Annotated in this window: 108 protein-coding genes (2 of these 108 running past the window's edge); 37 read left to right on the top strand and 71 right to left on the bottom strand. The window is 64.5% G+C overall.

Going from position 1 to position 112,441, the window contains the following annotated elements; genetic code table 11:
• Together B2246_RS18965 and B2246_RS18960 are read left to right on the top strand one after the other, a co-directional pair.
• On the top strand, positions 1-48 hold the end of the coding sequence (locus B2246_RS18965) for a putative bifunctional diguanylate cyclase/phosphodiesterase (protein WP_186425745.1). The gene continues 1,278 nt to the left of window position 1, outside the view; only the last 48 of its 1,326 coding nucleotides appear in the window; the start codon falls outside the window, past its left edge; it ends in the stop codon at positions 46-48.
• Between the two features lie 188 nt (positions 49-236).
• On the top strand, positions 237-2,615 hold the full coding sequence (locus B2246_RS18960; protein ID WP_286882593.1) for a DUF6600 domain-containing protein: 2,379 nt from the start codon (positions 237-239) through the stop codon (positions 2,613-2,615).
• 192 nt (positions 2,616-2,807) lie between these two features.
• Here the strand turns inward: B2246_RS18960 and B2246_RS18955 are convergent, their stop codons facing one another.
• The 5 genes from B2246_RS18955 to B2246_RS18935 form a co-directional block, all read right to left on the bottom strand.
• Complete coding sequence (locus tag B2246_RS18955) at positions 2,808-3,980, bottom strand: ABC transporter substrate-binding protein (RefSeq protein ID WP_008643864.1); 1,173 nt, start codon at positions 3,978-3,980, stop codon at positions 2,808-2,810.
• A gap of 102 nt (positions 3,981-4,082) precedes the next feature.
• Positions 4,083-4,790 carry an ABC transporter ATP-binding protein gene (locus tag B2246_RS18950; protein ID WP_008643863.1) on the bottom strand — a complete coding sequence of 236 codons (708 nt, stop codon included), beginning with the start codon at positions 4,788-4,790 and terminating at the stop codon, positions 4,083-4,085.
• The gene (locus B2246_RS18945) at positions 4,777-5,541 is read right to left on the bottom strand and encodes an ABC transporter ATP-binding protein (protein ID WP_008643862.1); all 765 of its coding nucleotides are present in this window, start codon (positions 5,539-5,541) and stop codon (positions 4,777-4,779) included. The genes B2246_RS18950 and B2246_RS18945 overlap by 14 nt, the downstream gene beginning before the upstream one ends.
• Positions 5,534-6,562, bottom strand: coding sequence for a branched-chain amino acid ABC transporter permease (locus B2246_RS18940; protein WP_008643861.1), 1,029 nt, complete (start codon positions 6,560-6,562; stop codon positions 5,534-5,536). The genes B2246_RS18945 and B2246_RS18940 overlap by 8 nt, the downstream gene beginning before the upstream one ends.
• A 19-nt stretch (positions 6,563-6,581) precedes the next feature.
• Positions 6,582-7,445: a branched-chain amino acid ABC transporter permease gene (locus B2246_RS18935; protein WP_008643860.1), complete on the bottom strand. Its 864-nt coding sequence runs from the start codon at positions 7,443-7,445 to the stop codon at positions 6,582-6,584.
• Positions 7,446-7,753: 308 nt separating this feature from the next.
• On the opposite strand from B2246_RS18935, the gene B2246_RS18930 reads away from it, so the two are divergent.
• The 3 genes from B2246_RS18930 (at position 7,754) to B2246_RS18920 (ending at position 10,501) form a co-directional block, all read left to right on the top strand.
• On the top strand, positions 7,754-8,596 hold the full coding sequence (locus tag B2246_RS18930) for an IclR family transcriptional regulator (protein WP_008643859.1): 843 nt from the start codon (positions 7,754-7,756) through the stop codon (positions 8,594-8,596).
• 37 nt (positions 8,597-8,633) lie between these two features.
• A complete protein-coding gene (locus B2246_RS18925; RefSeq protein ID WP_008643858.1) occupies positions 8,634-9,446 on the top strand; it encodes an SDR family oxidoreductase in 813 nt (270 codons plus the stop codon).
• Positions 9,447-9,514: 68 nt separating this feature from the next.
• Positions 9,515-10,501 carry a Bug family tripartite tricarboxylate transporter substrate binding protein gene (locus B2246_RS18920; protein WP_008643857.1) on the top strand — a complete coding sequence of 329 codons (987 nt, stop codon included), beginning with the start codon at positions 9,515-9,517 and terminating at the stop codon, positions 10,499-10,501.
• A 55-nt stretch (positions 10,502-10,556) separates the two neighbouring features.
• Here B2246_RS18920 and B2246_RS18915 read toward each other — a convergent pair whose 3' ends face one another.
• From B2246_RS18915 to B2246_RS18900, 4 genes are all read right to left on the bottom strand, one after another.
• Positions 10,557-11,945 carry an MFS transporter gene (locus B2246_RS18915; RefSeq protein WP_286882592.1) on the bottom strand — a complete coding sequence of 463 codons (1,389 nt, stop codon included), beginning with the start codon at positions 11,943-11,945 and terminating at the stop codon, positions 10,557-10,559.
• Between the two features lie 190 nt (positions 11,946-12,135).
• Entirely contained in the window at positions 12,136-15,606 is a 3,471-nt protein-coding gene (locus B2246_RS18910; protein ID WP_008643855.1) for a hybrid sensor histidine kinase/response regulator, read from the bottom strand.
• A gap of 8 nt (positions 15,607-15,614) precedes the next feature.
• A complete protein-coding gene (locus B2246_RS18905; RefSeq protein ID WP_286882591.1) occupies positions 15,615-16,268 on the bottom strand; it encodes a response regulator transcription factor in 654 nt (217 codons plus the stop codon).
• A gap of 380 nt (positions 16,269-16,648) precedes the next feature.
• Positions 16,649-17,590, bottom strand: a complete 942-nt coding sequence (locus B2246_RS18900; protein ID WP_186425716.1) for a hypothetical protein — start codon at positions 17,588-17,590, stop codon at positions 16,649-16,651.
• Positions 17,591-17,847: 257 nt separating this feature from the next.
• Between B2246_RS18900 and B2246_RS18895 the strand changes: the two genes are divergently transcribed.
• Entirely contained in the window at positions 17,848-18,102 is a 255-nt protein-coding gene (locus B2246_RS18895) for a hypothetical protein (RefSeq protein WP_008643850.1), read from the top strand.
• Positions 18,103-18,159: 57 nt separating this feature from the next.
• Here B2246_RS18895 and B2246_RS18890 read toward each other — a convergent pair whose 3' ends face one another.
• The 5 genes from B2246_RS18890 to B2246_RS18870 all read right to left on the bottom strand — a co-directional run bounded on the left by B2246_RS18890 (position 18,160) and on the right by B2246_RS18870 (position 23,686).
• Complete coding sequence (locus B2246_RS18890) at positions 18,160-18,603, bottom strand: BLUF domain-containing protein (RefSeq protein ID WP_008643847.1); 444 nt, start codon at positions 18,601-18,603, stop codon at positions 18,160-18,162.
• Between the two features lie 23 nt (positions 18,604-18,626).
• Complete coding sequence (folE, locus tag B2246_RS18885; protein ID WP_008643845.1) at positions 18,627-19,352, bottom strand: GTP cyclohydrolase I; 726 nt, start codon at positions 19,350-19,352, stop codon at positions 18,627-18,629.
• A gap of 107 nt (positions 19,353-19,459) precedes the next feature.
• Positions 19,460-20,719, bottom strand: a complete 1,260-nt coding sequence (locus tag B2246_RS18880) for an arsenic transporter (RefSeq protein ID WP_286882590.1) — start codon at positions 20,717-20,719, stop codon at positions 19,460-19,462.
• A gap of 11 nt (positions 20,720-20,730) precedes the next feature.
• Positions 20,731-22,794: a penicillin-binding protein 1A gene (locus B2246_RS18875; protein ID WP_008643842.1), complete on the bottom strand. Its 2,064-nt coding sequence runs from the start codon at positions 22,792-22,794 to the stop codon at positions 20,731-20,733.
• Position 22,795: 1 nt separating this feature from the next.
• Positions 22,796-23,686 carry an alpha/beta hydrolase gene (locus B2246_RS18870; protein WP_008643840.1) on the bottom strand — a complete coding sequence of 297 codons (891 nt, stop codon included), beginning with the start codon at positions 23,684-23,686 and terminating at the stop codon, positions 22,796-22,798.
• Between the two features lie 144 nt (positions 23,687-23,830).
• On the opposite strand from B2246_RS18870, the gene B2246_RS18865 reads away from it, so the two are divergent.
• Positions 23,831-24,064 (top strand): hypothetical protein, encoded by a 234-nt coding sequence (locus B2246_RS18865; protein ID WP_008643838.1) that lies wholly within the window; start codon positions 23,831-23,833, stop codon positions 24,062-24,064.
• A gap of 6 nt (positions 24,065-24,070) precedes the next feature.
• Here the strand turns inward: B2246_RS18865 and bglX are convergent, their stop codons facing one another.
• Positions 24,071-26,389, bottom strand: a complete 2,319-nt coding sequence (gene bglX / locus B2246_RS18860) for a beta-glucosidase BglX (protein ID WP_286882603.1) — start codon at positions 26,387-26,389, stop codon at positions 24,071-24,073.
• A gap of 252 nt (positions 26,390-26,641) precedes the next feature.
• On the opposite strand from bglX, the gene B2246_RS18855 reads away from it, so the two are divergent.
• The gene (locus B2246_RS18855) at positions 26,642-28,213 is read left to right on the top strand and encodes a glucan biosynthesis protein G (RefSeq protein ID WP_187192303.1); all 1,572 of its coding nucleotides are present in this window, start codon (positions 26,642-26,644) and stop codon (positions 28,211-28,213) included.
• Positions 28,214-28,225: 12 nt separating this feature from the next.
• Here the strand turns inward: B2246_RS18855 and B2246_RS18850 are convergent, their stop codons facing one another.
• From B2246_RS18850 to B2246_RS18825, 6 genes are all read right to left on the bottom strand, one after another.
• Complete coding sequence (locus tag B2246_RS18850) at positions 28,226-28,456, bottom strand: DUF3820 family protein (RefSeq protein WP_008643829.1); 231 nt, start codon at positions 28,454-28,456, stop codon at positions 28,226-28,228.
• A 73-nt stretch (positions 28,457-28,529) separates the two neighbouring features.
• Positions 28,530-29,240: a hypothetical protein gene (locus B2246_RS18845; RefSeq protein ID WP_008643828.1), complete on the bottom strand. Its 711-nt coding sequence runs from the start codon at positions 29,238-29,240 to the stop codon at positions 28,530-28,532.
• Positions 29,241-29,249: 9 nt separating this feature from the next.
• Complete coding sequence (locus tag B2246_RS18840) at positions 29,250-31,715, bottom strand: TonB-dependent siderophore receptor (RefSeq protein ID WP_286882589.1); 2,466 nt, start codon at positions 31,713-31,715, stop codon at positions 29,250-29,252.
• Positions 31,716-31,811: 96 nt separating this feature from the next.
• A complete protein-coding gene (locus tag B2246_RS18835; RefSeq protein WP_286882588.1) occupies positions 31,812-32,789 on the bottom strand; it encodes a FecR domain-containing protein in 978 nt (325 codons plus the stop codon).
• A complete protein-coding gene (locus B2246_RS18830; RefSeq protein WP_035883155.1) occupies positions 32,786-33,295 on the bottom strand; it encodes a sigma-70 family RNA polymerase sigma factor in 510 nt (169 codons plus the stop codon). The genes B2246_RS18835 and B2246_RS18830 overlap by 4 nt, the downstream gene beginning before the upstream one ends.
• Positions 33,296-33,537: 242 nt before the next feature.
• Positions 33,538-34,752 (bottom strand): EAL domain-containing response regulator, encoded by a 1,215-nt coding sequence (locus tag B2246_RS18825; protein ID WP_035883156.1) that lies wholly within the window; start codon positions 34,750-34,752, stop codon positions 33,538-33,540.
• 195 nt (positions 34,753-34,947) lie between these two features.
• Between B2246_RS18825 and B2246_RS18820 the strand changes: the two genes are divergently transcribed.
• Positions 34,948-35,658, top strand: a complete 711-nt coding sequence (locus B2246_RS18820; RefSeq protein WP_008647977.1) for an aspartate/glutamate racemase family protein — start codon at positions 34,948-34,950, stop codon at positions 35,656-35,658.
• Between the two features lie 157 nt (positions 35,659-35,815).
• The gene (locus tag B2246_RS29120) at positions 35,816-37,096 is read left to right on the top strand and encodes a fimbrial protein (protein WP_337360696.1); all 1,281 of its coding nucleotides are present in this window, start codon (positions 35,816-35,818) and stop codon (positions 37,094-37,096) included.
• Between the two features lie 127 nt (positions 37,097-37,223).
• Here the strand turns inward: B2246_RS29120 and B2246_RS18815 are convergent, their stop codons facing one another.
• The 7 genes from B2246_RS18815 to B2246_RS18785 form a co-directional block, all read right to left on the bottom strand.
• On the bottom strand, positions 37,224-37,820 hold the full coding sequence (locus B2246_RS18815) for an MliC family protein (RefSeq protein ID WP_234707022.1): 597 nt from the start codon (positions 37,818-37,820) through the stop codon (positions 37,224-37,226).
• 62 nt (positions 37,821-37,882) lie between these two features.
• A complete protein-coding gene (locus tag B2246_RS18810; protein WP_152564888.1) occupies positions 37,883-38,236 on the bottom strand; it encodes a cupin domain-containing protein in 354 nt (117 codons plus the stop codon).
• 98 nt (positions 38,237-38,334) lie between these two features.
• On the bottom strand, positions 38,335-38,826 hold the full coding sequence (locus B2246_RS18805; RefSeq protein WP_286882587.1) for a type II toxin-antitoxin system VapC family toxin: 492 nt from the start codon (positions 38,824-38,826) through the stop codon (positions 38,335-38,337).
• 15 nt (positions 38,827-38,841) lie between these two features.
• On the bottom strand, positions 38,842-39,027 hold the full coding sequence (locus B2246_RS18800; protein ID WP_008647984.1) for a hypothetical protein: 186 nt from the start codon (positions 39,025-39,027) through the stop codon (positions 38,842-38,844).
• A gap of 276 nt (positions 39,028-39,303) precedes the next feature.
• On the bottom strand, positions 39,304-39,825 hold the full coding sequence (locus B2246_RS18795) for a shikimate kinase (RefSeq protein WP_008647986.1): 522 nt from the start codon (positions 39,823-39,825) through the stop codon (positions 39,304-39,306).
• 127 nt (positions 39,826-39,952) lie between these two features.
• A complete protein-coding gene (locus tag B2246_RS18790) occupies positions 39,953-41,332 on the bottom strand; it encodes an aromatic acid/H+ symport family MFS transporter (RefSeq protein ID WP_008647988.1) in 1,380 nt (459 codons plus the stop codon).
• Between the two features lie 280 nt (positions 41,333-41,612).
• Positions 41,613-42,566, bottom strand: coding sequence for a LysR substrate-binding domain-containing protein (locus tag B2246_RS18785; protein WP_008647995.1), 954 nt, complete (start codon positions 42,564-42,566; stop codon positions 41,613-41,615).
• Positions 42,567-42,671: 105 nt separating this feature from the next.
• Between B2246_RS18785 and pcaH the strand changes: the two genes are divergently transcribed.
• From pcaH to pcaD, 4 genes are all read left to right on the top strand, one after another.
• The gene (pcaH, locus tag B2246_RS18780; RefSeq protein ID WP_008648003.1) at positions 42,672-43,385 is read left to right on the top strand and encodes a protocatechuate 3,4-dioxygenase subunit beta; all 714 of its coding nucleotides are present in this window, start codon (positions 42,672-42,674) and stop codon (positions 43,383-43,385) included.
• A gap of 4 nt (positions 43,386-43,389) precedes the next feature.
• A complete protein-coding gene (gene pcaG / locus B2246_RS18775) occupies positions 43,390-43,959 on the top strand; it encodes a protocatechuate 3,4-dioxygenase subunit alpha (RefSeq protein WP_035883169.1) in 570 nt (189 codons plus the stop codon).
• A 122-nt stretch (positions 43,960-44,081) separates the two neighbouring features.
• A complete protein-coding gene (locus tag B2246_RS18770; RefSeq protein ID WP_411860108.1) occupies positions 44,082-45,458 on the top strand; it encodes a 3-carboxy-cis,cis-muconate cycloisomerase in 1,377 nt (458 codons plus the stop codon).
• A gap of 12 nt (positions 45,459-45,470) precedes the next feature.
• Positions 45,471-46,649, top strand: coding sequence for a 3-oxoadipate enol-lactonase (gene pcaD / locus B2246_RS18765; protein ID WP_008648020.1), 1,179 nt, complete (start codon positions 45,471-45,473; stop codon positions 46,647-46,649).
• Positions 46,650-46,652: 3 nt separating this feature from the next.
• Here the strand turns inward: pcaD and B2246_RS18760 are convergent, their stop codons facing one another.
• Positions 46,653-47,582, bottom strand: coding sequence for a helix-turn-helix domain-containing protein (locus tag B2246_RS18760; protein WP_286882585.1), 930 nt, complete (start codon positions 47,580-47,582; stop codon positions 46,653-46,655).
• 127 nt (positions 47,583-47,709) lie between these two features.
• On the opposite strand from B2246_RS18760, the gene pobA reads away from it, so the two are divergent.
• The 4 genes from pobA (at position 47,710) to B2246_RS18740 (ending at position 51,426) form a co-directional block, all read left to right on the top strand.
• Entirely contained in the window at positions 47,710-48,906 is a 1,197-nt protein-coding gene (gene pobA / locus B2246_RS18755) for a 4-hydroxybenzoate 3-monooxygenase (RefSeq protein WP_008648022.1), read from the top strand.
• Positions 48,907-49,003: 97 nt separating this feature from the next.
• On the top strand, positions 49,004-50,092 hold the full coding sequence (locus tag B2246_RS18750; protein WP_286882584.1) for an alpha/beta fold hydrolase: 1,089 nt from the start codon (positions 49,004-49,006) through the stop codon (positions 50,090-50,092).
• A gap of 134 nt (positions 50,093-50,226) precedes the next feature.
• Positions 50,227-51,006 (top strand): 5'/3'-nucleotidase SurE, encoded by a 780-nt coding sequence (surE, locus tag B2246_RS18745; protein WP_008648025.1) that lies wholly within the window; start codon positions 50,227-50,229, stop codon positions 51,004-51,006.
• A 123-nt stretch (positions 51,007-51,129) separates the two neighbouring features.
• Entirely contained in the window at positions 51,130-51,426 is a 297-nt protein-coding gene (locus B2246_RS18740) for a nicotinamide mononucleotide transporter (RefSeq protein WP_008648027.1), read from the top strand.
• Here B2246_RS18740 and B2246_RS18735 read toward each other — a convergent pair.
• The gene (locus tag B2246_RS18735; protein WP_008648028.1) at positions 51,423-52,208 is read right to left on the bottom strand and encodes an NAD(P)H-dependent oxidoreductase; all 786 of its coding nucleotides are present in this window, start codon (positions 52,206-52,208) and stop codon (positions 51,423-51,425) included. The two genes, B2246_RS18740 and B2246_RS18735, sit on opposite strands and share 4 nt — an antisense overlap.
• A 93-nt stretch (positions 52,209-52,301) precedes the next feature.
• Here B2246_RS18735 and B2246_RS18730 point away from each other — a divergent pair, with 93 nt between their 5' ends.
• Positions 52,302-53,198, top strand: coding sequence for a LysR family transcriptional regulator (locus B2246_RS18730; protein WP_008648029.1), 897 nt, complete (start codon positions 52,302-52,304; stop codon positions 53,196-53,198).
• A 111-nt stretch (positions 53,199-53,309) separates the two neighbouring features.
• Here B2246_RS18730 and B2246_RS18725 read toward each other — a convergent pair whose 3' ends face one another.
• Entirely contained in the window at positions 53,310-53,717 is a 408-nt protein-coding gene (locus tag B2246_RS18725) for a hypothetical protein (protein ID WP_008648030.1), read from the bottom strand.
• Between the two features lie 406 nt (positions 53,718-54,123).
• On the opposite strand from B2246_RS18725, the gene B2246_RS18720 reads away from it, so the two are divergent.
• Positions 54,124-55,389 (top strand): MFS transporter, encoded by a 1,266-nt coding sequence (locus B2246_RS18720; RefSeq protein ID WP_008648031.1) that lies wholly within the window; start codon positions 54,124-54,126, stop codon positions 55,387-55,389.
• 64 nt (positions 55,390-55,453) lie between these two features.
• On the opposite strand, the gene B2246_RS18715 is transcribed toward B2246_RS18720, so the two are convergent.
• A complete protein-coding gene (locus B2246_RS18715; protein WP_035883176.1) occupies positions 55,454-56,179 on the bottom strand; it encodes a DUF2076 domain-containing protein in 726 nt (241 codons plus the stop codon).
• A gap of 132 nt (positions 56,180-56,311) precedes the next feature.
• Between B2246_RS18715 and pip the strand changes: the two genes are divergently transcribed.
• Positions 56,312-57,268, top strand: a complete 957-nt coding sequence (pip, locus tag B2246_RS18710; RefSeq protein ID WP_008649024.1) for a prolyl aminopeptidase — start codon at positions 56,312-56,314, stop codon at positions 57,266-57,268.
• Between the two features lie 123 nt (positions 57,269-57,391).
• Entirely contained in the window at positions 57,392-57,601 is a 210-nt protein-coding gene (locus B2246_RS18705) for a hypothetical protein (protein ID WP_008649025.1), read from the top strand.
• 64 nt (positions 57,602-57,665) lie between these two features.
• On the opposite strand, the gene B2246_RS18700 is transcribed toward B2246_RS18705, so the two are convergent.
• Positions 57,666-60,083, bottom strand: a complete 2,418-nt coding sequence (locus B2246_RS18700; RefSeq protein WP_286882582.1) for a DUF3772 domain-containing protein — start codon at positions 60,081-60,083, stop codon at positions 57,666-57,668.
• 358 nt (positions 60,084-60,441) lie between these two features.
• Here B2246_RS18700 and B2246_RS18695 point away from each other — a divergent pair, with 358 nt between their 5' ends.
• The gene (locus B2246_RS18695) at positions 60,442-60,849 is read left to right on the top strand and encodes a VOC family protein (protein ID WP_008649028.1); all 408 of its coding nucleotides are present in this window, start codon (positions 60,442-60,444) and stop codon (positions 60,847-60,849) included.
• Positions 60,846-61,217: a c-type cytochrome gene (locus tag B2246_RS18690; protein WP_186425704.1), complete on the top strand. Its 372-nt coding sequence runs from the start codon at positions 60,846-60,848 to the stop codon at positions 61,215-61,217. The genes B2246_RS18695 and B2246_RS18690 overlap by 4 nt, the downstream gene beginning before the upstream one ends.
• A 60-nt stretch (positions 61,218-61,277) precedes the next feature.
• Here B2246_RS18690 and B2246_RS18685 read toward each other — a convergent pair whose 3' ends face one another.
• Positions 61,278-61,595 (bottom strand): YnfA family protein, encoded by a 318-nt coding sequence (locus tag B2246_RS18685; protein ID WP_286882581.1) that lies wholly within the window; start codon positions 61,593-61,595, stop codon positions 61,278-61,280.
• A gap of 37 nt (positions 61,596-61,632) precedes the next feature.
• Positions 61,633-62,571 carry a LysR family transcriptional regulator gene (locus B2246_RS18680; RefSeq protein ID WP_035883186.1) on the bottom strand — a complete coding sequence of 313 codons (939 nt, stop codon included), beginning with the start codon at positions 62,569-62,571 and terminating at the stop codon, positions 61,633-61,635.
• Between the two features lie 123 nt (positions 62,572-62,694).
• On the opposite strand from B2246_RS18680, the gene B2246_RS18675 reads away from it, so the two are divergent.
• From B2246_RS18675 to B2246_RS18665, 3 genes are all read left to right on the top strand, one after another.
• Complete coding sequence (locus B2246_RS18675; RefSeq protein ID WP_035883189.1) at positions 62,695-64,524, top strand: gamma-glutamyltransferase family protein; 1,830 nt, start codon at positions 62,695-62,697, stop codon at positions 64,522-64,524.
• Positions 64,525-64,593: 69 nt separating this feature from the next.
• A complete protein-coding gene (locus B2246_RS18670) occupies positions 64,594-65,571 on the top strand; it encodes a Bug family tripartite tricarboxylate transporter substrate binding protein (RefSeq protein ID WP_017512336.1) in 978 nt (325 codons plus the stop codon).
• A 17-nt stretch (positions 65,572-65,588) separates the two neighbouring features.
• Complete coding sequence (locus B2246_RS18665) at positions 65,589-66,089, top strand: GAF domain-containing protein (RefSeq protein ID WP_234707023.1); 501 nt, start codon at positions 65,589-65,591, stop codon at positions 66,087-66,089.
• Between the two features lie 16 nt (positions 66,090-66,105).
• On the opposite strand, the gene B2246_RS18660 is transcribed toward B2246_RS18665, so the two are convergent.
• From B2246_RS18660 to napE, 18 genes are all read right to left on the bottom strand, one after another.
• The gene (locus B2246_RS18660; RefSeq protein WP_286882580.1) at positions 66,106-66,828 is read right to left on the bottom strand and encodes an MgtC/SapB family protein; all 723 of its coding nucleotides are present in this window, start codon (positions 66,826-66,828) and stop codon (positions 66,106-66,108) included.
• Positions 66,829-66,918: 90 nt separating this feature from the next.
• Positions 66,919-67,911, bottom strand: a complete 993-nt coding sequence (locus B2246_RS18655; protein ID WP_286882579.1) for a pyridoxamine 5'-phosphate oxidase family protein — start codon at positions 67,909-67,911, stop codon at positions 66,919-66,921.
• A 51-nt stretch (positions 67,912-67,962) separates the two neighbouring features.
• A complete protein-coding gene (locus B2246_RS18650) occupies positions 67,963-68,574 on the bottom strand; it encodes a glutathione S-transferase family protein (protein ID WP_008644597.1) in 612 nt (203 codons plus the stop codon).
• Between the two features lie 156 nt (positions 68,575-68,730).
• Positions 68,731-69,633 (bottom strand): LysR family transcriptional regulator, encoded by a 903-nt coding sequence (locus B2246_RS18645; protein WP_186425701.1) that lies wholly within the window; start codon positions 69,631-69,633, stop codon positions 68,731-68,733.
• A gap of 12 nt (positions 69,634-69,645) precedes the next feature.
• The gene (locus B2246_RS18640; RefSeq protein ID WP_008644586.1) at positions 69,646-70,731 is read right to left on the bottom strand and encodes an AI-2E family transporter; all 1,086 of its coding nucleotides are present in this window, start codon (positions 70,729-70,731) and stop codon (positions 69,646-69,648) included.
• A 99-nt stretch (positions 70,732-70,830) separates the two neighbouring features.
• Positions 70,831-71,865 (bottom strand): cytochrome c-type biogenesis protein CcmH, encoded by a 1,035-nt coding sequence (locus B2246_RS18635; RefSeq protein WP_286882578.1) that lies wholly within the window; start codon positions 71,863-71,865, stop codon positions 70,831-70,833.
• Positions 71,858-72,409, bottom strand: a complete 552-nt coding sequence (locus B2246_RS18630) for a DsbE family thiol:disulfide interchange protein (RefSeq protein WP_008651322.1) — start codon at positions 72,407-72,409, stop codon at positions 71,858-71,860. Before B2246_RS18630 ends, B2246_RS18635 begins: the two co-directional genes overlap by 8 nt.
• Complete coding sequence (locus tag B2246_RS18625; protein WP_286882577.1) at positions 72,406-74,448, bottom strand: heme lyase CcmF/NrfE family subunit; 2,043 nt, start codon at positions 74,446-74,448, stop codon at positions 72,406-72,408. Before B2246_RS18625 ends, B2246_RS18630 begins: the two co-directional genes overlap by 4 nt.
• Entirely contained in the window at positions 74,445-74,894 is a 450-nt protein-coding gene (ccmE, locus tag B2246_RS18620) for a cytochrome c maturation protein CcmE (protein ID WP_008644369.1), read from the bottom strand. The genes B2246_RS18625 and ccmE overlap by 4 nt, the downstream gene beginning before the upstream one ends.
• Entirely contained in the window at positions 74,891-75,037 is a 147-nt protein-coding gene (ccmD, locus tag B2246_RS18615; RefSeq protein WP_186425699.1) for a heme exporter protein CcmD, read from the bottom strand. The genes ccmE and ccmD overlap by 4 nt, the downstream gene beginning before the upstream one ends.
• Positions 75,034-75,813: a heme ABC transporter permease CcmC gene (ccmC, locus tag B2246_RS18610; protein WP_186425698.1), complete on the bottom strand. Its 780-nt coding sequence runs from the start codon at positions 75,811-75,813 to the stop codon at positions 75,034-75,036. Before ccmC ends, ccmD begins: the two co-directional genes overlap by 4 nt.
• Positions 75,814-75,817: 4 nt before the next feature.
• The gene (gene ccmB, locus B2246_RS18605) at positions 75,818-76,486 is read right to left on the bottom strand and encodes a heme exporter protein CcmB (protein WP_008644365.1); all 669 of its coding nucleotides are present in this window, start codon (positions 76,484-76,486) and stop codon (positions 75,818-75,820) included.
• Positions 76,483-77,118 carry a cytochrome c biogenesis heme-transporting ATPase CcmA gene (gene ccmA / locus B2246_RS18600; protein WP_286882576.1) on the bottom strand — a complete coding sequence of 212 codons (636 nt, stop codon included), beginning with the start codon at positions 77,116-77,118 and terminating at the stop codon, positions 76,483-76,485. The genes ccmB and ccmA overlap by 4 nt, the downstream gene beginning before the upstream one ends.
• Before the next feature lie 3 nt (positions 77,119-77,121).
• On the bottom strand, positions 77,122-77,709 hold the full coding sequence (locus B2246_RS18595) for a NapC/NirT family cytochrome c (protein ID WP_035883201.1): 588 nt from the start codon (positions 77,707-77,709) through the stop codon (positions 77,122-77,124).
• Positions 77,710-77,729: 20 nt separating this feature from the next.
• Positions 77,730-78,221: a nitrate reductase cytochrome c-type subunit gene (locus B2246_RS18590; RefSeq protein ID WP_008644357.1), complete on the bottom strand. Its 492-nt coding sequence runs from the start codon at positions 78,219-78,221 to the stop codon at positions 77,730-77,732.
• A 17-nt stretch (positions 78,222-78,238) separates the two neighbouring features.
• Entirely contained in the window at positions 78,239-80,734 is a 2,496-nt protein-coding gene (napA, locus tag B2246_RS18585; protein WP_286882575.1) for a periplasmic nitrate reductase subunit alpha, read from the bottom strand.
• On the bottom strand, positions 80,715-81,044 hold the full coding sequence (locus tag B2246_RS18580; RefSeq protein WP_035883202.1) for a chaperone NapD: 330 nt from the start codon (positions 81,042-81,044) through the stop codon (positions 80,715-80,717). Before B2246_RS18580 ends, napA begins: the two co-directional genes overlap by 20 nt.
• A 95-nt stretch (positions 81,045-81,139) precedes the next feature.
• Positions 81,140-81,304 (bottom strand): periplasmic nitrate reductase, NapE protein, encoded by a 165-nt coding sequence (gene napE / locus B2246_RS18575; protein WP_008644352.1) that lies wholly within the window; start codon positions 81,302-81,304, stop codon positions 81,140-81,142.
• A gap of 262 nt (positions 81,305-81,566) precedes the next feature.
• On the opposite strand from napE, the gene B2246_RS18570 reads away from it, so the two are divergent.
• A complete protein-coding gene (locus B2246_RS18570) occupies positions 81,567-82,202 on the top strand; it encodes a class I SAM-dependent methyltransferase (RefSeq protein ID WP_035883352.1) in 636 nt (211 codons plus the stop codon).
• Here the strand turns inward: B2246_RS18570 and B2246_RS18565 are convergent.
• The 4 genes from B2246_RS18565 to B2246_RS18550 form a co-directional block, all read right to left on the bottom strand.
• Positions 82,175-83,152: a Bug family tripartite tricarboxylate transporter substrate binding protein gene (locus B2246_RS18565; RefSeq protein ID WP_008644349.1), complete on the bottom strand. Its 978-nt coding sequence runs from the start codon at positions 83,150-83,152 to the stop codon at positions 82,175-82,177. The two genes, B2246_RS18570 and B2246_RS18565, sit on opposite strands and share 28 nt — an antisense overlap.
• A 61-nt stretch (positions 83,153-83,213) precedes the next feature.
• On the bottom strand, positions 83,214-84,941 hold the full coding sequence (locus B2246_RS18560; protein WP_008644348.1) for an AMP-binding protein: 1,728 nt from the start codon (positions 84,939-84,941) through the stop codon (positions 83,214-83,216).
• Between the two features lie 77 nt (positions 84,942-85,018).
• Positions 85,019-88,327, bottom strand: a complete 3,309-nt coding sequence (locus B2246_RS18555; protein WP_286882574.1) for an acetyl-CoA carboxylase family protein — start codon at positions 88,325-88,327, stop codon at positions 85,019-85,021.
• A gap of 185 nt (positions 88,328-88,512) precedes the next feature.
• Entirely contained in the window at positions 88,513-89,406 is an 894-nt protein-coding gene (locus tag B2246_RS18550) for a LysR family transcriptional regulator (RefSeq protein ID WP_008644346.1), read from the bottom strand.
• Between the two features lie 112 nt (positions 89,407-89,518).
• On the opposite strand from B2246_RS18550, the gene B2246_RS18545 reads away from it, so the two are divergent.
• From B2246_RS18545 to B2246_RS18525, 5 genes are all read left to right on the top strand, one after another.
• Positions 89,519-90,694: a CaiB/BaiF CoA transferase family protein gene (locus B2246_RS18545; RefSeq protein WP_008644345.1), complete on the top strand. Its 1,176-nt coding sequence runs from the start codon at positions 89,519-89,521 to the stop codon at positions 90,692-90,694.
• A 36-nt stretch (positions 90,695-90,730) separates the two neighbouring features.
• The gene (locus B2246_RS18540; RefSeq protein WP_186425692.1) at positions 90,731-91,192 is read left to right on the top strand and encodes a MaoC family dehydratase; all 462 of its coding nucleotides are present in this window, start codon (positions 90,731-90,733) and stop codon (positions 91,190-91,192) included.
• 67 nt (positions 91,193-91,259) lie between these two features.
• The gene (locus B2246_RS18535) at positions 91,260-92,258 is read left to right on the top strand and encodes a Bug family tripartite tricarboxylate transporter substrate binding protein (protein ID WP_186425691.1); all 999 of its coding nucleotides are present in this window, start codon (positions 91,260-91,262) and stop codon (positions 92,256-92,258) included.
• Between the two features lie 42 nt (positions 92,259-92,300).
• Positions 92,301-93,461, top strand: coding sequence for an acyl-CoA dehydrogenase family protein (locus B2246_RS18530; protein WP_186425690.1), 1,161 nt, complete (start codon positions 92,301-92,303; stop codon positions 93,459-93,461).
• A 179-nt stretch (positions 93,462-93,640) separates the two neighbouring features.
• Positions 93,641-94,615 carry an acyl-CoA dehydrogenase family protein gene (locus B2246_RS18525; protein ID WP_286882573.1) on the top strand — a complete coding sequence of 325 codons (975 nt, stop codon included), beginning with the start codon at positions 93,641-93,643 and terminating at the stop codon, positions 94,613-94,615.
• Positions 94,616-94,677: 62 nt separating this feature from the next.
• On the opposite strand, the gene B2246_RS18520 is transcribed toward B2246_RS18525, so the two are convergent.
• From B2246_RS18520 to B2246_RS18480, 9 genes are all read right to left on the bottom strand, one after another.
• Complete coding sequence (locus tag B2246_RS18520) at positions 94,678-95,472, bottom strand: SDR family NAD(P)-dependent oxidoreductase (protein WP_008644332.1); 795 nt, start codon at positions 95,470-95,472, stop codon at positions 94,678-94,680.
• Positions 95,473-95,679: 207 nt separating this feature from the next.
• The gene (locus B2246_RS18515; RefSeq protein WP_008644330.1) at positions 95,680-96,978 is read right to left on the bottom strand and encodes a TAXI family TRAP transporter solute-binding subunit; all 1,299 of its coding nucleotides are present in this window, start codon (positions 96,976-96,978) and stop codon (positions 95,680-95,682) included.
• 245 nt (positions 96,979-97,223) lie between these two features.
• Positions 97,224-97,355, bottom strand: coding sequence for an MFS transporter small subunit (locus B2246_RS18510; protein WP_008644328.1), 132 nt, complete (start codon positions 97,353-97,355; stop codon positions 97,224-97,226).
• A gap of 21 nt (positions 97,356-97,376) precedes the next feature.
• Complete coding sequence (locus B2246_RS18505; RefSeq protein WP_008644327.1) at positions 97,377-98,804, bottom strand: L-lactate MFS transporter; 1,428 nt, start codon at positions 98,802-98,804, stop codon at positions 97,377-97,379.
• A gap of 760 nt (positions 98,805-99,564) precedes the next feature.
• A complete protein-coding gene (locus B2246_RS18500) occupies positions 99,565-100,719 on the bottom strand; it encodes a BamA/TamA family outer membrane protein (protein WP_008644326.1) in 1,155 nt (384 codons plus the stop codon).
• Positions 100,720-101,178: 459 nt separating this feature from the next.
• Complete coding sequence (locus B2246_RS18495; RefSeq protein ID WP_286882572.1) at positions 101,179-101,394, bottom strand: hypothetical protein; 216 nt, start codon at positions 101,392-101,394, stop codon at positions 101,179-101,181.
• A gap of 167 nt (positions 101,395-101,561) precedes the next feature.
• Positions 101,562-101,705 (bottom strand): hypothetical protein, encoded by a 144-nt coding sequence (locus B2246_RS18490; protein WP_160172198.1) that lies wholly within the window; start codon positions 101,703-101,705, stop codon positions 101,562-101,564.
• Positions 101,706-101,869: 164 nt separating this feature from the next.
• A complete protein-coding gene (locus tag B2246_RS18485) occupies positions 101,870-102,163 on the bottom strand; it encodes a GYD domain-containing protein (RefSeq protein ID WP_008644323.1) in 294 nt (97 codons plus the stop codon).
• A gap of 95 nt (positions 102,164-102,258) precedes the next feature.
• On the bottom strand, positions 102,259-102,414 hold the full coding sequence (locus B2246_RS18480) for a hypothetical protein (RefSeq protein WP_160172199.1): 156 nt from the start codon (positions 102,412-102,414) through the stop codon (positions 102,259-102,261).
• A 232-nt stretch (positions 102,415-102,646) separates the two neighbouring features.
• Here B2246_RS18480 and B2246_RS18475 point away from each other — a divergent pair, with 232 nt between their 5' ends.
• The 3 genes from B2246_RS18475 (at position 102,647) to B2246_RS18465 (ending at position 106,404) form a co-directional block, all read left to right on the top strand.
• Entirely contained in the window at positions 102,647-104,131 is a 1,485-nt protein-coding gene (locus B2246_RS18475) for an alkaline phosphatase (protein WP_035883218.1), read from the top strand.
• A gap of 35 nt (positions 104,132-104,166) precedes the next feature.
• Positions 104,167-105,570: an alkaline phosphatase gene (locus tag B2246_RS18470; protein ID WP_008644319.1), complete on the top strand. Its 1,404-nt coding sequence runs from the start codon at positions 104,167-104,169 to the stop codon at positions 105,568-105,570.
• Positions 105,571-105,669: 99 nt separating this feature from the next.
• Entirely contained in the window at positions 105,670-106,404 is a 735-nt protein-coding gene (locus B2246_RS18465; protein ID WP_051705427.1) for a hypothetical protein, read from the top strand.
• 60 nt (positions 106,405-106,464) lie between these two features.
• On the opposite strand, the gene B2246_RS18460 is transcribed toward B2246_RS18465, so the two are convergent.
• From B2246_RS18460 to B2246_RS18445, 4 genes are all read right to left on the bottom strand, one after another.
• Positions 106,465-107,067 (bottom strand): PqiC family protein, encoded by a 603-nt coding sequence (locus B2246_RS18460; protein WP_008644315.1) that lies wholly within the window; start codon positions 107,065-107,067, stop codon positions 106,465-106,467.
• Positions 107,064-108,689, bottom strand: a complete 1,626-nt coding sequence (locus B2246_RS18455) for an intermembrane transport protein PqiB (protein WP_035883220.1) — start codon at positions 108,687-108,689, stop codon at positions 107,064-107,066. Before B2246_RS18455 ends, B2246_RS18460 begins: the two co-directional genes overlap by 4 nt.
• Positions 108,686-109,957, bottom strand: a complete 1,272-nt coding sequence (locus B2246_RS18450) for a paraquat-inducible protein A (protein WP_008644312.1) — start codon at positions 109,955-109,957, stop codon at positions 108,686-108,688. Before B2246_RS18450 ends, B2246_RS18455 begins: the two co-directional genes overlap by 4 nt.
• Positions 109,958-110,207: 250 nt before the next feature.
• The gene (locus B2246_RS18445; RefSeq protein ID WP_286882571.1) at positions 110,208-110,621 is read right to left on the bottom strand and encodes a MerR family transcriptional regulator; all 414 of its coding nucleotides are present in this window, start codon (positions 110,619-110,621) and stop codon (positions 110,208-110,210) included.
• Positions 110,622-110,717: 96 nt separating this feature from the next.
• Between B2246_RS18445 and B2246_RS18440 the strand changes: the two genes are divergently transcribed.
• Complete coding sequence (locus B2246_RS18440) at positions 110,718-111,953, top strand: NADH:flavin oxidoreductase/NADH oxidase family protein (RefSeq protein ID WP_286882570.1); 1,236 nt, start codon at positions 110,718-110,720, stop codon at positions 111,951-111,953.
• A gap of 10 nt (positions 111,954-111,963) precedes the next feature.
• Here the strand turns inward: B2246_RS18440 and B2246_RS18435 are convergent, their stop codons facing one another.
• Positions 111,964-112,441 carry the 3' portion of a LysR substrate-binding domain-containing protein gene (locus B2246_RS18435; protein WP_286882569.1) on the bottom strand. The gene runs 440 nt beyond the window's last position, so 478 of the gene's 918 nt are visible here — the last part of the coding sequence; the start codon falls outside the window, past its right edge — the gene reads right to left on this strand; its stop codon occupies positions 111,964-111,966.

Genomic DNA, 112,441 nt, shown 5'->3' with positions numbered 1-112,441 from the left:
ATGTCCGCTGACCTCCTGACAGAGCACCTCCGCCGCCAGCCGCGCTGACACCGGCGACGGATTTGTTTCCACCTTTATCCCCCATCGCCCGGCCGGGCCGCGGGGAAATATGTACTTACAAAGTCCGGTACACAGGTAGAACTCTGCATCGTTATCAGATGTAGGGTGGCACTGACAGGTCGCCACGATGGCGGCCGCGCGTGGGCGCGGTGGCCCACCGGACTCAGGTAACACACATGCAATCCCATACAAGATTCGCGCTGGCGCCTGTGGCGTTCGGCCTGGCCGCGCTGCTCGCGCAGGCACCGGCCGGCGCTCAGGGCTATAACCCGAACATGCCTCCTGGCTACATCGAGCAGGGGCAAGGCGGAGCCGGAGTGCCCGCCGGCCCGGAAACTGCACAGTCGGCGGACCCTTCCTCGCGCATTGCCACGGTAACCGATGCGGCCGGCGGCCTCAGTTTTGCTCCGGCGGGCTCCGACGAATGGGCTGCGATCGGCCTGAATCGGCCAGTGACCACTGGCGACCGGGTCTGGGTCGATCCGGGCGGCCGAGCGGAACTTCACGCCGGCGCCACTGCGATCCGACTGGGTGGCGGCACCGCCGCAAGGGTGCTGAACCTCGACGATCACACCACGCAGGTAAAACTGACACAAGGCACGCTCCAGTTGCGCGTGCGCGCGCTGCCACCCGACCAGCAAGTGGAGATTGATACACCCAATCTGGCGTTTGTGCCACGTGAGCCGGGTGACTACCGGCTCGACGTTTCCCCCGACGGCACCACGACGCAGGTGTCGATCCGCCACGGCACCGCCGTGCTTTATGGCGACACGCGTTCGATCGAAATGAGCCGTGGGCAGCGGATGCGCTTTGCGGGTGCCGATCTCGCGGATGCCGGTCCGGGCAACGTTGGTGGACCCGACAGCTTCGACCAGTGGACGGCCGCGCGCGACGCGCGCGAGGATGAGTCCGTATCGGCGCGTTATGTTCCGCGCGATATGACGGGCTATACCGCGCTGGACGACTATGGTGACTGGCAGCAAGACCCGGGCTATGGCGCGGTGTGGTTTCCTCGCGCCGAGCCAGCCGGTTGGGCGCCCTATAGTTCGGGCTACTGGGCCTGGGTGGCGCCCTGGGGCTGGACCTGGGTCGACGACGCGCCGTGGGGCTTCGCGCCTTCTCACTATGGGCGTTGGGCCTACTTCGGCAACCGCTGGGGATGGGTGCCGGGGCCGATCTCGGTGCGGCCTTACTATGCGCCAGCGGTGGTCGGATTCGTCGGTGGCGTGAGCGCGACGATCAGCATCGGCGGCGGGCCGGGGGTGGCCTGGTATCCGTTGGGCCCGCGCGATGTGTATCGGCCGATCTATCGCGCCAGCCCGACCTATGTCACGCGCATCAACAACGTCACGATCAACAACAACTTTATCGCCCGTGGCGATCGGGATCGTTGGAACAACCGCGAGGTACCTGGCGCGATCTCTGGCATGTCGTCGCGGAGCTTCGTGGAGGGCCGACCGGTGCCGCGTGCCCGTACGCGCGACGAGTGGCGGCATCTGCCCGCTGGTGAAGGCAACTTTGGCGCGCCGCCGATGGCGCCGGTCAAGACCAGCCTGATTGGCGCGGCCCAGCCGCGCGGGCTGCCGCCGATGGCGCGCGCGGGGTTTGAGCGGCAGGCGATTGCCGCGCGTCAGCCTGGCCGTGTGGGGCCCGACGAACTGGCAAACCGCTTCGCGCGCGAAGGCGGCACGGCGGGTGCGGGGCCGGCATGGCGGGGGCCGACGCAGGAAGCGCGGCCGCAACAGGGTTCACGCCGGGGTGGGCAGCCAGCCCAGGCAATGCCGTGGCAACCTGATGTGCGGGTTAGCCAGGCGGCCCAGAGCGGTCGCGGCTTCGCGCCGCGGCCGGACCAGATGCGTGGTCTGCCGCAGGAGTCCCAACGACAGGAGCAGGCGATCCAGCGTCAGCAGTTCGACCAGCAACGCCAGACGGAAGAACGCCAGCGGCAGTCCGCGGAATTCCAGCAGCGTCAGCAGCAGGCGCTGCAGCGACAGGCGCAGGACCAGCAGCGGCAGCAACTCGATCAGCAGCGCCAGGCGCAAGAGCGTCAGCAGATGGATCAGCAACGGCAGTCGCAACAGCGTCAGCAGCAGTTCGATCAGCAGCGCCAGGCGCAAGAGCGTCAGCAGATGGATCAGCAACGGCAGTCGCAGCAGCGGCAACAGCAGTCGGACCAGCAACGGCAGGCGCAAGAACGCCAGCAGATGGATCAACAACGGCAGGTGCAGCAGCAGCAACAGCAACAGCAACAGCAGCTCGAACACGCACGCCAGTTCCAGGAGCAACAGCGCCAGCAATTCGAGCAGCAGCGTCAGCAGGCCATGCAGCGGCAACAGGTGGATCAGCAGCGCCAGGCGCAGGAACAACAGCGGCAGGTACAGGAGCAGCAACGGCAGATGCAGGAGCAACAGCGCCAACAGCAGGACCGCCAGCGCCAGATCCAACAGCAACAACAGCAACAACAGCAGCAGCAACAGCAACAGCAGCAACAACGGGCGCAGCAGGAGCGCGCGCGTCAGAGTCGTGAGGAACAGGCACATAACGACGGTCGTTGATGAGTCCGTGGTGTTTCACCCTCGCCAGCTAGCGGGATAGGGGGTGGATGTCCAGCGGCACCTCCTGAAAGACAAAGGGCGTCCGAATCATCGGACGCCCTTTGCTTTCTCTCCACTTGCGATTCTAGTTATGGCGCTGGCTTGCCCGCCAGCAGGGTCCCACTCCTCCGTCGTCTCTCTCCGGCGGGCTGCTTACTTGCCCAGTTCCGACAGGCGTACCGGCGCGATCTTGCCGTTCTGCACCCAGCCAACCACGGTATCGGCCATGGAGCCGCCCTTGGCGTCGATGCCTTCCACCTCGTTCGGATTGACATCCTTCGGCAGCGTCTTGACCGCTTCGGGCATCTTCGCGCGGATGGCCGCTGCGTCGCTGGTGGTGCCTGCCAGCTTCATGGCATTGGCCAGCGCCCAGGTCATCGTGTAGTTCAGCGACATTTCCGTGGTGGCATCGCGACCGTCGTGCAGCTTCTTGTAGCGAGCGTTATAGGCTTGTGCCACCGGGCGTGCGTCGTTGACCAGCGGCATCACGCCGATCGAGCCTTCGAGCATGGCCAGACCGTTCGTGACCTTGGCCATTTCGTCCATCTTGGCCTGGTCCATGATGATGAAGCCGCCCTTGAAGCCAAGCTCGCGTGCCTGCTTGACCACCAGCGCGGTCGGCTCCGACGGGCCGCCGACGAACATCACGTCGGGTTTGTCGGCGATGGCGCGCGAAACGCCGGTGTAGAAGTCGGTGGCCTTGGTGTACGACATCGGATTGTTGCCCACCACCTTGCCGCCCGCGCCTTCCCAGGCCGGCACGAACGCTTGCACCCAGGCCTTGGCGTAGTCATGGTCGGCAGGTACCAGCGCCACGTTCTTGCCAAAGCGCTTCATCTGCGCCTTGACGAACGGCTCGATGTAGCCGGTGTATGCCGGCGGGATGCGGATCGTCAGCTTGTTGCCGGCGTCGGTGATGCGCGGCACGCTCGAGTACGCCATCACCATGAACTTTTCCTGTTCATTGAAGGCCTGCAGCGCGAAGATGCCGCCCGAGTGGGGTACGAACACCGCCGGGGTCTTGTACTGCTGCACCAGGCGACGCGCATTGATCGCGGCTTCGGCAGGCGCGTACTTGTCGTCGAGCGAGACGACTTCCAGCTTGACCTTCTTGCCCTTGACCTCGAGGCCGCTGGCGTTGATCTCGTCGACAGCCATCTGGATGCCCGACAGCACGTTCTTGCCGTAGAGCGCCGCGCCGCCCGACAGCGGGCCGGTGTAGCCGATCTTGACCACTTCCTGCGCCAATGCCGGTGCCGATGCGACCAATGCCGCCACCGCGCATGCGGCCAGCGGGAAGAAACGACCCAATGTCTTGTACTGCATTGCTGTCTCCTTTGAGTTTTGACTGCGCTTGTTCTCTACGCCCTTATCGCCCTTTTCCCGCGAGTGAGAGAAGGGTGCATCCAGCCAGTTCGGCGAATCGAATTACCCGCCGATGTACGCCTTCCTGATCCCCTCGTCCTTCAGCAGCGTATCGCGATCACCTTCCATCACGATGTGACCGTTCTCGATCACGTAGGCGCGATGGGCGATGCCGAGCGCCGCGTAGGCGTTCTGCTCCGCCAGCAGTACGGTGGTGCCGGCGCGATTGATGCGCTGGATGATCTCGAACATCTGCTTGACCACCAGCGGTGCAAGACCCAGCGAGGGCTCGTCGAGCAGCAGCGCGCGCGGGCGGCTCATCAGCGCGCGGCCCAGCGCCACCATTTGTTGTTGCCCGCCAGACAGCGATCCCGCGGGATCATCCTTCTTCTGGAGCAGGATCGGGAACATCTCGTAGACCTCTTCGAGCGTCTTGCGGATGCCGGCCCGGTCACGGCGATGCACATAGGCGCCAAGCGTCAGGTTCTTCTCGACGCTCATTGCGGGGAACAGCTTGCGGCCCTCTGGGCAGTGCACGAGTCCCGCCTGCACGATTTGCGACGGCTTCATCCCGCCAAGCTCGCGGCCGTCGAAACGCATGCTGCCGCCGCTGATGCGATGGATGCCGCTCATCGCCAGGAAGATGGAGCTCTTGCCCGCGCCGTTTGCGCCAAGCAGTACCACAAGTTCTCCGGCGCCTGCGTGCAGCGAGATATTGTCCAGGGCGCGGAAGCTGCCGTACGACAGCGAGACGCGATCAAGCTGCAACATGGTCGGCTCCCAGGTAGGCTTCAATGACGTGCGGATCTTGCTGGATCTGCGCTGGCGTCCCTTCAGCGATCTTTTCGCCGTAGTTGAGCACCATGATCTTGTCGGCCAGTCGCATGATCATGTCCATCTTGTGTTCGATCAGACAGACGGTCTTGCCGTGCCGGACCATCTTGCGGATCAGTTCGGCAAGGCCGACCGTCTCCTCCGGGTTCACGCCACCGGCAGGTTCGTCGAGCAGCAGCAGATCCGGGTCAGTGGCCAGCGCAAGCGCGAACGCCACGCGCTTGCGCGCTTCCTGGGTGATATCCGCAGCCAGTTCATGCGCCAGGTGTGACAGCCCGACGAAATCGAGCGCGGCCTCGGCCTTCTCCCGACACAGCTTCTCTTCTTCGCGCAGGCGGCGCGTGTTGAACAGCACGTCGGCCAGCCCGGACTTTGTGCGGAGCCGATGGCCGACGATCAGGTTGTCGAGCACGGTCGCGCGGTCGAACAGCGAGGTGGCCTGGAACGTGCGCGCCACGCCCAGGCGGGCGATCTGGTCCGCGCGCAGTCCGGCGACGTCCTGTCCCTTGAGCAGGATCTGGCCCGATGTCGGCGCATGGGTGCCAGCGATCAGATTGAAGAACGTCGTCTTGCCGGCGCCATTGGGACCGATGATCGCGTTGATATGGCCGGTCTCAAACGTTACGGACACATCGTGCACCGCGGTCAGGCCGCCAAATTTCTTGGTCAGATTGCGGATCTCAAGCATTCTCGGCTCCGGGGCGGGTGGTCGGGACGGACGTGGTTTGCGTCGGGCGCGCGGCGGCCATCTGTCCACGGCGCGCGGCGGCGGCTCGGCGGACTTGCCGCTTCAGGAACGAACCGACGATGCCATCCGGCACGAAGATGATCAGCAGGATCAGCACCGGACCGAACACGAGCATCCGGTAGTCCTGCAGGAACTGCAGGGTCTGCGTGACCCACGGTACCAGCAGCGAACCAAGCAGCGGACCGAGCAGCGTGCCCGTGCCACCGACCAGCATCGCCATGACCATGTCGAACGTGATGTCGGTGCGGGCGATGTCCGGACCCAGGAAGCGTACCTGGCCGGCATAGAGCGCGCCGGCGAATCCGGCGTAGCCCACGGAGAGCACGAACGACAGGACCTTGGTGCGCATCAGGTTGATGCCGAGCGCTTCCGCGAGAGCATCGCTGTTACGCACGGCCATGAAGCTGCGGCCGACCAGCGAGCTGACGATGCGATGCATGACGAATGTGCCCAGGGCCAGGAAGACCAGCACCAGGTAGTACTGCGCCTGTACGCTGTCGAAGGCGATCGGACCGATCGAAGCCGGGACCGGGATGCCGATCAGGCCTACCGCACCGTGGGTCAGGCTCTCCCATTTCTCGATCAGCAGATAGATGATGTAGCCCACGCACATCGTGAAGATCGAGAAGTAGTGCCCCTTCAGGCGCAGCGACACCGTGCCGACGACATAACCCAAAACCATGCAGACCACGCCGGACAACGCGAACGCGAGCCAGTACGGCATCTGATGGTCGACGGTCAGGATGCCCAGGGTGTAGGCGCCGATAGCCATGAAGCCGCCATGCGCGAGATTGAGCTGGCCCGTGTATCCGGTCAGCAGGTTCAGCCCGAGCGTGGCGATGGCCATGATGAAGGCCAGCGTCATCACCGTCAGGTAGTAGCTGTTGGGGACGGCCAGCGGAAACACGATGGCCGCGACGAACAACAGCGTCCAGCCGATTTTGCCTTGCATTGTTTTCATGGTGGTCTCCTGGTTCCTGTCAGGCGGTCTTGCCGGCGAACAGGCCCTGCGGACGCACCGACAGGATGATCACAAGCAGCAGGAAGGCGATGATGTCCTTGTAGTCGGTGGAGATGTAGAAGCCACCGAAGCTTTCGGCCATGCCGATGATCAGCCCGCCCACGATCGCGCCGGGGATGCTGCCCATGCCGCCGAGGATGATGATCACGAACGCCTTGGTGATGACCAGGTTGCCCATGCTCGGATAGACCAGGTTGATCGGCGCGTAGAGTGTGGCGGCGATGGCGGCCAGCGCGCCAGAGATCGCGAACACAAGCAGTGTCACGCGCATGGCGTCGATACCGACCAGCGCGGCGCCTTCGCGGTTCTGCGCCATGGCGACGATCGTCGAACCCGTGACCGTGCGCGTCAGGAACAGGTGGAGCAGCACCATCAGGCCGAATGCCGCGACGATGATCAACAGCCGTTGCAGTGGAGCGGTCAGGCCGAAGATCTCGACCATCTGACCATACGGCGTGGGCATGCGGTGGAAGTCGGCCCCCCACAGGGCCTGCGCGCCGGCTTCGAGAAACAGCAGGATGCCGATGGCGGCGATCATGTCGTGAACCTCGGGCGCATGGCGCAGCGGATAAAAGACCAGGCGGTCCGCCAGCATCGACAGCACGGCCACCACGACGGCCGCCGCCAGCATGGCCAGCCAGTAATTCATGCCCAGCGTGGTCATGGCGTAGTACGAGACATACGCGCCGGCCATGTAGAACGCGCCGTGCGCGAAGTTTGGTACGTGCAGGATGCCGTAGACCAGGGTCAGCCCGAGTGCGACCAGGCTATAGACGCCGCCCAAAGTCAGGCCATTGAGAAACTGCTGAAAAAACAATGCCATGAACCGTCTCCTTGCGCCGATACAGGGGTTTGTACCGACACTGTCTGTTGACGCCGTGACGTTCTCGCACGGTCGTTCTTTTTTGACGACTGTTGCATAGCGTTTTAAGTAGCGTCAAGCGATCGGACGTAGTATTCCGCTGTGCGAAATATGGGCTTGCAGAAGCCTTTCAGAACCTCCGCGTTATCCCTGATTTCAGTGTGAAAGTTGCGTCCGGACGGACCTTGCCTTACTTGCCGTGTGTATGACCTTTATTCTTTCCGCACATAGCACGGTCGTTCCTTGCCGGAAACTGATATGAAGTCGAAATGAAGCGCACAACCTCGATTCCGATGCCTGCCGATACCGCCCTGGTATCGGCCGATGCCGCGCGTCCCGCCGACGATGGGGATCGGAACTTCGTCACGGCGCTGGCCCGCGGCGTGGAGTTGCTGCGTGCGTTTGGACCGGACGATGACTTCCTTGGCAATGCGGAGTTGTCGCGTCGTACCGGCATCCCCCGACCAACCGTTTCGCGCCTGACGTACACGCTGGCCAGCCTCGGGTACCTCGTGTACGTCGAGGCCCAGGAGAAATACCGCATTGGCCAGGCGGCGATGCTACCTGCGCAGCGCTATCTCTCGGGGGCCGGCATTCGTGATATCGCGCAGCCGTTGATGCAGTCTCTGGCGTTTGCCACTGGCTGCACGGTGGCGCTGGCGGCGCCGGATCGTCACGATATGGTGTATCTCGAGGTGTGCCAGCCGCGTGGTGCGTTGGTGATGAGGCTCACGCCTGGCTCGCGGCTGCCGATGGCGACCTCGGCCATCGGCAAGGCGTGGCTGGCGGGCCTGACATCCGATCGGCGAGGCGCGGTGTTCGCCGAGCTCGAGCGTCACCACGGGCCGCGTTGGGCATCCATCCGCACCAAGCTCGAGCGTGGACTGCGCGAACACGCGCGACGCGGCTTCTGCATGGCGCACGCCGAGTGGGACCGTTCGGTGAGTGGCGCCGCCGCGCCGGTGAGTCTGGCGGATGGCTCGGAGGTGCTGTCGATCAACATCGGCGGGGCGTCCACGCGGCTATCGCCCGAAATTCTCGAAGGCAATCTTGGCCCCCGCATTCGCGAGCTGGCGGACGCGCTCGCGGCAAGACTCTGGCGGCCAGCCTGACCCAATTCATCGCAGACATCGAACCTTGGAGGCATGCATGGAAGTTCGCAACAAGACCGTAATCGTGACCGGTGGCGGCACCGGTATTGGACGCGCCCTGGTGCTGGCGTTTGCCCGTGCCGGCGCACGCGGCATCGCCGTGGCGGATATTGACGAGGCCGGCGCGTCGCAGGTGGCCGCCGAGGCAGTGGCGGCCGCGCCAGGCTGCCAGATCTTCTCGCAACGCGTGGACGTGGCAAATGCCGAAGCCGTGCAGAATCTGGTCGACACCGCCACGCAGCGTTTCGGTCAGGTGGACGTGTTCTGCTCAAACGCCGGCATCATCCTGCGCAAGGGCCTTGATGCCACCGCGGACGAATGGCAGCGCATCTGGGAAATCAACGTCATGGCGCATATCCACGCGGCCAAGGCTGCGCTGCCGCAGATGCTCGAACGTGGTGATGGGTACTTCGTGAACACGGTCTCGGCTGCGGGTCTGCTCTCGCAGATCGGATCGGCGCCTTATGCCGTGACCAAGCACGCGGCGATCGGCTTTGCCGAATGGCTGTCGATCACCTACGGCGACCGCGGCATCAAGGTGAGCTGCATCTGCCCGCAGGGTGTGCAGACGAAGATGCTGTTCGGCGAGGGCGGCGAGCGCAAGGGCTTCCTGCAGGCTGGTTCGGTCACGGCCGAGCACGTGGCTGAGAAGACGCTCGAAGGCGTCGCCAACGAGAGCTTCCTGATCCTGCCGCACCCCGAGGTGTTGGAGTACTACCGTCGCAAGGGGCAAGACTACGATCGGTGGCTGCGTGGCATGCGTCGGCTGCACGACCAGGTCACCAAGGAGTTTGGCAACATCGTCGTTTAACTCAGGGCCCCGCGCGGGCCTATCCCATATCCAGAGGCGAAAAGCCCGGAGAATCAGGAGACAGATCCATGTATGTACGAATGTTCACGCGTCGCCATGTCGTGGCGATGCTGGCTGCCGCGGCCTCGTTAGCGGCGATTCCCGCCGCGCAGGCGAACGATGCCTATCCGGCCAAGCCGATCCGCATGGTGGTCGGCTTTCCGAGCGGTGGTGCGCCGGACATTCTTGCGCGGATTTTTTCCGAGAAGTTCTCGCTGGGGCAGCCCGTTATCGTCGACAACAAGCCGGGCGCGGGCGGCAATATCGGCGCGGAGACGGTGGCCCGCTCAGCGCCCGATGGTTACACGCTGGCGCTGGGCACGGTCGGCACGCATTCGATCAATGGCGCGCTGTACAGCAAGATGCCCTATGACATGGTCAAGGACTTCACGCCCGTGATCCTGTTGGCGTCCACGCCGAACGTGCTGGTCGTGCATCCGTCCGTGCCCGCGAAGAACGTGCAGGAACTGATTGCGCTGGCCAAGGCCAAGCCGGGGCAGTTGACGTTTGGCACGCCGGGTATCGGTACGTCCTTGCACGTGGCGGGCGAACTGTTCAACACGATGGCGGGAACGAAAATCGAGCATGTTCCATACAAGGGGCGGGCGATGGCCATTCCGGACTTGCTGGGCGGCCACATCACGATGATGTTCGACAACCTGCCGTCCGCGCTGCCGGTGGTGAAGGAGGGCAAGCTGCGCGCGCTGGGCGTGACCAGTGCGCATCGTTCGGCCTCCGCACCGGACATCCCGACTATCGCCGAGCAGGGCCTGCCCGGTTACGAGGCAACATCGTGGTTCGCGGTCTTCGTGCCGGCACATACGCCGAAAGAGATCGTGGTCAAGCTGAACGCCGAGATGAACCGCATTTTCACGCAGCCCGACGTGCAGGCAAAGCTCAAGACGTTGGGTCTCGATCCGGTTCTCGGGACGCCTGAGAAGCTGGCTGAGTATCAGCGCAGCGAGATCGCCAAGTGGGCGAAGGTCGTGAAGGATTCTGGCGCGAAGGCGGACTAATACCGCATCTTCCCGGCAAGGGCCGGGGCTCTCGCGAGTCCTGGCCCTTGGGTAGTCAGGCGTCCGGCTCGGCCGCGCCTTCGGTCGGTGCGGGCAGGGCGTCGCGCAGCCGGCTGAAGCTGATGATTGCGCCGATCGCCGCCACGCAGGCGGCGGCGAAGAGCGCGGTTCTCGCCGCACCAGCGTTGTCTAGGCTGAACAGCAGCGCGACCACTGCGGTTCCCGTGGTCTGTCCCAGCAGACGCGTCGTTGCCTGAGCACCGCTGGCACCGCCGCTTCGCTCACGTGGCGTGGCGCCGATCATCGCCCGGTTGTTCGGGGACTGGAAGAAGCCGAAGCCGATACCGCACAGCGCGGTGCGCCAGGCGATATCGAAGCTGCTGGCGGTTGGCGAGAGCAAGGCCAGGCCAATCAGACCGGTAGTCAGCATAATCAGACCCGCGCCTGCCAGAATGCTGGCCGGATAGCAGTCCGACAGCCTGCCGGACAGCGCTGCCATCAAGGCGACCATCAGCGGCCAGGGGGTGATCAGCAAGCCCGTTTCCTGCAGGCTGCGTCCAAGCTGATACTCGAGATAGAACGGCAAGGCTACGAACGCGAGCATCTGCGTCATGAACGAGCAGAACGATGTGCCGACAGCCAGCGTGAAGGCGCGGCTCGCGAACAGATCGACCGGTACCAGCGGCGCCGGACGCCCGCGTTGGCGACGCACCAGCAGCCAGCCGAGGACGATGGCCAACGCGATCCCGATCGCGCCACCGACGCGCAGTGTTGCGTGCCCCATGCTGTCGACGCCGAGGATAAACATGCCGAAGACCACTGCGGACAGCACGGCGCTGGGATAGTCGAACGCGCGCGGCTGGGCCGGTGTGTCAGGCAGCGCCCAGCGCGAGATCCATAGCGCGACGATGGCCACCGGTACATTCACCGCGAACAGCCACGGCCAGCTGCTGATGCCAAGGATCAGCGCGCCGAGTGAAGGGCCAACGGCGATCGTCACGCCAACCACCAGCGCGTTGAGTCCGATACCGCGTCCGAGCTTGGTCGGCGGATAGATGAATCGCACGAGCGCGGTATTGACGCTCATGATGCCGGCACCACCGATGCCCTGGATGACACGGGCCGCCACCAGCATCGGCAGGTTCACCGCGCATGCGGCGAGCAGCGATCCGATGAGGAAGATTGCCAGCCCAGTCCGGTACACACGCTTGTAGCCGAGGATGTCGCCCAGTGACGACAACGGCAACAGGCAGATGGTAACGGTCAACTGGTAGGCATTGACGACCCAGATCGTGCTGGCGGCTTCGGCGTTAAGCTCACGGGAGATCGATGGCAACGCGATATTGGCGATCGAGCCATCGAGCACGGCCATGATGAGACCGCAGAAGACGGTCAGGATTGCCCAGGCACGCTGGGGATAGGGGAGTCCTTGATGGGGCTGCATGGAACGGGGCAGAGAGCGGCTTGGGCTTGCCATTCCGGGCCCGGAGACCCCGTCAGACCGCTTTTGGCGCCCTGGATCAGGAAGAGAACGGCCCCGCCATTATCGTCCTGTCAGGCCATGCAGCGCAAATCTGGATATCTCTCACGGTGCGTCATGCGGCTACGTGACAACGCTTTCTTGCGTCGCCGGATCAAGTAGTTGACGTTTCCTCGGGCTGATCCGGGCTGGCGCGGAAGTCATGCACCGCCGCCTGCAATGCACCGGCTTCTGTTTCCAGGAGGGGCGACCACTCGTTTCCGTCATCGCAGAGGCGCTCGACGGCTCGACAGAGCTTGACGATGGTGGTTGCGCCGACGATCAGGAATGCCCCCGCGCAACGATGAGCCCATTGGCCCAAGGCTTGGGTATTGCGGCTGAGCAGGATGCCGGCAAGCTTGGGCTCATCCGTTTGCAGGTGTTCGCGCAGCAGCGCCCGGTAGCGCTCGCGATCGGCCGCCGGGACGATATCGGCGGGACTGTCGCTGGAGGCGGGTGTGGAGCGCGCGGCATCTACGTCCGGTTGCAGGGACACGCCGTGCAGGGCGTGCTCCAGTTCCGCCAGCGACACTGGCTTGGCAATGTAGCCGTCGAATCCGCGAGCATGCCAGTCGGAGGCCTGACCGGCGTGCGTGACCGCGCTGAATGCAAAAACGGGCAGCGGCGGCCTTTTGGCCTTGATTGCAGATAGCAGTTCGTATCCGTTCATTACCGGCATCTGGATGTCGGTCAGCACGATGTCGACAGCTTGTTGATCGAGCACCGCGAGTGCCTGGCGCCCATCGTTGACCACGATTGACGTCCAGCCGATCGTCTCGAGTTGCTCGGCAATCAGCATGCGGTTCAGTGGGTTGTCTTCGGCGACCAGAACCGTGCCACGCTGATCGGGCGAATGGGGAGTCGCTTCGGCCTGCGCCTTTCCATTTGCGCCGGCGGTTCCGTTTGTTGTTTCGACCGGTCGCGGTGGCCCGATCAATGCGGTTTTTACGCCGGCCAGGATGGCGGCATGGTTGTATGCGGAAACCTCAAAGATTCCCGATTCCAGCTCTGCTGGGCGATCCGGCCCATTGCGTGTGATCCACACGGCGTTCGCCGGGCAAATGGTTCGAAGTGATCTGATTGTGTCGAGCCCATACTCTCCGGTCACAACCATGATCTGGGGATGGCTGGTACATAGCCAGGTGTGGGCGGCGCAACTGGCCGGCAGCACGTGCACCTGGCAGCCGACTCTTGTCAGCCAGGCTTCCAGCGTGGCACCAGATTCCGTTTCCTGGCATAGCACCATGACCATGCCACCAAGCATCGTCAATCCATGTGCCGGGGCCGTTGCCGCAGGCTCGGCAAACGGAATGACTACCGTGAAGGCACTGCCCACGCCCTCCACGCTTTCAACGCTGATGTGTCCGCCCATCAGCTCGCTCAGTCGGGCGCAGATGGAGAGGCCGAGTCCAGTGCCGCTGTAATACGCCGTGGTGCTGGTCTCGCCTTGCACGAAGGGTTGGAATACACGGGAAGCCAGCGCCTGAGACATGCCGTCTCCGGTGTCTCGCACCCGGCAGACCAGCGTCGCCATTCCTTGGGCATCTCGAGAAATCTCCGCACTAAGCGTGATTTTCCCGCTCGCCGTGAACTTGAACGCATTGCCAAGCAGATTGTTGACGATCTGCGCCAGCCTCATGCGGTCGCCCCTCAGAAGCGTACTCAGGGTAGGCGAAAGTTGGGCGTAGAAGCGGATCGGTCGATCCGTCACCATGGGCGCGTAGGAAAGGGACAGACTTTCAAGTTCGTCGAGCGGATTGAAAGGTGCGGACACCAGCTTCATCTCGCCAGCATCTATCTTCGAGAAATCAAGAATATCGTTGACGATCCGACGCAGCCCTTCGGAGGACGACTGCAATGCGCGTAGCCGTGTTGCGTGTGCCTCGAGGCCGCGGCTGCGCCCGAGCAGTTCGAGATTGCCCAGGAGCGCATTCAGTGGCGTGCGTATCTCGTGGCTCATCGCGGCAAAGAAATTCGATCGGGCACGCATCATGGCTTCCGTCGCTTGCTGGGCGGATCGAAGCTTCTGCTCGAGTTGTTGTTGTGCTGTTACGTCCTGAATGGCACAGAAGAGCACGCACTCTCCGCGGTATCTGGCGGGCGCTGATGTAATTTGCAGAAACTGTGGCTTTGAAGCAGGTGCGGCTTCCGTCGTGGAATTGCACCGCCGGGAAGCGTCGGCATGGGCGTACCCGGGCACCCTGATCTGCGCAATTGGCCCGAACGCGTCACTGAAAGCCTGCGAGGGGCGCTGGCGCAAGGCGTCGATGATCCGGGTGGGCATCGTCGCTCCCCGACTGCATCCAAGCAACGTGTCGGCAACCAGGTTCGAGGTCACGATGACGTGGTCCTGCTGGCGGACGATGCAAAGCCCGATCGGCGTGGCATTGACGAGGATATGGTTGATCGTTTCGTTCTCGAGCGCGCGGGCGGCTTCGGCCTGGCCGTGTCTCAGCAAATGAATGTCCCAGTAGCGTGTGGATATCACGATCGCGATGATCAACATCATGCTCAGGGACCCGATGGTCATCAGTTCGTAGTAGATCGAACTGAATAGCTTGCCGTAGGCCAGGAAATAGACAAGGGAGCCGAAATCCTGGCGCAATGGCTGCACCAGCACCAGGCCGGATCTTCCGAGCCGGAGTGTGTCGGGGGGCAGGCGGCGTGTGCGCGAGAGAATGCGTTCCGCGACTTCGAGCGAGCTTCCCCGCGGGGAGATGTCGATGCGGTCTTCCGCGTGGTTGAGCAACAGCAGCATGGCTGGATCGCTCGGGCGCTTGAGCTGGGACAGGAAGGCATTGACAGGTGTACTCGATGCGATGAGCGCAGGTCGGTGTCCGTCGCCTGCCGTTGTCCCTACCACGGACGTCATGACTTGCGAGTGCAGCACCGGATCCTCGACGGGTCCGATCCAAACCTGCTCTCCGTTACGCGGAAGCTCCTGTCCGGTCCGGGCCTGCAAGGCCTGAACGAGTTTGTCCCGCAGTACTTCCACAGGGTCGTTTTGCTCGGCAATCAGAAGCGCCACGTCGAGTGGCATTGGAGACGGTGTCAGGATGACGGCGTACTCGGCATTCGCGTCGACCACATAGGCGGGATTATCGAGTTCGAAGGCGACGCGGGTGGTCAGCGCAGCAATGGCAATCTGCTGCAATTGCCAGACGCGTTCTGGAAGCGAACGGCCCCAGGCCTGCTGCGTGCTCGAGGGTACCAGCAGTGTGTAGCGGCCATCAGGAGCAACGGCGATGCCAGTACGACGTATGCGTTCGAGAAGATCTGGATCGGTGGGCGAATCGCTGCGGGCATTCAGGTAATGCGCCACCGTCAGCGTCGTTCGGCGCAGGAATGAGGCATCGCTCTGGAGTTGAAGGGAGATCGCGCTGACATACTGGGCAAGATGACTGCGTCGGATGTCGAGCTGCTTGGCAGCCGCAAGCCCGCCGAGCAGGATGGCCGATACGATGACGATCGCAATTAGGAGGCCGACTGTGGCGTAGTAGAGCTGACGCTGCCGTCTTGCGTTGCGCGCCAGCGAAGCAAACGCCTGCGCCAGCGACTCCTGTGTGCGATCGAGTATTTGCTGCATTTGAAGGATCAGATCAGGCCGTTCTCATAGGCGTAGCGAATAAGGTCCGTATTGGTTTGGACGCTCAGCTTGCGCATGGCAACGGTTTTCTGACTGGAGATCGTGCTCACCGACCGCCCGAGCTTGTTGGCGATTTCGGTGAGCTGGAAGCCCTGCGCATAGAGCCGGACGACATCGAGCTCACGCAATGTCAGCTCCGTGGCTGGGGCGGCCGTGGCCGCCGCGGTGGCGCTGTCCAGCACCGCCCGAATCGACGGCGAATAGAAATGGCCGTTGCTGATGGTGACATGGATACAGGCGCGCACGATTTCGTCGAGTTCGTCTTCCTTGCTGACGAACGCGCGCGCGCCGAGCTTCATCGCGCGGCTGACCACGCCAGGGTTCGTCTGGGCGCTGACCACCACGATGCGCGTGTCCGGATGGCGCCTGTGTAGTTTGCGCAATAGATTGAATCCGTCCAGTGACGTATCGCCATGCCCTATGCTGAAGTCGGTGACGGCAACGTCGACCGGATTCTGCGTCAAGGCGTCAACCAGTTCACTGCCGTTGGTGCATTCACATGCCACCTGGAAGCCGGGAGTACGCTGCAGGCAATCTCGCAAAGCGACAACGACGAGCGGATGATCATCCGCCAGCGCCACCCGAATGGTTTTCGCAGTCATGCATCAATGTCCTTTCGCAGCCAGGCAACGCATTCGGGCGAACGCGCTGCGTGAGGGGGTTTAGCTATCTGAAAATTAGGGAAATTACTCTATATCGTATCGGCGCGAGATAGTCGTACCTGTTTAGTCGAAATTGTTTGCGATCAACTTGTGTTGTAACTGTTCGATAGCGAATGTCACTATGGCATCTCAACTGCACGAATATCGTCGCAGTCGTGATGGAGACGGGAGAGTCATGCGGAGGCGTTCGGGCAAGAGTCGTAAGGCGAAGATTCTCGCAATTAACTAATCAAACTAAAATCGTACTTCGACTGATTTTGATGGTTTCGATGCAAATAAATCGAAGGCAGGTAAGGCGATAGGTGGGACAAATCGACGATTTAGCTTGAAATTCTGCGCGACGCGGAGAGCTGACGGTCGAGCGCGGCGGACAAGTCTCCATACTGAGGGAGAAGCGTTGTGGCGCTGGTGATGAAGCTGTGACACCGTTGCGATTGAGATGGGGTGATCGCCTTGAGCATGACCGCCGCAGGATGGGAGAAAGCACCGTGGCGGGCGAGCCATGCCGGGACCTCGTCGCCGTCGCCGTCGCGCAAGCGCAGAAGCATCAAAAGCTCGACGGGAATGGCCTGCTCGACGGGGTGATCGAAGTCGAACAGCGAGTGGTCGGTGTCGAGCCGGCATTGGTTGACGTGTCTGTCGGCCAGCTCACGAGCCAGCGGCGCGAATGCGATATCGCTATCCTGCCAGTGCTCGACGATCTTTGAGAGTACGGCGTCACCCTTCTGGAACGTGGCTTGCGGCACACCGACCCCAAGCGCCTGACCCGCGACACCGATGATCAAGCCGGTCATGCCACTGACCGGGTGCAGGGAAGCCAGCTCGCTGCTGGTGCCGAACCAGGCTTGCAGTGCGAAGGCAGCGAGTTCGCGCCACTCCAGCGCTAGCAGCATCGCTACCTGCAGGGCCATATCGCGTTCGTATGCCTGACGGCTGTGCGGGCCACTCCATTTTTCCTTGTGGAGCGCCAGCGCATGTGTGCCGGCGATGGACTCGATGACGCCGAGTTGCAGGGAGGTCACGTTGGGGGGCGGGCATGCTTCGTCGCCGCTCAGGTCGATCGCGCGCCATTGCCGCAGCCGCCCGAGCCAGAACATCGCACGGGCGGCTCGTGGCAGCGGCACGGCATTTGGTGCGACGAGGAACGCTGAGAGTGTGTCCCGATACATCCCGTTGAGCGCTTCCGCCTGGGCCTGCGCCGTTTGCAGGATGGCTTTTCGCCGGTGTTCCGTCTCCCGTAACGTGCTGGATTTCGTCTGCATTGTGTGTCTCGCCCGTGATGAATGAGTGGATGAGCAAAAACACTACGGGCTGGGGAGTGTCGGGTCCATCGCTATTCCTTGAAATGTGCGATGTATGCCGCCGCGCCGCGAACGTCGGCTGCGTCACAATACATTCGACCAGACCATGGTCTTTCGTCGCGCGCCACTTGCCGTTGGTTTTGGTGGCATTCTCTAAGCCGCGCGTGCCAGCTGTTTACGTTGCATCGCGCCGTACAACCCCCGCATGGAGGTGTGCCATGGCAATGCGTCAATTCGCCGAGTTTCCCGCCAACGAACGTCAGGATCTCGAAGCCTTGTTCCGGCAGGTTGGTCTTGCAGCCCAGGAGTTCGAAGTTTTTGATGTAAACGGAACGTCAGCCCGTCAGGTGACGGTGCGGCGGCAGCGTACCGGCGCGGAAAGCGTCTACGAGGCCGGCCCGGGGTCGGCGTGGATCGAGGAATTCGAGAGCGATCTTGAATGCGGCCTGTTCGGGCAGGTATCTACCCAGTAATCCGCAAACGCGCACGTATTTACGTGGTCATGTAGCCGCCGGGCTCGCCTTCGGTCATCAGTGGCGTCCTCGCTCGCCACCGCGGCCGACGATCGACGCCCCGGCGATCAGTTCCGTGAGGAGTGCCAGCGATGCCGCACCGGGCATGCGGCAGGGGTCGAGTTCACCTTGCGCGGAGTACTTGAGCAGCGTCGCGGCATTGAGCTTGCCCGCGTTGACGCGCCCCATCGACCAGCCGGCAAAGGCGCGCTCGGCGATCTCTTCGTAGCTCAGCAGCACGACGTGGTGGTGGCGATCATCGCGGCCGATATTCAGGAAAAGCCGAGAGACGGCTTCCCGATCACCTTCCAGCGCCTGGAGGAAGACGGTGTTGCTGTGGCACAGCACGCCGGTGATGCCATGACGCAGGTTCTGTTCCAGGCTGGTGTCGAGGATGGCATCCAGCACATCGGCGTCAAGCGGCTGTCTTGCACGGCTGGCGTAGAGCAGGCGGACTAGCATCGGTGTTCCCTCCGGGCAGCGAGTCAGCGGCGATTGAGATTCAGCAGGGTGAGAAATTCACGGCGCAGCTTGTCGTCCTTGAGGAACGAGCCGCGCATGACACTGTTGGTCATCTTGGCATCGGTATCGCGCACGCCACGCCAGTGCATGCAGAAGTGCTCGGCTTCCATGACGATCGCCAGGCCGTCTGGATTCATCTTCTCCTGCAACAGATCGGCGATCTGCGCTACGGCTTCTTCCTGAATCTGCGGTCGGCACATGATCCATTCAGCCAGTCGCGCGTACTTGGACAGGCCGATCAGATTGGAGTGGCGGTTCGGCATCACCCCCACCCACAAGCTGCCGATGATCGGGCACAGGTGATGAGAGCAGGCGCTGCGCACGCGGATGGGCCCGACGATCATCAGTTCGTTGAGTTGTTCCACGTTCGGAAACTCGGTCACGTCCGGTGCCTTCGCGTAGCGTCCCGCGAAGATCTCCTTGAGATACATCTTGGCTACGCGGCGAGCGGTCTCGCGTGTGTTGTGATCCTGGTCGACGTCGATCACCAGCGTGCGTAACACCTCTTCCATGCGGGCTTCGACCTCGGCCTGCAGGGCTTCGAGTTCACCGTGCTCGATATGGCGAGAGATATTGTCGTTGGCATGGAAGCGCTCGCCGGCAGCCTCGATGCGCGCCCGAATCCGGTTGGATACGGGCGAGGCGGTGGGCGTGTGCTCGGGGCGATCGGACTGATCCTTGTGTGACATGAGTGGCCGCAGGGAGTTGGGCGTCGGCGCACGCGGTGCGCGGTGCTTCACTATATGGCAGTTGGCATTGCACCACAACCTGCAACAACCTGCTGCTGGGCATGGCCTCAGCGCAGTACCGCCAGGGCCGGGAGCAATGCCAGCGGCATGACGAGCGCACCGGTCTTCAGGAAGGTGCCGGCGCTGACCATATGACCTTCACGGCGCAGGGCGGTCAACCAGAGCAGGGTGGCCAGCGAGCCGGTAATGGACAGGTTCGGGCCCAGGTCCACACCGATCAGCACGGCAGCCGTGACGGTATCCGAAGCGTGGCCGGCCGCCAGCGCCGAGGCTGCGAACAGTCCAGCCGGCAGGTTATTGACGATGTTGCTCGTGATGCCGACGAGCACGCCTGCCGCACCGGCGCCAAGCACGGCCTCCGGCCCCTGCAGCGCGGATAGCATCCGCACCCAATGAGCCAGTTGAGCGGTCAAGCCGGTCTGGGCCAGGCCGGCAACCAGGACGAAGAGTCCGGCCACCAACGGCAGGACGCCCCAGGACACTTCCTTAAGCGCCGGGACCAGTAGTCGCGGCTGGGTGGCGCAGACGACAGTCAGGGTCAACAGACCACCGATGAACGTTGGCCAGCCGAGATCTTGCCCGTGCAGCGAGGCCGTCAACAGTGCCGCTCCGGTCAGCATGATGCCCAGCGTCGTCAGCCATGCCTGGAGCGTCAGAGGGGGCGTCGGCACGTCATTCTCGATCGGCTCGGCCAGTGCATCGCGTTGCGTCCAGTACAGGACGATGAACGTCATGGCGATGGCCACCACCGATGGCAGCGTGAAGCGTGCCAGCCAGCTGGACAGGGGCGGCATCCGGTCACCGAACAGCACGAGGTTGGCCGGATTGGAGATTGGCAGGAGAAAGCTCGCCGCATTGGCGATGAACGCGCAGGCGTAGAGATAGGGCAACGGGTGCCTGACACGTGCCGCGCGCGTCGCGGCGAGGACCGCGGGCGTGAGGACGACTGCGGTGGCATCGTTCGACATGAATGCTGTCACCGCAATGCCGAAACCATAGACCAGCGCAAACAGCTTGCGCGCCGACCCTTGCGCGGCGCGCACGGCCAGCGCGGCCACATGATCGAACAGGCCCGTCTTGCGGGCGAGTTCCGAGATCAGGATCATCCCGGCCAGGAACAGATAGACGTCGTTGCCGCGTGCCACGGCTTCGAGAGCGTCGCGCCATGGCAGCAGTCCCGCCACGCATAGCACCAGCGCGCCAGCCATTGCCCAGAACGGCTCGGGCAGGCGGAAGGGCCGGAACAGCACGCCCGCCGTGGATAGCGCCGCGACGCTCCAGATCAGCGGTGTCGCGTAAGCGGGCATGTCGGCCGTGGTCACAGGCCGGAAGCAGTAGGACGTTGGGACGATACCTGCGGCGATATCTCAAGCGCTGCAGGGGTCGGCGCCGCGGCTGTCGGTGCGCCGGGAGGGTTTCCGTCGGCAGGTACGTCCGGCGTGACAGTCGGCGGCGGGAATCCAATCGATGCAAGCCCGTGGGATCCGTCCGCGTTCTCCGCGTAGGCCCAGTCGTCATTAAGGCGGGCAAGCTGCGGTGGCGTCGGGAAGCTGGCTTCTGGCGCGCCGGCCAGGCGTCCTTCCATGTAGGCAGCCCAGATGGGCAGCGCGGTGGTCGCGCCGAACTCGTGTCGGCCCAGGCTGCGATTGTCATCGAAGCCCATCCACGTCACGGTTACCACATCACCCGCGTAGCCGGCGAACCAGCCGTCGACCGAATCGTTGGTGGTGCCGGTCTTGCCGGCCACATCGTCGCGGCGCAAATAGCGTTTCACGCCGGTACCGGTACCCTCGTCCACCACGCTTTGCAGCAGGCTGTTCATCACGAACGCATTGCGCTCGGAGATCACGCGCGTCACCTCCGCTGCGTTCTGCGCGGCAAACAGCACGTTTCCGTCGCCATCCGTGATCTTGTCGATCAGATAGGGTTCGATGCGGTGGCCCTGGTTGGCGAACACGCCATAGGCGGCCGCCAGTCGCAGCGGCGATGTGGTGCCCGTGCCCAGTGCCAGCGGCAGATACGGCGGCAGCCGTTTGGTGGAGAAGCCGAACTTGCCAGCGAAGTCGATCGCGTAGGGGATGCCGATGGCGCGCAGCGTGCGGATGGCAGGCAGGTTGCGCGATTCCGCCAGCGCCTGACGTACCGTGATCGGGCCGACGAAGCGATTGTCATCGTTCGACGGTTGCCAGCGCGGGTCGTCCAGCGGCGCGTCGTTGATCAGCGTGCCGGGAGAAATGCCGCGCTCCAGCGCGGCCGAATAGATGAACGGCTTGAACGTGGATCCCGGCTGGCGCTGTGCTTGCGTGGCATGGTTGAATCGGCTCGTATCGAAACTGGCGCCGCCCACCATGGCTTCTATCGCACCGGTGCTCGCGTCGAGCGAGACCAGTGCCGCCTGGGGCAGGGCGACCTGAGCCTTCGCCGAACCGTGCCGCTTGCCGTAACTGGCCAGTCCGGCTTGCACGGCGTCGTACGCCATTGTCTGGCGCACCGACGACACCGTGGTGTAGACATTGATGCCGCGCGTATAGGCTTCGTCGCCGAAGCGGTCGAACGCCAGTTGCCGTGCCAGTTCGGCCACGTATTCCGCGTGCCCGCTGAAACTGCCGTTGGCGTCGCGGCTCACCACGAGTTGCGCGCCGCGCGCCTCGCGATACTGGTCCTGCGTGATCATGCCCAGCGCCAGCATCCGGCCGAGCACATACTCCTGGCGACGTTTGGCGCGCGGGTAGTTCACCTGCGGATTCATCGTCGAGGGTGCCTTGGGCAGCCCCGCCAGCATCGCGGTCTCCGCCAGAGAGAGCGACGCGAGCGGCTTGCCGAAGTACGTCTGAGCGGCGCTGCCGAAGCCGTAGGCGTGCTCGCCCAGGTAGACCTGGTTCATGTAGAGCTCAAGGACTCGGTCCTTGGGCAGCGTGCGGTCGATCTGCCATGCCAGCAGGACTTCGTACCATTTGCGGGCCAGCGTCTTTTCGCGGGACAGGTAGAAATTGCGCGCCACCTGCATCGTGATGGTGGATGCGCCCTGCGCGTAGCCCTCGCCGAGGTCTGCCAGTGCCGCGCGGACCAGGCCGGGGATGTCCACGCCAGCATGGTTGTAGAACTGGTCGTCCTCGGCCGCGAGTAGCGCCTCGGTCATCAGCTTCGGCATTTTCTCGATCGGGATGAACTCCCGATGCTCGGCGCCAAACTCGCCAATGAGAACGTCGTCGCTGGTGAACACGCGCAGCGGTACCTGGGGACGATAGTCGCGCAATGCGTCGACCGAGGGGAGTTGCCGCAGGCTGACTACCGCGGCAAAGCCGACGAGCAGGACGCCGGCGGCTCCCAGCGCCGCGACGACGCCGGCAGCCTTGACTGCAAATTTTTTCATGGCGCGCATTCTACCGTGCTGCGGGGAGCGGCAAAGGCACACCGGATTCGGTATGGTCGGAGGGAGGATGCTGTTGGGTGCGGTCTGGCGGCTGATGCGGCACTTCCCGCGCGAATTCGCACAGCGCGTGCCATGTCTCCCAACGCTCGATGATCGTGTAGTGATCGACCCCCGAAATCATCTGCAGCGCGACCGGGCCGGGCCAGGCCGCCATCAGCCGTTCAGAGCATTCGTGGGGCACGACGTCGTCGCTCTCGGCCAAAAGGACCTTGGTGCTCTGGACCACCTTCTTGCAATGCGAGATCGAATCGAAGTGATGCCGCATCAACTGACGTAGGGGTACCAGCGGAAAGCGCTTTCGCACGATCTCGAGCAGGGAATCGTATGGCGTGATCAGTTGCAGGCTTTCGAAATCCTGCAGGTCGGCAAGCTGGATCGCCACGCCGGTGCCGAGCGAGCGTCCCACCACATGCACCCGCACGCCGGGGAAGGCCCGGCGAAGATGCAGCAGGAACTGGCTGGCATCGGCAACGGCAGCCGCCTCGGAGGGCATCCCGTCCGAGTGACCGATTCCGCGATAGTCGAACGTCGCGAAGCCCATCCCGTGCGGCAGCCACTTCATGAACTGAAGCGTTTCCAGCACATCTTCGCCCCGTCCCGGCAGATAGAACAACAGGTCGCCCACGCCCTCGTGGTCGGCGTGGTAGCAGTAGCCGCGAAACTGGCCGCCCGGCACGGCATGCGAGTAGCCGACGATGCCGTCCGGCAGATCGCGCGGCGGGCGCCGGCGTGCATCGAAGAGCAGCCGTTCCTGGTTGATGGTCAGGTAGGTCCAGTAGCAGACGAAGCCTCCGGCGGTCACGAGCGTGGCGGCCAGCGTTCTGCGCAGGAGTGAAAACATGGGGGCGAAGGGTTGGTCACGGGCGAACGATCTTGCCCAGCCTAACCGAAAAATGGGTAACGCGGCGTTGGACCGGGCCGGGTGCCCGCGAGTTCTTGTACGATATGCCGCATATCGAATCCAGGCCCAGGAGGGCTGTTGCGCATGAACGACGAACAGAAGCGCGCCGAAGAAGCGCAAGCCATGGAGCGTGTGGTCAATGCCACGCGCCAGGTTCAGGTGGCGTTTACCGCCCTGCTGAGCCAGTATCCCCCGCAGGGCGCCGGCAAGCCGTCGAAGCTTGCGCTGCAAACCTTCGACGCGGCCCTGCAGGGTCTTGAAGACGCCCAGGCTGGCTTCGACGAGATCCTCAACGACCTGCTCGACGGCAACCGCTGACGCGTCTCACTCCAGCGTGAATCGCGCCTCGCGCACCGAGGCTGAATCCAGGCCGATCTGAAGATTGAAATCGCCCGGTTCGGCCACGTATTCGAGGCGCGCGTTATAGAACTTGAGCGTGTCCTCGGTGACGGGGAATTCGATCGCGCGCGATTCGCCGGGCGCGAGCATCACCTTGCGGAATCCCTTGAGTTCCTTGACCGGACGCACGACCGATGCGGTTACGTCCTGCACGTAGAACTGCACTACCGTTTCCCCGGCGTACTTGCCGGTGTTCTTCACGGTCACGCTGGCGTTGATCGTCCCGTTGCGGGCCAGTTTCGGGCTCGACAGCCGGATATCGGACACGCTGAACGTGGTGTAGCTCAGGCCGTAGCCGAACGGGTAGAGCGGGCCGGATTCTTCCTCGAAGTACTGCGATGTGTAGTTGGCCGGCTTGCCTGGCGTGAACGGTCGGCCAATGCGCAGGTGGTTGTAGTACGTCGGAATCTGGCCGATCGAGCGCGGGAACGAGACCGGCAGCTTGCCCGACGGGTTTTCGTCCCCGAACAGTACGTCCGCGACCGCGTGGCCGCCTTCGGTACCGGCGTACCAGGTCTCGAGCATCGCGTCCGCGTTGTCCTTCTCCCAGTTGACCGTCAGGGGGCGGCCGTTCATCAGTACCACCACCAGCGGCTTGCCGGTGGTCTTCAGCGCCTTGAGCAGTGCCTCCTGGCTGCCCGGCAGCGACAGGCTCGTGCGGCTCGAGGCTTCATGAGACATGCCGCGCGACTCACCCACGGCCACGACGATCGCGTCGGCATCGCGTGCCGCGCGTACCGCCTCGTCGATCATCTCTCCCGGCGAGCGCTTGTCCTGCACCACCTCGGGGCTGTCCCAGTTCAGGAAGTTCAGATAGCCGACCACGCGGGCGTCGTCGGTCACGTTGGCGCCGCGCGCGTATATCACCTCGCCCTTGCCGGCCAGCGCGTCGCGCATACCCTGCAGCAGCGAGACGGATTGACGAGGCTTGCCCGCAGCGGACCAGCTACCCAGGATGTCGATCTGCGCGTCGGCCAGCGGGCCGATCACGGCCACCTTGCCTGACTTGCGCAGCGGCAGCGTCTGGTTGCGGTTTTCCAGCAGCACGATGGACTTGCGGGCGGCCTCACGTGCTTCGGCACGGTGCAGGCGGCTCTCCGCGTCGACATCGGCCGGGTCCTGGGCCGCCACACCGATACGGCGGAACGGGTCGGCGAACAGGCCCATGTCGTACTTCGCGCCAAGCACCTCGCGCACGGCATCGTCGATCAGCGCTACCGGCACGGCGCCCGATTTCACGAGGGTCGGCAGTTGTTCCAGATAGCGCGTGTCCGCCATGCTGATGTCGACACCGGCTTCGATGGCCAGCTTAGCCGCCTCGCGGCCGTTGCTGGCCACGCCGTGGCGCAGCAGTTCGTCGATCGCGCCGTGGTCACTGACCGTGACGCCCTTGAAGCCCCATTCCTTGCGCAGCAGGTCGCGCAGCAGCCATCTGTTGGACGTGGCGGGCTGGCCGTTGATCGAATTCAGCGCGATCATCACGCCGCCGGCACCCGCGTCCAGACCGGCGCGGTAGGGCGGCAGGTAGTCCTGGTACATGCGCTGCAGGCTCATGTCCACGGTGTTGTAGTCACGCCCACCCTCTACCGCGCCGTACAGCGCGAAATGCTTGACGAAGGCCATCAGGCTGTCGGCATTGGCCGGGGACGTGCCCTGGAAGCCCTTGACGCTTGCGCGCGCGCATTGCGATACCAGATATGGGTCCTCGCCGAATCCTTCCGAGGTGCGGCCCCAGCGCGGATCGCGCGAGATGTCGACCATTGGCGCGAACGTGGCGTCGATGCCATCTGCGGCGGCTTCTACGGCTGAAATCCGCGCGGTCTTTTCCACCAGATCCATATCCCAACTCGATGCCAGGCCAAGGCTGATCGGGAACACGGTGCGATGACCGTGGACCACGTCGTAGGCGAAGAACATCGGAATCTTCAGCCGGCTCTGCGTGACTGCCGCATTCTGCAGCGGGCGGTTCTCCGCTTGCGTGATGGAGTTGAACGTGCCGCCCACGCGGCCTGCCGCGATTTCCTTGATGAGCTGCGGCTGTGGCATCTCGGGCCCGATGCTGATCAGGCGGAGCTGGCCGATCTTCTCGTCGAGCGTCATCCGGCCGATCAGATCGGCGATGAGCGCCTGCTTGTCGGACTTGCCGGTGGCATGGACGTCCGCCGCGAAGGCTGACGATACGGAGATTGGCGCAATCAAGGGCGCGCAGGCAAAGCCAGCCGCGAGGGCCAGCGTGGAAAGCATTCGCATGTTGCTTTTGTCTCTGATGGGCGGATTGCCGTAGCCTCGTCCGGCAATGATGCGGCACGGAGGATGACCCGGCTGTCGCCATGTGTCTGACAGGCTAGTCAGGCGAAATGGGTTATTTTTGTGAACTGCGCCGCAAGTCTACAGCCTTATACGCCATACACTGGCAATCTTGTGGCCTTTGATCGATGTCTGTACCTGGAGGGTTTTGTGGTTCTTGCCGTCTTTGCCGCGTCTTTGCGTAACAGGATGAAACTTCTCTTGCCGGGGCTTGCGTTTGCCGGGTGCCTTGTCGGCGTGTCGCCGGCCGCCCATGCCTTCTCGCTCGACGACGTGACCGCGCGTGCCAAGAAACTGGCGGAGCAGCCTTATGCGGCGCCGGTCAGCAACCTGCCGCCGGCGTTTGCCCAGATGCAGTTCGCCGACTACATCAAGATCCAGCCGAAGCTGGATCATCTGGCCTGGAACGACCAGGGCACACCGTTCCGCCTGGGCTTCTATCACCAGGGCATGCAATTCAGCTCGCCGGTTCGCATTAGCGAAATCGTCGGCGGCAAGGTCCAGGAGATTCGATACGACGCAAGCCGCTTCGACTTCGGTGATCTGAAGCTGGACCGCGCGGCGACGAACAAGCTGGGCTATGCCGGCTTTCGCGTGCTGTATCCGGTCAACCGGGCCGACAAGCTCGACGAGGTCATGAGCGTGCTTGGCGCCAGCTATTTCCGCGTGATCGGCAAGGGACAGGTCTATGGCCTGTCGAGCCGTGGTCTGGCCATCAATACGGGTCTGTCCGAGCCAGAGGAATTCCCGGCCTTCCGCGAGTTCTGGATCGAGCGGCCGAACCCGCAGGACAAGCGAGTCGTGTTCTACGCGCTGCTCGATTCGAAGAGCGCCACGGGCGCTTATCGCTTCGAACTCCATCCGGCCGAGGACGCGACGCTCAAGGTGCAGGCGCGCGTCTTCATGCGAGGCCCGGTGACGAAGGTTGGCATCGCTCCGCTGACCAGCATGTTCCTGTTCGGGCCGAACCAGCAGCGCGACGCCAACAACTTCCGCCCGGCGTTGCACGATTCGAATGGCCTGGCCATCCACACCGGCGACGGGGAATGGCTGTGGCGGCCACTGAACAACCCGAAGCACGTGGCGCTGAGCACGTTCGCAGTCAACAATCCGCGCGGCTTTGGCCTGTTGCAGCGCGGGCGGGAGTTCTCTGCCTACGAAGACCTGAAGGACCGCTACGATCTGCGCCCGAGCGCGTGGATCGAGCCGCAGGGTGACTGGGGCAAGGGCAAGGTCGAACTGGTGGAGATTCCCACGCCCGACGAGACCAACGACAACATCGTCGCGTTCTGGACGCCGGACCAGCTGCCGCCAAAGGGGCAGCCGATTCGCGCCGACTACACCATGCACTGGACCATGGACGAGCGCGCGATCTTTGCGAAAGACCTTGCATGGGTCAAGCAGACGATGCGGACTGCGGGCGAGATCACGCAGGCCAACCTGATTCGCCATCTCGACGGCAGCCTTGGATTCGTGATCGACTTTGAAGGCCCGGTGCTGGCGAATCTGCCGCCGAACACGCCGGTGCAGCCGTCGTTCAGCGTCAGCGACAACGCGGAGGTGATCGAGAATGTGATCCAGCCGAATCCCGTGACCAAGGGCTATCGTGTGACGCTGCGCATCAAGGTCAAGGACCCGAAGAAGGTGGTGGAAATGCGCGAGGCGCTGGTATCGAACGGCAAGGTGCTTAGCGAGACCTGGAGCTACCAGATTCCGCCCGACACGGTGAATCAGGTCGTGTCGGGACAGACGGTGCGCTAGGCGTAGCCAGTGTCAGCGGCGGCCCATCTGTGCCCGCAATGGTTTGAGCAGATGGGCCAGGCCGTTGTGGTCGAGCTCGTGCATCAGTGCCAGCAGACGGCCGATTTCCCCCGGAGGAAAACCCTCCCGGGCAAACCAGTTCAGGTAGTTGCCCGGCAGGTCGGCGATCAGCGTGCCCTTGTGCTTGCCGAAGGGCATTTCACGTGTCACGAGCAGGAGTAGGGATTCGCTGTCCGGCAACATGATGGCGATCTCCGGGAATGGTCGAGCGCGCATTGTAGCGCCGGCAGCGCCCCGACAGCCTTGCCAGGCCGTGCTACCTGTCTCCCGTCGCCCAGTCGATCGCGGCATCGAATAGCTTGATGCCCGCGCCGGACAGGTTCGTGAACGTATCGTTGCCGAGGAAGAACATCACGCGACGGGCGGGCGCGAGCGACTCGTAGTCCATCGTTGCCCCTTTCTCGTAGGTGAAGATGGCCGCCTTCTCGGGCTGCCCGTAGAGCGTGGCGATGATGCTGGCGCCGAGTCCGGGCTTGCCCCAGTTCATTGCCGCCTGTTTCCGATATACGTTCGTGGCGCCAGCCGGCAGCCCTGCCGCGACGGGATGCGGGGCGTTGACCAGCCACACAAAGCGCTCGCGTCGGGATTCGCCGTAATCGGTGTCCAGATGCTTGCCTGTCATGGCCAGATCGTCCAGCAGGTCGCCCTCCCAGGTCAGCAGCGGCACCGCCAATTCGCGCCAGCCCGCGCCGACCTGCTTCGCGGAGATCGTTGACGACAGGATCACGAGGCGGACGTCACCTGCGTTCGATGCCGGGGTGTCCTGGTTCAGCATCCTGACGGTGAATCCGCGTCCTTCCAGGTGGAGGCGGATATTCTGGTCGACGTCGGCATTCGGCCCATTGGTTTGCATGACCAGCGCGACGGTGCCGCGCGACGCGGTGGCCGCAAGGGTATTGGACGCCATGCCGCAAGTAGCGAGCATGGCGCCGATCGTAAGCGTGCGGCGGAGCAGGGAAACTGGCATCGTGAATCCTTAGAACTCGAAAGTGGTCAGCAACGTGACCTGACGTGGGTCGCCGACGGCGACTGCATACTGGTTGACCGCCGACGGGTAGTACACGCGGTTGAACAGGTTCTTGACGTTCAGCTGCATACGCATCTTTTGCCCGCCGACCCGCGTTTCGTACGTGGCGAAGGCATCGAACACCGTATAGGCTGGCAGCCAGAAGCTGTTGGCCGAATCGCCGGGACGATTGCCGACGTAGTGCGCGCCACCGCCGAGCCGGAGGCGGTCACCCCCGAAAATTTCGCCGAAGTCGTAGACCGCCGACAGCGCGGCCGTGTGCTGCGCAACGTTCCAGAGCCGGTTGCCGGCGTACTTGGGGTCTTCGGTGGTCTTGGCGTCGATATAGGCGTAGCTGGCAATCACGTTCCAGCGCCGGCCGATCTGGCCGGTTACGTCGAGTTCCACGCCGCTCGATCGTGCGCGCCCCGATGTGCGCCAGTCGGTCAGTCCGGTGGTCGGGTTGAACTGCGAGACGAGCACGTCGCGCTTGTCGATGTTGAACAGCGCCAGCGTGCCGCTCACCCCGCTGGCCAGATCGACCTTGCCACCGAGTTCCCAGGATTGGGCCTGTTCCGGGGTGATCGACGCGTCGATCACCGCGCCGCCGCTGAGCGGTGCGATCGTCGAATTCGGCTTCAGCGATTGCGTATAGCTACCGTAGAGGGAAAGCGCCGGCGTCCATTTGTAGACGATGCCGGCGCGTGGCAGCCACTTCTGGTCCGAGATATCCGTGTTCGTGACGAACGGTCGGCCGCGTCCGGCTACCTGGCTGTAGCTCAGGTAGCGTGCGCCGCTGACCAGGATCCATTTGTCCGTCAGGTACAGGCTGTCCTGGAAGAACAGCGACGTGGCGTGCAGGGTGTCGGTCTGGTCGCTGTCGCTCGCTGATATCGTGGTGGATGGCGTCTCGCGGCCATAGACCGGATTCCAGAAGTTGAATGGTGCGGCAGCCTTCTGGCGCAACATGTTCTGTCGATAGATGCGACGGTATTCGCTGTCCATGCCCACCTGCAGTTCGTTACGCAAGCCGGCGACGCGGAAATTGCCGCTGACGTACGCCACGCCGTAGCTGTCGGTGCTCAACGCGCCGTCCGTGCCGTCGTTGCGGCGAGTGACGGCGCCGGTGACGGGGTTCAGCCCGGTATTGCGCAACTGTCCGGCGTCATAGCCTTCGCGGTTGTAGCTATAGCCGAAATGGGCCCGCCAGTCCGTATTGAACTGATGGTCGACGGTCAGTTGCGCGAGGTGCGACTCGCCATGCATTTCATTGAGCGGATCGTCGATGCGCTGGCGGCTTGGAATCGGTAGCGGTTCCATCGTGCGCGGATCAAGTGCCGTGCCGCGATCGAATGGATAGAGGAACTTGCGGTACTCATACGACAGATTGACCTGGGTGTCTTGGCCATACCAGGCTATCGAAGGCGCGATCAACGTCTCGCGGTGCTCGCCGAAATTGCGCCAGTACGATTCGTCGACGTAGTCGGCCACCAGCCGGTAGGCCAGTCCGGTGGTGCCAATGCCGCCCGTGGTGTCGATCGTGCCGCCTGCGCCGTTCTTGCCATGCCCGTAGGTGGTGCCCAACAGCGAGAGCGAGGTGGAACGCTGCAGCGACGGGCGTTTGCTAACGATGTTGATCACGCCGCCCGGATCCATGATGCCGTAGAGCAGTGACGCGGGTCCCTTGAGTACTTCGACGCTATCGGCATTGGCGTTGAGACTGCGGCCTTGTACCAGCGGCATGCCATTGCGCATGATGGAGCCGTCGCGGTTGTCGCCAAAGCCGCGCTTCATGACGGCGTCCATCGTGCCGGCCAGCGTGTTGCCCTGCGTGATGCCGCTGATGTTGTTGACGGCGTCGTCGAGGTTGCGTGGCCGTTGGTCGGCCATGACCTGCGCCGGCACGACATTGACGGCCTGCGGGGTATCCAGCAACGGTACGTCCGACCGAAGCACCGATGTGGTGGGCGGCGCGCGATAGCTCTCGGCGTCGGCACTGACCGTGACAGGCGGCAGCGCGGCCACGTGGCCATCGGTGGCGGGCTGGCTCTCGGCCTGGGTGACCTTGCGTGTCAGCACGTAGCTGCCGTTGGCCTGTGGCGACGCGGCGAGGCCGGTGCCTTGCAGGATCGTATCGAGTCCGTCGCGCACACTGTACTGGCCCCGGAGGCCCGGACTCTGGTGGTTGGCGGCCTGTTCGGGCGTGAATGCCAGCAGGATGCCGGCTTCGCGGCCAAAGCGATTCAGCGTGGCCTGCAACGGCCCGGCAGGAATGTCAAAGGTGCGAAGCGACGACGTCGCCTGCGTGGACGTGCCCTGTGCCATGACATCGATGGCCGACAGGGCGCCGGCGCCGTATAGGGCGGCCAGCAGGAGCGTGTGTTTCAGAACAACGGTGGAGCGGCGGCGCGGCAGCGCCAGGATTCGGGATGGCATGGATTCGACGGCGGGAGAGGCGTGAAAGTAGGACTCATCTCCTATGTCACGCGAGAATCCAGAACAGACCACTCCTTGGCGGAAAAAAACGAAAAATCAGGCGGGAAGGACCGTTGTCCAGTAGCGCGTCAGGAATTGGATGCGCACGGGCAGGGCGGTGCGAAGGGCATCGAGGATGCGATCGGTATCCGCTATCGGAAAGGTGCCTGACACGCGCAGATCCGCTACGTCTGGCGCGCAGCGCAGCCGCCCAGGTCGATAGCGGTCGACCTCGGCGAGGAAATCCGCCAGGCGCATGTCCGTGGCGACGATCATGCCGTCGGTCCAGGCGGTATCGCTCTCGGGCAGCGGCGTGGGGGCATCGACGCTCGTCGGGGTGAATCGTGCCTGCTTGCCTGCGGCGATGATGCGTCCGCCCGTAGGGTCTGCCTGTGGCCGAACCGCGACGGCGCCTTCGGTGACGCCGATCCAGCCGGCGTCACCCGATACGCGCACCGCGAACCGGGTGCCCATTGGGCGTAGCGTGGCCGAGGCGGTTGCGACGATGAATGGGCGCGTTGGCCAGTGGTGATCCGGGGCTGTCTGGACATGGATCTCGCCACGTCGCAGGAGAACGCGCCGTTCGGTGGACGTGAAGGCGATATCGATGGCGGTATCGGTATTGAGTCTGACCTGCGTGCCGTCCGCGAGCGACAGAAGACGTTGCTCACCCACGGCCGTATGGACATCGGCCAGCCAGTCCTGCAACGGCGCGTGATCTCGCGCAGCCCATGCTACCGCGCCGCCGGTGAAGGCAACCACCAGCGCCTGGACGGCCCGGCGGCGACTCGCGGAGCGCGGCGGAGTCAGCGCCGCGTGCGCGACGGCCGTGGTCAGTGGCGATGCGACGTCGCGTAATCGCGCATTCACTGCCTCGATTCGCGCCCAGGCGCGCGCGTGGTCGGGATGCTGAGAGAGCCAATGGCGCCACGCGGCGAGGGATGCCTCATTCGTTTCACCGCCTTGCAGCGTTACCAGCCATTCCACTGCGGCGCGTGCCACGTGCGGTGGTATCCCCAGATCTTGCGCGCTCATGCGAGGGACATCGCGAAGTAGCACTGCGCGCCGGCGCGAACCAGATAGCGCTTGACCGTCGTTACCGAGATTCGCAAGGCGGACGCAATATCGGCCTGGCTCAGGCCTTCGAGCTGCGCCATCAGGAACGCGCGCTTGACTACCACAGGCAATCCGTCGAGCCGTTCAGCGATGTCGTTGAGGGTTTCCAGCAGGATCGCGCGTTCTTCCTCGGAAGGAGTCAGTGCGGCCGGCCGGCTTGCGAGGGCTTCCAGATACGCCTGCTCGAGCTTCTCGCGCCGCCACTGGTTGGCCAGCACCCGTTGGGCGACGGTCGTCAGGAACGCGCGGGGTTCGGCGATCGCCAGGGCTTCCTCACGCGCCAGCAAACGTATGAAGGTGTCATGCGCGAGATCGGCGGAGCGGTGCCAGCAGCCGATCTTGCGATGCAGCCAGCCGAGCAGCCAGCGATGGTGGCCGCTGTAGAGCGCTTGGATATCGTGATGTGGACCAGCGTCGGCGGCCATCGTCCATTCCTTGTCGCCCGACGGGCCGGCGGAGGTGAGCTTGTTTGTAAATGAGAATCGTTATTGTATGGATTGCCGCGATGTCATGCAATGCTCGGAGTGGCGTAGCTACCACGCCGAGTGTCTGGCTGCGCCTGGGGGGGGGCACAGGAGGTGAATCGAAGAAAGATGGTTAAAGCGCTCTCGAGTGCTGTCAAGGCCGGTGCTTCAGGGTGGCGGGAGGGCGCGCCAGCGCGCGGCAATCATCCCTGTCCATAACGGCCAGGCGCGGCATTGAGAAACACGTCGATGGGCTCGGGTGGTGCCCACAGATATCCCTGGCCGATATCGCACCCGAGTGCGCGAAGCGCCGCGCACTGCGCAGGCGTTTCCACGCCTTCGGCTACGCACTCCATGCCGAGATCATTGGCCAGCCGAATGATGCTGCGGCAGATCGTGGCGCGCTGGTTGCCGGCCAGCATTTGGCTGACAAATGACTTGTCCACCTTCATCTGCGTGAACGGAAGGTCCGCCAGCAGTTTCAGCGTGGCAATGCCGATACCGAAGTCGTCGATAGCAATGCGGTAGCCGAGCAGCCGCAAGCGATTGAGCGCGATGCCGAGCGCGAAAGGATCCCGAACAGTGGCTTCCTCGGTCAATTCGAGCGTCAGCCGCGCGCGCGGCACGCCGCTTGCGGCGACCACGCTTTCGAGCCGCTCCACGAGGCCAGGCCGACAGAGCGTCTGCGCCGACGCATTGACACTGATTGGCACGGTAATGCCGGCCTTGGACAGAATAATCAGAGCCGCAAGGCATCGATCGATCGCGGTGAGGAAGATCACATCGGCCGCGTCCAGCGCCTCGAGCCGGGGGATGAAGAGCGTGGGCGGTATCAGGCCCAGTCTCGGATGCTGCCAGCGGCAAAGCGCTTCCGCGCCAGCAAGGCGATCGGTCGCAATGTGAAACTGCGGCTGGAGCATGAAGACGAGCGCGTCCGGGTGGCATGCCAGATCGCGCAACTCGTTGTCGGTTGGCCCGTTGTGGTTCGCCATATTCAGCACATACTTGCTGGCTGCGACCTCTTCCAGAATGGTCTGAAGCGTTATCAATTGCAGCGGCTTGGCCAGCGCGTACACGCGCGGGAAAACGTGCTCGCTGGCGAAGGCGCGATGCGAATCGAGGATGTCTGGTGCCAGACTGCTGGTCCATGCCCAAGTCGGCGGCGTGCCAAAGAACGCGTGCTCGCGATCGCGGGTCAGCCGCGCCATCAGTTCCGGTCCGTTGCAGTTGGGCATATCGATGTCGCAGAGGACCAGGTCGAACGCCTGTTCGCGCAATGCCTGTTCCGCCTCGCGTCCGTCTGCTGCCGCGTGGGTATTCATGGCACCCAGACGATGGAGCAAGTGGCCGGCTACCGCGCGCTGGAACGGATGGTCTTCGACGATCAGGACTCGCAGGGCTTCGAATTGGGCGGGCATGGGGCTTTCTGCGATGGCAGGTGGAGAACGAAGTACTTGAATTCTACGGAGCTTTATGAGAAAGGACAGGCCATATTGGCAGAGGTAACGCCATTCGATCCGAGGTTTCTCGGAGAAAATGCAGAGGTTTCTCCACGGCAATCGGGGGCGATTCGTCCATGCTTGAGCGGAGATGAAAGCAAAGGGATGCGCAGGATGAAAACAATAGGACTGATTGGCGGCATGAGCTGGGAGTCGTCGGCCGAGTACTACCGGCTGATCAACCAGGGGATGAAGGCCCGCCTGGGCGGACACAGGAACGCCCGTAGCGTCATGGTCACTGTCTGCTTTGAAGAGATCAAGACGTTACAACATGCGGAGCGATGGGAGGACCTGGGAAGCCAGATGCAGCAGGCGGCACGCCAGGTCGAAGCCGGTGGCGCCGATTTCGTCGTGCTTTGCACGAACACGATGCACAAGCTGGCACCCGCTATCGAAGCCGTGCTCGACGTGCCGTTCCTGCATATCGTCGACCCGACCGCGGACGCGCTGCGTCGTGCCGGTATCGAACGGGTTGGCCTGCTCGGCACGCGATTTACCATGGAGCAGGATTTTTACCGCGCCCGAATGGAGCAGCGCCATGGTATCCAGGTCGTGATACCGGATCAGGATGACCGCACGCTTGTGCACGACATCATCTACGACGAACTTTGTCATGGTGTCGTGCGGAGTGAATCGCGCGCCGTCTATCAGCGCATCATTGAATCGCTGAAGGCCGGTGGTGCGCAGGGCGTGATTCTCGGCTGCACGGAGATCACGTTGCTGATCAAGCCCGAGGATTCGGCATTGCCGACATTCGATACGACCGAGCTACATGCCATGGCAGCGGTGGCGCTTGCAGCCGGGGAGGGTGGCCAGGTGGCCTGAGGCACCTTTGCCGGGATAGTTGCGACGCTCCAGCATGGACTTGTCGCCCGGGGTCGAACGTTTTCCATGTTGTTGCGTCAGGGGCCATCTTAATCTCGGACCTGTCCGCGCCGAATGGCGTGGATATCGCTGTTGCCAGGAGTAACTCCCTTTAGCCATGTTTCCCTTGCCTCAAGTTGTCCTGCGACTTGAGGCATTTTCTTGCCCTGAGCACCGCAAGGCAGCGCGGCTTGTATCGCTTGAGCGTGATGCTTGTCGCTTGTGGGTATCAGTCAAATATTCGGGCAACTGCGATGGAGGGGGGCGAGCCCTTGTGGCATTGTGTGCAGCCTTAACGTATGCAGACGTACGTTTGTCATTCGGAATGTTCGGGGTTGCGCTGATGAAAATACTCGCCTCAAATTGGAAAAACTGTTGGCTGGCATCAGTGCTCCTGTTTTCGGTCTGGTCTCCTGCCATGGCCTCCTGGTGCACCTCGGCGTCACCAACGGCCACTATGAATATTAATCTTGGCACTGTTTCTGAAAGTACCGCCAACCCTGTGCCCGTTGGATCGGCGATTTACGCCGTTTCTGGAGCCTGGGATACCTATGGCGGTCACAATGCCGGCTGGTGCAAATCTTCCCAGACTGCAAATAATCGGATCAAGGCATACGTCCGTTTCTCGATGCCAGGTGCGCCGGTGCCAGGGTTCAGGAATGTTTACCCCACGAATTTGACGGGCGTTGGCGTGCGGATCTCGATCTGGACTTATAGATCGTATTACGGCACACCCACCAGTACGACCCCTCTCCCGCTTACGATCATCGCAAACTTGCAGAATGAGCCGATAGACTCGTCCCCCGCATATGGAACAGGCTATCTGCATGTAAGCGTGGAAGTCATCAAGACTGCGCCAAACTGGCAGGCGGGAGCACTTCGATTTGTTGGAGGCGAGTTGCGGGTATCCGCAACCGATGGCGCAAGCAATAGCGTGGGTCTCACGCAAGTCAGCATTGTGGGAACAATGAATACGCGTTCCTGTTCGGTTGCTGCGGGCTCCCGAAATGTAAGCGTCAATATGCGAGAGGTTGCCTATCCAACCGGATTCAGTGGGCGTCAGGCAGGTGCTTACGGACCCACGATACCATTCCAGATTACCGTGAACTGCGTTTCCGGCCCTAGGACGTCTATCCAGTTTGATCCAGTGACGACATTGGCAGGGAGACCCAATACTATTGGCCTCACACCTGATCCATCGAATGCCTCGGGTGTAGGCGTGCAATTGCTGAGTTGGTCGGGAGTGCCGTTGCAACTGCGGACGCCACTGCTGCAGATTGAGCGGGCGCCAGATGGAGCAAGTACGTTCGGTTTCGGTGGACGATATATTTTGACTGGCGAGCCCGTAAGAGGCGGGCGAGCGAACGCAGCTTCGGTCTTCACCATGGTGTACGAGTAGGGTACGAGCAGGACGTCTCTGATTGTCTGGCCATGAACGGAGCGCGTTGCACGTCTTGGGTGCAATCGCTCCGAGAGCCCGCTTGGGCCCGTTGACTGGACCCGGTGATTCGTGGTCCCCGTACTCGTCAGTCTCTTATGCCTACGCGGCAGCTCATCTCCGCCTTGCCGGGCAGCGTTAGCTGGGCATCCGGCCCCTTGTCCCAGAACACTGCTTCACCATTACCGGTCGTGGCCGCATATCGCGCGCCTGAAGCCGCAGGCGTTTGCGTTAGTACCAGTTGTTGATCGAGCCAGCGCAGATAGGCGAATCCCGGCTCCGTCTGCACGAATGTGCCGGCGATCACGGCTTTGATGTCTGGGCAGCGGATATCGAATGGGCCGCGGCTGATGCCCTTGTCGTCCTGCGTGCGAGCGCCAGCATAGGTGTGGCGCAGTTCGTGGATGCGCTCCAGATAGCTGGCAGTGACGCAGACCCCGGCATCGCTGGCTTTCCAGCAGTCGTTGCGGCCCTTGATCCAGCCGCGCTGCGCCGCCAGAAGCGTTTTCTTCTGTGGGGCAGGCAATGACCGGGCGTCGAGCGCCAGTCCGTAGAGCCGAGTGGTTTCGCGATCGAGTCGTGCCAACGTATCGTCCTTGCAGATCAATTGCTCTACCTGTCCTTTGGCGTTCCCGCAATCGAAGCTTGGGCTGACAGCCAGTGCCACGCCGGTGGTGCCGAGCATTGCCAGTGCTACGGTCGGGACGGATAGACGGATGGGCATGGCACGGTCTCCTGAGAATGAAATCAACGGACGTTGCGATCGATAACGACGAAATGCTTGCGCACGGGCTCGATCACCTCGAACACGCCCTCGAATCCGGCGGGAATCACACAGGCGTCGCCGGGCCCGAACTCACGGGCCTCGCCGGCCAGGCTGGTAATGCGCAAGCGGCCGCTGATGACGTGGAAGAACTCTTCCTTGCCAGCGGGGAAGGCGATGCGCCAAGCGCCTGGCTCGCACGCCCAGATGCCGCAGTCAAAGTCGCCCTGAGCGGCGCTGTAGTGCGTCCAGGTGGTGCGATCAGGGTTGCCTTTCACGAGCCGGTCCGGCCGCGGATTGTCGTGGCTGGGCACCGGACGGCCCAGGAAGTCGGTCAAGGCTGGCAGAGAGGGTTGAGTTGTGGAGTTCACAGAGGAAGCGGTAAATACGGCGTAGAAACTGTAAGTGTAGTCTCATGGCCGGCCGCTTCGTTGACTCAACACTGTGCCGCCTGGGATCGCCCGCGGAATAGGCGTGGGCATAAAGCGAGAACCCGTCGCACGGACGGCACGTCGCTGAAGGGGTTCAGGATTCGGACGCCGGTGTTCGCGAAGTCCCGGACGTTGCGCGTTACGACTGTCAGTCCGTGCACCAGCGCTGTGGCAGCGATCAGCTTATCGAGTGAGTTTTGCGTGTCTGGCACGCTTAGATGGCCCCAGAGTTCGACGATCTGCGCATCGATGCCGAGGATGTTCCGGGTATGGCGCCGGTGTACGGCCAGCACCCAGTCATCCAGGACATGGCATTGCCTGTGGTCCCCGCGGAAGCGCTTGAGCTCCACGCCGCGTCGCAGTTCTCCAAGCGTGATGACTGAGAGAAAAATCTCGCGACCATTGGCGGCGGCATCCTCGAAAAATGCGAGTACGCCCGGGTTCGCCCGGGCGCGCTTGCGTTGCTCACTGATGATGTTGGTGTCGACCAGATACATGCTCGGTCGCTCCGATCACTGGACTCGCGCGAAATCCCGTTCATCGCTGGCGTCGCCGGGAGGAATCGCCAGGATGAACGCGGCAAGGGAGTTGGGCTGCGTGGCTTCCGGGTTCGAGGGCTGGTCCTGCGCTTCGACGGCGCATTGACCATCTGTCGCCCGGTTGGGGCATTGCGTGTCGGGGTGGTGTGTCATCTCCATGGTGGACCTCCTTGCTGAGTCGTTGAAGAGGTCGCCATCGTGCACCACGGCGGGGCGGAAAGTTGTGTCCGTCTGTGCCGAGAGCTATGAAGTTTGATACAGGGCAATCGAGTCGGCCCTTGTCGGCAGAAGCGGCGCCGCAAAAGAAAATACCCCGGCGCGCGGGATCGCCGGGGCAGCAAGAGTTGCCAAGTCGTTTCAGGGTCGTGTCGACTGACCCCCGGCAAGTGTGCATCCAGAGTAGCTTGCGGACCAATAACTCACTTGAGTTATTGGTCATGAGTGGTCATTTCGTGCGTGTGGGAAGGCATCGGGAGGCGCAAGGCCCAACTGTGCCAGGACATTGGCGGCAGCCTGGGCAATGCTGCCGCCATGGGCTGGCATGACGATGTGGGCAACCTCGCGGTACAGTGGGTCGCGTTCGCAAAACAGCGCCTCGAGCCGCGCGCGCGGATTGTCGGTCTGCAGCAGCGGACGGTTGCGGTTGCGCCGCGTGCGGCGCCAGATCTCGGGCAGCGTGGCGTCGAGGTAGACCACCTGGCCGCGCGCGCGCAGCATGGCGCGGTTCTCCGGACGCAGTACCGCGCCCCCGCCGGTGGCCAGCACGATCCCGCTGCGCTGCGTCAGTTCATCCAGGACGCGCGACTCGCGCTGGCGGAAGCCTTCCTCGCCCTCAAGCTCGAAGATCGTGGCAATTCGCACGCCGCAGCGCGTCTCGATCTCGTGGTCGGTGTCGAAGAACGGGCGGCCGAGCTCGTGCGCCACGGCGCGCCCGACCGTCGTCTTGCCGGCGCCCATGAAGCCGATGAAGAAGAGATTGTCTCCGGAGGTTTGCTGATCCAAGATCGCGCGCTGGACACTGGTACCTCTGAACGGTAGCACGTATGGGGCAACTTCACCGGCGCCCGGGGCGACGCGGCCGGGCTCAGTGTCCGGACACCATGGCCCCGCCGGTGTCGAGGGGGGCCGCGCCCCGGGCGCCCACATGCTTGACGACCAGCGCGGCAGTGGCGGCGAACGCCGGGATCGCCAGCAGCGTGAAGATGACGTCGAAGCCCAGGTGCAGGCGCAACAGCTCGGCGCCGAGCAGTGCGCCGGTGATGCCGCCGAATCGTCCGATGCCGAGCATCCATGCCACGCCGGTCGCGCGGCCTTGCGTCGGATAGAACGCGGCGGCCAGCGACGGCATCGACGACTGAGCCCCATTCATCGCGGTGCCGGCCAGGAAGATCAACACGCCCAGCACCACCTGATCGCCGCTGGCGACCTGGCCCACCGCATAGATCAGCACGCCGGTCAGGGCGTAGGTAATGGCGATGACCTTGTTCGGATTGAAGCGGTCCATGAACCAGCCGGCTGCGATGGTGCCGATGCCGCCGCCAAGCGGGAACAGGGCGGTCAGGAACGACGCACGCTGCAGTGAGAATCCGGCGTCTTTCATCAGCGTCGGCATCCAGCTCGTCAGCAGGTAGAAGATCACCAGCCCCATGAAATAGGTGAGCCACAGCATGGTCGAGCCCAATCGATAGCGCGGCGCCAGCACGGTGCCAATGGCCGACGACGACGCGGGCGCGGCCTCGCTGATCGTGAAGGCGCTTGCGCTGCCCACGCGGGCGCCGGTCACGCGCGCCAGCACCTGCCGGATCTGGTCGGTGGGGTACTGGCGCACGACCATATAGCGGACCGACTCCGGCAGCGTGGTCACCAGCACCACCGCCAGCACCAGCGGCACTATGCCACCGAAGACCAGCACGCTATGCCAGCCGAACTGCGGGATGATCGCCGCCGCGAAGAAGCCGCCAGCCGCCGAGCCCAGCGGGAAGCCGCAGAACATTGTGTTGACCAGTACCGCGCGGCGGCGCGCTGGCGCGTACTCGGACATCAGCGTTACTGCGTTGGGCATGGCGGCGCCCAGGCCGAGGCCGGTCAGGAATCGCAATACAGTTAGCCACCAGATCGTCGGCGCAAAAGCCGTGGCCAGACTGCAGGCACCGAAGAAGAACACGGACAGCACCAGCACCTTCTTGCGGCCGACCCGGTCGGCCATTGGCCCCGCGAAGATCGCGCCGAAGGCCAGGCCGAACAGCGCTGCGCTCATGACGGGGCCAAGTGACGATTTCTCGATACCCCAATCCTGTACCAGGGCCGGTGCAACGTAGCCCATGGCCGCCGTGTCAAAGCCATCTACGGCGACGATAAGGAAACATAGGACCAGGATGAGCCATTGATAGGCGGAGAAGCGCTGGCTGTCGATGAGCGACTGGACGTCCAGCGTACCGGTTGCTGAGTGCGGGGCATGGGACATGATTGTCTCCGTTTCGGATCTGTCGGCGACCGCTCTCGCATTTCTGACGGGCGTTTGACGCGGCCGTTTCGCCTTTATTGTTCTAAAGGCGAACCACTGTTCTCAATAGGAACGGATCATACGCAGCGTTTTGGCGCGCGAAATATCGGCGTAAACCCGCAAGACACAGTTGGCTGGAACCCGCGCATCCGCCGCGACACCGCTTCGGAAAAGGGCATGCGGGGAATGCGGGATACCGGAAAAAAGCCGCGCGGGCCGGTAGCAAGTGCCGCCAGCAACCCTATCGACTCGCCGCGATGCGGCGGATCGTATCGGCGAATGCTTCCGCCACCGGTTCGAGTGTGCGATCGCTCCGGCGGAGCAATCCGATCGGCTCTTCGGTGCCTTGCGTGTCGAAGGACAGCAGCACCAGTTCGCCGGCCGCGACGGCGCGGTGTGTGGCCGAAAGCGGTGCCGCCCAGACGCTGTCGCCTTGCAGCGTCACGAGCTGGCCCAGATAGCCATCGGCCGTTTCCAGACAGCCGGCCGGCAAGGCGAACCCGTGTCGCGCCAGCAGGCTCTCGGTGCTGTGACGCGGGATCGAGCCCACCGCCGGCACCACCATCGGCCAGGCCAGCACGTCCCGCATCGTCGGGCGAGCATTGCCGGCAAGCGGGTGGCCCGCCCGCACGGCCAGCACCAGCGGCTCGGCTGCGAGGGATTCGAACCACAGCCCCTCCATCGCGGCGGGGTCGTCCATGCGGCCGATCACCACATCGAGCACGTCAGCCTTGAGCAGGTCGATCAGCGTCCGGTTCATGCCGCTTTGCACCGCGAGTCCGACTTCCGGATGATTCGCGCGGAAGTCAGTCACCGCCTCGAGCAGCAAAGCCGGGACGACGCTCGGCAGCGCACCCACGCGAATGCGCTCCTGCCGCGCGGCGTCAGCGCCGGTCAGGCTGTCGGCCACGGCGTCGAGGTCTTCGAGCACGCGCAGCGCCTGGCGCAGAAAGCGCATTCCGGCGGCGGTCAGGTCCGTGCCTGCTCGCTGCCGCACCAGCAGCCGGGCACCGACCAGTTCCTCGAGTTCGGTCAGCGTCTTGGAGACGGCCGGCTGTGTCAGGCCGAGGCGCTCCCCGGCCCGGCCCAGATGCTGGGTTTGCGCCACGGTGACGAAGCAATGCAGATGGCGTAGCCGGATCCGGCTGCGGAACGTGTCGATGCGGGCTTCACGTGACGTCGGGCTACCATGCATAACAAAAAATCATTCAAATTGCGTAAAAACTCAATTTACATGACTTATGCCGTTGAATACAGTCGAGCCCATTCGCTCACACAACACCACCACGGAGACAGCGCGATGCCCCCACGCTCCGCCCGCCCGGACCAGTACCGTCGGCCGTACTGGAACACCCAGCCCGAGTACCGTTTCGATCCGTATGCCTCGACGCAACTCCGCTCGCCGAGCCAGTCGCTGATCGCCTTGCCGCAATCGCTTTCCGAGGTCACCGGCCCGACCTTCGGCCCCGAGTTTGTCAGTGAGGGCGATAACGACCTGACCGTAGGCAACGGTGGCGAGCCGATCGGCGAACGTATCCTGGTGACAGGCCGCGTGCTCGATGAAAACGGCCGCCCGGTGCCGAATGCGCTGATCGAGGTCTGGCAAGCCAACGCCGCCGGCCGTTACGTGCACAAGCGCGACCAGCACGATGCGCCGCTCGACCCGCACTTCTCGGGCCAGGGTCGCACCATCACGGATGCCGACGGCCGCTACCAGTTCAAGACGATCAAGCCGGGCGCCTATCCATGGCGCAACCACCATAACGCCTGGCGGCCGCAGCACATCCATTTCTCGTTGTTCGGCAACGCGTATGCCACGCGGCTGGTCACGCAGATGTACTTCCCCGGCGATCCGCTGCTGCCGTTCGATCCGATCTTCAACTGCGTGCCGGACGAGAAGGCACGCAATCGGTTGATCTCGACCTTCGACTGGGAAAACACCGCCCCCGAGTACGCGCTCGGCTACCGTTTCGATATCGTGCTGCGCGGCCGCGATGCCACGCCGATGGAGTAAGGCCATGCTGTACGCCACCGCATCCCAGACCGTTGGACCCTACCTGCATATCGGCCTGACCGGCCTGAACTGCGCCGACCTGACCGCCGACGCGCCCGACCTGACCGCGCAGCGCATCGTGATCGAAGGCCGCGTTATCGATGGCAACGGCGAGCCCGTGCCCGATGGCATGGTCGAGATCTGGCAAGCCAATCCGGCTGGCCGCTATCGCCATCCGGAAGACAAGCGCGAGCTTGGGCTGGTCCCTGGCTTTACCGGTTTCGGGCGAGTGCCGACCGAGGGAGACGGGTCGTTCCGCTTCGTTACCGTCAAGCCCGGCGCCGTGCCCGACGTGGAAGGCCGTCCGCAGGCGCCGCACATCATGGTGTCGGTGTTCATGCGCGGGCTGGTCAAGCACGTCGCCTCGCGCATCTACTTCCCCGAGGAAACCGCGGCCAATGCCGCCGACAGCGTGCTGGCGCTGGTGCCGGCCGAGCGTCGCGCCACGCTGATCGCGCAGCCGAATGGCCAGAACAGCTACCGCTGGGACGTCGTGCTGCAAGGCGCGGGCGAGACCGTGTTCTTCGATATCTGATCTGATGCACTGCAAGCAGGGCGCGGGGGTTTCCCCCGTGCCCTGCTTTGCATGACAATCGGCGCATTACCACCGGTTTGCCCCCACCGACGATGCCCACGCTTTCTCGCCTGACCAACCCGATGTTCGGCAGTCCCGCCGTGCTCGAGGTCTTCTCTGATACTGGCACCGTACGCCGGATGCTCGATGCCGAGGCCGCGCTCGCGCGTGCCGAAGCGCAGTGCGGCGTGATTCCCGCCACTGCCGCCGCCGTCATTACTGAAGTCTGCGCCAGGGTCGATGTGATCGACCTCGAGGCGCTGGCGCAGGCGGCGGTATCCGCCGGCAATCTCGCCATCCCGTTCGTCAAGCAATTAACTGCAGCCGTCACCCAGCGCGACGCCGACGCTGGCCGCTACGTGCATTGGGGCGCAACCAGCCAGGACATCATCGATACCGCGCTCGTGCTGCAACTGCGCGATGCCCTGCGCGAGATCGTCGTCGATTTGCTGCGTGCGGGCGATGCCTGCGCGACGCTGGTCGCGACCCATCGCGCCACGCCAATGGTGGCACGCACATGGCTGCAACACGCGCTGCCCACCACGTTTGGCTGCAAGGCCGGCGGCTGGCTCGATGCCTTGCGCCGCGATCTGATGCGGCTAGACCACGTTCGGGCGCAGGCCCGCGTGATCCAGTTCGGTGGCGCCGCCGGCACCCTTGCCAGCCTGGGCGATGACGCGGCAGCCGTGGCGGCCCGCTTCGCCGCTGAACTCCAACTCGATGTGCCCGCGCTGCCGTGGCACGCGCATCGAGATCGCCTGGTCGAAGTGGCTACCGCGCTCGGCATGTTGACCGGCACGCTGGGCAAGATGGCGCGCGATATCTCGCTGATGATGCAGACCGAGGTTGGTGAGGTAGCCGAGCCATCCGGCCCGGGACGTGGTGGATCGAGCACGATGCCCCACAAGCGCAACCCGGTGGGATGCGCGGCGGTGCTGACCGCGGCTACGCGTGTGCCACCGCTGGTGGCGACGATGCTTGCGGGCATGACGCAGGAACATGAGCGTGCGCTTGGTGGCTGGCAGGCCGAATGGGACACGCTGCCGCAGATCGTCACGCTGGCGGCAGGCGCGCTGCGCCAGATGGCGGACGTCGTGTCCGGGTTGCAGGTCGATAAAGCCCGTATGCGCGCGAACCTCGATATCACGCATGGCCTGATCCTCGGTGAGGCAGCCATGCTCGAACTGGGGCGGCGCATCGGCCGGTTGCAGGCTCATCATCTCGTGGAGCAAGCTTCGCGCCGCGCGGTGGCGGAAGACACCACGCTGCGTATCGCGCTGGCCCGCACGCTGGCCGAAGATCCGAAGCACGCGGGGCTGCTCGACGACGCCGCGCTCGACCGCCTGAGCGATCCCGCGCAGTACGCTGGACAATCCGAACGTTTCGCCAATGCCGCCGTTGCCAACTGGCAGGCGCTGCGCGCGAACCAGGATATCCAAGAGAACCAAGACCAGGCCTGACAGGAGACTCCCTTGCCTTACCTCGATCAAGCCGGCGCCCGGCTGTTTTACACCGTCGACGGACCGGAAGACGCACCGGTCATTGTTTTCTCGAACTCGCTCGGCACCGATCACATGATGTGGCAGCCCCAGGCCGACGCGCTGGCCGGCCGTTTTCGCGTGGTGCGCTACGACGTGCGCGGCCACGGCCGATCCACTACCACCGAGACTTCGCTGACGGTGGAGACATTGGGCCGCGACGTGCTGGCCATCCTCGATGCGCTTCACATCGACAAGGCCGTGTTCTGCGGCCTTTCGATGGGTGGTCTGACTGGCATGTGGCTCGGCGCGTATGCGCCAGAACGCTTCTCGAAGATCGTGCTGGCCAATACCGCGCCGAAGATCGGCACGGCCGAGTCCTGGAACACGCGCATCGACGCGGTGATCCGCGATGGCCTGGGCGGCATGGTCGATGCATCGCTGGGCCGCTGGTTCACGCCGACGTTCGTCGCCACGTCCGGACGCGCGCTCGATGATCTGCGTGCCGTGCTGGCAGGGCTCGATCCGCGTGGGTATGCGGCGAGTTGCGCCGCCGTGCGCGATGCCGACCTGCGCGAGGCGGTCAAGACGATTCCGGTACCCGTGCTGGTGATCGCCGGGAGCGACGATCCGTCGACCACTGCGGAAGAGGGCAGGGCACTGGCCGCGGCCATTCCCGGGGCCATCTATATAGAGCTCCACGCCGCGCATCTCTCGAACCGAGAGCAGCCGGGGCGCTTTACCGCCGCGCTGCTTGACTTCATCAACGGCCGCCTGCCGGTGACTGACGATCATGCGCGCTACGATGCGGGCCTCGCCGTGCGTCGGGAAGTGCTTGGCAGTGCGCACGTCCACCGTTCGCTGCAACGGCTGACGCCGCTGAACGAGGAATTCCAGAACCTGATCACGCGCTATGCCTGGGGCGAGATCTGGACGCGCGAAGGGCTGCCACGTCATTCGCGCAGCTTGATCACGATCGCGATGATGGTGGCGCTGAACCGTTCCGAGGAACTGAAGCTGCACCTCCGCGCAGCCGCCAACAATGGCGTCACGCGCGACGAGATCAAGGAAGTGCTGTTGCAGACCGCGATCTATTGCGGCGTGCCGGCGGCCAACTCGGCCTTCCACATGGCCGAAGAAGTCTTTGCCGAAGTGGATCGCGCGCGCGGCTGATGCTCAGGCGTCCGCCACGCCTGCCGTATCCGTCGCGTTCATGGCGTCCTTGATCGCGAACGCTGGCAGGCGGGCACGGCCCGATTCGCGGAATGCGGTAGGCGTCTGCCCGGTCAGCCGCGCGAAGAAGCGTGAGAAGTAGCCCGCGTCCGAGAAGCCGAGTGTCATCGCGATCTGTTTGATATCGAGATCGCTGAAGAGCAGGTCGCGCTGCGCTTCGGCCAGCACGCGTGCGTGAATGAGCTGCAATGCGCTATGCCCGGCCAGTTGGCGGCAGATGCGGTTGAGCTGCGTCGGCGTGACGCCGATCGCCCCGGCGTAGTACGCGATGTCATTCTGTTCGCGATAGTCGGTCTCCAGCAGTTGCTGGAACTGCCGGAAGTGCCGGGCCGGCCGGCTGCCGGCCTGCGTCTTCGCCGGGGCCGACGCCTCGGCGATGCGCGCGATGCCCACCAGCATCAGCGTCAGCAACGCCGATAGCGATGCGCCGCGCCACGGCAATACCGATTCCATCTCCTCCCTGAACAGCGCCAGCGTGCCCGCCAGCGCGTGGCGTCGCGCCACGCGGTCATGCCGTGGGTGCTCGAACAGCGGCACCGTCCCAGGCAAGCCGGCCAGCAACGTGCGCAGGTAGGTGTCGGTCATCGTCACGATGATGCCGTCGACGTCGGGCGCGAACACGAAACCATGCACGTGGTGCGGTGGCACCGTGATCAGCGACCCGCTTGCGAGTCGTTCCTTGCGGCCCTCCAGCAGGGCTTCTCCGCTGCCGCGATGGATGTACAGAAATTGAAGGAAGCGTTCGTGCCGGTGTGGCTTGATCTCCCACGCGTAGAGCTGGCTGCGCGAGGCGATGGACTCGAAATGAAGCTGATCCAGCAGGGGCTCCGAAGAATTCACGCCATAGAGCGAGTAGGTCGGAACGGTTCTCATGGGGGCATATCGGGTGAACCCTGAATGTTCGGATTGTCACTTCGATGGTTCGATCTGTCCATTCCTGCATGGCGCGCGAGGCTCTATCGTTAGGCCCAACAAATACATACAAACCAGGAGACTCGCCATGGCCCCCAATGGCTCGTTCAATTCCCGTTCCACGCGTGTCGCCATCATTGGTGCAGGTCCTGCCGGGCTGCTGCTTGGGCAGTTGCTGACTGTCGCGGGCATCGACAACATCGTCATCGAGCAACGCAGCCCCGAGTATGTCCTCGGCCGCATTCGCGCGGGCATTCTCGAATGCGTGACGGTTGAGGCGCTGAAGCGTGCCGGTGTTGACGGCAGGCTGCGTGAGGAAGGATTGGTGCACCACGGCATCGAACTGTCGTTCGGCGGCGAGCGCCACCGCATCGACTTCCATGCGCTGATCGGCAGTGACGTCACCGTCTATGGGCAGACCGAGGTCACGCGCGACCTGATGGCCGCGCGTCAGGCGTCGGGCGTGCCGACGGTCTATGAAGCGGAAGATGTTTCGCTGCACGATTTCGACGGCAATCGCCCACGTGTGTGCTATCGCAAGGATGGTGTAGAGCATGAGGTGGTCTGCGACTACATCGCCGGTTGCGATGGGTTTCACGGCGTCAGCCGCGCCAGCGTGCCGGAACCGTCAAAGCGCATCTTCGAACGTGTCTATCCGTTCGGCTGGCTTGGCATTCTTTCCGAGACCCCTCCGGTGGCCGACGAACTGATCTACGCCAGCCATGAACGTGGATTTGCGCTGTGCAGCATGAGGTCGAAGACCCGCAGCCGCTACTACGTGCAGGTGCCGTCCACGGAGAAACCCGAGGACTGGTCCGATGCCCGCTTCTGGGACGAACTGCGTCATCGCCTGGACCCGGCCGCCGCAGAGGCGCTGGTCACGGGCCCGAGTATCGAAAAGAGCATTGCCCCGCTGCGCAGCTTCGTGTGCGAGCCAATGCGCTACGGCCGGCTGTTCCTGGCGGGCGATGCGGCGCACATCGTGCCGCCAACAGGCGCCAAGGGACTGAACCTGGCCGCCAGCGACGTGCTCTACCTGGCCGATGGCCTGATCGCGCACTACCAGCACGACGACTCGCACGAACTGGATATGTACTCGGAGAAGTGCCTGCGCCGCGTCTGGAAGGCGGAGCGTTTCTCGTGGTGGATGACGTCGTTGCTGCACCGCTTCCCGGACGCCGACGCGTTTGCGCACCGCATCCAGCAAGCCGAACTCGACTACCTGGTCGGCTCCGAAGCCGCATGCCGTTCGCTCGCGGAAAACTACGTAGGCCTGCCGCGCTGAGCGCGGCGAGGGTTTGCTCCGGCGGCCCATGCAAGGGTGGTCGAGAACCCATATCAAGGGCTGTTAGCATGGCGGACGCCGATAGTAAGGAGACACCATGCGTCCCGTACGTCTAACCGCCCTCGGACTGATACTGACTGCCGTGCTAGCCGCCGGCTGCGCGACCCAGTCCGACGCGCCTCAGGCCGCTGCCACCGGCAAGCCCCAATGGCAGCGGGTGCATCTGGGCCAGGGCTCGGGCTACGACTTCCCCGTGTACGCGAACCATCCGCTCGGCGGCGACATGCGGGGCATCAGGGAGGTCGTGTTTATCCAGCATGGCCTGCGCCGCAATGGTGACGGCTACTACGCGACTGGCGCGGAGTTGCTCAAGGCCAGTGGCCAGAATCCCGATGAAGTCCTGCTGATTGCTCCGAACTTCCCCGGCACGCCCGATGCCGCCAAGCATTTTGACAACATGCCCGTATGGACCGTGCAGGGCTGGATTTCCGGCGAGGATGCAGCATCGGGCGTCAAAGTCAGTTCGCTGCAGGTGCTGGACGACCTGGTGGCCTATGTCACCGACAAGTTGCGCTTCCCCGCAGTGACCAAGGTGACCGTGGCTGGCCATTCGGCCGGGGCACAGATCGTGCATCGCTACGCCGTGCTCAACAACGTCGACGAAGCGGTGCGCGCGCGCGGCATCGATCTGCGCTACGTGGTGGCCAACCCTTCCTCATACCTGTACTTCACGCCGGATCGGCCCGTGGCGCCGGACTACAAGCGCTTTGCGCCATACAGCACCGCAGTGTGTTCCGGCTACGACAAGTACCGCTATGGCATGCAGGACATGGTGGCTTATGCGAAGGGCGCCGATGGCAAGACGCTCTACAGGCGCTACATGCAGCGGCAGGTGACGTATCTGGTTGGCAGCAAGGACAACGATCCGAACCATCGGGTTCTCGACAAGTCGTGTGGCGCGGAAGCCGAAGGGCCGAGCCGCCTCCAGCGGGCGCGCGCGTACTGGCGCTATGACAGCTTCCTCGGTGCGCCGGACCAGACCAGCACCCATCGTTCGTTCGAAGTGGTCGGCGTGGGGCATGACCAGTCGCGCATGTTTGGCTCGCAGTGCGGGGCGCAGGCCGTGTTTGGCATGGCCCCGGCCGCGAATGCCGGCGGCGCGGCCTGCAGGGCGCCCCAGTTGTAAGCCAGCGGGGGCTGCCGGTCTCGTGGCGGACGAGGTCGGCGGGAACGGAGCGGGATCGGCTAAAGTAAAGGTCGCTTTCGCGCGGCGCTTCGGGGCTGCGCGGCGGGCCTTCTCCAACCACCTGAGCCTATTCCATGTCTGAACCTGTAGTCGAACGCGTGCTCCTGACCAATGACGATGGCATCGATGCGCCGGGCCTTGCCGTGCTGGCGGAGGTCGCCGCCACGATCGCGCGCGAAGTCTGGATCGTCGCGCCCGAGCACGATCAAAGCGGCACCTCGCACTCGATCAGCCTGCATGATCCGCTGCGTATCACCGAGCATGGCCCGCGCCGCTTCGGCATCAGCGGTACACCGGGAGATTGCGTCGTGATGGCAGTACGCCACGTGATGCGCGATACGCCCCCGGACCTGGTGCTGTCCGGCATCAATCGCGGCGGCAATCTCGGGCTCGAAACCGTGTTCTCCGGCACCGTCGGCGCAGCCATGACCGGCATGCTGTTGGGCATCCGCTCGATCGCGCTGAGCCAGGTTTTCAAGGATCGCAATGCGGTGAAGTGGGGGACGTCCCGGGCGCTGGCAGGCGATGTGATTCGCCGCCTGGTGATGGCGGGCTGGAGTGATGACGCGTGTCTGAACGTCAACTTCCCGGACGTTGAAGCCGATACGGCCGGTCCGCTGACGGTATCGCGGCAGGGCGTCGGGCTGATCAACGCAATCGACGTCCGCGCGCACGTGGACCCGCGCGGCTTCCCCTATCACTGGTTGCAGTTCTCGCGCGGCCCGAGGCCCGACGTGGACGATGCGGAGGCGATGGTGGTGGCGCGTGGCGCGGTGTCGGTGACGCCGCTGCGCTTCGAGCGCACCAGCGAGGAAGCCGCAGTGGCGCTGGCGGACAACCTGACGCGGGCCTGAGCGCGGCGCAAAGGGGGAGGGGCGAGTCCGAGGTAAACCTCGGGTAGCCCCTCTTGCCAGAATTTGTCAGTGACGATAGTCTTCGGTTTGCATACAAAAAATGAACGCAAAACGGAGACAAAGATGGAGCTTGCGGCCCAAATCCCCAACCTGCTCAACGGACTGGAATGGTCGGGCTGCGCCCTCGCGATGAGCGGCTCCTTCCTTGTCGCACTTCACAACCGCGCGTCGCGCTGGGGCTGGATTGCCTACATCTGCTCGAACCTGGTGTGGAGTGCCTTCGCGCTGGCTACCGGCACCTACGGCTTGTTCGTGCAGCAGCTCGGTTTCACGGCGACGAGCCTCTATGGGCTCTATCGCCACACGCGCTATTACCGCGAACTGGCTGCCCACACGCCCACGGCTGCTGCAGCGGCCTAGTTCTCCAGCGCCACGTGCGCCGCGAATCCGGTCTGTCCCGGCGAGATGTCCGACCGCAGGATCAGTGACGGAATCTCGTACTGGCCGCCGTTCTGTGGCCGGAAGGCGATGGGTTCCGTCGTGAACAGCGTGTCCAGCCGCTGGCCAAGCTTTTCGGTCACCGCGGCATAGCGATCGCCGTCGATCCGGCCCGACCGAAATACCAGGAAGGGCGGCAGCACGTCGAATCCCGGGTAGTACAGGATGCCGTGATGGATCGGGAACAGGATGTCCTCGATCGGTCCGTTGATCCCGCGCGCATCGTAGTGGGATTCCCACCCCCCAGTCGTCACCATCAGCATGGCGCGCTTGCCTGCAAGCGTGCCCTCGCCATATCGATTGCCCCAGCGCGAATCCGAATGCTCGCCCACACCGTAGGCGAAGCCAAAGGCATAGACGCGCTCGATCCAGCCCTTGAGGATGGCGGGCATTGAAAACCACCAGAGCGGGAACTGCAGGATCACCGCGTCGGCCCACTTCAGCTTTTCCTGCTCGCGTGCGATGTCGGGACTTTGCAGTCCGTTCTCGAATGCGTGCTTCGAGGCGAGCGACGGATGAAACGGCGTGCCATTCGCAGGTGCCAGCGAGTCGCCGGCATCGAGCGGCGCCTTCCATTGCATGGCATAGAGGTCCGAGACCCGCACCTGATGGCCTGCCGCTTCCAGCCGTTGCACGGCGAAGTCCTTGAGCGAGCCATTCAGCGATTTCGGTTCGGGGTGAGCATAGACAAGCAGTACGTTCATGTCGGTGTCCTGATGACTGAGGATGGGTCAGGACCAAGATTAGGTTCGCCTGAGCTATATTGGAAATGAATTCCTAATATTCCAGGTATTGCCATGATTAATTTGAGGCGCCTCGATCTGAATCTGCTCGTCACACTCGACACGCTGCTGGCCGAGCATAACGTCACGCGCGCGGCCGAGCGGCTGCACTACTCCCAGCCCTCGGTGAGTGTGCATCTGGCCAGGCTGCGAGAGATCTTTGACGATCCGCTTTTGCTGCCCGGGCCACGTGGCATGCGCCCCACCGCCCGCGCTGAATCCCTGCGCGAACCGCTGCGCGAGGCGCTGGCCGCGCTGGAGGCGGCCATCTCGCCGGAGCATCCGTTCGACCCCGCCGAGGCCACGCAGACATGGCGCATTGCCGCCACCGACTACAGCGAAACAACCGTGTTGCTGCCGGCGCTGGCCGGCTTGCGCGAGGCCGCGCCCGGCACCCGCATGGCGGTCGTTGAACTGGCGCCGCCACGGATTGCACGTCAGGCGGAGCAGGGTGACGTCGATCTGGTGTTCCATATCACCACCGATGCCCCGGAAAGCCTGCATCTCCGTCCGCTGTTCACCGAGCGCTTCGTGCTGGCCGGCCGTCGTGAGCACCCACGCCTGAAGCGCAAGCCGACCATCGCCCAGTTCTGCGCGCTGGAGCATGTGATCGTGTCGCCTGAGGGCGGGGGATTCGTCGGCGCCACCGATGAGGCGTTGGTCGAGGTGGGGCTGTCGCGACGGGTCGTGCTGTCCGTGCCGCACTTCCTCTACCTTGAATCGGTGCTGGCCAACACCGATCTGGTCGCGATGCTGCCGGCCCGGCTGGTGCGGGACAACGACCGGCTGCAGATCGTCGATGCGCCCGTGGAGGTGCCGGGATTCGAGATGTCAATGTTGTGGCACGAGCGGGTTCATCGCGACCCCGCGCATCAGTGGCTGCGGGAGTCGATCGCGGCGGCGGTGCGATAGGTGGGGCCCGGATGGCTCCGGGCCCGTGATGGCGGTGTGATGGCGGCCGCCGGATGACAGTCAGATGTCGTCGGGATGACGTTGAATTGTCGATGGGGATGTCTGCAGGCGTTAGTTGCAGGCCGTTCCGGGAACTGGCTTACCCGTGGCCGTCAGGCCCTGGCAGGCATCGCCGACCATCAGCGCGGCATCGCCCGATTGGGGTGTGGTCAACCGCAACTTGCCTGCCACGGTACAGCAGTTGCGCGGCGCGCTCGCGGTGGTGGACGCGGGAGTCAGCCTCATGGCCGACTGCGCGGGTGGTGCCGCCTGTGCCGGCTGCACAGGTTGTGCCTGTTGTACCGATGGTCCCTTGGCAGTCGCGGCGTCGGAGTCGTCGCTGTCGGGCGCCATGCACTGGCCCTGCTGACAGATTCGGTCGCCCTTGCACTGCATGTCGTATTGGCAGCCCGCCGCGGCTGCAGGCGAATTCCAGGTAATGGTCACGGCGGCGATGAACAGGATGCTACGCAGGGACATATCCCCTCCCACACACGAGTCGCGGCACCCGGGCCGTGGTTCACGGGTACGGGACGCGGGCGTCGCATAACTTCAGCATAGGGCGGCGCATCGTGCGCCGATAGCCCTGCGCGCAGTACGGATGCGATGGAATCGTGGGATCGACCACCATGGCGCGACCGTGCGCGGAATGTGCACCGATCATCGGGCGATGGGGGCGTCGATGGTGTGTCAATGATGTGTCGATTGTGCGCCGACCGGCCTTTTCATCCACACCGGGCCGTGCCCGGCAAGCAGCGCCGTTTTGCTTCACAATAGCGCCTTCGCGCCGCGCGGAGCACGCTGGAGCCCCCGAGACAGGACGCAAGATCCTGTCCGCCAGTGAGCGGCGACAAGCTATGACAAGTGCTTCGCAATCTCTCTGCTCATGACCGCCCCACACGGAAACTTCGACAACGTTCCCGATCTCACCCGTTCGTCCCCGAATTCATCTACCGAAGGCGATGCCGCCACGGCCCGTGATCGCGCGGCTGACCGCCGTGCCTTGCTGGCGCTTGGCGTTGGCAGCTTTGGCATTGGCACCGGCGAGTTCGTCATCATGGGCTTGCTGCCCGACGCCGCGCGCGATCTGGCAATCACGATTCCCGAGGCCGGCCACCTGATCAGCGCGTACGCGCTGGGCGTGGTCATCGGCGCGCCATTGCTGGCCGTGCTGGGCGCGCGCTGGCCACGCCGCAACCTGCTGATTGCGCTGATGAGCGCCTTCGCCCTGGGCAACTTCGCCAGCGCGCTGGCGCCGGGGTATCTGCCGATGCTCGTCGTGCGCCTGCTCACCGGATTTCCGCATGGCACCTACTTCGGTGTGGCCGCATTGGTGGCGGCAAGTCTGGTGGCGCGCGAGCGCCGCGCGCAGGCCGTCGGCCTGGTCATGCTCGGGCTGACCGTGGCGACCCTTGTGGGAGTGCCAATCGCTGCCGGCATTGGCACGTGGCTGGGTTGGCGCGCCGCGTTCGTGATCGTCGGCGCCATCGGCGCGCTCACGGCTTTGCTGGTGTGGCGCTGGGTGCCGTTCGTGCCCGCCGATCGCCATGCAAGCCCATTGCGCGAACTGTCCGCGCTGGCGCGCAAGCAGGTCTGGTTCACGCTCGGCATTGGCGCCATCGGCTTTGGTGGCATGTTCGCGGTGTTCAGCTATGTCAAGCCGACGATGCTCGAGGTGGCGCATATGCCCGCCAGCGGTATTCCTATCGTGCTGGCCTTGTTCGGCGTCGGCATGGTGGCCGGCAATCTGGCCGGCGCGAAGCTGGCGGACAAGGCATTGATGCCGACCGTCGGTGGTGTGCTGCTCTGGTCCGCGCTGGTGCTGGGCGCCTTCGTGTACACCGCGCCATACCCGTGGCTCGCTTCGCTCAATGTGATGTTGGTAGGCACCGCCGTGGCGCTGGGCCCGCCGTTGCAGATCCGCCTGATGGACGTGGCTGGAGACGCTCAGACGCTGGCCGCCGCGCTCAATCACTCGGCGTTCAATATGGCGAACGCGCTCGGCGCATGGCTGGGTGGCGTGACGATCGCCGCCGGTCTCGGCTGGACCTCAACTGGCTGGGTCGGGATGCTGCTGGCGCTGGCCGGTATGGTCGTGTTCGGCTGGTCACTGATGAGTGCCTCTCGCCGTGACATCACCGTGACAGCCTGAGCAAGCCTCCTGGGCGCGGGACCGGAGGCAGGATCCCGCGCCGTGCTCAGGACGGCCAGAAGAATCAGAAGATCGAGTCGTCGTTCCGGTAGTCGTCGTCGACGAAGTCGTCCAGACCATTGTCGAGGTTGCCACTGTCGAGGTTGCCGTTGTCGGCCAGCAGCGCATTGCCGCTGCCACCGTTGCTGCCGTTGTTACCGTTGCCGTCCTCGTAGTAGTTGTTGATCACGGTCTCGGTGGGCGCCGAACCCATTGCCGGTTGCCCGAAGAAGCCGCCACCGCTGTTGCGGTGGAACAGATTTTCGATGCCCTGGAATAGCATCGCGCCGCCCGCGACACCCGCCGCCGTGGTGGCGATGCTGCCAAGCGTGCCGCCCAGGCCTCCGCTCAGAAACCCGGGCCGGGCCGCTTGCGGCGGCTGCGGGGCGGGTTGCGGCGCGGATGGATACTGCGGGGCGGCCTGATATGGCGGCGGCGCGGACGGAGCGGCGCCGGGCATCGGGCGGTTGGGGTGGTTGCCCCAGGCGTTGGCGTCATCGATAAAGCTGCGCGAGCCCTGGCCCTGCTGCATTTGCTGAACCTGCTGCTGGAGCGATGCAATCTGGGCCTGGGCATTCACCAGTGCGCGATCAAGCAGCATGGCGCGCTGTACGAGCAGATAGGCGGCGTCGGGCTGCCGGGCGGCCGCATCGGCGATCATCGCCGCGGCCTGCGGGTCCTTGCCATCGGCGCGAGCCTGCACGAGTTGGCTCAGGAAGGTTTCCAGTGCTTGCATGTCTTGAGGGGTCATACGTCACCTTTCCAGGAGGCGGTTGCGGTACGGCTCCACTGTAGGGACCAAGACTTAAACGAAACTTAAAGGCGCGTTGCGCTGCACGATGGCGCTACACTTGGCTTCCCTCAAGGTTTTCCGGGAGGCGACATGCCTGAACCGCGCACCCTCTATCCCGCTACCGAACCCTACGAGACCGGCACGCTCGACGTCGGCGATGGCCACGTGCTGTATTACGAGCGCGTCGGCACGCGCGGCGCCAAACCGGCGGTGTTCCTGCACGGCGGGCCCGGTGGCGGCATCTCGCCCGATCATCGACGCCTGTTCGACCCCGCCCGCTACGATGTGCTGCTGTTCGACCAGCGCGGCTGCGGCCAGTCGACGCCTCATGCCGAGCTGGAGGCCAATACCACCTGGCATCTGGTCGACGACATCGAAAAACTGCGCGAGCGGATCGGCGTCGAGCGCTGGCTTGTGTTCGGGGGATCATGGGGATCGACGCTGGCGCTTGCCTACGCGCAGACACATCCTCAGCGTGTGAGCGAACTGGTGCTGCGTGGCGTCTATACGGTGTCGCGGGCCGAACTCGACTGGTATTACCAGTTCGGCGTATCGGAGATGTTCCCCGACAAATGGGCGCGTTTTCAGGCCCCGGTGCCGGAGGCGGAGCGCGGCAACATGATGGCCGCCTATCGGAAGCTCCTGACCGGCGGGGACAAGGCAAAGCAGGTCGAGGCCGCGCAGGCCTGGAGTGTCTGGGAAGGTGAGACGATCACGCTGCTACCGGACGCCGATATCAGCACCAAACATGCCGACGGACATTTCGCGCTGGCATTCGCGCGCATCGAAAACCACTACTTCACACACGGTGCCTGGCTTGACGACGGGCAACTGTTGCGCGACGCGCATCGTCTGGCCGGCATCCCTGGCGTGATCGTGCATGGTCGCTACGACATGCCTTGTCCGGTGCGTTACGCCTATGCCCTGCATCAGGCCTGGCCGGACGCGGATTTTCATCTGATCGAAGGCGCGGGCCATGCTTGGAGCGAACCCGGCATTCTCGACCAATTGATTGCCGCAACGGACCGCTTCGCCGGTAAGGAATAAGTCACATCGCCCGGGCGTGGCGATCGAACGATCGTGCGCCTATACTGGATTCTGCTGCGTTGCACAAAAATCACCTGTCGCGGGTGTCATTGCCGCGAATCGCACCAGAATCTGGAGAGCGCCATGGTTCCTTGCGAACTCTGCAAGAGCCTGCTGGGTCGTCCCGGTTATGTTCCGCCACACCCCCGCCTGATCCGCACCGGCGATGCCATATCCGGCACCGGTGCGCAGGCCTTCCTCTACACATGCCAACGGTGCACCCAGGTGATCGCGCTCGCCACCCATGACGATGGCGCCGATTATTGGACTGGGCACGAAGGAGCAATGGGCTGACGGGGTGATGGGGTGACGGGGAGTCGACTCGTCCCAATCTGCGCCCCTGATCTACCACCCCCATTTACGTCCCCAATGCCTCCATATTTTCCAGCCGCAGCGTTTGTGGCGCCGACAGCGGAATCTCCTCGGCGCGAAGCCGCTTGAGGATCTCGAACAGCAGGTCGCTCTTGGTGCCACCAGCGATGCGGGGGCTGTTCACATAGCCGGTGACGCTCAGCGTGATGCCGTTTGGCGCCAACTGGCTAAACGTCACCGATGGCGCGGGGATGTCGAGAATCGCGTCGTTCTGGCGGTAGACGTCGAGCAGCAGGTCGCGCACGGCTTCGGGGTCGGTGTTCAGTGGGAACGTCAACTGCAGCGTGGCCACGCCTTGCGTGTTGTTGTGCATCGTGACGTTGCGCAGGTTCTGCGAGATCAACTGCGAGTTCGGCACGATCACGGTCGAGCGGTCGGCCAGCTGGATTTCCGTCGCGCGCACGTTGATGCGACGGATATCGCCTTCGACGCCAGCCAGACTGACCATGTCGCCTACCTTGACCGGGCGCTCGGTCAGCAGGATCAGTCCGGAGACGAAGTTCTTGACGATCTCCTGCAAGCCGAAGCCGATACCGACCGATAGCGCGCTGACGATCCACGCCAGGTTTTCCCATTTGACGCCCAGCAGCGAGAGCGTCAGCAGTACCAGCAGCACGTAGCCGATATTGCTGAACAGCGTGATCAGCGATGCACGCAATCCGGACTCCGAGCAAAGCTTCGGCAGCAGTTCCGCATCGAGCCATCGTCGTACCGAGCGTAGCAGCCAGATGCCGACCACCAGCGCGATCACCGCGTTCATGATGCGGTCCGGCATGATGTTCAGCGCGCGTAGCTTCTCGCCGCCGAGCATGGCCAACAGGCTGTTGAAGAGATCGGCGGGAGTCGTGCCGAAGCCGCCGGTAAGGAGCGCCAGCACGGCCAGCAGAAGCAGCACGCTGGAGCCAAGACCGGAAAAGACCGTGGAGGCCTGTTCGAGCTGGGTATCGCCGGCGCCGAACAGTTGCTTGATGACGCGTCCGCCGCCGTACTGGGTGGAGAACGTCGCCTCACAGATGTCGCGCGTCAGTTGCGTGAGCAGGTAGAGGCTGCACAGCACGATATCGAACCAGACCAGTTCGTAGGTCAGGAAGCGCGCGATGCTGATGTAGCCGATCAGCAGCGCGCTGAACGAGATCGCCACGGTCAGCGTGACGCCGAGGTGGATCAATCCGACGAGCGTGGCGCGGGCTTCGGGCTGTTCTCCGGCGGCGAGCAGTTCGGCGCGCACGCGACTGGCTCGCAGCAGTGCGGCGCCAATCGTCAGCACCACCACCAAGGACACAACGCCTCTGCCGAGCAGCGTGACCGGCAGGCTCGTATCGGCCATGCGGCTGAACTGCTCGAGCGTACCGGCCAGCAGGAGCAAGCCGGCCAGCACCGTCGGGAACGGTTTCATGGCGAGCGCCAACCGATCGGCAAGCGCAGGCAGCCGCCATGAAGCATGCCGCGTGCAGAGCAGGGCGCGGCCCAGGCCCGCGATCAGCGCGCTGGTCATCGCCAGCTTGGCGATCTCGTTCAGCAGGTCCTGAAGCTCGGGCGGGACGTCTTCGCCGCCGGTGAATGCCGCGAATGCAATGCGCACGCCGATGGCTGTGGCGATCACCGTGGCCAGTGTCGTGGCGAACGCCAACGCGCTACGTCGGATGCGGGCCTCGGGCAACTGCGTCAGGCAGAGCCACGCCGCGCCGCGTTCGAGCAGACGACGCCCAAGTGTCCACGCGGCCAGCGCGATTACGAGCAGGATGACCGTGGTCGCCCGTTGCCCAGGCGCCCAGGCGTGCTCGAACATCGGGACGATCTCGTCGGTGAAGGCGCCGGGCCGCTCCGGGTCCTCCGGCGCGCGGCCAAAGAGTGGCTTCCAGAACTGGGGATTCAGGATGCTCTCCGAACGCAAGGCAAGCTGATCCTTCATCTGCGTGCGTTGCAATTTGGCCAGTTGTTCCTGCAGGTGCGCGATGTTGTCCTTGCTGTTGGCCGCCTGCTTCAGTTCGTCGTCGAGCTGCGTCTTGCGCGCGGTGAGTTCGGCGCGCTGCGCGACCACGGCGGGGGCTTCCTTTGCCTTGCCGGTTTCGGGCGGCGGGCCTAGCACATCAAGCTGGGATTGCAGCTGCGCGCGTTGCGGCGTCAGTGATGCAGCGAGCTTGTCGACATCGGTGGCCAGTTGCTTGAGGTCGTCGTCGAGTCCATTGATTTTGGTGCGCCCCAAGGCGCTGGAGGCCTGCTGCTTGATCTGGTCCTGCGCGGTCTGCAGGCGCTTGAGTTCGGCAACGGCCTCCGCGTGCGTCAGCACGGGAATCTGCTGGGCCTCGGCGTCCGAGGCGCTTTCCGCGGCAAGCGCGGGGGCGGCGACATGAAACAGTGCGGCCAATACAAGGCTCAAGGCGAGCCTGGAAATCTTGCTCATGGCGAATTGCACTTCGTGGAAATTTTCCGGGTCCGTCAGTCCCGGCAGGCAGTGCCGGGCGCGACGCGCCAGGATGGACAACGAAAGCGCAGCCGCGCATGGTGGCCGGCCTGCCGCTTTCAACGAGTGCGGGCTGACATGCGGATGGGATGCCGCCCGGCGGAGGAGTCTGAGTCTGAGTCAGAGTCTGGGCGCGTCAGTTACGCACGACGCGCCCGTCGTGGAAGACCGCATTATACGTACGCGTATGCATCACACGGGGTGTACAGTACCGCTTGTTTCACAGCCAAACGTCTTGTTACATCTCACTGTCGGTATCGTACGGACCCCGACAATCCCATCAGGAAAAAGGCCCCCCATGACGCTCGCAATCGATCGCTTCGACCATATCGTGCTCAATGTGAAGGACGTGGAGACCAGCGCCGCGTGGTACGAGCAGGTGCTCGGCATGAAGCGTGAGGACTTCGAGTCACGTTCCGGCAAACGGGTATCGGTGAAGTTCGGCCAGCAGAAGATCAATCTGCGTCCGGTGGGCGAAGACACCGTTGCGTGGTTCACGGGTGTGCATCCAACCTCCGGCAGCGACGACCTCTGCTTCATCACGCACATGCCGCCGCAGGAGGTGGTTGCGCATTTCCTGGCCCACAAGGTGGCCGTGGAAGTCGGTCCGGTGCAACGCACCGGGGCGCTCGGGCCGATCACATCAGTCTATTGCCGTGATCCCGATGGAAACCTGATCGAGGTGGCGAGCTATCCCGCAGCATGAAATACGCATTACCCCTGGTTCTTGCCCTGCTTGTCCATCCAGTCGCCAATGCAGCCGTCGGTAATGTCCAGGCCGGCAAGGAGACCTTTGCCCGGCTCTGCGCCTCATGCCACCGCGTCGGCCCGTCGGCGCGTGGCGCATTCGGACCCCAGCTCAATGGCGTGTTCGGTCGCAAGGCCGGCAGTACGGCGGATTATCGTTATTCCGATGCGATGAAGGCGTCGAACGTGGTCTGGTCGGTTGCCACGCTGGGCGCCTTCGTGCAGTCGCCGGGCAAGGTGGTGCCGGGCACGAAGATGCGTTTCTGGGGCATGAGCGATCCGCAGCAGATCGCCGATCTTCTTGCTTACCTGCGCACCTTCCAATAGCGAGAAAGGTGGAGGCAAAGGCGGAGGCAAGGGCGGGAGCAGGAAGAGCAGGGCGGCGCGTCAGCGCGGCTGGAACACGATGATGGCCATGCCACCCAGCGCCACCGCCACGCCGGCCAAATCCCAAGGACTCGGGCGCACGCCATCCACCGCCCACAGCCATGCGATGGCCATCGCGATATAGACGCCGCCGTAGGCTGCATACACACGGCCGGAGGCGTCCGGATGCAGTGTCAGCAGCCACGCGAACACGGCCAGCGATGCGGCGCCGGGCAGGAGTACCCACGGGCTCGTACCCTGGCGCAGCCAGAGGTAGGGCAGATAGCAGCCGAGGATCTCGGCCAGCGCGGTAAGCAGATAGAGTCCAACGGTTTTCATCCCGGTTTTCAGCCTTTTCCTTGTTCCTGCTGTCGTTTCAGATGGCCTGGCGCAGCGCCGCTGCCAGCCCCGTCACCAGTTCGTTTTCCTGCGACTCGCGCCGCCACATCAAGCCCACGGGTGGCAGGTCCCACGAGAGCGAGAACGGCAGCATCGCGGCATCGCCCAGTTCGACCAGTTCGGCCCCAACTGACCTCGGCACGATCGTGATCACGTGCGGCTGGCTGCGTAGCAGCGTGGCCATCGGCTTGACCGAATAGGTTTCGACGATCGGCAGCGGCGGCGCCACGCCGGCCAGCGCGAACATCGTATTGATCGTGCGGCGCACCGGCGTATGGTGCGGCGGCAGTATCCAGTCCAGCTCGGCCAGCCGCTTCCAGTCCAGTCCGCCGCGCGACAGCCGCGCGGCAGCGCGTGACGGTACCACGAGCACCGGCTCCTCGCGATAGAGCGGTTGCTGGACAATGTCTTCCCCGGCCAGGTAGAACGATCGCGCGATCGCGCAATCGAGTTCATGCTGGCGTAGCGCGACGACCAGTTCGTCGGTGGTGCCTTCCCTGACCAGCACCGAGATGCGCGGCGTGCGGTTCAGCCCGTAGGCGAGCGCGGCATCGAGCACGGCGCGCGCCGTATAGGGGATGGCGCCGATGCGCAGCCGGCCGCGCAGACCGGCCTCGATCACGGCCAGCTCGCGCCCCAGCGCGTCAGCGTCGGCCAGCGCCATGCGCGCATGGCCCAGCACTGCCGTGCCGGTTGCGGTCGGCTCCAGGCCGTTGCGGGTGCGGGTGAACAGCGGCGTGGTGAAAATGTCCTCGATTTCCCGCAGCGCCTTGGTCACGGCCGGCTGTGACAGGTTCATTTCGGCCGCCACGCGCGAGATCGAGCGCTGCCGCTCAAGCGCAAGCAGCAGCGGCAGGTGGCGCAGGCGCAGCCGGGAGACGATGTTGTGCAGCAGCTTGTCGGTGGCGATCGGCATGGCGGCAATGGAAAGGAGTCGTATAACCGAATGGTAATGCACCGATAAGTATTTGGCTCTTGGTGGTTATTTCACTTGCCTATACTCGACTACATTCCGATCCAGCCATTGCGCGCACACTTCATGTTCACGACACGCCCCGAGATCGTCGGCACGTTCGGCGTTGCTGCTTCCACCCACTGGCTTGCCACGCAGACCGCCATGGGCGTGCTCGAACGTGGCGGCAATGCGTTCGATGCTGCCGTGGCAGCCGGCTTCGTGCTGCAGGTGGTGGAGCCACATCTGAACGGGCCCGGCGGTGAGGTGCCGATCCTGTTCTGGAGCGAGCGTGAGCGTGCCGCGCGCTCGGTCTGCGGCCAGGGCCCTGCCCCGGCGCTGGCTGATCCGGAAGCGCTGCGCAAGATGGGCATGGAGATGATGCCCGGCATCGGGCTGATGCCGGCGACGGTGCCGGGAGCGTTCGGCGCATGGATGACGATGCTGCGTGATCATGGCACCTGGTCGCTCGCCGACGTGCTCGCACCGGCCATTGGCTACGCGCGCGACGGCTTTCCGCTCGTGCCCCGCATCTCGCAGGCGATCCTTGCCGTGCAGGCGTTGTTCCGCGACGAATGGCACAGTTCGGCCAATACCTGGCTGCCGGACGGCAAGGTGCCGCGCCCCGGCAGTTTGCACACGCTGCCGGTGCTGGCCGATACCTATACGCGCATCGTGACGACTGCGATCGCGCAGAGCGACACCCGCGAAGGCCAGATCGACGCGGCCATGCGCTGCTGGTATCAGGGCTTCGTGGCCGAGGAGATCGACGTGTACTGCCGCAACACGCCGGTACGCGACACCACTGGCGAAAAGCACATCGGCCTGCTGCGCTTCGAGGACATGGAGCACTGGCAAGCCACGGTCGAGGCGCCCGTCTCGCTGGACTTTGGCCGATACAGCGTGGCCAAGTGCGATATCTGGAGCCAGGGTCCGGTGTTCCTGCAGCAACTCGGGATGCTGCGCCATGCGGGGCTGGAGGCTCACGCGCCAACATCGCCCGAGTTCGTCCACACGATCGCCGAGGCTGCCAAGCTGGCGATGGCCGACCGCGCCGCCTGGTATGGCGATCCGCGCTTCGTCGATAGCCCGCTGGCCACGCTGCTCAATCCGCACTATCTGGCCAGCCGCGCGGCGCTGATCGGTGATCGGGCGGCGCTGACGATGTGCCCCGGCGCGCTGGGTGGCCGCGCGCCGCGTATGCCTGACCCCGCCGTGGCCGAGCGCACGCTGACCGCTGCCGATACGCGCTTCGGCGTGGGCGAGCCGACCTTCGCCGCGCTACCGCCGGTAACCGAATGGGCCGAACGGGAGCTGTTCGTCGGCGACACCTGCCATATCGACGTGATCGACCGGCACGGCAACATGGTGGCGGCCACGCCTTCGGGCGGCTGGCTGTCGTCGAGCCCGACGATTCCGTCGCTCGGCTTCGCGCTCAACACGCGCCTGCAGATGACGTGGCTCGAACCGGGCCTGCCCAACACGCTGGCGCCGGGCAAGCGGCCCTGCACCACGCTGTCGCCGTCACTGGCGATGCGCGACGGCGAGCCCTACATGGTGTTCGGCACGCCCGGCGGCGACCAGCAAGACCAGTGGTCGTTGGCATTCTTCATGCGCCACGCGGTGCATGGCATGAACCTGCAGGAATCCATCGACGCGCCCGCCTGGCATATCGACCACTTCCCGCAGTCGTTCTGGCCGCGCCAGACCACACTGAACCGCATCACTGTCGAATCGCGCTTTCCCGCTGCCACGATCGAAGCGCTGCGTGCCCGTGGGCACGAGGTTCGCGTCGGTGATGACTGGTCAGAGGGCCGCATGTCGGCCTGCACACGCGAGCGCGACGCCAGGGGGCGGCTCGTGCTGCGCGCCGGCGCCAACGCGCGTGGCATGCAGGGCTATGCCGTCGGCCGCTGATTCACGCACGACATTACCGAAGACCGATACAGAAACAGAAACCGAAGGGGGTTGGAGATGAAGTCCGAGATGAAGTCCGTACTGAGAAGCCTGCTGTGCGGTGCCGCCGCATTGACGATGTCGTTTGCGAACCTGGCCAGCGCGGCCGATGCCTGGCCGACCAAGCCGATCACACTGATCGTGCCGTGGGCGGCGGGTGGTTCGACGGATATCCTGGCGCGCACGCTGTCCGAGCAGTTGACCAAGTCGCTCGGCCAGCCGGTCATTGTCGACAACCGGCCGGGCGCTTCCGGCAACATCGGTTCGGCGATGGTGGCACGCGCGAAGCCGGACGGCTACACGCTGCTGATCGGCTCGATGAGCACGCACGCGATGAACCCGGCGCTGATGCCGAACATGCCGTTCAAGGGCGTGGATGATTTCACGCCGCTGGGATTGCTGGCCTATGTGACCAACACGATGGTCGTGAACGCGTCCGTGCCGGTGCACAACGTCAAGGAACTGATTGCGTACGCGAAGGCCAATCCGGGCAAGGTCGCCTACGCCAGCGCGGGCCCCGGCTCCACCAATCACCTGAGCGCGGTGCTGTTCGAGAAGATGGCTGGCGTGCAGTTGCTGCATGTGCCGTACAAGGGTGGCGCGCCGGCCGTGGTCGATACAGTGGCGGGCCAGACGCAATTGCTGTTCTCGGCGGGTACCCAGACGCTGACGCACGTGAAGTCCGGCAAGCTGCGCCTGCTGGCCGTGACCGAAGCCAAGCGCTCCCCGCTGCTGCCCAATGTGCCGACGGTGGGCGAGACGCTGCCCGGCTACGAGCTTTCGGTCTGGTACGGCGCCTTTGGCCCGAAGAACATGCCTGCGGAACTGGTGACGCGCTTGAACAACGAGATCAACCGTGCGATGGCGTTGCCCGACGTCAAGGCCAAGATGGAGTCGATCGGCGTCGAGACGGCGACGTCCACCCCGCAGGAATTCGGCAAGATCCTGCGCCGCGATGCGGACCGCTACGGCAAGCTGATCCGCGAACTCGGCATCCAGGGCGAATGATGGCGGGCGCAGCGAACATGACGTTACCGATGCATTGGCAGGCACAACTGAATGCATTGCTGGACCGCCTGCGCGATGCGGCCACGCCGCAAGGCGCGATGGATGCCGTGGGGCAGGCCACGCTGGCGATGGTCGGCCCCGGCCTGCTGACGATCAACGCATGGCACGCGAGGACGGGCGAGATCGAACGGCTATGGTCGTCCGACCCGGCAGCCTATCCGGTGGGCGGCAAGAAGATCAAGGGAGATACGGTCTGGACGCGTCAGTTGCTGGTGCGCGGCGAGGTCTTCGTCGGCGAGGGCGACGAGGCGCTGGCAGCGGTGTTCGACGACATCGCCGTGATTCGCGGCCTTGGCCTGAACGGCGTGGTCAACGTGCCGCTGAGCCGACGCGGCGCGGTGATCGGCACGTTCAACTATCTGGCGAATGTGCAGGCGTGGACGGCCGATGAGATGACTGCGCTGCGGCTGCTGGGGCAGCTTGTGGTGCCGGCGGTCGTTGAAGCGATTGCCGGTTGAAAGGCCGACCCCGTTTCTACTCCGTTGTGCTTGCGCTCCAGAACGCCTGACTGACCACGCTGGTGCCGCCGAGTCGGGCGACGATCGCGTCGAGCGCGTCGCCGTCCACCGAGGTGGCCACCAGTGCTGCCTCGATTTCCACATCCTGATCGCCGAACGCGCGGACTTCCAGGTCGCGCGTTGGATACTGCGCGGCTTCCAGCGCGTCTTCGAGCAATCGCATGGCGGTCTTCTGGTACTCGCGTAGCGTGATCACATGCACGGTGTGCGTGACTTCCACGGCTGGTGTATCCATCGGCTGGCGGTTGATGCGATCGGCCACGGGTCGCAGCATCGTGTTAGCGGCCAGGACGAACAATGCGCCGATGCCCGCTTCGAGAATCAGGTCCGCTCCCGCACAGGCGCCCACCGCCGCCGAGCCCCAGAGCGTGGCCGCGGTGTTGAGCCCACGCACGTTGCCTTCCTCGCGCATGATCACGCCCGCGCCCAGAAAGCCGATGCCCGATACCACGTATGCCACCACGCGTACCGCGCCCTCATGGCCGGCGATGTGATTGGCAAGATCGACGAAGATCGCGGCGCCCAGCGCCACCAGCACGTTGGTACGCAGGCCGGCCGTGCGCTGGCGGTACTGGCGCTCGTAGCCGATCATTCCGCCCAGGACGAAGGCGGCGGCCAGGCTGATGGCGGTGTCGAGCAGCGATTGTGGATTGATGTTCTGCAGGGCTTCCAGGGACATGTTCGAGGGCGCATCCGTGCGGGCAGAGACTGGCGCGATTGTGGCACAGGCACTGCGCTGCCTGACACCCGTGGGGGTTTCATGTTCCTGTCATGAAGCTGGATCTCCGGGCCAGATGCCGGTCCGCAGCGCCTGCGGCGATTCGCCGCCGGGCATGAAATCCCAGCGCAGCGGCAGCGCCCGATCGCGGCGCACGATCTGCCGGGGGAAAAAGCGCCACAGCCGCTCCGCACCCTCGACAGTGCTGATCTCGGGCGAATCGGTGATGACCTCGGCGCGGCCCGTCATCTGCAGCAGGTCGCCGGTCGGATAGCTGACGAACACCAGTCCCGCCACCGGATTCACCAGCATGTTGCCAAGCGTATTGAAGAACGTATTGCCGGCGAAGTCCGGAATCGTCAGGCTGCCGTCGGCATCCACGCGCACGAATCCGGGTCGGCCGCCACGATGGGAGACATCCACCTGGCGTCCTCCCGGCAGATCCACATAAGTCGCGACGAAGAACGAATCGGCATGGCGGATCAACGTCCGCGCCCTAGCATCGAGCGCGGTCAGGATCTGGGGCGCGACGGTGCCCGGCGTCGCGGGGTCGCGCGTGACCACGAACTCGCGCTTCTGAATGTACTGCGGGCAGTTGCCGAAGCTTTGTCCCACCGTCACGCCAAAGCCGCGCGCGTCATCGCGGCGCACGGTGCCGTTCAGCCGGTTGCGGCGGCGGGTCATTGGGTCAAGGCCGAGCAGTGCGATGGCGTTGCCGTCTTCCATACCACTGTCGGCGGGATCATCGGCATCGCGCGGGCTCGCGACTTCCAGCAGATACGGATTGGGCGATTGGAGGAAGCCTGGCTGTCCCGCGCGCAGGGTGGCCCAGACCTGGCCGTCCGGGGCTACCGCGCCGATGACGATGGAGGGCAGCATCGCGAAGAACTCGCGATGCTGGTCGGGCATGTAATCACGCACCACGCGCGGACCCACTTCGGCCAGACGCTCTTCCACGCCGGCGCGCGATTGCAGGATGCGCTCGCCGGTATGCCAGGGCGTGCCGGGCAGCAGCTCTGCATGGGGGGCAGGTTGACGGTTCATGGCGCGCTCCAGGTGGCGACTTCTCAGGCAGGCGATTTCAGGCTGGCGGATTCAGGCTTCGAGTCCGACCGGGCTTTTCACAATCGGGACGAAGCCCGGCAGCGCCTCCACGCGTGCCAGCCATTGGCGCACGTTGCCGTAGTCCCGCAGATCGACAAAGCCCTCCGGCGCCCGCGCGGTATAGCTGTAGAGCGCCACGTCTGCAATCGTTGGCTGATCGGCGGCGATCCATGGGCGGTCGGCCAGCGTATCGTCCATGCGCTTGAGCACGACGTGGGCCCGCGCGACCGCATCATCCAGATCGTACGGCGCGTTGAACAGCGTGGCGATGCGCGCGCGGGCCGGTCCGAAGGCGATGTCGCCAGCGGCGACCGACAGCCAGCGTTGCACAGCCGCTGCCGTCGTCGGTGCTTCGGGCAGCCAGTCGGTGCGGCCTAGCTTCTTGCTCAGGTAGACCAGGATCGCGTTCGAATCGGGCACGACCGTCTCGCCATCGACCAGCACCGGGATCTGGCCGAACGGATTCAGCTTCAGGAACTCGGGCGATTTGTGCGCGCCGGTCATCAGGTCCACTTCGATCAGTTCTGCCGGCTGGCCGAGCAGGGACAGGAACAGCTGTGCGCGGTGGGCGTGGCCGGAAAGCGGGTGCACATAGAGTTTCATGGTCGGGACGTCCTTGGATGCGATGGTTCAGCGCCACGGCAAACGCCGGGCTCGCATCAAATATAGGGGCGTCCCATGCCACGAAAAATGGCCGGGGGAAGAAGTGACTCTTGCGGATTCGAGAAGAATCCGCGGAGAACCTGACGGTGGGGCGTCTTACGGATTCAGCGACGCCGTGCCGCGCAGCGTATCGACAGCCAGATCGATGAAGGCGCGCACCTTGTGCATGGCGTGGCGGCCTTCGCGATGGATCACGTGGATCGGCAGCGGCGGTTGCTCGAACTTGTCGAGCACGATGCGCAGCTTGCCGTCGCGGACTTCGTCGGCGATCTGGTAAGAGAGCACCGCCGCCAGCCCGAAGCCCGCAACCGCCGCACCAATGGCCGAGTCGTTGGTCGAGGTGGCCAGGCGCGGCGTCAGGCGCGTCGGCGCGCTCTCCCCATCGCGCATGAAGCGCCATTCGGGCAGGGTGGAGATACCCGTGGTCTGGATGACGGTGTGGCGGGCCAGATCGTCGGGCGTGGCTGGCGTGCCGACGCGGGCCAGATAGTCAGGCGCGGCGCAGACCACGCGGCGTACCCGACCGACAGGGATGGCCTGCAACGACGAACTGGGCAGTGGGCCGATGCGGACCCCGACGTCGATGCCTTCCTCGACGAAATTGACGTTGCGGTCGATCAGCAGGCATTCGGCATCGACTTCCGGATAGCGTCGCAGATACTCGACCACGATCGGCGTGACGAACCGACGGCCGAACAGGACCGAAGCCGTGATCGACAGCTTGCCGCGCGGCGCGGCATGGGCGCCCGTGGTGGCAAGCTCGGCTTCCTCGATCTCGGCCAGGATGCGGCGGCAGTTTTCGTAGTAGGTGGCGCCGGTTGCCGTCGGGCGCACCAGCCGCGTGGTGCGCGTGAGCAGGCGCACGCCCAGGTGTGTCTCCAGTTCGGTGATGACGCGGCTGACCACCGAGAGCGACACGTCGAGCTTCCGGGCGGCGGGCGTGAAGCCGCCCGCATCCACCACGGTCACGAACGTCTTCATGGCCTGCAGGCGATCCACCGTCGTTCTCCGTCAGGCGGTGGGGCCGTTGCTGCCGATATCGCCGTTCTCGTCGATACCGTGCGCGTGCAGGTCCCAGCAGGCGATAAACAGCGCGGCGATCAGCGGCCCGATGACGAAGCCGTTGAGCCCGAACAGCGCCATGCCGCCGAGCGTGGAGATCAGCACCACGTAGTCCGGCATCTGGGTGTCCTTGCCGACCAGGATTGGGCGCAGCACGTTGTCGACCATGCCGATCACCAGCACGCCGAACCCAATCAGCACCAGGCCCGTGACCGTCGAGCCGGTCAGCAGGAAGTAGACCGCGACGGGCGCCCAGATCAGGCCTGCGCCCACGGCGGGCAGCAGCGACAGGAATGCCATGATCACGCCCCAGAGCAGCGCGCCCTGGATACCAAGGACCGCGAAGATGCCGCCGCCGAGTGTCCCCTGCACGAGTGCCACAGCCACGTTGCCCTTCACGGTGGCGCGTACCACGGTGGTGAACTTCTGGATCAGGTGCTGCTTGTACAAATCGCTGAGCGGCACGGCCGTGCGGATTTTGCGGGACAGCCGCGGGCCGTCGCGAAGCAGGAAGAACAGCAGGTACAGCATGATGCCGAAGCTGATCACGAACTGGGCCGTATTCTGGCCGATGCTCAGTGCCCGCGTGGCCACGAACTGGCTGGCCTGCAACGCGCTGGCGCTCAGCTTTTCCTGCAAGTCCGCGATGCTGGTCAGATCCACCTTCGCCAGCAGTGTGCGCACGTAGGGCGGCAGGGCGTCTACGGCGCGCTGAAAGTACACGCCGAAATTCAGTTGGCCCGAGCGGATGCTGTCGTAGAGGCTGGCGCCCTGGTTGATCAGCGAGGCGGTGATGATCGTCAGCGGCAGGATAACCAGCACCAGCACCAGCAGCAGTGTGAGCAGCGCTGCCACGTTGTTGCGCCCACGCAGCCCGGCCGTCAGGCGCCGTTGCAGCGGGGCGAAGATGATGGCGAGGACGGCGCCCCAGAAAACAGCGCCATAGAAGGGCAGCAGAATCCAGAAGAACGCGATGGAGACCGCCGCGAGCAACAACAGGAACGTCTTGTGATACAGACCGGGTGAATCGGCCATGGTGGAATCCTTAAGCGCAAGCCAGCAGCCATTCTACGATGCCGTGAGATCGCCACCCGTGACATGTGCCCAGGTGTGGCCGCACGGCCGTGAATGGCCCTATTTGCGCTGTCCGGGCTCCGCTACCGACCGGGCGGCCGCCAGATTGGCGGCGATCCGGCCGGCGGTCTGCGAATCCGGGGGCAGCAGCCGGTACAGGTGCTCCCAGTAGGCGATCGCGCCAGCCTTGTCGCCGCGTTCGGCGGCGGCGCTGGCGGCCAGCGCCAGCCCCTTCGGGTCGTCGGGGTCGAGCCGCAGCGCGGCGTCGATCTGTGCCATCGCCGGGCCTTCGAGCGATCCGCCGTTGACGCTGGCCAGCACGTCCGCGTAGTCGGAACGCAGCGACGCCACCTCTGGCTCCAGCGCCACCGCGCGGGCGAATGCCTCCGCCGCGTCGTCGTTGCGTTCGAGCACGATGTACGAACGCCCCAGCATGACCCAGCCCTCGGCGTCGTTCGGATTCTTGCGCAGGCGTGCGGCGAGCTGGTCGACCATGTCCTCGACGCGGGCGGCCGTCAGGGTGACCTCGCCATCGGGGCCGTGAGGTCCATCGTGCGCCACTGCCGATCCGAGCAGCGATACTGGCGAGCCCAGGTGCAGATACAGCGCGACGGCCACCGGTGGCAGCACGGTAAACAGCATCGCATTGGTCAGCGGCGACTGGCGGCGCGCGGGCGATTGCATGTCCCGTTCCGTCTCCTCCACGGCATCGCCCGCGGCCATCTGGCGGCGCCTGCCGCGCCAGAGCCAGGCCAGCACCGCCACGAGCAGGAGGAAGGGGCCGAGCCACAGCAGCCACGTCTGCGGCTTGAACGGCGGCTTGTAGAGCACGAAGTCGCCGTAGCGCTGCACCAGATAGGTCTTGATCGCGTCGTCACTGGCCCCTTGCGCCATCTGGGCCCGGATCTGGCGGCGCAGGTCGACGGCCAGATCGGCGTTTGAGTCGGCCAGTGTCTGGTTCTGGCAGACCAGGCACCGAAGCTGCGAGGAGAGCGCCAGCACGCGCGCGTCGAGTTCCGCATCCGTCAGCGCGAATGCCGCGCCGGCATGGAGCGCAATCAGCAGCGTCAGCGTGGAGAGCCAGGTTCTAGGCACGGCCGCCCCCGTTTTCGAGCGATTTCAGGAGTGGCAGCAGCTTCTGTTCGAGGACCTGCTGTGTGACCGGGCCGACCTGGCGATAGCGCACCACACCCGCTGCGTCGATGATGAAGGTCTCCGGCACGCCATACACGCCAAGGTCGATGCCGACGCGGCCATCCGCATCGACGGCCGAGGCCTTGTACGGGTCGCCCATCCGTTGCAGCCACTCCAGCGCCGCACCGCGCGTGTCCTTGTAGTTCAGGCCATAGAGCGGCACCTGCGTCTGCCCGGCCATGCCGAGCAGGACCGGATGCTCGGCGCGGCACGCGGTGCACCAGGACGCCCAGACATTCAACACCCAGACCTTGCCGCGCAGGCTGGCCGGGTCGAATTTTTGCACGTTGGCGTTTGCAGAGGTTTCAAGTACCGGCAGTACGAATGCGGGCGCAGGCTTGCCCACCAGCGACGAAGGCAGCTCGCGTGGATCGTGGCGCAGCCCCGCCGCCAGGGCGATCACGATCGCCAGGAATACGCCCAATGGAAGCAGGAAGCGCATCATGCTTCGGACTCCTTGCTGGCCGGCAGCGTCAGCGGGGGCGTGGCGGGGCGAGCCCCCGCATCGTCATTGGTCGTGACCGCAGACGTGACCGCCATCGCCGGATGGCGCGCGCGATATCGGCGGTCGCTGGCGGCAAGGAGTCCGCCCAGCGCCATCAACGCGCAGCCGCCCCAGACCCACGAGACGAAGGGCTTGACGTAGACCCGCAGCGCCCAGCGGGCATCGGCGGACGTGGCATCCGACGAATCGCCGAGCGCGACATAGAGATCGCGTGCGAGCCCGGTGTCGATGGCGGCCTCGGTGGTCGGCATGTCCTGGCTGCGATAGACGCGCCGCTCGGTGGCTAGCGTGGTGACCGGGCGGCCCTGCCGCGTCACCGTAACCGTGCCCCGCAGCGCGTCGTAGTTCGGTCCCCTGACCGGCGCCACACCGTCGAAGCGGAAATCGTAGCCGCCCACCGCGACCGAATCGCCCACGCGCATCGACAACTCGCGCACGCTCTCCTGGCTCTTGACCAGCGTGACGCCGGTGATGAACACGCCCACGCCGATGTGGGCCAGCAACATGCCGTAGTAGCCGGCCGGCAACTGGCGCAGGCCGGAGCGCCAGTCGCGCGCGTGCCGCATCTGCGTGGCCAGGCTGGCCAGCCCGCTCATTGCGCACCACGCGGCCAGCGTGAGGCCGAGCCCGGTCATGGCGGAGCTGTTGCGCAGCACGGCCAGCAGCCCGAGCGCGATGACCGCACTTGCCACGGCCGCCCAGCGCAGGCGCCTGGCCATGTCGGGCAGGTCGCTGCGTCCCCAGCGTGCCAGTGGGGCGGCGCCCATCAGCAGCACGGCGGGGGCCATCAGCGGTACGAACACCTCTTCGAAGTACTCGGGGCCGACCGATACCTTGCCGAGGTCCAGCACGTCGAGCAGCAACGGATACAGCGTGCCGAGCAGCACCGCCGAGGCGGCCACGGCCAGCAGCACGTTATTGGCCAGCAGGAAAGACTCGCGCGAGGTCAGGTTGAAATCGGTGCGCTGGGTCAGGCGGGGCGCGCGCCACGCGAATAGCGCGAGCGCCAGCCCCGTGACCAGTCCCAGCAAGGTCAGGATGAAGATGCCGCGCCGGGGATCCACCGCGAACGCGTGGACCGAAGTGAGCACGCCAGAGCGGACCAGGAACGTGCCGAGCAGGCTCAGCGAGAACGTGAAGATCGCCAGCAGAGCGGTCCAGGCACGGAACGCGCCGCGCTTTTCGGTGACCGCCAGCGAGTGGATCAGCGCGGTGCCGGCCAGCCAGGGCATGAACGACGCATTCTCCACCGGATCCCAGAACCACCATCCGCCCCAACCCAGTTCGTAGTAGGCCCACATGCTGCCCATCGCGATGCCGATGGTCAGGAACATCCACGCCAGGATCGTCCACGGGCGCGACCAGCGCGCCCACGCCGCATCGAGCCGGCCTTCGAGCAAGGCCGCCACCGCAAATGAGAACGCCACCGCGAAGCCGACGTAGCCCATGTACAGGAATGGCGGATGGAACACCATGCCGGGGTCCTGCAGCAGCGGATTGAGGTCGCGCCCCTCCATCGCGCGGGGCAACAGACGCAGGAACGGATTCGAGGCGAACAGCACGAACAGCAGCAGTCCGGTGCTGATGGCCCCCATCACGCCGAGCACGCGCGCGACGAACGCCAGTGGCAGGCGGCGGCTGAAGCCCGCCACGGCCATCGCCCACAGCGCCAGCATCAGCGACCACAGCAGCATCGATCCCTCATGGCCGCCCCATACCGCCGCCATGCGGTAGATCAGCGGCAGCGCGCTGTTGGAGTTTGCCGCCACGTAAAGCACGCTGAAGTCGTTGTCGACAAAGGCGTATGTCAGCGAGAGGTAGGCCGCGATCAGCAGCATGCCATGCAGGAAAGCGGCGGGCCGTGCAAGGCACATCCAGGCAACATTGCCGCGTGCCGCGCCCACCATCGGCAGCGTTGCCAGCACCAGCGCCACGAGCATGGCCAGGATCAGTGCGAAGTGGCCCAGTTCCGGATTCATCGCGTTTTTTCCGTGGGGTTGTCCGATGCGGCGCGTTTGAGCGCATCGGCGGCTTCGGGCGGCATGTAGTTCTCGTCATGCTTGGCCAGGATTTCGCTGGCGACGAACGTGCCATCGCGATCGAGCGCCCCGCGTGCCACCACGCCCTTGCCCTCGCGGAACAGGTCCGGCAGCAGGCCACGGTAGACCACGGGTATGTCGTGGCGCGTATCGGTCACGATGAAGCGGATCGTCAGGTTCTCAGGATCGCGCTTCAGCGAGCCGGGGGCGACCAGGCCGCCGAGACGAAAATTGCGGGATGCAGGCGCTTCGTGCGCGGCCACCTGGGTCGGGCTGAAGAAGAAGACGAGATTGGAGCGAAACGCATTCAGCACGAATGCCAGTGCCGTGCCGCCGCACAGCAGCGCGGCCAGCAGCAGACCGAGGCGACGTTGCCTGCGCGTCATCGGCGCGACCTTGCCCGCAGGCTGTTGCGGCGCCGCGCGCGGAGCAGGATCAGTTCCGCGGCGATTAGCAGAAAGGTCATGCCGAAGGCGCTTGCGATATAGCCGCCGTGTCCGGCCAGCATGTCGAGATTCAGCGTGCTCATGGCGTGGTCTCCAGGGTGCCGGCGTCGATCTCGCCGCGCTCGCGCAGGATGCAGCGCAGGCGCACCAGCGCCACGCCGATCGCGTATAGCCAGCACGCCACCGTCATCGTCAACATGCCGGCCAGCATCGTGGCCGCCATGGTTGGCGCAGCAGTCAGGCTGACCGATGCGCCCTGGTGCAGCGTGTTCCACCACTGCACGGAAAAGTAGATCACTGGCACATTCGCCACGCCGACCAGCGCCAGCACGGCGCAGGCACGTTCGGCGCGGCGCGGCTCGTCGATGGCTGCCTCCAGCGCCATGTAGCCGAGGTAGAGGAACAGCAGGATCAGCTCCGACGTCAGCCGTGCGTCCCAGACCCAGTACGTGCCCCACGTGGGTTTGCCCCAGAGTGCCCCGGTCCACAACGCGATAACCGTGAACATCGCGCCTGTGGGCGCCAGCGCCGACGCCATCATCGAGGACAGCCGCGTGCGCAGCACCAGCGCCAGCGCGCACCAGCCCGCCATGACCACGTAGATGAACATCGACATCCACGCTGCCGGCACGTGGATGAAGATGATCCGGTAGACCTCGCCCTGCTGGGCATCGGTGGGCGCCACCACGAATCCGAGGTACAGGCCGAGGGCCAGGAACAGCGCCGCAACGGCGAAGCACCAGGGCGCAAGGCGCCCGGCAAGCGGGTAGAAGCGCACTGGCGCGGCGAACGCCAGCCAGCGCGCCCGCGCGGTGCGTGGGGAACGGGCGTTGGCGTCGAGGGGAAAGTCGCGCTGCATCGTGTCACTCCATGGCGATGCGCAAGCCTGCCGCCGTGGCCAGCGGACACAGGAACAGCGATAGCGCCAGGCAGGCGCCGAGTAGCGAAAACTGCGGGATCACGTCGAGCCCGGCATCGGCCGCCGCGCCCGCGCTGGCGCCGAACACCAGCACAGGAATTGACAGCGGCAGCACCAGGATGCACAACAGCACCGCGCCACCGCGCACGCCCAGCGTCAATGCTGCGCCAACGGCCCCGATCAGGCTAAGTGCAGGGGTTCCCACCAGCAGCGAGGCCGACAGCAGCAGCGCGGAGCCGGCCGGCAGGCTGTATTGCTGGGCCAGCAGCGGCGTCAGCACGAGCAGCGGCAGGCCGCTGGTCAGCCAGTGCGCACCGATCTTGGCCAGCACGAGCAAGGCCAGCGGGTGGGGCGACAGCAGGAGCTGGTCGAGACTGCCATCCTCGTGTTCCTGTGTGAATAGCCGCGACAGCGACAGCATCGACGCGAGCAGCGCCGATACCCACAGGATGCCCGGCGCCAGCGCGCGCAACTGCTGCGGGTCCGGGCCGATGGCCAGCGGAAAGAGACTCGTGGCGATGACGAAGAAGACCAGGCTGGCAAGCAGCCCGGTGCGCCGCCGCCATGCGATCGACAGGTCGTGCGCGATGATCGTGCCGATGGCCTGAATCATGGCGAACCCGCGTCTGTGGCGAGATCGAGCACGGCACCCTCGGCGGGCAGCCGCTGATGCGTGGCAACTACGGCGATGCCGCCCCGCTGCAGGTGCTCGGCGAGCAGCGTGTGGAAGCGCTCGGTCGATGCGTCATCGAGCGAAGTCAGCGGTTCATCGAGCAGCCATAGCGCGCGTGGCGTCAGCGCCAGCCGGGCCAGCGCCACGCGGCGGCGCTGTCCTTGCGAGAGCGTGCGCGCCGGGGCATCGGCGACGCGATCGAGGCCAAACCGGGCCAGTGCATGGTGCATGGCTTCCGCATCGGGCTGCTGGGCAGCCATGCGAGCGGCGAACTGAAGATTCTCGAAAGCGGACAGATCGGGGTAGATGCCGTTGACGTGGCCAAGGTAGGCAACCTGCGCGAGATAGTCGGGGTCTCCGGCCCGCACCGGGCGGCCTCGCCAGTACAGGTCGCCCTCGGCGGGCGGCATCAGGCTGGACAACACGCGTAGCAGGCTGGTCTTGCCAGCGCCGTTTGGGCCCATCACCTGCAACAGGTCGCCGGGTGCCAGGGAAATACCGAGGCCGCGGAAGATAGCGCAATGGCCGCGCCGGACGCCAAGCTCGCGGGCCTCCAGTACCGCGTCGGCCATAGGCTATTGCTCCTCGGCCTTGGAGATGTCAGGCACGTGGTGGGCGATCCCCTTGTGGCAATCGATGCAGGTCTTTTCCTTGTTGGCCAGATAGGTCGAGTGCATGGCCTGCGCGCGCGGGCTCTGGCGCGTGAAGTCCATCGACTGGTAGTCGTGGCAATTGCGGCATTCGAGCGAATCGTTGGCCTTGAAGCGGGCCCATTCGTGCTGCGCCAGCTCCAGCCGGTGTGCCTGGAATTTCTCGCGCGTGTCCACGGTGCCGAAGATCTTGGCCCAGACCTCCTTCGACGCCTGCATCTTGCGCGCCATCTTGTCGGTCCAGTTGTGCGGCACGTGGCAGTCCGAGCATTTGGCGCGCACGCCGCTGCGGTTGGTGAAGTGGATCGTGCCCTGCAGTTCCTGGTAGACGTTGTCGCGCATCTCGTGGCAGCCGGTGCAGAATTGCTCGGTGTTGGTGAGTTCCAGCGCCGTGTTGAACGCGCCCCAGAACACCACGCCGGCGATGAAGCCGCCCAGGGTCAGGAATCCCAGGCTGAAGTAGGCACTGGGGCGGTTGATGGTATGCCAGTAGCGCTTGATCAGGTCCCACATGATCGGTCACCGTCGCCTGGTTATTTGGCACCCTTGGTGCCGCCACTGCGTTTGAGGATCGCGTCCACATCGACGAACGTGTTGTTCACCAGCGGCTTGGTATCGGCCTGCGGCACGTGACATTGCGTGCAGAAGTAGCGCCGTGGCGAGATCTCGGCCAGCACGTTGTTGTCACGATCCATGTAGTGCGTGATGCTGACCGGAATGGCCTGTGTTTCCTCCGTGCGCGTGCGCGCGTGGCAGAACATGCAACGGTTGAAGTCCTTGTCGAGCTGGTAGCTGTCGATCTTGTGGGGGATCGTCGGCGGTTGCATCGTGTAGTTGCGGGTACGGCGGATGTCCTTGTTCTCGGTCGGGAACAGTATTGGCGGCGAGGTCTCGTTGGCCACCGGCGTGGGGCCACGCATCGAGTCCACCAGGCCCTGCGCGCGCGCCAGCGGCACGCCGAGCAGCATGACCACCAGCATGAGGACCAGCAGGGGCAGGGGGACCCAGGATCGGCTTGGCAACATGGCGTGTCCTCCTGTACTCATACCTTGACGATCTTGACCGCGCACTTCTTGAAGTCGGTCTGCAGCGAGATCGGGCAGGTTGCATCGAGTGTGACCTTGTTGATCAGCTGGCTGGCATCGAACCAGGGCACGAATACCAGACCGCGCGGCGGCGCGTCGCGTCCGCGGGTTTCGATGCGCGTGCGCATGCGGCCGCGCCGAGAGACCACTTCCACTTCCACCCCGCGCCGCAGCCCCAGCGCCTTGGCGTCCTCCGGATGCATGAAGCACACCGCATTCGGGAAGGCGCGGTACAACTCCGGCACGCGCCGCGTCATCGAGCCGGAGTGCCAGTGTTCGAGCACGCGGCCCGTGGCCAGCCAGAACGGGTATTCCTTGTCCGGGGACTCGGCCGGCGGCTCGTAGGGCAGGGCGTAGATCACGGCCTTGCCGTCAGGGTTGCCGTAGAACTGGAAGCCGGTACCCGCCTTCACGTACGGGTCCGAGCCTTCGCGATAGCGCCAGCGCGTCTCCTTGCCGTTGACCACCGGCCAGCGCAGGCCGCGTGCCTCGTGGTACATGTCGAACGGCGCCAGGTCGTGGCCGTGGCCACGGCCGAACGTCGCGTATTCCTCGAACAGGCCCTTCTGGACGTAGAAGCCGAACGTCTTGGACTCGTAGTTGTTGTAGTCGGACGCGGTTTCCTTGAGCGGGAATTTGTCGACCTGGCCGTTGCGATACAGCACGTCGAAGAGCGTCTTGCCCTTGTACTCGGGTTTCTTCGCGATCAGGTCCGCCGGCCAGACGTCCTCGACCTTGAAGCGCTTCGAGAATTCCATCAACTGCCAGAGATCGGAGCGCGCCTCGCCCGGGGCGTCCACGAGCTGATGCCAGAACTGCGTGCGGCGTTCCGCGTTACCGTACGCGCCTTCCTTTTCCACCCACATCGCGGTGGGCAGGATCAGGTCGGCGGAGAGCGCGGTGACCGTCGGGTAGGCGTCGGAGACGACGATGAAATTCTTCGGATTGCGGTAGCCGGGCAGGGTCTCCTCCATCATGTTGGCCGCAGCCTGCATGTTGTTGTTAACCTGCACCCAGTATGCGTTGAGCTTGCCGTCCCTGAGCATCCGGTTTTGCAGGACGGCATGGTAGCCGGGCTTGTCGGGGATGGTCCCCGGCGGCAGCTTCCAGATGCGTTCGGCTTCCTCGCGGTGCTTGGGATTGGTGACGACCATGTCGGCCGGCAGCCGGTGTGAGAACGTGCCTACCTCCCGCGCCGTGCCGCAGGCGGATGGCTGCCCTGTCAGCGAGAACGGGCTGTTGCCCGGCGTGGCGATCTTGCCCGTCAGCAGGTGAACGTTGTAGGCCATGTTGTTGACCCACGTGCCGCGCGTGTGCTGGTTGAAGCCCATGGTCCACAGCGACATGACCTTGAGATTCGGATCGGCATAAAGCTCGGCCAGTTGCTCGAGCTGCTTCTTGGGCACGCCTGAGAGCTTGCTGACGTAGTCAGCATCGTATTTCGAGACGAACTTCGCGAAATCGTCGAACGTAATCGGCTTGGATTCGTTCGGGTTGCCGGCGTTCTTGGCCGCCTTCTGGAGCGGATTGTCCGGGCGCAGGCCATAGCCGATATCGGTCACGCCTTCCTTGAACACCGTGTACTTGTTGACGAAGTCTTTGTTGACCTTGTTATTGCGGATGATGTAATTGGCGATGAAGTTCAGCATCGCCAGGTCGGTCTGGGGCTTGAAGATGACCGGGATATCGGCCAGGTCGAACGAGCGGTGCGTGAACGTGGACAGCACGGCCACGCGGGTCTTGGGGTGGCTCAGGCGGCGGTCCGTGATGCGTGTCCACAGGATCGGGTGCATCTCCGCCATATTGGAGCCCCACAGCACGAAGACGTCGGCGGCCTCGATGTCGTCGTAGCAGCCCATCGGCTCGTCCATGCCGAAGGTGCGCATGAAGCCGGTCACGGCCGATGCCATGCAATGGCGCGCGTTCGGGTCGATGTTGTTGGAGCGGAACCCCGCCTTGTACAGCTTGGAAGCGGCGTAGCCTTCCCATACGGTCCACTGGCCGGAGCCGAACATGCCTACGGCGGTCGGACCTTTCTCCTTGAGCACGCGCTTGAACTGGGTCTCCATCTCGTCGAAGGCGCGATCCCAGCTGACTGGCGCGAATTCGCCGTTCTTGTCGTACTTGCCGTTCTTCATCCGCAGCAGCGGCTTGGTCAGGCGGTCCTGCCCATACATGATCTTCGACAGGAAGTAGCCCTTCACGCAGTTCAGGCCCTTGTTGACCTCGCAAAGCGGGTCGCCCTGGGTGGCCACCACCCTGTTGTCCTTGACCGCGACTGTCACACCGCACCCCGTGCCGCAGAAGCGGCAGGGCGCCTTCGACCATTTCAGTTTCGTGACTTCGCTGTCCGTCACGAAATTGGCCGCATCCGTCGGCAGCGAGACGCCCGCCACCGAGGCCGTGGCGGCGATGGCTGTCTGCTTGATGAAATCACGGCGCGTGAGTGGCATCGGAGATCTCCTCGTTCATGGCGGCGGCATCTTCGTTGTGCTGGTAGACCAGCGTGGCGGAAAAGACGCCTTCGAGTTGATGCAGACAGGTGAGTTGCGCGGCGATGGCGCGCGAGCTGGGCGCTTCCGCGGTGACGACGATCTTGCCGGCGTCACTGATTGCATGGATCTCCAGGCCAGTCATGGCCTCGATGGCCGTGCAGACGGCATCGAGCTTTTCCGGGTTCGCGTACACCATGATGCCGGCGATATGCCACTCTTCGCCGGCCGGCACGGGCACGATGGGAATCGACACTCCTGATGCTGGCATGGCGGGGGACTCCAGCTTTTCGGCTGCTCAGCCTAGCGTCGCAGCCTTGTTATGGCCCGGGCATTGGACCAAAGGCCAATCCTGAAAGGCAATATTCAATGGGTTGGCGGTCCGCTGATCAACTGGCTCATCCAGACGATGAAGCCATAGCCGGCCACGACGATGATCGAGAGCACGGGCACCATCACGGCGGTCAGAAACAGGAAGCTGCGCAGCTCTTCCGTTTTGCGTTGGGGATCTTCGACGCTGCCTGATTGCATAGCGGCCTCTGGTTATGTACAGGCTTGCCGGACTTTGCGCCGGTTATGCGTACTTATTAAAGAAACCATTAAGCGAAGTGTCAAGGCGGCCACACGCGGTGGTCACGCCGCTCCGACGGCGGTGGAATATATCAAGACGTGATCTGATGCGTGACCGTGGCCTGCGCGAAGGCGCTGAAGATGGAAAAGCGTGGTTCTGGTACCTTCGACGGAGATCGCCGTGCCCGCCGCCGGCCCTACCATGCCTATCGCCCGTAAAGCCATGCAAAGCAAAGATCACTGGGAGACTGTCTACGCGACGAAGCCGCCAACAGAGGTCAGTTGGTATCAATCTGCGCCGACGTTGTCACTCGACCTGATCCGCAAGCTCGATCTGCCAGCGGACGCCACCATCGCCGACATTGGCGGAGGTGCCGCGACGCTGGTCGATCATCTTTTGTCACAGGGATTTCATCGCCTGGTGGTTGTCGATCTCGCCGGCCATGCACTGGCCGCCGCGCGGGACCGTCTGGGCGCGCGGGCGGCCGGCGTGCGCTGGATCGTTGGCGATGTCACCACGCCGGTATTGCCGGAAGCGTCCGTCGATCTCTGGCATGACCGTGCCGTATTTCACTTTCTGACTGAGTCAGAGGATCGCGGGGCGTATGTGGCGCAGGCCAGACGCGCGGTCCGGCCCGGCGGTCACCTGATCATCGCCACCTTCGCGCTGGACGGGCCCACGCAGTGCAGCGGCCTGCCGGTGGCGCGATACGACGTCGCAGGGCTGCGGGCCGAATTCGCCCCCGCGTTCGATCTCGTCGCGCACACCACGGAGACCCATACAACCCCGGCGGGGCACACGCAGTCATTCCTGTACTGCCACTTCGTGCCTCATCCTTCGGCCTTGATGCCCGACTGAGCCACGAGCGTCTGCCAGACCTGCTGGTCGCGTCGGAGCAACGCGGCGAACTCCTGCGCCGTCGTGCCTCTGGGCAACATGCCGCTGTCAATCAGCATCTTCGAACCGGCAGGCGTCCTGATAATCGTCGCAAGCTCGTTCGATAGCCGCTGCACCAGTGGCGCCGGCGTCCGGGCCGGCGCCAGCATGCCGATCCAGCCGATGGACTCGAAGCCGCTGAGCCCGGCTTCGGCGAACGTCGGTACATTCGGCATTGATGGCACGCGCGACCGGCCCAGTGTTGCCAGCACCTTGATGCGGCCGGCATCGCCATAGGTCTTGGCCATCACCGTGGAGACGAAGCCCACCGGCAACTGGTTGGCCAGCAGATCGCCAATGGCCGCCGTATCGCCCTTGTAGGCGGCATGGACGATATTGATACCGGCCTTGCGCTTGAGCAGTTCACCGTACAGATGGCCAGTGGAGCCGACCCCCAGGCTGCCATAGGCGGAGCCGGGATGTTTGCGGGCCCATTCGACGTACTCGGGCAGTGTCCGGGCCGGGGTGGCATCGCTGGCCACCAGGACCTGCGCGGCATCCGCCACGAGAGTGAGCGCTTCGAAATCGGTCAGCGGGTTGTACAGCGGCTGGGGCTGAATCAACGGGCTCTGGATCAGGGCGGTGTTCGTGAACAGCAGCGTGCGGCCATCAGGCGCGGCTGTGGCAACAGCGGCGGCGCCGATCATGCCAGCCGCGCCCGGGCGGTTGTCGACGATCACGTTGGTCTTCAGCGCGGTACCGAGCTTGTCCGCGATAAAGCGCGTGATCGCATCGGTGGAGCCGCCGGGCGGATAGGGCAAGACGATGCGGATCGGGCCGGTGACGGCCTGCGCCAACGCGGGGCGGTGCAGCGCGAGGCCGCCGAGCATCGCGGCGGAGAGCTTCAACAAGTGGCGTCGCTGGGTGTTCATCGTTGTCTCCAATGTTCTCTTGGTCGTGTCGGGGCGCGGTGGCAGGCTGTCCGCCCGCCTCTTATTCGTCCTGCTCGAACTGTTTCTGCAGTTCCCCCTTCTTGACCTTGCCCGTTGCCGTCATCGGCAACTCGTCCACCACGCGGATCTCGGGCACCTTGTAGGTCGCCATATGCTCGCGGCACCATGCCGTCAGCGCCTCGGCCGACACATCGTCATGCCCGGGGCGCAGGCGGATGAAGGCCACCGGCACCTGGCCCTTGTCCCGATCGGGACGTGCGACCACGGCGGACCCGAGTACGGCGGCATGACGTCCGAGCAGGACTTCCAGTTCGGACGGGAATACGCTCATGCCGCGCACCTTGATCATCTCCTTGCGCCGTCCCAGGAAGTGCAGGTAGCCCGCATCGTCATAGGCGCCGATATCGCCTGTCCGGAACCAGCCGTCCCGGAACACCTCGGCATTGGCGTCGGGGCGGCCCCAATAGCCTTTGAGCAGCGAGGGCGTGGTGACGACAATCTCGCCTTCCTCGCCAACGGGCAGCGTCACGCCGGTTTCGAAGTCGCAGATCTTGATGCGCGTGCCCGGAACTGGCAGACCGACAAAGACTGGCCGGCCGTGCAGGTCCATATCGTCTGTCTGCATCCCCGTGGTGAAGGTGTCGCTCGTGTGCGTCTCCGTCATGCCCCAGGCGCCTTCGGCCACGACGCTGCCGGTCAGCGCGCGCCACTGGCGGCGCAGGTCCACGGTCAGCTTGCGGATGAACGATGCCACGCGCGTATGTTGCAGCGAGCGCATGTCGTGCCGTGCAAGTTCGGGGTGCTGCAGTAATTCCACAAGGTTGTCGACGACCATGAAGGTGCGATTGACGCGGTAGCGGTCCACGGCGGTCATGACGGCGAGGGGGTCCCAGCGCGCCAGCAGCACCAGCGTGGCGCCGCTGAAGATCGGATAGATCAACCCGAGGTTCTCGCCAGCAATCCAGAACATCGGCAGGAAGTTCAGCATCACGTCCGACGACGGCAGCTTTGCATCCTGGTCTTCGCGCCCGCTGGTGACCGCCAGCGTGGCGGCCGCCGTGTAGATCATGTCGCGCTGGGTATGCATGCATCCCTTGGGCATACCGGTGGTACCACCCGTGTAGTTCAGCGCGGCCAATGCGTCGAGATTCACGCTCACATCGCGCACGTTTCCCGTGCATGTCTGGATGGCCGCCATCAGGTCGATCGTGCCCGCGTGCGCCACGGGCGCGGCGTCGAGTCCAGCCGGAACCGGCAGCGTGGGATGCGCGGGCAGGAATTCGCCGGCCGATGTGCTGAACACGGTTTCCACGCTGGTCTGCGGCTTCACCGTCATCAGCATCGGCACAAGCGTGTCGAGCGCGATCACCATGGTCGCACCGGCGTCGTTCAGCTCGTAGGCCAGTTCGTGTTCCTTGAACAGCGGATTCACGGGCACATAGACGGCGCCAAGCTTGAGAATCGCGTAGAACACGATGTGGAACTGCGGACAGTTGCCCAGTAGAACGGCCACGCGATTGCCGGGGCCGATGCCGTGGCCCCGCAGCAGTTCCGCGCAGCGCTCGCTCAGGTCGTCGAGTTCGGCAAAGGTGATCTCGCTGCCGTAGTAGATCAGCGCGGGCCGCTCAGGCTGGATGCGCGCCCATGCGCGCAGGGTCTCGCCAAGGCTGATCTCGCCGTGTGGATACTGCGGTGAGGTGGGCAGGCCGGCGGGCCAGATGCGGCGATGCCGCGCTTCAAGATCTGCGAAGAAAGCTGCGTCTTCCATCGTGTCTCCAGGAGTATTTGCTCCGCGCTCCGGCACGGCGGGAGCGGAGTCAGGGGGCAGTTCAGTCAATGCGGTGGCTACCACGCATCCACGTAGCGTCGGGGCGCCTCGTCTCGTGGGGCGGCATCGAGCCCGGCCAGCAACCAGCGCCGCGTTTCGGCCGGATCGATCACTGCATCGATCTCGAGCCCGGCTGCGGCATTGATCGCGTGTCCGCGTTCGTACATCTGCGCCACGAGCTGCTGGTAGAGGGCGTCGCGTTCGGGGCCAGCCGGCAGCACTTCCAGCTCCTTGCGGAAGCCGAGACGTACCGCGCCTTCCAGTCCCATGCCGCCGAACTCGCCGGTTGGCCAGGAGATGGTGAACGCCGGCGCGCGGAAGCCGCCCGCAGCCATGGCCATCGCGCCCAGGCCGTAGCCCTTGCGCAGCACCACGGCCATGAATGGCACGCGCACCTTGGCGCCCAGCACGAACAGGCGGGACACATGGCGGACCTGCGCGCGGGCTTCGATCTCCGGGCCGACCATAAAGCCCGGCGTATCGATCAGCGAGACGATCGGCAGGCCATGCGTATCGCACAGCTGCATGAATCGAGCGGCCTTGTCCGCGCCGTCCACGTCGATGGCGCCACCCAGGTGACGCGGGTTGTTGGCGACGATGCCCACGGGTCGGCCTTCGATACGCGCCAGCGCGGTATGCATGCCAGTGCCATAGCCCGCGCGCAACTCGATCACGCTGCCGACGTCGGCAATGCCCTGGATCGCGGCACGGGTGTCGTAGACGCGCAGGCGGTTCTCTGGCACCACGCCGCGCAGCATCAGCGCGTCGGGCGCCTCCCAGTCCTGCGTGCGGCCCTGGAACATCGACAGGTAATGCTTCGCCGCGCGCACGGCCTCGGCTTCGTCGTCGACAAGCAGGTCGACCACGCCATTCTGGTACTGCACGGCGGCGGGGCCGATGTCCTCCGGGCGATACACGCCAAGGCCGCCGCCTTCGATCATCGCGGGGCCGGCCATGCCGATGTTCGCGTCGCGCGTGGCGATGATCACGTCGCTGCAGCCGAGCAGGGCCGCGTTGCCCGCGAAGCACCGGCCAGCGGCGATGCCGATCACCGGCACCTCGCCGCTCAGCGCGGCAAATGCGGCGAAGGACGGTTGGTAGAGGCCAGCAACGGTGGGAAAGTCCACATCGCCGGGGCGTCCGCCGCCGCCTTCCGCGAAGATCACGGTTGGCAGCTTCTGTTCGGCGGCCACCTGCAGGATGCGATCTGTCTTGATGTGGTTGCGCTTGCCCTGCGTGCCCGCCAGGACCGTGGCGTCGTACGCCAGCACCGCGCAGCGCGCGCGCTCCGGTGCGAATCGGGTGCCGTTGATGCGGCCGGTGCCGGTGATCAGGCCATCGGCCGGCGTATTGGCGATCAGGTCCTCGGCGCTGCGTCGGCTGGCCTGCGCGGCTACCGCATAGGCGCCGTACTCGACGAAACTGCCTGCATCGCACAGATCAGCCACGTTCTCGCGCGCGGTGCGCTGGCCGCGCGCATGGCGTTTCGCCACCGCGTCCGGCCGCGCGGCATCATCGAGGAACGCATCGCGATCGCGTACACGCTGCAGATCGGGGCGGATCGCGCGTGGGTCGGCCGCTTCGCTGCGGTGATGCGCGACGCCGGCGTCAGCCACCGGCTCCAGCACGAGCAGGATTTGCCCTTCGATAGTCTGGCCGGCGGCACCGACGCGCACATCGATCACACGCCCCGCGCACTCGGCCGCGATGGTGTGCTCCATCTTCATCGCGTCGAGGATCGCCACGATCTGGCCCGGTTGCACAATGTCGTCTTCCTGAACGCGCATCTCGACCACGCGCCCGTTCATTGGCGCGCGCACTGCAACCAGTCCTTCGTCGATGGCCTCGGCAGTAGCGGTCGGCACCGGCACAGGCACGGGGGCGGTCTGCGTGATACCGATGGAAGCCTGTCGCGCTGCGTCACTGGCCGCCACGCGTTGCGCGGCGGTCAGCAGTTCCGGAAGGATCGCCTCGAAGTGACGCGTATGGACGTGCTGCGTCGCGAAGTCTTCGCGTGCCACCAGGGCGCGCAGCAGGTCGAGGTTGCTTGGCACGCCGTCAACACGGAACTCACCGAGCGCACGCCGCACGCGCCGCACCACGTCTTCGAAACGGGGCGAGGCGGTGCTCACGATCAGTTTGGCCAGCAGGGAGTCATAGCCTGCAGGCGGCGCGTAACCGGTGTAGCCGTGGGTGTCGACGCGAACATCCGGCCCGGTAGGCGGATCGAAGCGTTCGAGCCTTCCCTGCGCCGGGCGCGCCTGGCCCTGCGCATCGGTGGCCTCGGCATTGATGCGTAGCTGAACAGCGAAGCCCCGCGCTGTCGGCGGCGCGGCGGGGTCGAGACCCAGGTCGCGCAGGCTCCGGCCATCGGCAAGGCCAAGCTGGAGGGCAACGAGATCGAGACCCGTCACCTGTTCCGTGATGGTGTGCTCTACCTGCAGACGGGGATTGGCTTCGATGAACACGAAGCCGTGGGGCGTGCCGGCGTCGTCGGTCTCCACCAGGAACTCGAACGTGCCCAGGCTGCGGTAGCCGGTGTGCCTTGCGATTCTGCTGGCGGCCTGCACGATGCGATCGCGCAGGGCGGGTGTCAGCACCGGGCTCGGCGCGATTTCCACCAGTTTCTGGAAGCGGCGCTGTAGCGTGCAGTCGCGTTCGCCGAGCGCGATGATCTCGGTCCCATCGCCGATGATTTGCACTTCAATATGGCGCGCGCGTTCGACCAGCCGCTCGGCATAGATCGCTTCGATGCCGAAGGCGCTGCGGGCTTCCGACTGGCAGCGCGCGTAGGCTTCGGGCAGCGCTTCGGCATCGCGGACGACGCGCATCCCGCGTCCACCGCCGCCGCCCACGGCCTTCAGCACGATGCCATTGCCTTGCTGCGCCGCGAAGAACGCGCGGACGTCGTCGAGCGAAGCGCCACCGGGGGTGGCCGGCATCACCGGGACATCGCACTGCGCGGCCAGTTCGAGCGCGCGGCCCTTGTCGCCGAACAGGGCAAGCTGCTCGGGCGTGGGGCCGACGAACGTGATACCTGCTGCCGCGCATGCCTGCGCGAAGTCGGCACGCTCGCTCAGAAAGCCGTAGCCGGGATGGATCGCATCGCAGCCAGCGGCGCGCGCCGCGCCGAGAATGGCGTCGATATCGAGATAGGCGGCCGGACCATTGCCGGGTAGCGCGATGGCTTCATCGGCAAGCTGGCGATGGCGCGATTGCGCGTCGTCGGTGGCGTACACCGCGACAGTGGCAATGCCGAGATCCTGCGCGGCGCGTTGAACCCGCAGCGCGATTTCGCCGCGGTTGGCAATCAGAAGCTTTTTCACTGGCTCGATTCCGTGAGGGATGGATGCGGTACCGCCCGGATGCAAGCCAGAATGTAAGGCGCGTGCGGCAAGGTGCATGCACCCATGGCGCAAGTTTCATGGCGGCCATGCATCGGCTGTATAGCCGCAGCCGCCCTGCGGAATTGCTGCCTGAAGCCGCCTGGAGCGGCCTTGTGCCGCTGCGCCTAGTCGCCTGCGATTCGCTGCGCTGCAGCGATAAAGCGCTGCACATGGCGATCGTCGGTGTCCTGCTGCGTGGCCAGGGCGATGCCGATACGTGCCGCCGGGCGCGGGCTGGACAGGCGCAGAAAGCGCACGCGCCGATTCGTGTAACGCGCCGCCACGCCCGGCACTAGCGCCACGCCCAATCCGCTTTCCACCAGACTGACGATGGTCTGGACCTGCACCGCTTCCTGCGCGATGCGCGGTACGAAACCGGCCTGCTGGCACAGCAGCATCGCCACGGCCTGCAGGTTCGGCACATCGGCACGGGGATGCATGATGAAGGGCTCGTCGGCCAGTGCCTTCAACGCGATGCTCTCCTGCTCGGCAAAACGCCCGTCGGCCGGCACGGCCGCCACGAAGGCGTCGGACTCGAGCGGGGTCAGCGTATAGGGGCCGCTGTTGAGGATCGGAAAGCGTACGAGTCCGGCGTCTAGCTGGCCGTGTTCGATGCGGTCCAGAATCGCGGCCGACGTGGATTCGTGAAGGATCAGGTCGATGCCAGGGTGTGCCGAGCGGAAGGCCGGGATGAGACGGGGAAGCAACGCATAGGTAGCGGAGCCGACAAAGCCGATACGCAGCGCGCCGCGTTCCCCAAGCGCCGCAGACACCGCTGCGGCCCGCGCCTGGCCGGCATGGAACAGGGCCCGGCGCGCATCGTTGAGCGCCGCTTCGCCCGCCTGGGTGAGCCGCACGCCGCGCGTGGTGCGCACAAACAGCGGCGTGCCCAGTGATTCCTCCAGCTTGCGGATCGAAATCGACAACGGGGGTTGCGCCATGTGCAGGCGCTCGGCGGCGCGATGGAAGTTGCCGGTTTCGGCCAGCACGACGAATTGCTGGAGCTGACGTAGATCCATGATGATATCCAATGAATATCGGTTGCTAAAAATCTAATATTAGACGCAATGAGGCCGGCTGCCTTAATCTTGGCCGATCAATACATCGAATCAATACAACAGGAGACACGGTATGCTGCCTCTGTCCGGCATCCGCGTGGTGGATCTGTCGACCGTGGTGATGGGTCCTTACGCCAGCCAGTGGTTGGCCGATCTTGGCGCGGAAGTCATCAAGGTGGAAACGCCCGAAGGCGATTCCACGCGCCGTACCGGCCCGGCGACCGAAGACGGCATGTCCGCGATCTTCCTGGGCGTGAACCGCAGCAAGAAGAGCGTGGTGCTGAACCTGAAGCGCCCGGAGGCGCAGGCGGCGCTGCACCGGCTGCTGGCGTCGGCCGATGTTTTCGTCCACAGCATGCGGCCGCAAAAGCTGGCGAAGCTGGATCTCGATCCCGCCAGCGTCATGGCGCGCCATCCGCAACTGATCTTCGTGAGCCTGCTCGGTTTTGCCGAGGACGGCCCGTACGGTGGCCGTCCCGCGTATGACGACATCATCCAGGGCCTGTGTGGCAACGCGGCGCTGATGGCCGCGCAGACCGGCACCGTGCGCTATTTCCCGACCATCTCGGCGGACAAGACCAGTGGTCTGGTGGCCGCGCTGTCGATCTCGGCTGCGATTGCGGGCCGGGCGCGACAAGGCGGAAAGGGCTCGATGGTCGAAGTGCCGATGTTCGAATCGATGGTGGCCTTCAATATGGTCGAGCATCTGTACGGGCAGCACTTCGAGCCGCCGCGCGGGCCGTCCGGCTATCCGCGTGTGCTGGCACCGCTGCGCCGGCCGTACCAGACCGCGGACGGCTACGTCTGCATGATGCCGTACACCGACGCGCACTGGCGTGACTTCTTCCAGGCGTCGGGGCGCGAGGACCTGGCTGCCGACGCGCGTTTTACCGATATCGCCGCCCGCACGCGCCATATCGAAACGCTCTATGAAATCACTGGCGAACTCGTGCGCGCGCGCAGCACGGCGGACTGGCTGGCCATCTGCGAGCGGCTGCAAATTCCGGTGGCCCGCGTGAACGACCTTCACGAACTCGTTGACGATCCGCACCTGCGCGCGACCGGTTTCTTCGACCAGATCGAAGATCCGTCGATGGGCACGCTGCGTTTTCCCGGCGCGCCAGTGCGCTTCGATGGCGAACGCGCGCGCGCGGCCGTGCCGCCCAGGCTTGGCGAGCACACGCGCGAGATTCTTGCCGCCGCCGGACTTGGCGACGACGAGATCGACCGGCTGCAATCGAATCAGTAGGCCCCGCATCCATCACCGAATTCCCGAGGAGACACCATGACGACTTCACAACCGCAACGCCTGGGCCAGGGCTTCTACTGGCAGGACATCCGCGAAGGGCAGGTTTTCGAGACCTTTAGCCGTACCGTTACCGAGACCGATCTGGTCAACTTCATCTCGGTCACCGGGATGCTCGAAGCGATCTTTATCGAAGAAGGTTACGAGGCTGGCGCCATCAAGGGACGTCCGGTGCCCGCCGCGCTGACGTACTCGCTGATCGAGGGCTTCATCCTGCAAACGATGATCCAGGGCACGGGGCTGGCGATGCTCGAGCTGACGCAGAAGATCCTCGGTCCGGTGGTGGTGGGTGACACGATCCATGCCGGGATCACCGTGACTGGCATTCGTCCGACGTCGAAGAGCGGTCGCGCCGTGGTGGATTCGTCGATCGAGGTGTTCAATCAGCGTAACGAGCTGGTCATGACGTACACGGCGCGACGCCTGCTGGCGGGCCGCTGATCCGGTGGCGTAGCCGCTTTCGCTGTACTTGCAGTACTTGCCGTACTTTCTGGAGGAGACAACCATCATGCCGACACAGAGCAAAAAAGCCGGGCATTCCATTCGTTCGATTCTGCTTGCCGGTTGCGCCTTCGCGCTGACGGCGGCTGTCGCGCCAGCCATGGCGGGCGAGTTTCCGGATCATCCGATCCGGCTCGTCGTGCCGTTCCCGCCCGGCGGACCTACCGATCTGGTGTCGCGCGTGATTGCGCGGAAGATGTCCGAGGAGATCGGGCAACAGGTCATCGTAGACAACCGGCCCGGCGCCAACGGCAATATCGCCGGCGAAATGGTGGCCAAGTCCCCGGCTGACGGCTACACGGTGCTGTACAACACGTCGTCGATCGCTTTGAGCCCGGCGCTGTACAAGAAGCTGCCCTATGACGTGAAGCGTGACTTCGCGCCGGTGGCGATGACCGCGATGGTGCCGCTCGTGCTGGAAGTCAACGCGCAGGTGCCGGTGCGCACCGTGCCGGAGTTCGTTGCCTGGCTGAAGGCCAATCCGGGCAAGATGACCTATGGTTCGGCGGGCAACGGCAACGTCACGCATCTGGCGGCTTTCTTGTTCCTGCAGGCCAACGGGCTCGACGCCGCCCATGCGCCGTACAAGGGCAGCGCCCCGGCACTGACCGATCTGGCCAGCGGGCAGGTGCAGTTCATGACCGACACCATCAACTCGTCGCTGCCGTTTATCCGCGACAAGCGGATGCGCGCGCTTGCCGTCACCAGCAGCGCGCGCAGTTCGCAACTCCCGGACGTGCCGACGCTGGCCGAGTCTGGCATGCATGGTTTTGAAGTGGGTGCGTGGCAGGGCATGATGGTGCCCGCGAAGACCTCGCCGGAGATCATCAAGAAGCTCAACAGCGCGGCGCTGAAGGCGCTTGCGGCGCCCGATGTGCGTGCCAGCCTGGCGCTGCAGGGCGCGGAGGTGCGGGCGTCGAGCCCGGAGGCCTATGCGAAGTACGTGGCATCGGAAATCGACCGTTGGCACAAGGTGGTCAAGGACACCGGCGTGACGCTGGATTGAAGCAGCATCAGGCGCTCACCGGGCGCTTACGGAGGTACCGTTTTGAGTTCACTGTTTGGCACGTTCTCGCTGACATCCCTGCCGCCTGAGGCGTTGGCGTTCCGGCGCGAGGTGAAGGCATTCCTGGCCGAGCATCTGCCGGATCTTCCCGCCGATGTCCGCGCGCGATCGTGGATGGGATTCGACGCCGCGTTCAGCCGCGCGCTTGCGCAACGTGGGTGGGTTGGCGTCACGCTGCCAGCGCGGTTCGGCGGTGCGGGGCTCGATGCGTTCTCGCGTTTCGTGCTGGTGGAGGAACTGCTCGCCTGCGGCGCGCCGGTTTCCGCGCACTGGATTGCCGATCGCCAGAGTGGCCCGTTGATCCTGCGCTACGGCAGCGATGCGCAGCGCGAGTTCTATCTGCCGCGTATCTGCCGGGGCGAGGCCTTCTTCTGCATCGGCATGAGCGAGCCCAATTCGGGGTCCGATCTGGCCAGCGTGGCCACGCGTGCGGTGCCGCAGCCAGGTGGCGGCTGGCGCCTGAACGGCCGCAAGATCTGGACGACCAACGCGGATCGCTGCCACTACATGCTCGCGCTGGTGCGAACCTCGGGCGAGGCTGGGGACCGGCAGAAGGGGCTGTCGCAGGTGATTGTCGACCTGTCTCTGCCGGGCGTGACGGTTCGGCCGATCCATGATCTGAGCGGTGATGCGCATTTCTCGGAGGTCAGCTTCGAGGACGTGCTGCTGCCCGCCGATGCGCTGATCGGCAACGAAGGCGCGGGCTGGGAACAGGTCAACGCGGAACTGGCATTCGAGCGCAGCGGCCCCGAGCGGCTGTACTCGAGCGTGGTGCTGCTCGATGCCTGGGTGGCTGCGCTCCGTCGCCTGCCTGCGGTGCGCCGCGATGCAGTCACAATCGGCGGGATCGTCGGCCGGCTGGCCACGCTACGGGCGATGTCCGTGGCCGTGACCGCGCGGCTAGCTGCCGGAGAAAGCCCGCTGGTTGAGGCGGCATTGGTCAAGGATCTCGGCACCGGACTGGAGCAGTCGATCGGCGCGTTGGCCGAAGCGGCGCTGGGCGATGACCCGGAGCTGGCGATGGATGCGGAGCTGGTTCGCACCGCTGCCTATGTCAGCCAGATTTCGCCGACCTATTCGCTGCGCGGTGGTACGCGAGAGATCCTTCGCGGGATGATTGCTCGCGGCCTGGGCCTTCGCTAAGAGGCGCTATCAAAAAGATTCTGGCGTCGTTGCGCGGCCTTGGCCGATCCACTTGTACTGTCTGCGGCCGCGCGTCTAGCCAGAACCGCTTCGCTTCATTTTGATAGCGCCTCTAAGGGACACAGGGATGCAGGGACGCTAGTGATGCTGAGGGACGCTTAAGGGATTAAGGAAGCACCATGTACAACGAATACTCGGAAGCACTGGAAGCGCTACTAGGCGATCACTGCACGCCCGCTGTCGTGCGACAGATCGAGTCCGGCGGCAGTGGCGCGGATCTCTGGCGCTTGCTCGATGAAAGCGGCTTCGCGGACAGCTTGCTGCCGGAAGCCGGGTTGAGCCTGGCGGACGTCGCGCCGATGCTGTTCGTGACGGGCCGGCATGTGCTCCCGGTGCCGTTGGCGCAGACGATGTTTGCCCGGGCCGTGCTGCGGATGGCAGGCGTCGAAGTGCCGGAGGGACGGGAGGGGCCTATTGCGCTGGCCGATTTCGACGGCGCGCAACGCACGCATGTGCCGTGCGGCGCCACGGCAACGTGGTTTCTGGTGCAGGACGGCGCCCAGGCGGCGCTCGTCCATCGCGAAGCCGCGGCGCTTTCGCCTACTGGCGTGCGGGATGACCTGACGCTGTCGCTCGGGGAAGTTGGCACGCAACGATTCCCATTGCCGGCAGGGCTGTTGCGTTCGGTGGGCGCATGCCTGCACGCAGTGCAAATGGCGGGTGCGATGTCGAGCGTGTTCGACTTGACGCTGCAATACGCCAATGACCGGGCGCAGTTCGGCCGCAATATCGGCAAGTTCCAGGCGATCCAGCATCAGATCAGCGTGATGGCGGAGCAGGTGGCGGCGGTGCGTATGGCGGCGCAGATCGCTTGCGCGGCCGACGGCTGGCAACCTGACCGGCTGCGCGCAGCCATCGGCAAGTTCAATGCGAGTGATGCGGTGACGGCCGTGACGTCGATCGCTCACGCGGTGCATGGCGCGATTGGTGTGACGGCGGAGTACGACCTGCAGCTCTATACGCGCCGGCTGCACGCGTGGCGGCTGGCGGATGGGTCGGAGCGGTACTGGGCGCGCGAACTTGGCGAGGCGACCTGCGAGGCCGACGGCCTGACCGTGGACCTGATACGCGAGTGGAGCGGCGAGGCAGCGTAGTCGCAGGGACGGCCACGGCCCTCTCCACGCGGGAGCGGGCCGTCGTCGATCCTTGGTGTGCTTTACACGATCGTGTCGACCACACCGCCGTCGACGCGCAGGGCCGCGCCGGTGGTGGCGGACGCCTGTGGCGAGCAGACGTAGACGATCATGTTGGCCACTTCCTCGACACTGGCCGCGCGCTGGATGATCGACGTGCTGCGGTGTGCCTTGACGAACTCGGCCGCCACTTCCTCGGCGCTCTTGCCGGATTTCGCGATTTCATCCTTGAGCATGGCCGTCACGCCTTCGGATAGCGTCGGGCCGGGCAGCACGGCGTTCACCGTGACGCCGGTGCCTGCCATCCGCTTGGCCAGACCGCGCGAGACTGCCAACTGCGCGGTCTTGGTAAAGCCGTAGTGGATCATCTCGACCGGAATGTTGATGCCAGACTCAGAGGCGATAAACACGATGCGGCCCCATTTGCGCTCGGCCATGCCCTTGGCATAGGCGCGCGAGAGGCGTACGCCGGACAGCACGTTGACGTCGAAGAAGCGTGTCCAGTCGCTGTCCGGAATATCGAAGAAATCCTTCGGCTCGAAGATGCCGAGGTTGTTGACGAGGATGTCGACAGCCGGGTGGGTCTTGACGAGGGTGTCGCAGACGGCAGCGTCGGTCAGGTCGCCTGCGAATCCGGTGGCCTGGGCGGTGGGATAGGATTTCTTCAGCGATGCCAGCGCGTTATCGACCGAGGCCTGACTACGGCCGTTGACGATCACGTGGGCGCCAGACTCGGCCAGTCCGCGCGCCGTGGCAAAGCCGATGCCGGCGGTGGAACCGGTGACCAGGGCGGTCTTGCCCGACAGATCGATGTTCATGGCGACTCCATTTCGTTGGAAGGTGAGCCCTTGGCCGCTACGGCAGGGCAACCCGTCAAGTGTATGAAGCCGCCGGCGAACTGCAAGCCGGGCCTGTGGAATGCTGCGTTCCGCCCGTGAAAGGAAACGGCAATGAAACGGGAACTGCGCCGGGGTCAGGTGAGCCACCGGCGGGTGACGTGGCCAGCCCTTGTTTTTGTGTACCGGCTATTCCTTCACCGTTCCGGCCACGTGCAGAATCCGGTTCCGCACCACGGCGATTGCCTGCTTGAGGGCGTAGACGTCCTGAAAATAGCGCTGCGGCATCCGTATCTGACTGGCGTGCGCATCGATCTGCTCGATTTCCTCGCGCCACTGCGCAATCTGGTGCCGCGTTGGCCGCTCGCTTTTCCAGATTTCATCTTCCAGCGCCTTGATCTCCCGATACCAGACCACGAGCCGGCCTTTGATCCGCGACTCCGCGAAGCGCGGCAGGGCCTGCAACAGGCCCAATAGCAGGGCCATGAAGGGGAGCAGGATCAGCAGCCGTCTTTCGACAAAGCTGGCCAGCCAGAAGGGCAGGTATCGCTGCAGGAAAGGACGCCCCGACTTGAAGAAGCGCGTGCTTTCCTCCGAAACGGGGAACTCGTTGGTGTTCAGGTTGGGAAACGTGCCGAGCGGCGTGAAGTAGTCTTCGCCGCCGTGGACGGTCTTGGCGGCTTCCAGCAGCAGGTACACCAATGCGGGGTGCATGGTGTCCTTGGATACGAGCAGGGCCTTGGCGGCCAGCAACGTGACGTCGGCCTGCGGAAGATCGTTGACGATGCTGGTCGAGGCACGCGGGAAGACAATCTTCGAGAGCGAAGGGAATTTCTGCACCAGCGCATCAGCCTGGGCGAAGCTCATCAGTTTCAGGTCGCTGTTCAATAGCGTCTGCTGCATCTCCGCATCGGGCCTGCCGATGAAGAACGCGGCGTCCACCTGCCCATCCTTGAGGCCCTGGTAGGCCGCATTGGCGTCCATTTGCAGCAGCGTGGTATTGGCAGCGGTAATGCCGCTATGCGCGAGCAGGATCCGGGAGACTTCGAGTAGCCCGCTGCCCGGAACGCCAATGGAGACTTTCTTCCCTTGCAGTTGGGAAAGCCGATCCATCCTGGCGGCGCCGCGATAGAACACCCAGATCGGTTCATAGGCGACGGCGGCAATGGTCTGCAGCCCGTCGGTATCGCTCGGGCTGACCGTGCCCGACTGGATGAACCCCACCTCGTACGCACTATCCGGATTCTTCAGCCGTTCGTAGTTCTCGATCGAACCGGAAGAACTGCGGATCTCGAGCTTGATGCCGTCGCGTTTCAGGATGGCCGCGTAGCGATCCGCGAAACCTTGATAGATGCCCTTGTCCGCGCCGGTGGTGATGATGATCGTATGCTGGATGGCGGGCCGGATGACAGCTACCAGTGACCAGCCAAGTGCAACCAGCAGCAGTAAGCCTCCAGCAATAAGAAGTCGCCGGCGGCCCGCCGACATGGGCGGATTCTGACTGCGGCGAAGCGCCGGATCGCGCCTAGACATTGGTCACCCGATAACAGAAAGAAAGCACTCCCGCTGCAGCAACGCCGAGTATCGCTGATGACATGCCGAGTTTTGTAATTTTTGGATTTTCTACGATACCAGATTGTTGTATCGCGGCTCAAACGACCTCACTCGGCAGCTCGATCCGGGAGCAAGAAAAAAGGCCGCATGAATGCGGCCTTCTCTTCGTGCGATGCCGCTCAGTGGAAGAGCTTCATTGCCTGGGTGATCGTGTTGGATACGCCCCAGACCAGCGGCACCAGCACATACAGCCAGAAGATGGCCAGCAGGCCTTTGCTGGTGGGGTGGGCTTTCACTTGTGAATTGTCCATGTGCATCTCTCCGTCGGGCGGTCAGTGGGCTGCGCTGGCATTGCCGGCAAGGCTGGATACATCGGCTTCGCTCATGTGGTGCCGGTCGCTGACGCGCGCCACCAGCAGATTGCAGATGAAGCCGACCACGAGCAGGGCCGCCATGATGTGCAGTGTCATCGTGTATGCGTCGGCGCCGGTCACGCCGTGCGCGACCTGGTACTCGCGGATGTAGTTCACGAGCACCGGGCCGGCGATACCCGCGGCGGCCCAGGCCGTCAGCAGGCGACCGTGGATGCCGCCCACGAAGGCGGTGCCGAACATGTCGGCCAGGTAAGCCGGGATCGTGGCGAAGCCGCCGCCGTACATCGACATGATCACGCAGTAGGCCAGCACGAAGAGCGCGATGTTGCCGCTTGCGCCAAGCTGTGGCACCAGCCAGTACAGGACAGCGCCCAGCGCGAAGAATACGAAGTAGGTGTTCTTGCGGCCGATCCAGTCAGAGGACGAAGCCCAGAAAAAGCGGCCGCCCATATTGAACAGCGACAGCAGGCCAACGAAGCCGGCTGCTGCTGCGGCGGTCACGCTGCCCTTGAAGCTCTCCTGAATCATCAGCGATGCCTGGCCCAGCACGCCGATGCCGGCCGTCACGTTCAGGAACAGCACCAGCCACAGCAGGTAGAACTGGGACGTCTTCAGGGCCTGGTCGATGTGCACGTGATTACGCGTGATCATCTTGCTGGCGGTGGTGGGCGGGGTCCAGCCAGCCGGCTTCCAGCCCGGGGCGGGCACACGGATGGCCAGCGAGCCGATCAGCATCGACACGAAGTAGCCGATGCCCATGACCACGAAAGTCTGGGCCACACCGACCGACGTAGCGGTCTTGAAGGTGTTCATCAGCGCCACGGACAGCGGCGCGGCGATCATCGCGCCGCCGCCGAAGCCCATGATCGCCATGCCGGTGGCCATGCCGCGACGGTCCGGGAACCAGCGAATCAGCGTGGACACGGGCGATACATAGCCCAGGCCCAGTCCGATGCCGCCCAGCACGCCGTAACCGAGATAGAGCAGGGCGATCTGGTGCGTGTAGATACCCAATGCGGAGACCAGGAACCCGCTGCCAAAGCAGCAGGCGGCGGTGAACATCGTCAGGCGCGGACCCACGCGCTCGAGCCATTTACCGGCGAATGCAGCGGAAATGCCAAGGAAGAAGATCGCCAGCGAGAAAATCCAGCCAAGCGTGGTCAGTTTCCAGTCATCGGGCGCTGACTCGGTAATGCCGATTACCCTCGATAGCGGTACGTTGAATACCGAGAATGCATAGGCCTGGCCGATGCAAAGGTGAACCGCCAGCGCGGCGGGCGGGACCATCCAGCGGGAAAATCCCGGCTTGGCGTAGGTCGCTTCCTTGGAAAAGAACGGGGCCGGGCCATAGGCCGGGCTGCTGCCTTGATTCATCACACTGCTCATCGAGCGTTCTCCAGACGAGGGTCCTGGGCAACCGTTCCGCTTGCAGCATGGCGCGCCGGCGGGTCTGGGTGGCCCAGCCGGTTGACCCGTCACGCCGCGGTCGGATTACCCCCAGATGTGTCGACGCACCGGGTGTTGGACATATTTATGGCCCGGACTGGTCGACGCTTGCTACCACACTACAAATCGGAAATGGGATTGCGCTGCGGGCAATGGCGCCGCAGCAACTGGCGCGAGCGAGTGCCGGCGGATCCGGCAGTCGGCGTGGCGAGAGACGCGAGGCGTCCCGGGATGAAATGGCTCATTATTTTTCCGTCGGGGGCGAGCAGTCATTGTTCTGACCAACAATGACTACCGTGGAAAATGTTATGTGCGCTGAACCTTAGCCGTGTCGATCGCTGACTTCAATAGGTTTTCGAGGACATATTCCCTACCAACGGCACTTTCGATGTGATGCATGAAAAACGTCGGCGCGGCACGATATTCACCGTGTGGTTTTTGCGACAGCGTTGAATAATGTGTGGACGGCATATACGGCCATAGATGCCCTATTGATAGGACAAATTGTCACGAATGCGTCATGTGCGACGCCTACGATCTGTGCCGTGGCGGTTTTCCTCTGCCATGGAAAGACAAGCCGGTCACCAGCGATGGGTGCAAACGGGCGACAAGTGGGTGTCGCACGGACCGGCGAATTGACACGCCGCGGCCGGCCAATGGTCGCGGCATTTTTTTTGCGCCCGGGAAGGTCAGCCGAACGTCAGAAGGCTTCGTTGATCTGGAAGTAGGCGCCCTTCGTCTGGCGACCGACACCGACATCGAACCGGACATTGACCCGCGGCTTGAACTCGAAGCGGTAGCCCACGCCGCCATTCGGCAGCCAGTGGGCCGACGTCAGCCCGCCGGGGTTGCCGGCGATGGCGCCAGTGGCGAGCCAGAACACCATGCCCTGCCGGCCCACGATGTGCCAGCGGTATTCCACCTGGGCGGTCAGCATCGCCTTGTCCCGATACTGGCCCATGAAGTAGCCGCGCATGTGCTTGTTGTCACCGAGAATCGACATCATGCTCCACGGCACATCGCCCCAGTTGAACTTGCCGTAGATGTCGAACGCCAGCACGTCCCGCTCACGCATACGGAAGTAGCGGTCGTAGGTGAGTTCCAGCGATTCGAAATCGGTGTCGCTGCCCAGCGCGCGCCGGTAGACGGTGCCGTTCAGCAGCAGCGCTTGCCCCTTGTACGGATTGGGCAGGAAGTCTCGCGTGTCGTACGAAAAATGGGCGGTCAGGCCGCTGCTGAGCACGCGAGTGCCGTGCGGGTCGGTGGCCAGCGCGCTGTTCGCGCCGCGATCCAGGTGCGTTGCGTCGTCGTACTCGACGTCGACGCCGCCGCCAATATAGGTGTTGGGCTGCACGCGCATCATGACCCGGGGCTTGAACACGACGCCGCGACGCGTATAGCCCTCCTTGTTGGCGTCGTTGACCGCGTTGTCGTATCCGATGCCCCAGTACGACGTGGGTATATTGATCAGCGCGCCGGAAAACACGAAGCGGTAACTGTCGTCGGCGAAGAACGTGTTGTTGTCCACGCCGATACCCAGGGCCCCCGTGGTGGTGGCGAAGCCATGGATGTTGACGGTGGAGAGCTGTGTATCTTCCTCGGCGTTCTTCGGTTTGTAGAGGCCGATGGCCGCGGCGCCGATGCCGAAACCCATCTCCGGGTTATAAAAAGGACCCGGTAACACGCCCCAGTCGATGCCGTGGCTCAGGTCCACCTGCTTCGAGGCGCCGAGCTTGTTAAGGACCTTATCTATCCAGCTTACGTGTTCCGGGTCCTGCGCCGGCTCGCTCGACTGCGCGGCCGCGTTCGCGGCGGCCAGGGCAAGAGCGAGCGGGATAACCAGGGGCGTGCGCATCGTCGTCAGAACCGGAGGAAGCCAGTAGCAATCACGTAGTTGCGGTTATACCCGTAACCGATCTCCAGCAGTAAGCCGACGCCGCGGTTGATTGCCCAGCTCGCGCCCACGGATCCGCTCCAGGGCCCAGTGACCTGCTCGGCCATCTGGTAGTTCAGGCGGGTAGTCTGGCCGCCGCCCGCGGTCCAACCGTGGGCGGCAAGCGGCAGGCAGCCGATTCGTCCGCCGCGTACTCCCGTCGCGTGCGCATTCCCTTGGTCCGGTCAAGATGCACGATCTTTACCGAATGCCGCCCTGGATCGAAGTGAATGTTTTCGATAGGCGACATGAGGAAATCCAGATCCCAATCCGCACCCGACGGCGCTGCGACCATGCGTTCAGGCCGCAGCCTGAGTCACGAAGCGGATTGGCGCTTGTATCGCCGCAGATGGGCGATGGACTAGGGCTGATCGGTGTAGGTCAGCTCGACTGCGCAGGAGTGGTAGCGGTGGCCGGAGTGGCCGAAACCTTCGGCGTGCTGGCCGCGGCGGTGTCGCAGGCCGGGCGGGTGACTTGCTGTCGCTGCCGGGCCTCGGCGCGACCGCGCTCGATCACGGCAAAGTCGGGGCCGGCAACGGCTGACAGCGAGGCAAGGAGGGAGGCTGCGCCAAACAGGGCGAGCAGGGCGGACTTCATCAGAAAACTCCGACGGGTGGGAAAAACCATGCCCAGAATGATCCGCGCCTTCCGCCATAGCGTCCAAGACCGGATCGTTATTCGGGCGATAGGCTGGGCCAATAGTTGACGATGAGGCCAACCATTGCGCAGCGGGCCAGCCCAAGGACTTCCGCTACCGCTGGCACCTACGACCGGAACATGATTTGCGCGGCGATCACAAGGACCATGAAGTACACGAATAGCAGTCCGCAGAGCGAAAACGCCACCGTGCAGAGCGTGTCCATCGCCCGATGGGGGTCTGAGAATCGTTCCTTCAGCCAGTTGTTCATATCAATCTCCAGAAGTCGGAGAGTCTAAGAACGCACGCGCCCTACGGCGAGTAAACTTGTGTTTCCAATTTCGCCAAGCGCATTACATTTGTTGTCGCGATGCATCGGCGGCGGTGTTCGCCGACGATGACCGTGGCAAACACCGACTCGGAGCACTGCGCGGCTCAGCGCATCTTGCCGAGGATGGCCTGCATCTCGGTGGCATCGAATGCCCGAAGCGTCTGGGTGTGAACGTTGCCAAGCGCGCCGACGCTCAGCCCGAACGCCGTCACCACGGTGTCATCCTGTGCCTCCAGCGTCAGCACGACGTCGTATTTGCCCAGTGTCCAGAACACATCCTTCACTTGCACGCCAAGTTGCGCGCCCAGTTCACGCACGGCGGCGGCGCGTTTGGTCGTTTCCTTGACAGTGCGGATGCCCTGATCGGTGAAGCTTGCCAGCACGATGTAGCGGGTCATGGTGAGTCTCCGGCAACAAGTGGATGGGCGCCGTCGGCGCCGTGCCGGGTGTGGGCGTGAACCCTATCCGGCCGGGAGAGCGTGTGGACGGTGGTTCAGGGATTCGGCGCGAACTCGCGCGGCGCTTCGTCGTTCACCCGAAGACGATGGCGGTGACGACGCTCGCCTGGAAGATTCGGCAAAACAGCCTGAGCAATGCCAAAAGCACGCAATTTGCGAACCACTGGCGACCGGATGCGGTTCGTGGTCATCCCATGCCCATTTCCGGGAGCGCGATCCCGTGGTGTGGCGCGAGGTGTTGCAGAAATGAAGCGCCTTCCGCGCGGCAACCCGGCCTGTTGCCACGGCCATGTAACGGATGCGCTGCAACATGGCTGCCATTCTGGGTCAGCCAAGAATGTCTCTCAGAAGAATCAAGTAGTAATCTTCCTGCCACATTTCTCATGCATCCTCCAGTCCGTCTCAAACAGGGAGGACACCATAATGAGAAGGATTTCCGTACTCGCGGCAGCCGCCATGTCGGTCGCCCTCGCGGCCTGCGGCGGCGATGACAACAACGCCGCGGCGTCGAATGGCAACAACGGCAACAACGGTGGCACGACGCCGCCGATCGAGCAGCCACAAGGCGGCGCCACGCCGACCAAGAACGTCGTGTTTTTCCTCGGCGACGGCATGGGCATGACGACGCTGACCGCCGCGCGTATCTACAAGGTGGGCGAGGAAGGCGATCTGACGATCGACACGATGCCGGAAAGCGGCTTCGTCCGTACGTACTCGAACGACGCCCAGGTCACGGACAGCGCCCCGTCGATGGCCGCCTACATGACCGGCGTGAAAATGAACAACGAAGTCATCTCGATGACTCCGGAAACGAGCGCCGTGGACGCCAATGGCAAGGCCTACGTGTCGGGCGCTGACAGCACCTGCCCCGCGACGGGCAACGGCAAGAGCGTGCCGACGCTGCTCGAGCAGATGAAGGCTGCCGGCTACGGCACGGGCGTGGTCACCACCACGCGCATTACGCACGCCACGCCGGCGGCCACCTACGCCCACATCTGCCACCGCGACGGCGAGAACGCTATCGCTGCGCAACTGGTACCGAAGGGCGCCGGCTTCAACAGCGCGCTGACCGATGGCGTCGACGTGATCTTCGGCGGCGGCCGCCAGCACTTCCTGGCTACGGCCGCAGGCGGCAAGCGTACCGACGGCCGCGATCTGGTCGGCGAGTTCAAGACGGCTGGCTATAGCTACGCTGCCAGCAAGTCGGACTTCGACAAGATCACGGCCAGCTCCGCCAAGGTGGTGGGTCTGTTCAACGCGAGCCACATGGATTACGACCTCGATCGCGATCCGGCGAAGGAGCCGAGCCTGGCAGAAATGACCGGCAAGGCCATCGACGTGCTGGCTGCCAAGAAGAAGGGCTTCTTCCTGATGGTGGAAGGCGGCCGTATCGACCACGCGCTGCACGAGACCACCGCCCGCAAGGCGCTGCAGGACACCGCCGCATTCGACGACGCGATCAAGGCTGCCATCGACAAGCTCAACGTCATCGACCCGGGCCTGAAGAACACGCTGATCGTCGTCACCGCCGACCATGACCACACCCTGGTCCTGAACGGCTATGCCAAGCGCACGGGCAAGACCAGCGATGCCAACCCTGGCGTGCTGGGTCTGGTCAAGGACTACGTGACTGGTTCGGCCAAGCTCGATTCGACCGGCAACCCGTTCTCGATCATCGGCTTCGGCAATGGCGAGAACCGTCCGGCCACGCGTACCGCGCTGACCGATGTGCAGGTCTTCGACAAGACCTATCACCAGGAAGCTGTGATTCCGATGCCCGCGGGTGGTGAAACCCACGGTGGCACCGATGTGTTCATCGGCGCCATGGGCAACGGGGCCACCAGCTTCACCGGTGTGATGGACAACATCGAGGTGTTCGGCCTGATCAAGAAGGCAATCGGACTCTGAGCCAACCCGCCATCACCGCACAACGGAATATCGACATGAAAATCACTACCCGTATCGGAATGCTGGCGGCCGCGGCGGCCAGCGCTTGCCTGACGATGCCCGCGGCGCACGCCGCTGGCGAGGCCAAGAACGTCATCTTCTTCCTGGGCGACGGCATGGGCCCCGCCACCGTTACCGCATCGCGTATCTACAAGTACGGCGAATCGGGCAAGCTGACGATGGAATCGCTGAAGCGCACCGCGCGCATCAAGACGTTCTCCAACGACGCGCAAACCACCGACAGCGCACCGTCGATGGCTGCCTACATGACCGGCGTGAAGATGAACAACGAGGTCATCTCGATGTCCCCGGACACGAAGGCGACCGCGCCGGGCACAGACGGCAACGGCAACAAGACCATCAACAACTGCCTGCCGACCAACGGTACTTCGGTGCCGACGCTGCTGGAACTGGCCAAGGCGCGCGGCAAGGCGACCGGCGCCATCACCACGACCGAGCTGACGCACGCCACGCCGGCCGCTACGTACTCGCACATCTGCCATCGCGATGCGCAGTACGACATCGCCGCGCAAGCGGTGCCGGGCGGCGCGGGTTTCAACACGGCGCTGGGTGACGGTGTCGACGTGCTGATGGGCGGCGGACGCAACCACTGGACGCCGTTTGACGCCACGACCAACAAGAAGGGCCGTGCCGATGGCCGCAATCTGCTGACGGAGTTCTCCGCCAAGGGCTACGCCGTGGCCGCCACGCGCGACCAGATGATGCAGGCCAGCGGCAACAAGCTGATTGGTCTGTTCAGCACGACGAGCCATCTCGAGTACGAGATCGACCGCGTGGCGGGCAAGGGCGAAGGCGCTACCCAGCCGAGCCTGGCCGACATGACCGCCAAGGCGATCGAGCTGCTGTCGAAGAACGGCAACGGCTACTTCCTGATGGTCGAGGGTGGCCGTATCGACCACGCGCTGCATGGCACCAACGCCAAGCGCGCGCTGGAAGACACCATCGCCTTCGACGACGCCATCAAGCGCGCGCTGTCGATGGTCGATCTGTCGAACACGATCATCGTGGTCACCGCCGATCACGATCACACGATGACGATCAACGGCTACTCGCACCGCGGCAACCCGATCCTGGCCACGGCCACCGACTACAAGACCAAGAAGACCGCCCTGGCGGCCGACGGTCTGCCCTACACCACGCTGGTGTTCGGCAACGGTGGCACCCCGCGCAAGGCTACCCGCGACAACCCGTCGCTGGTGGACACCACCGCCAATGACTATCTGCAGGAAGTTGGCGTGAACCTGGGTTCCCCGGGTGCCGAAACGCACGGTGGCGGCGATGTGATGCTGTTCTCCACCGGCCCCGGCAGCGCGCCGTTGAAGGGCACCCTCGACAACACCAAGGTGTTCGGTGTGGTCAAGTCGGCCCTGGGTCTCTGATCCTAGTCGTACCCGACACGGGCACTTCACGTGCCCGTGCCATGACGCACGCCGGTTCGCCGGCGTGCGCTTTCCACTTTCAGCACGGCAATGATCAACATGAAGCAAGCCAGCATGAAACAAGCCGGCGTGAAGCAGGCAATCGGCCAGTTCGTTCTGCTGGCGCTCGGCGTATGCGCCTCGTCGACGGCTCTCGCGGCCACGGCTACGGATTCGGGCAGGCCACTCGCGCTGCGCGTGCAGCACGAACTGTCGGCACTCGGCAAGGATGGCGTGAAGCGTGATGTGTCGTTCGGCGAGCGTGTCTATCGCAACGGTGACTCGGTCTGGATCGAGCGCGAAGTGCCGGCGAGCGTGCGGCATGCGCATGACGAGGCAGAACATGCGGCAGGTGACAAGGGCCACAAGCACATGGATGTTTCCACGGCGGCGCGCTGGATCGAACGCAAGCCCAACGGCGAACTCAATGTTCGGCTCGTCAGCGATCAGATGCGCAAGACCTTCGAGGTGCGCCAGGGTGACTACGGCAATATCGGTTTCGATGGTTCCTGGGCCGCGGCGAGCCATCTGCTCGACCCCGCCCTGCTCAAGACGATGAAGGCCAACGGGCCCGTACGCGATGGCGTGCAGGAATACACGGCCCGCCGCGGCGACGAGCGCGTGACGGTGCAATGGGATGTGGCCGGGCAGTATCCGCGCCTGGTGCAGTCGCTCAACACGAGCGGCACACAGAAGAAGATCACGCGTGTCACGTCGGTCGCGACGCCGGCGAGCGCGCCCTGGTCTCGCACACGCGGCTACGCGCAGGGCGATTACTCCGATCTGCTGGACTGACGCGCCGATTCACTCGGTTATCCGCTGAGCCGCCGGACAGCGCCGGACAGCTCTGGGCGCTCAGCGGCCCGACGGGGTGCGAATCGACGTGGCGATATCGCGGCTCACCGAGGCGAGGGCGCGGTTATGCGCCGAGATGATCGCCTCGAAGCCATCGCCGGCAACGGCCTCGCGTACCACCGAGCGCCCGGCGATCGCCGGCTGTTTCCCCGGCGGCTGGATGGTCCATAGCGCATCCATCGACACGGCGACGGCCGGCTCCGTATCCAGACTCAGGATATCCACGCGGACACGCCAGGCCGGCATTGCATTCGAACCCGTATCGACGACAGTCACCTGATCGGACCCCAGCATGGTTCTCAGATCGGCGGCAATGACCTGGGAGATTTCGGACTTGAGCGGCTCGGCCCAGCGTGCGAATTCGTTGACCTTGACTTCATTGGCCGAGACACGTGTCACGATCTGAGGCCGGTCGACCAGATCCGGTATCGTCACCGGCCCGACGACGACACGGACTGGTGTCGCGGTGGAGGCACGCTCCACAGTGTTGTCCGGATCAAGCGTGTAGAACCGCGCTTTCGGCGAGCTGCAGCCGGCCAGCAGCCCGATGAGCGCCACGAATGCCACGCTTGCGCTGGCGATCGACCTTGTCACGCGTTTCATGGCTTGTCCTCCGATTTTCCGCGTATCAGCGCTTCGGGGTGTTGCTCCAGATAGTCGGCAAGCGAGCGGAGCGCGGCGGCGGTACGGGCGAGTTCCTTCATGGCGTCCGCCGTGTTCTGCTGCAGCGCCGAGTCGGGGCCGAGCGCGGTGTTGGCGGAGTCGAGCGTGGAGCGTGCCGATGCCAGCGTGTCGCGTGCTTGCGGCACGAGCTCTGAGTCCAGCCGCGTCAATAGCGACGTCGCGTTGCGAAGCATGTCCTTGGTGTTCTGGCCGATCTGCGCAAAGGGCACGCTGTTCAGTTGCGCGACAACGCGTGTCAGGGATTGCTGCAGCGACTGCAGATCGCCCTGGATGGACGGAAACTCCGGCGGGTTTTCGTTCCAGTTGATCTTGGCCTTGGGTGCGTTGGGGAAGAAATCCAGCGCGATATAAAGTTGCCCGGTCAGAAGGTTTCCATTCCGCAATTGCATTCGGAGCCCTTGGGAGACCAGGAAGTCGCCAAGCTCGCGGGGATTTTCGGCTACCGGGCCCAAGGCGGCGCCGGTGCGGTAACGCGACGTGAATCGTCCCGGGTAGAAGTTTATTTCCACCGGGATGCTGAACTTGCGCGTCGCTGGATCGTAGCGCGTGTAGATGCCGGTGACCTCGCCGATCACGATGCCCCGGAACTCGATCGGAGCGCCGACGGCCAGGCCGCGCACCGTGTCCGTGAAATTGACCACGTAGTGATGCACGACGCTGTCCTGGCGCTTGAGTGCGGTGACACGGTCATGGAACAGCGCGAAGGTCGATCCTGCCGCTGCAGCAGGTTGGTCCTGCGCTTCATACGGGGTCTCGAAGCCAATGCCACCGATCAGGATCGACACCACGGACTGGGTGTTCACGCGCAAGCCGCTCGTATCGAGCGAAACGTCAACGCCGCTGGCGTGCCAGAAGCGTGTGCCCTGCTGCACAAACCGGTCGTACGGGGCGTTCACGAACACCTTGAGCGTGACGCCGCGTCCGTCGGAGTCGAGGTCGAACGCGGTGATCTGTCCCACTTGAAGACGGCGGAAGTAGACCGGGGAACCGACATCGAGCGAGCCCACGTCCTCGCTCTTTAGCGTGAACTCGCGGCCCGGCACATCGCTGGTGAATGCGGGCGGCGTCTCGAGCCCGACAAAGTCGTGGCGCGTCGCTGTCGCCGTGCCGGTATCGGTGGCGATATACGAGCCGGACAGCAGTGTGCCGAGGCCGGAAACGGACCCGCCCGAGATGCGCGGCCGCACCACCCAGAAACGCGTGTTGTCGACAAGCAGGCGTCCGGCGTCCTTGGCGATCTCGGCGGTCACCACCACGCGCTTGCTATCGGGGGAGAGCGCCACCGACTTGACTATGCCGATGTCGACGTCCTTGAACTTGATCTTGGTCTTGCCGGCCTCCAGGCCCTCGCCGGTCTTGAAGCTGACGGTGATCGTCGGTCCTTGTTCGATCACGGCCTTCACCGCGAGCCAGCCGCCGATCAGCACGGCGATGATCGGCACGAGCCATATGAGCTGCAGGCGCCAGCGCGAGCGCGATGGCGCCTTGGCGACGGCTTCGGGGAAGTCCGGGGTATCGGGGTCCTGGCCTGGACTGGTCATGTTTGATGCTCCGCTTCATCCCAGATCAGCCGCGGATCGAATGTCATCGCGGCGAACATGGTCAGTACCACCACGGCGCCGAAGGCGATGGCGGCGGGGCCGGCCTGGATCGTGGCCAGGGCCTTGAATTGCACCAGTGCGACGAGCACGGTGATCACGTAGATATCCAGCATCGACCAGCGGCCGACGAACTCCACCACGCGATAGATTTTCGTGCGGCGCTTCGGCGCAGAGGTGGAATGAAACTGCGTGGAGAAGGCGAGGTAGCCGAGCGCGAGGATCTTGAGCATCGGTACCGCAATGCTGGCAATGAACACCACGATCGCGAGCATCCACGAGCCTGATGTCCACAGGTATGCGACACCACTCAGGATCGTGTCGTTCTCCGCGCCGAACAGCGAACTCGTGTACATGACCGGCAGTACGTTGGCGGGGATGTACAGCACGATGGCGGAAATCAGCAATGCCCAGGTGCGTGTCAGGCTCGCGGGTTTGCGGCTATGCAGTGTCGCGCCACATCGCGGGCAGGCCAGCGCATGGTCACGCGTGTGGGCGCTGGTCAGCAGTCCGCAATCGTGGCACGAAAGCAGGCCGCAATACGCCGCCGTGATGGGGCCCGAAACGATTGGCTGTTCCAGATGCGCGCGTGCACCGCCGGTTGCGCGCACTGCCGAGAAGTGTGCCCATAGCGAATGCGGGTCGAAGGCCGTGTGGGCCCCGACCAGCACGAGCATCAGCGCGCCGAACGACCAAAGTGCGACGCCGGGCACTACCGACGCGATGTGCGCGAGCTTGACCAGGGCCACCAGCAGGCCAAGGATCAGCACCTCGGTCATTCCCCAGGACTCGGCCTGATGGCAGAGCCGCAACACCTGAGGCGCAAACCAGGGCTTGCGACCCAGACGCAGCGGCAGCAGGATCCACAACATGCCCACGGTCTGCAGCACCGGCATCACGATGGTCGTGACAAGGACCAGGATGGCCAGCGGCCACATGTCGCCGTGAAACAGCACGCGCACCGCGCCAGCGAGGGTCGTTTGCACCAGCGTGCCGCTGACGGAGAGACCGACGATCGGATAGAGATTCGAGATGCCCAGCAGCACCAGCGCGCCTAGCGCAAGGGCCAGCGCTTGCTCCTGGCCGTCGGGGCGGTTGCGGGCAAGTTCAGCGTCGCAGCGGCAGCATCGCAGCGTGCCCTTGACGGGCACGGGCAATGCGCGCTGGAGCAGGTCGCATTCGGGGCAGGCGATCAGATCGGTGCGGGTCATGCGCCACCTCCGTGACGTGTTCGGCCTTGACGATCGTGCTTTGCCTGTTGATATCGCCGATGCCGGAGTGGCTTCCTGGTCCTTTCCTCTTTGCACAGGCGTCAAGCCACACGCGGCTCGTGGGAGCCACTGCAGCTAAGCCTATCAATCGACGCCTGGATCGGGTAGGGGACTTTGGTCCAGCATCGCCGGGCTACGCACGGGATATGCCCGGCGTAATCGGTGTAACCGTTGAATGAAACAGCATGGATCAGCGCCCGGAGCGCTGATCCATCTGCCCCAGCACGTGCCGCGCGTGTCCCGAGCAGTCTTCGTCGTCGGCAAGGTTCTCGATGTCGTGGGCGAGCGCGAGCAGGTCGCGCCGGGTGCCTGCCAGCCGCTGTTCCAACAATTCGATCTCGCCGGCCTTGCGCCGCAATACCTCGATCAGTTTTTCGCGCGGCCAGTCGTTGAGATGGGTCGGAAGGATGGCGCGGATTTCGTCGAGCGAGAAGCCGGCGTTCTGGGCCCGCAGGATGATCTCCAGCCGTGTCAGCGTTTCCGGGGCGTACTCGCGGTAGCCATTGGCCTGCCGCTGTGCCGGCTGGAGCAGGCCACTTGCCTCGTAGAACCGAATGCGCGAGGCGGCCACGCCGCTCAGGCGTGCCAGTTCTCCAATCTTCATCTGCAGTGTTCCAGGGGGACTTGACATTAAAGTTGACTTTAAGCTTAGGGTTACGCAGTCGTCAACGCAATGCGCAAATGCCTGCGAACCCCAGCCATGAAACTGTTCACGCCTCTCACCCTGCCCAACGGCGCAGTCATTCCCAACCGCCTGGCCAAGGCCGCCATGGAAGAGAACATGGCCGATGCGGACCATGCGCCATCTGACGCATTGCTGCGCCTCTACGAAGCTTGGGCCGCGGGAGGCGCTGGCCTGATGCTTACGGGCAATGTCATGGTCGATCACCGGGCGATGACCGGACCGAATGGCGTCGTGCTGGAGAACGACGCCCATCTGGATCGCTTCCGGCAATGGGCGCGGATCGCGCGCGCGCACGGCGCCCACGCCTGGATGCAGATCAACCACCCCGGCCGCCAGATGCCCGCCGCGCTGGGACAGACCACGCTGGCGCCGTCAGCCGTTCCGCTGGAACTGGGCGCGTTGTCCAAGCAGTTTCCCGTTCCCAGGGAGATGAAGGCAGCCGACATCGACGATGTGCGCGAGCGCTTCGTCCGCAGCGCGCAACTGGCCGAGCAGAGCGGCTTCACTGGGGTGCAGATCCACGCGGCCCATGGCTATCTGCTCAGTCAGTTCCTGTCGCCGCTGGCTAACCGGCGACAGGACCAATGGGGCGGCCCGATTGAGAACCGCGCGCGCCTGCTGCTCGACATCGTTCGTGCGGTGCGGCAGGCGGTGTCGCCGGCTTTCGTGGTGTCCGTCAAGCTGAACTCGGCCGATTTCCAGCGCGGGGGATTCAGCCCCGATGACGCGAAGCGCGTGGTTGAACTGCTCAATCCGCTCGGCGTCGATCTGGTGGAACTGTCGGGCGGCAGCTACGAAGCCCCGGCCATGCAAGGGCAGGCGCGGGATGGCCGCACGCTCGAGCGCGAGGCGTACTTTCTGGCCTTTGCGCGCGATATCGCTGCCATCGCGCAGATGCCACTGATGGTCACGGGTGGTATCCGTCGCCGCGCCGTGGCCGACCAGGTGGTCGATAGCGGCATTGCGATGGTTGGCATCGCTACCGCGCTGTCCATCGATCCCAACCTGCCGCGCGACTGGTTGGCGGGCAGGAACAACGCGCCCGCGCTCCGCCCGATCACATGGAAGAACAAGGTGCTGGGTTCGCTGGCCAACATGGCCGTGGTCAAGTTCCAGCTCAAGCGGCTCAGCCAGGGACGCGGCACGCATCCACGGGTCTCCCCGCTCAGGGCACTGGTCGTGCAGCAAATGGCCAACGCCTGCCAGACAAGGCGTTACAAGCGCTGGATGATGGGACGGGAGTTGGGCTAAGGGTAATCCACTATCGCTTCTGATTCGCGACTTCGAATCCGGCGACGAGGGCATCGAGCAAATGGCGCACGGCGGGCACCATGCCGCGCCGCGTCGGGAAGATCGCGTGCACGAGCCCACTTGTCGAGGCCAGCTCGGGCAGCAGATGCAGCAGCCGGCCAGACTGCAGATCTTCTTCGATGAATTCCCGCGGCAGCATGGCCACGCCGACGCCGAGCATCGCGGCGATTCTCAGGCTAGCGATATCGTCCGTTGCGAGTCGGGGGCGGTGCGCGAAAGCACGCTCCTTTCCGGCGGCAGCGACGAGATTCCAGATGTATCGCTCGTTGTTGCTGGCCATGGCAATGGTCGGCCAGTCCTGTAGCGATTCGATCGAGGCTGGCGGGGCGTGCAGCCTTGCCAGTTCCGGACTTGCGACAAGGACAAACGTGGACAAGCCCAGTTGCCGGACCGCGAGGTCGGTGTCCTCCAGCGGCGCGGGCCTGACG

It is taken from the genome of Cupriavidus sp. UBA2010, from assembly GCF_002335265.1.
In the GTDB taxonomy this organism is placed as follows: Bacteria; Pseudomonadota; Gammaproteobacteria; order Burkholderiales; family Burkholderiaceae; genus Cupriavidus; species Cupriavidus metallidurans.
Note: the sequence above shows the minus strand (reverse complement) of the source record. Positions and strands in the feature narration are given on the sequence as shown.

Excerpts from the sequence above, each read along its gene's own strand:
- B2246_RS18760 (WP_286882585.1), bottom strand. The coding sequence starts at position 47,582 with ATGAGAACCGTTCCGACCTACTCGCTCTATGGCGTGAATTCTTCGGAG.
- B2246_RS18800 (WP_008647984.1), bottom strand. The coding sequence starts at position 39,027 with ATGGAGATGACACACCACCCCGACACGCAATGCCCCAACCGGGCGACA.
- ccmA (WP_286882576.1), bottom strand. The coding sequence starts at position 77,118 with ATGGCCGACGCGGTACTGGAGGCCCGCGAGCTTGGCGTCCGGCGCGGC.
- B2246_RS18445 (WP_286882571.1), bottom strand. The coding sequence starts at position 110,621 with ATGAAGATTGGAGAACTGGCACGCCTGAGCGGCGTGGCCGCCTCGCGC.
- B2246_RS18545 (WP_008644345.1), top strand. The coding sequence starts at position 89,519 with ATGCTGCCTCTGTCCGGCATCCGCGTGGTGGATCTGTCGACCGTGGTG.
- B2246_RS18495 (WP_286882572.1), bottom strand. The coding sequence starts at position 101,394 with ATGAAGTCCGCCCTGCTCGCCCTGTTTGGCGCAGCCTCCCTCCTTGCC.
- B2246_RS18875 (WP_008643842.1), bottom strand. The coding sequence starts at position 22,794 with ATGCGCGCCATGAAAAAATTTGCAGTCAAGGCTGCCGGCGTCGTCGCG.
- B2246_RS18590 (WP_008644357.1), bottom strand. The coding sequence starts at position 78,221 with ATGTTGCCAAGCCGATCCTGGGTCCCCCTGCCCCTGCTGGTCCTCATG.
- ccmC (WP_186425698.1), bottom strand. The coding sequence starts at position 75,813 with ATGCAGCGCGACTTTCCCCTCGACGCCAACGCCCGTTCCCCACGCACC.
- B2246_RS18730 (WP_008648029.1), top strand. The coding sequence starts at position 52,302 with ATGATTAATTTGAGGCGCCTCGATCTGAATCTGCTCGTCACACTCGAC.
- napA (WP_286882575.1), bottom strand. The coding sequence starts at position 80,734 with ATGCCACTCACGCGCCGTGATTTCATCAAGCAGACAGCCATCGCCGCC.
- B2246_RS18915 (WP_286882592.1), bottom strand. The coding sequence starts at position 11,945 with ATGCAGCCCCATCAAGGACTCCCCTATCCCCAGCGTGCCTGGGCAATC.
- B2246_RS18890 (WP_008643847.1), bottom strand. The coding sequence starts at position 18,603 with ATGCTAGTCCGCCTGCTCTACGCCAGCCGTGCAAGACAGCCGCTTGAC.
- B2246_RS18700 (WP_286882582.1), bottom strand. The coding sequence starts at position 60,083 with ATGAGCAAGATTTCCAGGCTCGCCTTGAGCCTTGTATTGGCCGCACTG.
- B2246_RS18570 (WP_035883352.1), top strand. The coding sequence starts at position 81,567 with ATGCAAAGCAAAGATCACTGGGAGACTGTCTACGCGACGAAGCCGCCA.
- B2246_RS18880 (WP_286882590.1), bottom strand. The coding sequence starts at position 20,719 with ATGCCCGCTTACGCGACACCGCTGATCTGGAGCGTCGCGGCGCTATCC.
- B2246_RS18580 (WP_035883202.1), bottom strand. The coding sequence starts at position 81,044 with ATGCCAGCATCAGGAGTGTCGATTCCCATCGTGCCCGTGCCGGCCGGC.
- B2246_RS18845 (WP_008643828.1), bottom strand. The coding sequence starts at position 29,240 with ATGCCAGTTTCCCTGCTCCGCCGCACGCTTACGATCGGCGCCATGCTC.
- B2246_RS18520 (WP_008644332.1), bottom strand. The coding sequence starts at position 95,472 with ATGAACATCGATCTGTCGGGCAAGACCGCCCTGGTCACCGGTTCCACC.
- B2246_RS18790 (WP_008647988.1), bottom strand. The coding sequence starts at position 41,332 with ATGTCCCATGCCCCGCACTCAGCAACCGGTACGCTGGACGTCCAGTCG.
- B2246_RS18740 (WP_008648027.1), top strand. The coding sequence starts at position 51,130 with ATGGAGCTTGCGGCCCAAATCCCCAACCTGCTCAACGGACTGGAATGG.
- B2246_RS18540 (WP_186425692.1), top strand. The coding sequence starts at position 90,731 with ATGACGACTTCACAACCGCAACGCCTGGGCCAGGGCTTCTACTGGCAG.
- B2246_RS18900 (WP_186425716.1), bottom strand. The coding sequence starts at position 17,590 with ATGCAGACGAAATCCAGCACGTTACGGGAGACGGAACACCGGCGAAAA.
- B2246_RS18920 (WP_008643857.1), top strand. The coding sequence starts at position 9,515 with ATGTATGTACGAATGTTCACGCGTCGCCATGTCGTGGCGATGCTGGCT.
- folE (WP_008643845.1), bottom strand. The coding sequence starts at position 19,352 with ATGTCACACAAGGATCAGTCCGATCGCCCCGAGCACACGCCCACCGCC.
- B2246_RS18685 (WP_286882581.1), bottom strand. The coding sequence starts at position 61,595 with ATGAAAACCGTTGGACTCTATCTGCTTACCGCGCTGGCCGAGATCCTC.
- B2246_RS18515 (WP_008644330.1), bottom strand. The coding sequence starts at position 96,978 with ATGTCGGCGGGCCGCCGGCGACTTCTTATTGCTGGAGGCTTACTGCTG.
- B2246_RS18460 (WP_008644315.1), bottom strand. The coding sequence starts at position 107,067 with ATGAAACGCGTGACAAGGTCGATCGCCAGCGCAAGCGTGGCATTCGTG.
- B2246_RS18640 (WP_008644586.1), bottom strand. The coding sequence starts at position 70,731 with ATGGCCGATTCACCCGGTCTGTATCACAAGACGTTCCTGTTGTTGCTC.
- B2246_RS18485 (WP_008644323.1), bottom strand. The coding sequence starts at position 102,163 with ATGACCCGCTACATCGTGCTGGCAAGCTTCACCGATCAGGGCATCCGC.
- B2246_RS18805 (WP_286882587.1), bottom strand. The coding sequence starts at position 38,826 with ATGTATCTGGTCGACACCAACATCATCAGTGAGCAACGCAAGCGCGCC.
- B2246_RS18945 (WP_008643862.1), bottom strand. The coding sequence starts at position 5,541 with ATGCTTGAGATCCGCAATCTGACCAAGAAATTTGGCGGCCTGACCGCG.
- B2246_RS18825 (WP_035883156.1), bottom strand. The coding sequence starts at position 34,752 with ATGCCCGCCCAATTCGAAGCCCTGCGAGTCCTGATCGTCGAAGACCAT.
- B2246_RS18525 (WP_286882573.1), top strand. The coding sequence starts at position 93,641 with ATGTACAACGAATACTCGGAAGCACTGGAAGCGCTACTAGGCGATCAC.
- B2246_RS18705 (WP_008649025.1), top strand. The coding sequence starts at position 57,392 with ATGGTTCCTTGCGAACTCTGCAAGAGCCTGCTGGGTCGTCCCGGTTAT.
- B2246_RS18500 (WP_008644326.1), bottom strand. The coding sequence starts at position 100,719 with ATGCGCACGCCCCTGGTTATCCCGCTCGCTCTTGCCCTGGCCGCCGCG.
- B2246_RS18795 (WP_008647986.1), bottom strand. The coding sequence starts at position 39,825 with ATGGGCGCCGGCAAGACGACGGTCGGGCGCGCCGTGGCGCACGAGCTC.
- pip (WP_008649024.1), top strand. The coding sequence starts at position 56,312 with ATGCCTGAACCGCGCACCCTCTATCCCGCTACCGAACCCTACGAGACC.
- B2246_RS18750 (WP_286882584.1), top strand. The coding sequence starts at position 49,004 with ATGCGTCCCGTACGTCTAACCGCCCTCGGACTGATACTGACTGCCGTG.
- B2246_RS18865 (WP_008643838.1), top strand. The coding sequence starts at position 23,831 with ATGAACGACGAACAGAAGCGCGCCGAAGAAGCGCAAGCCATGGAGCGT.
- B2246_RS18550 (WP_008644346.1), bottom strand. The coding sequence starts at position 89,406 with ATGGATCTACGTCAGCTCCAGCAATTCGTCGTGCTGGCCGAAACCGGC.
- B2246_RS18475 (WP_035883218.1), top strand. The coding sequence starts at position 102,647 with ATGAGAAGGATTTCCGTACTCGCGGCAGCCGCCATGTCGGTCGCCCTC.
- B2246_RS18695 (WP_008649028.1), top strand. The coding sequence starts at position 60,442 with ATGACGCTCGCAATCGATCGCTTCGACCATATCGTGCTCAATGTGAAG.
- B2246_RS18595 (WP_035883201.1), bottom strand. The coding sequence starts at position 77,709 with ATGTGGGACCTGATCAAGCGCTACTGGCATACCATCAACCGCCCCAGT.
- B2246_RS18675 (WP_035883189.1), top strand. The coding sequence starts at position 62,695 with ATGTTCACGACACGCCCCGAGATCGTCGGCACGTTCGGCGTTGCTGCT.
- B2246_RS18690 (WP_186425704.1), top strand. The coding sequence starts at position 60,846 with ATGAAATACGCATTACCCCTGGTTCTTGCCCTGCTTGTCCATCCAGTC.
- pcaG (WP_035883169.1), top strand. The coding sequence starts at position 43,390 with ATGCTGTACGCCACCGCATCCCAGACCGTTGGACCCTACCTGCATATC.
- B2246_RS18480 (WP_160172199.1), bottom strand. The coding sequence starts at position 102,414 with ATGACCACGAACCGCATCCGGTCGCCAGTGGTTCGCAAATTGCGTGCT.
- B2246_RS18720 (WP_008648031.1), top strand. The coding sequence starts at position 54,124 with ATGACCGCCCCACACGGAAACTTCGACAACGTTCCCGATCTCACCCGT.
- B2246_RS18855 (WP_187192303.1), top strand. The coding sequence starts at position 26,642 with ATGAAACTTCTCTTGCCGGGGCTTGCGTTTGCCGGGTGCCTTGTCGGC.
- B2246_RS18815 (WP_234707022.1), bottom strand. The coding sequence starts at position 37,820 with ATGCTCGGCACCACCGGCGTGGCACTGGCTGTCAGCCCAAGCTTCGAT.
- B2246_RS18895 (WP_008643850.1), top strand. The coding sequence starts at position 17,848 with ATGGCAATGCGTCAATTCGCCGAGTTTCCCGCCAACGAACGTCAGGAT.
- B2246_RS18470 (WP_008644319.1), top strand. The coding sequence starts at position 104,167 with ATGAAAATCACTACCCGTATCGGAATGCTGGCGGCCGCGGCGGCCAGC.
- B2246_RS18955 (WP_008643864.1), bottom strand. The coding sequence starts at position 3,980 with ATGCAGTACAAGACATTGGGTCGTTTCTTCCCGCTGGCCGCATGCGCG.
- ccmE (WP_008644369.1), bottom strand. The coding sequence starts at position 74,894 with ATGACGCGCAGGCAACGTCGCCTCGGTCTGCTGCTGGCCGCGCTGCTG.
- B2246_RS18835 (WP_286882588.1), bottom strand. The coding sequence starts at position 32,789 with ATGAGCGCGCAAGATCTGGGGATACCACCGCACGTGGCACGCGCCGCA.
- B2246_RS18960 (WP_286882593.1), top strand. The coding sequence starts at position 237 with ATGCAATCCCATACAAGATTCGCGCTGGCGCCTGTGGCGTTCGGCCTG.
- B2246_RS18490 (WP_160172198.1), bottom strand. The coding sequence starts at position 101,705 with ATGAACAACTGGCTGAAGGAACGATTCTCAGACCCCCATCGGGCGATG.
- B2246_RS18830 (WP_035883155.1), bottom strand. The coding sequence starts at position 33,295 with ATGGCCGCCGACGCTGGTCCACATCACGATATCCAAGCGCTCTACAGC.
- B2246_RS18560 (WP_008644348.1), bottom strand. The coding sequence starts at position 84,941 with ATGGAAGACGCAGCTTTCTTCGCAGATCTTGAAGCGCGGCATCGCCGC.
- B2246_RS18735 (WP_008648028.1), bottom strand. The coding sequence starts at position 52,208 with ATGAACGTACTGCTTGTCTATGCTCACCCCGAACCGAAATCGCTGAAT.
- pcaH (WP_008648003.1), top strand. The coding sequence starts at position 42,672 with ATGCCCCCACGCTCCGCCCGCCCGGACCAGTACCGTCGGCCGTACTGG.
- B2246_RS18905 (WP_286882591.1), bottom strand. The coding sequence starts at position 16,268 with ATGACTGCGAAAACCATTCGGGTGGCGCTGGCGGATGATCATCCGCTC.
- B2246_RS18630 (WP_008651322.1), bottom strand. The coding sequence starts at position 72,409 with ATGATGCGCTTCCTGCTTCCATTGGGCGTATTCCTGGCGATCGTGATC.
- B2246_RS18510 (WP_008644328.1), bottom strand. The coding sequence starts at position 97,355 with ATGGACAATTCACAAGTGAAAGCCCACCCCACCAGCAAAGGCCTGCTG.
- B2246_RS18785 (WP_008647995.1), bottom strand. The coding sequence starts at position 42,566 with ATGCATGGTAGCCCGACGTCACGTGAAGCCCGCATCGACACGTTCCGC.
- B2246_RS18535 (WP_186425691.1), top strand. The coding sequence starts at position 91,260 with ATGCCGACACAGAGCAAAAAAGCCGGGCATTCCATTCGTTCGATTCTG.
- B2246_RS18465 (WP_051705427.1), top strand. The coding sequence starts at position 105,670 with ATGAAGCAAGCCAGCATGAAACAAGCCGGCGTGAAGCAGGCAATCGGC.
- B2246_RS18660 (WP_286882580.1), bottom strand. The coding sequence starts at position 66,828 with ATGTCCCTGGAAGCCCTGCAGAACATCAATCCACAATCGCTGCTCGAC.
- ccmB (WP_008644365.1), bottom strand. The coding sequence starts at position 76,486 with ATGATTCAGGCCATCGGCACGATCATCGCGCACGACCTGTCGATCGCA.
- B2246_RS18670 (WP_017512336.1), top strand. The coding sequence starts at position 64,594 with ATGAAGTCCGTACTGAGAAGCCTGCTGTGCGGTGCCGCCGCATTGACG.
- B2246_RS29120 (WP_337360696.1), top strand. The coding sequence starts at position 35,816 with ATGTTTCCCTTGCCTCAAGTTGTCCTGCGACTTGAGGCATTTTCTTGC.
- surE (WP_008648025.1), top strand. The coding sequence starts at position 50,227 with ATGTCTGAACCTGTAGTCGAACGCGTGCTCCTGACCAATGACGATGGC.
- B2246_RS18820 (WP_008647977.1), top strand. The coding sequence starts at position 34,948 with ATGAAAACAATAGGACTGATTGGCGGCATGAGCTGGGAGTCGTCGGCC.
- B2246_RS18450 (WP_008644312.1), bottom strand. The coding sequence starts at position 109,957 with ATGACCCGCACCGATCTGATCGCCTGCCCCGAATGCGACCTGCTCCAG.
- B2246_RS18940 (WP_008643861.1), bottom strand. The coding sequence starts at position 6,562 with ATGAAAACAATGCAAGGCAAAATCGGCTGGACGCTGTTGTTCGTCGCG.
- pobA (WP_008648022.1), top strand. The coding sequence starts at position 47,710 with ATGGCCCCCAATGGCTCGTTCAATTCCCGTTCCACGCGTGTCGCCATC.
- B2246_RS18655 (WP_286882579.1), bottom strand. The coding sequence starts at position 67,911 with ATGAACCGTCAACCTGCCCCCCATGCAGAGCTGCTGCCCGGCACGCCC.
- B2246_RS18440 (WP_286882570.1), top strand. The coding sequence starts at position 110,718 with ATGAAACTGTTCACGCCTCTCACCCTGCCCAACGGCGCAGTCATTCCC.
- B2246_RS18665 (WP_234707023.1), top strand. The coding sequence starts at position 65,589 with ATGACGTTACCGATGCATTGGCAGGCACAACTGAATGCATTGCTGGAC.
- B2246_RS18625 (WP_286882577.1), bottom strand. The coding sequence starts at position 74,448 with ATGAATCCGGAACTGGGCCACTTCGCACTGATCCTGGCCATGCTCGTG.
- B2246_RS18650 (WP_008644597.1), bottom strand. The coding sequence starts at position 68,574 with ATGAAACTCTATGTGCACCCGCTTTCCGGCCACGCCCACCGCGCACAG.
- B2246_RS18770 (WP_411860108.1), top strand. The coding sequence starts at position 44,082 with ATGTTCGGCAGTCCCGCCGTGCTCGAGGTCTTCTCTGATACTGGCACC.
- B2246_RS18715 (WP_035883176.1), bottom strand. The coding sequence starts at position 56,179 with ATGACCCCTCAAGACATGCAAGCACTGGAAACCTTCCTGAGCCAACTC.
- B2246_RS18455 (WP_035883220.1), bottom strand. The coding sequence starts at position 108,689 with ATGACCAGTCCAGGCCAGGACCCCGATACCCCGGACTTCCCCGAAGCC.
- B2246_RS18950 (WP_008643863.1), bottom strand. The coding sequence starts at position 4,790 with ATGTTGCAGCTTGATCGCGTCTCGCTGTCGTACGGCAGCTTCCGCGCC.
- napE (WP_008644352.1), bottom strand. The coding sequence starts at position 81,304 with ATGCAATCAGGCAGCGTCGAAGATCCCCAACGCAAAACGGAAGAGCTG.
- B2246_RS18725 (WP_008648030.1), bottom strand. The coding sequence starts at position 53,717 with ATGTCCCTGCGTAGCATCCTGTTCATCGCCGCCGTGACCATTACCTGG.
- B2246_RS18925 (WP_008643858.1), top strand. The coding sequence starts at position 8,634 with ATGGAAGTTCGCAACAAGACCGTAATCGTGACCGGTGGCGGCACCGGT.
- B2246_RS18505 (WP_008644327.1), bottom strand. The coding sequence starts at position 98,804 with ATGAGCAGTGTGATGAATCAAGGCAGCAGCCCGGCCTATGGCCCGGCC.
- B2246_RS18910 (WP_008643855.1), bottom strand. The coding sequence starts at position 15,606 with ATGCAGCAAATACTCGATCGCACACAGGAGTCGCTGGCGCAGGCGTTT.
- B2246_RS18680 (WP_035883186.1), bottom strand. The coding sequence starts at position 62,571 with ATGCCGATCGCCACCGACAAGCTGCTGCACAACATCGTCTCCCGGCTG.
- B2246_RS18930 (WP_008643859.1), top strand. The coding sequence starts at position 7,754 with ATGAAGCGCACAACCTCGATTCCGATGCCTGCCGATACCGCCCTGGTA.
- B2246_RS18850 (WP_008643829.1), bottom strand. The coding sequence starts at position 28,456 with ATGTTGCCGGACAGCGAATCCCTACTCCTGCTCGTGACACGTGAAATG.
- B2246_RS18935 (WP_008643860.1), bottom strand. The coding sequence starts at position 7,445 with ATGGCATTGTTTTTTCAGCAGTTTCTCAATGGCCTGACTTTGGGCGGC.
- B2246_RS18840 (WP_286882589.1), bottom strand. The coding sequence starts at position 31,715 with ATGCCATCCCGAATCCTGGCGCTGCCGCGCCGCCGCTCCACCGTTGTT.
- B2246_RS18565 (WP_008644349.1), bottom strand. The coding sequence starts at position 83,152 with ATGAACACCCAGCGACGCCACTTGTTGAAGCTCTCCGCCGCGATGCTC.
- B2246_RS18870 (WP_008643840.1), bottom strand. The coding sequence starts at position 23,686 with ATGTTTTCACTCCTGCGCAGAACGCTGGCCGCCACGCTCGTGACCGCC.
- bglX (WP_286882603.1), bottom strand. The coding sequence starts at position 26,389 with ATGCTTTCCACGCTGGCCCTCGCGGCTGGCTTTGCCTGCGCGCCCTTG.
- ccmD (WP_186425699.1), bottom strand. The coding sequence starts at position 75,037 with ATGAGCACGCTGAATCTCGACATGCTGGCCGGACACGGCGGCTATATC.